The sequence below is a fragment of the Geothrix campi genome (genome assembly GCF_024609265.1).
GTDB classification, from domain to species: domain Bacteria; phylum Acidobacteriota; class Holophagae; order Holophagales; family Holophagaceae; genus Geothrix; species Geothrix campi.
The window spans coordinates 1,292,768-1,403,701 of sequence record NZ_JANHMP010000001.1 but is presented as its reverse complement, the minus strand read 5'-3'; the positions used below and the strand labels follow the sequence as shown (position 1 = coordinate 1,403,701).

Here is a 110,934-nt window from a genome sequence, read left to right as displayed (position 1 = left end):
CCACGGCCAGGGCGAGCTGGCCGTCCAGGTTCACCACCACCGTCTTGGCCATTTCTTTGCCCTTGATGTGCGCGGCCCCCGCCACCGAGGTGGCTGTGAAGGCCAGGGGATGGGGGATGACCTGGTGGGCCACCCCGTTCTTGTTGAGGAACTCCTCGAGCTTGGTCATGGGCATGGCAGCCTCCTTGGACCGAGAGCGGACCAAGGATGGGGCAGAATGGAGCGGAGGGCCACCGGAGAGGCCCTGATGCCTCAGCCCTTGAGCGCCTCGGCCACGGAGGTGGCCATGGGGGTGGTGGGCCGGCCGATGAGGCGGCTCAACGCGTGCGAGTCGTCGAAGAGGCCGCCCTGGGCCGCGCCCGTGTCCGATTCGGCCAGGAGGCGCGCCACGGGCTCGGGCAGGCCCGCGCCAATCAGGATGGCCTGGTACTCGGCTTCGGGCAGGTTCTGGTAGGCCACGGGCTTCCCGGCCTGGCGGGCGACCTCGGCGGCCAGGCCGGCCAGCGTGTAGGCCGAGTCCCCCGCCAGCTCGTAGACGCGGCCCGCCTGATCGGGCTTCAGCAGGACGGCGGCGGCGGCCTCGGCGTAGTCGGCTCGGGCGGCCGACGCGATCTTGCCCTCCCCGGCGCTTCCCAGGAAGACCCCGTGCTGCAGGGCGGGGGGGATGCTGGCCATGTAGTTCTCTGTGTACCAGCTGTTCCGCAGCAGCGCGAAGGGCAGACCCGAGGCCTGGAGGTAGTCCTCCGTCTGGCGGTGCTCCAGGCCCAGGGGCAGGGGCGAGGTGCCGGCGCGCAGCAGGCTCGTGTAGGCCAGGAGCTGCACCCCGGCGGCCTTGGCCGCGTCGATGGCGGCGCGGTGCTGGGCGAAGCGCTTGCCCAGCTCGCTGGAGGAGATGAGCAGCACCCTGCCGGCCCCGCGGAAGGCTTCAAGCAGGGTTTCGGGGCGGTCGTAGTCGGCGCGGCGCACCTGGATTCCCAGGGCGGCCAGGTCCTGTGCCTTCTCGGGGCTGCGCATGGCGGCCACGAGCTGGCCCGCGGGGACCTGCTTCAGGAGGGACTGGAGGACGAGGCGGCCGAGCTGGCCGGTGGCGCCGGTGACGACGAGGGGGGCGGACATGGGGTCTCCTGTGGTAAATGCAACCAAATCGGTTGCGGATTTGGATACAAAAAAATCAGGCCGGTTGGGCCTTCACATCCTCCAGCAGGTCGCGGAGGCTGACGCGGGCCAACTCCCGTTCCATGGCGGCCTGGGCGGTGTGGAAGTGGCCCGCGAGGAGGGCCTGGATGGACCGGCCCACGGGGCAGGCCGGGTTCGGGGGCGTGGCGTGCAGGGGGAAGGAGGCTTCCGTGTCCACGGCCCGCAGCACCTCCAGGAGGCTCACGGCCTCTGGGGCCCGGAGCAGCTGCCAGCCGCCCCCCGGCCCGCCCTGGCTGCGCACCAGGCCGGCCTCCCGCAGGCCCGCCAGGATGCGGCGGATGACCACGGGATTGGTGTTCACGCTGCCGGCGATGTACTCGGAGGTGAGGGCCTCGGGCCCTGCGTAGGCCAGCAGGGTGAGCACATGGATGGCGACGGTGTAGCGGGTGTTGCTCATGGGCATCCTATCTGTAACCAAGTTGGTTTCGAAATAGGATTCCGTCAAGCCTTTTTCTGGCCCGGCTACCAGTACTTCTCCACGTGGATCTCCCCGGGCACCTTCTTCGTGTGCTCGCGGAAGCCCTCGGCCTCAAGCTGGCGCTGCATGGCTTCGAGCATGCCGGGGTTGCCGCAGAGGAAGATGTGGGTGTCGGCGGGGCTGGGCCGGAAGCCCCAGGCCCGGGCCAGGGCCCCGTCGGCCCAGAAGGCCGGGAGCCGCCCCACCGCGCCGGTCCAGGGGGCCAGCTCGGCCTGGGGGCGCGTGAGCACCGGCAGGTACAGGAGGCTGGGCGCCAGGCGCTGCATCTGCGTGAGCTCGTCCCGGTAGCCCAGGTCCCAGGAGTTCCGCGCCCCGTGGATCACCGCGAAGCGCCGGCCCGCGTCCCGCGCCAGGTGCGTGCGCAGCATGGACATGTAGGGCGCCAGGCCCGTGCCCGTGGCGAGGAAGACCACGTGCCGGTCCGCCGGCACCTCGTCGAGGGTGAACAGGCCCGTGAACTTGGGGCCCAGCCACAGTTTGTCCCCTGGCTTCAGGGCGAAGAGCCGGGGCGTCAGGGCCCCGCCCCGCACCTCCACCAGGTAGAACTCCAGGTACTCGTGGTCCCGGGAGGAGGAGGCGACGGAGTAGGCCCGGCGCAGGAAGGTCTCCGGGGGCAGGGGCGGATCCTCCGGCTCCGAGTGGGCGCTCCGCGGCGCCGAGGCCGGCAGCGCCAGCACCGCGAACTGCCCCGGCACGAAGGCCGGCAGCGCCCACCCCACCGGCGCCACCCGCAGCGTCATCAAGCCCGGCGCCGTGTCGATGCGCTGCGTCACGATGGCGTTGGGGGTGGGGATGGGGGTGGGCATGGGCGCCTCCCGCATGCACCTTCGAGGGGTGGGCCCCGGAGGGGAGCCCATCATGGCGCCGATTCACGTGGGGGCGGCTGGAAAAGAGAGGCCATTTTCCGCAGGTCTGGCACCCCTTCCACGAGCCTCCATTCCTGGGTAGGCTCGGTCCCCACCCACGAGGAGGACACCATGGCGACCGTCCAGAACCCGCAGGAAGCCACCGCCGCCTACCGGAAGAAGGTTCTGGGATTCCTGGGAGACCGGGATCCGCTTGAGGTGCTCGGCACGACGGGCGGCGTGCTGGCGGGCATCGTCCGGGATCATGCCGGGAAGCGGCTGCAGACCCGGCCCATCGTGGGGAAGTGGACGCCCTGCGAGGTCATCGGCCACCTCTGCGACTGTGAGTGGGTCTACGGCTACCGCACCCGGCTCATCCTGTGCGAGGAGAACCCGGCCATGCAGGTCATGGACCAGGACCAGTGGGTGGTGGGGCAGCGCTACAACGAACGCGACCCCCGGGAGCTCGTCGAGCAGTTCCGCGCCCTGCGCCCCCACAACCTGCGCCTCTGGCAGAGCCTGACGCCCCGGGACCTCGCGCGCGCCGGCCAGCACAGCGAGCGCGGTCCCGAATCCCTGGGCCAGCTCCTGCCCATGCTCGCCGGCCACGACCTCCTGCACCTGGACCAGCTCAAGCGCCTGCTCATGGCCATCCTGTAGCCGCAGGTTTGGTCATTCGACCCTGAAAAGGCTAAAAGCGGGAACACCGATGAACACCGAAAAGGCATGATGAACACCGATAAAGCGGAACTGCGCTTTTGCCGCTGATTTCAGTGATTCGCTGCGACGAGGCAGCCTGGGCGGAGCCGGGGGCGCCGTCGCCGTGCCTTCTGGGAGCGCGGCAACGGCGCCCCCGGCTCCCTTCCGGCCTGGCCGGAAGCCGCCTCCGGCGGGCCCAGGCGGGAAACTCGCGGCGCGCCATCACCGTTCATCACCGAAATCAGCGGCTGAAATGTCTTTTATCGGTGTTCATCAGTGTTCATCGGTGGCTGATTCAGCTTTTCGCTTTGGATGCGGCGGCGAGCTGTTCTTCGGTGAGGCCGAAGAGGGGGGCGACGGGGCGGCCGCGCTGGCTGGCCATGAGGTAGAGCTGGCCGCGGTGGTGGGCCTCGTGCTCGGCCATGGCCCGCAGCCACTTCCAGGTGGCCATCTGGACTCCGGCCGGGTTCACGCAGGGGGCCAACAGGTCGGCGTCGGTGAGGGCGCCGAAGATGGCCATGGCTTCGGCATGGCAGGCGTCCAGGTAGGCGCGCACCCCGTCCAGGCCCGAGGCCAGGTCAACCCCGTGGCCCGGGTGCGCGCTGGGCCGGCCCTGCACGTTCTCTGCGTACATGAAGCGCTCCAGCCCCGCCAGGTGGCGGAACAGGTCGCCGAAGGTGAAGGCCCCCGGCGTCGGCGCCCACTCCAGATCCTCAGGCCCCAGTGCCTCCAGCACCCGCACCGTGCGGGACCGGGCGTTGCGCCAGTAGGCGAGGAATGAGGGGGTGTCCTGGAGCATGGGCCTCCTGGGGGTGCGGGAAAGCTATCCACGGATGAGCCCCGAGGGGCACGGATTAGAGGCAGAAAAAGAACTAGGTAAGCGGAGAATGACGGAGGGGCAGGCAACTACCTCGTGAACCTTGAGAAATCCTGGGGTGCCATCCGGGAGAAGGCTAGGCTCCAGGAGGTACGGATTCATGACCCTCGACGCGCCTTAGCCAGCCATGCAGTCCAGTGGGGCATGAGTCTATAGATGATAGGAACGTTGTTCGGGCACAGCCAAGCAATTACAACTAAACGTTTTGCCCACCTTGTAATCACCCAGCACCTAAATACCAATCAAAAAGCTGCCAAGGCACTAGAGGTGGCTATGAATTCCAAAATAAGAAGTTAATTCTGATGGATTGAGTCAAGCGAAATTTATAAATTAACCATCAACTTGCGGCGGTGATATTCAGGCAGCCAAGCCAAGGACCACCTCAATCTCCATCCGTCGCACCGTCGGCCAATCTCTTTTATTTATGGCCGTAATCAAGTCAAGAAGATTAGGGATTTTTATCTCTGATAACTGCTGATATAGTTCATTCTGGAGTCGTGAGTCATTAAGCGAGATAGCGATATGATAGTTAAATATTTTCTTTAAAGACTCAACAAAATGATCGTTTGTTGATGGGAGTTTATTTAATATTTGTTGTGCTTCATGCATTCCATCCCTGTGTTTAAGGAAAAAGACCGCTGCACCAAGATGAACTATATTTTTATCTTCATCTGAAACCAAATGCGTTTCAATTGATTTTAACAACGCAGCTTTTGCGTCTAAATTTCTATCCAACATTAAAAGAAGCAATCCGCGGACATATTCATTTATCCATTCATTAAATGCATACGAGGTCCCAAGAGGCTGGAGTTCAGCAATGGCCTGCTCAGGGTTTCCAAGAAGTCCAGCAATTGCTGCGCGAAACACTCTCGCCTGACGAGAAAATGGTCGCTCTTGAACCACTTTATCAACCAAGCGGTAGGCTTCCTCCGGTTGGCCATTTCGAATTAGTACATTCGCTAATCCCAGTCGATACACAACCAAACCGGCCTTTTCAATTCCAGGAATCTTTAATAATTGTTGGTATAACTCAATCGATTTATTAAGGTCACCTCGAAGTTTTGCAATTTCAGCTTGGCCAGCAGTGATTCGATGATTGGCTGTCCCATTTATAATGAGGGCATCGTATTCTCGACTTGCTTCATCAAGCCTTCCCCAACGTCTTAAAACATCCGCCATCGCACCACGAATAGTCGGATCTGATTCCCCTCCAGGGACTGATTTATAGATAGACAGAGCTTTCTCGTACTGCCCCATTTGTACATAAACATCAGCCAGGCTGGAAATAGCAACTGTCTCTTCTCCATAATTTTTTGCGTTATTCAATGTTTCTATTGCATCCTCGAATCTACCTACTCGCTTATAATGATCAGCCAATTGAATAAGCATCCAACCATCCGTGGGTACTAATTGTGCAGCAGCATTAAGGCATTCAAATTCAAAATCTGTTCGGAACATCTCTGCACAATGAGATGCAATATTGCATAGCGACATGACTGCAAATTTGTCCCCACTTGGGATAGACGTTTGTCGATTAACTAATTCTTGTATAAAAATTCGAGCATTCTGGTCTTTCCCTTCTGATATTGCATAAAATATTGCATCCACTTGTTTCATCGCTTGTGTATATTCAGCATAAGGGGAAGCATTTTTTCTGAGTTGCCATTTTCTTTTTTCAACGGGCAGGCAATTTTCTTCTTCCTCTCGCTCCATAGAAAGATGCGCCCTTCCACTTCCTTCTTCAGGAAATAATTGTCTGGCAAACAATTTGGCTACTCTGATGATCGCCATTCTTTCTAATGGCGAATCAATGCTTAGTGTTAAGGTATTCCAGGATCTCTCTATAGATTGAGAATTTTTGGCATCAAGAATGGAAACAATAATTCCATTTTCTACTGCCTTAGACCAAATTCCCTTTCGACCGGCATGGAATTTAAGGAAAATATCATCCGGAAGAAGTAGCCACCGCTCTACAATTCGCCGCAATAATGGCTGGGACTCTCTGGTAAATTCCAGCAAACTTGCAGTAGCTCCAAAACCCTTTGAAAGGGCTTCGTAAATCAAACTCTGAAATGCATCGATTGATTTAAGTGGCAACTTAAGAAGATTATTTCGTGCAAATTCTATTGTTCCATCGATTTTAAGGGCATCCTCAATCTCTATCATAAGCTCGTGCCGAAGATTCCTCGACACTCCAATTAACAATGCTTCAACATTAATAAGACATCTATGATGCCAATATTTCTTGTGCACATTTTCCAAGAATGATTTCTCATCATCACATATTATGGCTTCCCAATCATCTGGCATTGAAATCAGCATAATTGCAGCATCATTTTGTATTAGCGACATATCAGAAATATTGATTACACGATATTCAGAACCGTAATCAATCAAGCAAATTCCAGCAGAGCTTGAAATATAGCCTTTCATGATGGCCACCCACTCACTTTTTTGTGGCCAAAAATATCTTTAATAATTTCAATATCCAATCGATCTTGCCTGTTAAATCCATTGTTTTCATATTCAATATTTTCAATTGCAGCCGAATTAAAGGGTCCATAAATATGTGCTTCCACGCATTGATCCCTATCGCGTGTTTCTCCGTTATTCACTAATAATCTAGCCCATTCTTCTTTCCCTGATCCCGGAACAAGACTAGATTCGAGTTTGGCCGCCACAAGTTCTTTTTTATTTAACCAGCTACATCTATAGCCGACTGGAAGTGGTGAATCTGGTTTCAAATCAAATTCGCGTACAAAAAGGTATGAATTTTCATGCAAAAAACTCACTCGATCCTTTATGGCAATATCGCGGAGCTGGATATGCACAATTCCATAATTTTTCAAGCTTCGACCATTTATGGATAACAATCCATATCGAATATCCTCCGCATAGTGCCCAAATAGCTTGCCAGCCACGGCATAGCGTTGAGAATCAAACTCTTGCGGCGCTGGCGTCCGACTACCGCCTTCAACTAATTTCTCGTAACCTTGATAGAGCTGTTTAGAATCTTGTAAGAAGCTGCGAGCAAGAATTGGTGAAACTGCGACTACAACATGTGTTTCATTTTCAATTGTTTCAGCCAATGCTTCGAACTCGGCTGACACCCCACGTGCCTTGCTGGATTCTCGTGCTGCTCGAAATCGTCCAGAAACCCCTTCGGTTTCCTTTGGCCTGTGAGCTGCGCGTACGTTCGGGCAACCTAGGTCGAAGCTACACACAGCGCAATGTCGAAGCGACTCCACACACTCTTCCCCACAATTTGGACATCGCTCCGGTGATGGAGGAGAAACCGACCGGGTGAGGGTGATGGGGTTCATGGTGATTACGAACTCGCACTTTGAAAAGGCGTTAGGCTCAAGTCCTCTAGTTTAGCTTGAGGGCTTTGGATTGACGTCAAAGATTACATTCATTGATATATCAGGCTTAATGTCACCAGCGGCAAGCTGAGGCCCCAGCTGCCAGCACCGAACCCATCCCAGAGGAGCCGGTTGCCAATGGGGATGTTAAACACCAAGGGAGCTATGGGTTGAGTCGCAACCCCCGCATCCCGGTCTGGGGTCTGAGTCTACGGGCATGCTGCCCCGTTGGGCCCCGCAGACTTCGGGCAGATCCTCCACTAATTAGCACAGGGAACCATACCCACCCAAAACCCCCTCTCCGCTACCCTTGTCCGGCAACTAATAGGATTCGAACCTGCGACCTGCTGATTACGAATCAGCAGCTCATCCCATCGGCTCTTCATGCCCGCACTTGGGGCAAATGAGGACTTGGATGGGGTCCTTGCCCCGTGGCTTCCGGGTCTTCTCGCCCATGCTGGGGTTCTTGCAGGCGGGGCAGGTGACGGGGACGGGCTTGTCCCAGGCGGTGTAGTCGCACTTGGGGTAGTTGGTGCAGCCGTAGAAGACCTTGCCGAAGCGCGTCTTGCGGGGGCTGAGGCCGCCGCCGCACTTGGGGCAGGGCACGGCCAGGATCTCCTTCTTCACCGTCTTGCAGGTGGGGTAGTCGATGCAGCAGATGAACTCGCCGTAGCGGCCGTGGCGCTTCACGAAGTCCTTGCCGCAGTTGGGGCACTTCTCCCCGATGGGCTCGTCCGGCGGCACGGGGATGCCCTTGGGATCGGCCTTCACGATGCCCTTGCACTTGGGGTAGTTGGGGCAGGCCCAGAAGGGGCCCCACTGGCCCTTGCGCAGGTTCATGGGCGTGGTGCCGCAGAGCGGGCACTCGGGCGCGTCCTCGGGCTCCTCCATCTTCTCCAGGTCCGCCGTGTAGTCACACTTGTCGGCTTCCTTCTCGGCGCTGTAGTTGGTGCAGCCCACGAAGAGCCCGTTGCGGCCGATGCGCTTGAGCAGCACGCCCGGGTGCTTCTTCCGGTCGCCGCACTTGGGGCACTTCTCGCCCGTGGGCACACCGGCCTTCAGGTTCTGCATGTCCTGCCCGGCGGCGGCCAAGGCCTGCTCGAAGGGGCCGTAGAAGTCCGTCATGGCCTTCTTGAAGGTGAGCTTGCCGTCCTCGATGAGATCGAGGTTGCCCTCCATGCCCGAGGTGTACTTGCTGTCCAGCAGGCGAGGGAAGCCCTGGATGAGCAGCTCGGTGACCACCATGCCCAGCTCCGTGGGCTTGAAGCGGCCCTCGTGCTTCTTCACGTAGTCCCGGTCCTGGATGGTGCTGATGATGCTGGCGTAGGTGGAGGGACGGCCGATGCCGTCCTCTTCCAGCTCCTTCACCAGGGTGGCTTCGTTGAAGCGGGCGGGGGGCTTGGTGAACTGCTGGTCCGCGTCGAGCTGCTCCAGCTTCAGGGCCTCGCCCAGCTTGAGGGCCGGCAGCAGGGCCTCGTCCTCGTCCTCCTCGTCGCCCTTGGTGGCGTCGGCGATGGACTCGGCCTCGGTCTCGGTCTTCTCGGCGCGGTAGACCGCCAGCCAGCCGGGGAAGCGCTCGATCTCGCCCTTGGCCTCGAAGAGCGCGGTTTCCTTGCCGACCTCGGCTTCGGTCTGGACCACCGTCTCGTCGAAGCGCGCGGCCTCCATCTGGCAAGCCATCGTCCGCCGCCAGATCAGGGCATAGAGCCGGAACTGATCCGGTTCGAGGTGTCCTCGCAGCGACTCAGGGGTGCGTGTGATGTCCGTGGGGCGGATGGCCTCGTGGGCATCCTGCGCCCCGGCCTTGCCCGTGTAGATGCGGGCCTTGGCGGGCAGGTATTCCTTCCCGTATTTCTTGGCGATGAACTCGCGGGTGGCCTCGATGGCCTCTGGGGCCAGGCGGGGCGAATCCGTGCGCATGTAGGTGATGAGGCCCACGGGGCCCTCGCCGAAATCCAGGCCCTCGTAGAGGCGCTGGGCGTTCTGCATGGTGCGGCTGACGCTCATCTTCAGCTTCTGGGCCGATTCCTGCTGCAGCTTGGCGGTGGTGAAGGGCGCGGCGGGGTTGCGCTTCTTCTCCTTGGTTTCCAGGCTGGTGACCTTGTAGGCGGCCTTCTCCAGCTTGGCCTTGAGATCCTTGGCCTGGAGGGCGTCGGCCACCCGGCGCTTGGTCTCCTTGTTGCCGAGCTGGAGGGCCTCGCCGCCCACCTTCACCAGCTTCATCCAGAAGCTGGGCGGCAGCTTGGCGGCGAACTTGCCCTTCAGCACCCAGTACTCGACCGGGTTGAAGGCCTGGATCTCCAGCTCGCGGTCCACGATGATGCGCACGGCCACGCTCTGGACGCGGCCGGCCGACAGGCCCCGGCGCACCTTGTCCCAGAGCACCTGGCTGACCTTGTAGCCCACCAGGCGGTCGAGCACGCGGCGGGCCCGCTGGGCGTCCACCAGCTTCTTATTAATGACCGTGGGCGCCGCCATGGCCTTGGCGATGCCCGTGGGGGTGATCTCGTTGAACAGGACCCGGCTCACGGGCAGGCTCTTGGGCGGCTTGATGGCCTCCAGCAGGTGCCAGCTGATGGCCTCTCCCTCGCGGTCAGGGTCGGTGGCGAGCACGATCTCGGAGGCGGACTTGGCGGCGGACCGCAGCTCCCGGACCACCTTCTCCTTGGCCGGGCTGATCTCGTACTCCTCCTGGAAGCCGTTCTCGATGTCCACCCCCAGCTTGCGGGGCAGATCCCGGATGTGGCCCACGGAGGCCATGACCTTGTACCCCTTGCCCAGGTACTTGGTGATGGTCTTGGCCTTCGACGGGCTTTCGACGATCACCAGCTTCTGGCCCTTGACCGAGGGCTCAGCGGGGCTCGGTGAACTCGCATCGTCTTGCTTCAGCTTCCTGGCCACGGTGGAACTCCTAGGGGGCTAAGGATGGGACCTGGGGGCAGAGGTTTGTCAAGTGCCAGCGGGGAGGGGTACCACGAACCCCCCTGGTAAAAAACGAAGAAAGGCAGTCATGACGCGGGTCTTAAAATCTTGTTTATACAAATACATGTGAAATTTCTGTGGACATGTCTTCGTTGTGCTGTGGAGAATACGACGCATTTTCTTCATCACTGGCCCTCCGGGACCACGGAGCGGATCCCATGAGTCGAGTTCCTGGCCAGCCTGTCGCCGCCCGCCGGGGATCGGGGGAGCGCCGGTGAGCGCGGTCTCCCGTCTGCCCGAGGCCTTGCGTCCCATCCTGGCGACGGTCGACGATTCCCCCGACCCGGTGTTCATCACGGACCGCCACAACCGCATCGCGGCCTGGAACCACAGCGCGGAGGCCCTGCTGGGCTACACGGCCCAGGAAGCCGAGGGCGCCTGCTGCGCGGACCTGATGGGCGGGTGCGACGGCTGGGGCAACCGCTACTGCAGCGAGAACTGCCCCCTGGTGGGCATGGCGGGCCGGGGGGAGGTGGTCCGGCACTTCGACCTCCGCTTCATGGCGAAGGATCGGCACCTGGTCCTCGCCGAGGTGGTCATCCTCCAACTGGCGGCACCACCGCCCCACCACTTCTATCTGATGCACATCCTGAAGCCGGCGGCCGCACCCGCTGCGGGGAGCGAGCTGGGTGCGGCCCCCCGGCCGGCCGTGCAGAACGCCCGCGAGTCGCCGGATGCCCGGGCCCGCCGGCTCAGCCAGCGGGAAGTGGAGATTCTGGGCCTCATCGCCGCGGGGCGGACCACCCCCGAGATCGCGGACTTCCTCCACATTTCGGCCCTGACCGTGCGGAACCACACCCAGAAGATCCTCGACAAGCTGGAGGTGCATTCCAAGGCCGAGGCGGTGGCCTTCGCCTTCCAGAAGGGCATCGTCTGAAGGTGGGCGGTCCCTGGAGTGTTGAAATATAATCTGAGCTATTTTTATTTTTGCACGTGACGCGACAGGATTCGTGACACGGCCGTGATGCATCCTCCCCACAGAGAATGATGCAGGCGCTTGATGGTGGTGGCCGGCGGCCAGTCGTATTCCTTGGGGCTGAAACCCATCCCAAGGAGCACCCCCCCATGCGCCACGACCTGAAACATCCGTATCGACACCTCGGAGGGCTCGCCCTCCTGGTGGGCCTCTTCCTGGGTCTGGCCACGCCCGCCCGCGCCTTCCCGATCTTCGCGCGGAAGTACCAGACCTCCTGCGTGACCTGCCACACGGTGTTCCCCAAGCTCAACGCGTTCGGTGAGGCGTTCCGCCTGAACGGCTACCGGATGCCCAAGGAGACCGAGGACCAGATCAAGCAGAGGCCCGTCTCGCTGGGCTCCGAGGCCTACAAGCGGGTGTGGCCCCAGGCCGTGTGGCCCAATGAGCTGCCGGGCAACGCCCCCCTGGCCATGAACGTGAAGATGGCCAGCGTCTACAACGCCGCCACGGACGCCACCGGGACCAAGACGGTCGTCCACAACGACTTCCAGTTCCCCCAGGAGGTGAACCTCTTCGCGGCGGGCACGCTGGGCGAGCACATGAGCTTCATGGCCGAGCTGACTCACGCCGAGAATTCCGACGGGAGTTCCGGAACGGAGATCGAGCATGCCCGCCTGGACTTCGATTCCATCCTCGGGCCCGAGCACGCCTTCAGCGTCCGCATCGGGAAGTTCGCGCCGAACCTCTACGACGGGTTCCAGGAAATGTGGATCATGACCGACAACGGCGTGGACTCGATGTTCAACTACAACCCCGTGGGCTACCTCGGCGGCGTGGGCATCCTGGATGATGCGGCCGGCGTCGTGTCCCTGCCCGCCCGGGCCCGCGCCATCGAGGCCTACGGTGTGCTCGGCCACCGCTTCTTCTACACCTTCGGGGTCATGAGCAAGATCAGCCCCGGGGCGAACACGCAGGTCAGCGGCAGCAGTGCCCTCGGCACGACCGGCGCCCCCAACGGGAACTACAACAACAGCACCCACAAGGACGTCTACCTCCGGATGGACTACAAGTTCGGCGGCATGGGCCTGGATGGCGACACGGAAGGCGTGCAGCTGCCGCCTGAGAACTGGCGCGAGAAATCATTCCGCGTGGGCGTGTTCGGCCTGAAGGGCAATGCCACGAGCGTCGACTTCCTGGCTGCGGACATCAACGGCCTGGTCATCGATCCCGTGGACGGAACCAACCCCTACCACATGCAGGACACGAGCTACACGCGCGGCGGCCTCTACGCCTCCTGGACCTGGATGGACCTGAATGTGTTCGGCGTCTACCTGGATGGCCGAGACACCCTGGAGCTCCGCACCGCCGACAACCTCACCGTGGTGAGCACGAACGACCGCACCTACAAGGCCGGCTTCGTCCAGGCGGACTACGTGATCGCGCCGCCCTTCCACGTCTCCGCCCGCTTCGAGAAGCTCACGCCCGGCGACACCACCGTCCAGCCCCTGAAGGTCTCCAACTTCAACTTCACCTACCTGGCCGCGGCCAACGTGAAGTTCATGCTCGAGTACCAGAAGTCGGACCAGGCCGGAGTCGGCACCAACAAGGCCATCAACACCGTCATCCGCGCCGCCTTCTAATTCACTTCGCAGGAGGCGCCTGGCGCCTTCCGCATGACAGGAGTCCTCCGATGAAACTCGCACTCTGCACCATCCTGGCCCTCGGCGTGGTGGGCTCGCTGCCCGCCGGCGACCTCCACGGGAAAGTGGCCTGCAAGGGTGTGCGCAACAGCGCCGACGCCGTGGTCTACCTGGACGCCATCCCCGGGAAGACCTTCCCCGCGCCCGCCAAGCACGCCGTGGTCGACCAGAAGAACCTCGTCTTCATCCCGCATGTGCTCCCCGTGCAGGTGGGCACCACGGTCGACTTCCACAACGACGACGCCGTGCTGCACAACGTCTTCTCGCCCGACACCTGCTGCAGCAAGTTCAACCTCGGCACCTGGCCCCAGGGCCAGTCCCGCAGCTACACCTTCAAGAACGAGTGCCAGGCGACGCTGCTGTGCAAGGTCCATCCCGAAATGGAAGGCTTCGTCGTGGCCGTGCCCACCCCGTACTACGCCGTCACCAAGGCGGACGGCAGCTACGAGATCAAGAACGTCCCCGATGGCCAGTTCACCGTGAAGGTCTGGCACCCGAAGCTGAAGGCGGCGCAGAAGGCCGTCAAGGTCGCGGGCAGCACCCAGGTGGATTTCGAGATCGCGAGGTAGCTCCTTGGTCGACGTCAGCCAGGAATGGCTTGAACGGAACTTCCCCTGCAAGTGGGCGTGCCCGGTCCATACCGAGGCAGGCAAGTACGTGACGCTGATCGCGCAGGGGAAGTTCCGTGAGGCCTACGCGGTGGCCCGCCGTCCGAATCCGCTCGCCTCCATCTGCGGGCGGATCTGCGCGGCCCCCTGCGAGGCGGTGTGCCGCCGGGGCGAGCTCGACGCCCCCATCGCCATCCGCGCCATGAAGCGGTTCGTGACGGAGAAGTTCGGCGTCGAAAGCATGATGGACTTCTCCGTGCTGGCCGAGATCTATGGCCACCGCACCGATCGCTACGCCGAGAAGGTGGCCGTCATCGGCTCGGGACCGGCGGGCCTGGCCTGCGCCCACGACCTGGCCATCCTGGGCTATCCCGTGACGATCTTCGAAGCGGCGCCCGTGGCCGGAGGCATGCTCCGGCTGGGCGTGCCCGAGTACCGCCTGCCCCGGGCCCTCATCCAGCTCGAGGTGAACGCCATCCTCTCCCTGGGTGTGGAGCTGAGGACCAATACCCGGCTGGGCAAGGACTTCACGCTGGAGGACCTGAAGGCCCAGGGCTACAAGTCCGTGTTCCTGGGCGTGGGGGCCATGCAGAGCCGCGACCTGCGGACGCCGGGCATCGAGCTGGACGGCGTGCTGAAGGGCATCGACTACCTGCTGAACCTGAACCTGGGCTACAAGGTCGACATGGGCCGGAAGGTCGTCGTCATCGGCGGCGGCAACGTGGCTCTCGACGTGGCCCGCACGGCGGCCCGGGGCGGCGAGCAGGCGAACATGGAGCGCAGCCTGTCCATCGTCCAGGCCCTCGACGTGGCCCGCAGCGCGGTCCGCTTCGGCGGCCGCGAGGTCACGGTCTGCTGCCTGGAATCCGAGCAGGAGATGCCGGCCGCGCCCGAGGAGGTGGAGGAGGCCCGCCACGAGGGCATCCACTTCCGCTACCGCGTGGGCCCCAAGCAGATCGTGGGGGAGCATGGCTCGGTCACCGGCATCGCCTTCACCAAAGTGACCCGCGTGTTCGACGAGACGGGGCGCTTCGCGCCGCAGTTCGACGAAGGCTCGGAGGAGGTCATCGAGGCCGACACGGTCATCGTCGCCATCGGACAGACGGGTGAGTTCTCGTTCCTGCGCCCGGAGGACGGCATCCAGACGGCCCAGGGGCGGATCATCTTCGATCCCGATACCCTCGCGACCACAGCGCCGGGCGTCTTCACCGGCGGCGACGCGGCCTTCGGCCCGCGCATCGCCATCAGTGCCGTGGCCGACGGCAAGCGCGCGGCCCGGTCCATCGACGAGTTCCTGCGCGGCCGGCCGTGCCCCGAGCCCGAGATCACCGTGGAGATCGAGCAGGAGGAACGCTACGAGCGGGTCTGGGACTACGAGGGGATCCCACGCCAGCACCCGCCCATGCGGCCGACCTCCCGCCGGGTGGGCTTCGCGGAAGTCGAGGAATGCTTCAGCGAGGGCGCGGCGCGCCAGGAGGGCCTGCGCTGCCTCCACTGCTGGACGAACACCATCTTCGAGCAGAATCCCGACGAGGGCACGGAGTGCATCCTCTGCGGCGGCTGCCAGGACATCTGCCCTGAGGACTGCATCGAGATCGTGCCCTCTCTGATCGAGGGTGAGGTGCCGGCGTCGGCCCGGGAGCTCGCGCCGCTGCTGCTGGACGGGGAACGGGCCGGTTCGATCTTCATCAAGGACGAGGAAACCTGCATCCGGTGCGGCCTGTGCGCCCTGCGCTGCCCGGTGGGGACCATCACGATGCAGAGCTTTGCAGGGAAGGAGCGCGCCAGTGCGTGAAGCGGAGGAAGGCATGGCATTGCCGCTCAGGTCGAGCGAGGAGACCCGCCGGGAGTTCCTGGCCCGGCTGGGCCTGGGCGCCTGTGCCCTGACCGCGGTCGGGGTTGGGCTCACGGTGCTCGACTACCTGGAACCGAAGGTCCTGTTCGAACCTCCCACGGAGTTCAAGGCGGGCCACCTCCAGGACTACCCGGAAGGCACCATCAAGTTCGACGAAGAACATCGGGCCTACATCGTCGGCGGCCAGGGCGGCGTCTTCGCGCTGTCCGCGGTCTGCACCCACCTGGGCTGCATCACCCGGTTCCACGCGGACGAGGGCGTGATCGCCTGTCCCTGCCACGGCAGCCGCTTCGACGCGGAGGGGAACGTGGTCCACGGCCCGGCGCCCCGCTCCCTGCCGTGGCTGGAGGTGAAGGCTGATGCGGACGGGAACCTCACGGTCGACACCAGCGTGGTCGTCCCCCATGGAAAGGTGCTGAAGGTATGAACGGGAACGCTTTCTCCTTCTCCCAGCTGGGCACCCTGATCCGCGGCTCGGCGGTGTACCGCTCCATTGTCCGCCACGGCACGGCGGAAACGAACCGCAACCGCTCGCTGGTCATCTTCGAGAACCTCTTCCTCCACGTCCACCCCGTGAAGGTTCGGGAGAAGACGCTGAAATTCAGCCATACCTACTGGCTGGGCGGAATCACGGTCTCGGCCCTGGTCGTCCTCATCGCCACGGGCATCCTGCTGATGTTCTACTACCACCCCTCCGTCCCGCAGGCCTACCGGGACATGAAGGAGCTGAAGTTCGTCGTGGACAACGGCGTGTTCTACCGGAATCTCCACCGCTGGGCCGCGCACCTCATGGTGCTCGGGGCGCTGCTGCACATGGGGCGGGTGTTCTACCACCGCGCCTATCGTCCCCCGCGCCAGTTCAACTGGGTGATCGGCGTGGTGCTCCTCTTGGTCACGCTGCTGCTGTCCTACACCGGCTATCTGCTGCCCTGGGACCAGCTGGCCTTCTGGGGCGTCTCCGTGGGCACGAACATGGCGAAGGAGGCCCCCATCCTCGGGCCGCCCCTCCGCTTCCTCATGCTGGGCGGCAACATCGTCTCCGAGAACGCCCTGCTGCGCTTCTACGTCCTCCACTGCGTGCTTCTGCCTGCGGCGCTCTTCGGCTTCCTGGGCGTCCACATCTGGCGGGTCCGCAAGGACGGGGGCGTGCAGGGGCCACCTGAGCCTCCCGCCGACGACGAGGTGGAACCATGAGCCTGCCGATGCCCTCCTTGAAGGTCGTCGAGTCCAACGACCCGGTGGCCGTGCCCAAGCGGGTGGCCCTGGTGCGCCCCGATGCGCGGGCCACCCTGCGCCGCGTGGAGGAGCGCTGGGTGATGACCTACCCCAACCTCATCCTGCGCGAGGTGATCTGCTTCCAGGTGGTGGTGATCGTCCTCGCCGTCATCGCGCTGCTCTTCAACGCGCCCCTGGAGGGGATCGCCAATCCCCTGGAGACGCCCAATCCCTCGAAGGCGCCCTGGTACTTCCTGGGCCTCCAGGAGCTGCTCCACTACTTCCCGCCGGTGGTCGCCGGCGTGGTCTTCCCCGGCCTGGTGGTGGTGGCGCTGGTCGTCATCCCCTACGCAAAGATCAACCTGTCGGCGCGGCCCCTCTGGTCGGGGGACAAGGCCCGGACCCGCCTCTGGGTGGGCGGGGCGGCGGCCTTCCTCGCCGTGTTCTTCGCGCTCTTCGGCTGCTGGCCCATCGTGGTCCCGACCCTCCTGATCGGAGCCGCCATGTTCTCCGTCTACGGCGGCCAATTGGACGGGCGCCTGCGCCGGTTCCTCGTGAGCGTCACCCTGCCGGAATGGATCATGACCTGGTTCATCCTGGTGGCCACGGTCCTCACGCTCATCGGCACCTTCTTCCGTGGTCCCGGGTGGTCCCTCGTCTGGCCCTGGAACATGTACCCCCCCGCTTGACGGAGTTCCCGTGCCTCTGCGACGCATCTTCGCCATCACCAGCATCCTGTTCCTGGCGGTCCTGGCTGTCTCTCCGCTGAAGAACGCCCTCCGTCCCTACCGGGGCTTCCAGCGGGCCTTCGCCCGGCTGGGGGCCGCCCGGGCCAAGAGCCTGCAGGCCGCCAAGACCTACCAGCAGCAGCCCGTGGCCATCCGCCAGATCTGGCTGCCGGATTTCGAGAACCGCGTGGACCGCTGCACGACCTGCCACCTGGGCGTGCAGGATGCCTCGATGGCCGGCGCCCCGGAGCCCTTCCGGCTGCACCCGGCCACCTACCACACCCCGAAGGATTCCGGCCGCTTCGGGTGCACCGCCTGCCACGGCGGGCAGGGGCTCGCCACGCTGGAGAAGGATGCCCACGGCGACGTCGCGGATGCGGAATCGCCCATGGTCCCCCTGAAGTTCATCGAGTCGGGCTGCGGCCGCTGCCACTCGTCCGAGCAGGTGGCCGGCGCCGCGACCCTGTCCCTTGGCCGGGCGACCCTGGAGCGCAACGGCTGCTACGCCTGCCACACGGTCAAGGGCCACGAGGCCTTCCGTTCCGAGGCCCCGCCCATCGAGGCCGTGAGTCTCAAGACCGGGGCCGAGGCCCTTCGGCGCTGGCTGAAGGATCCCAAGGCCGTCGATGCCAACGCCACCATGCCGCGCTTCCAGCTCAGCCCTTCCGAAGTCGAGGAACTCTCGAACTACGTGTTCAGCCTCACACCCGGCCGGACCCTGGCGGACCGGGTCCAGGCGGCCGCGGCCGAACCGACTGGCGACGTGGCGAAGGGCAAGGCCCTCTTCGCCGAGTCCCGCTGCATCTCCTGCCACACCCTTGAGGGCAAGGGCAACGGCTCGGCGCCTGAGCTTTCCAAGGTGGCCTCCCGGGCCTCGGCTGGCTGGCTGCTCGCCTTCATCCGCGACCCCCACGCGTTCAATTCACGGACCCGCATGCCCCAGTTCAATTTCTCTGCTGACGACGCACGCCATGTCGTTGCCTACATGGAATCCGAGTTCAAGGACTTCGACGCGCCGAAGGAGATCCTGGATCCCCTCCACGTGAATCAGACCCTGGCCGAGAAGGGGAAGGTCCTCTTCCGCCAGAAGGGCTGCTTCGCCTGCCACGCTCCCGGCGTGGAGGTGGATCGGTTCGGCCCCGCCCTGGACGGCATCGGCGACAAGCGCGCCGCCTCGCTGGATTTCGGCAAGCGGACGGACATCGCCCGCACCCTGCCGGCCTGGCTGGAAGCCAAGATCAAGGCACCCGGCTCCTTCCAGGATGGCCTGAAGATGCCCACCTTCGCCCTGTCGCCCAAGGAGGCGCAGGCGGCCGTCACCGCGCTGCTGTCCCTGGGCGCCCGCCCGGTTCCTCAGCCCTACCGCTCCGCGCCGACCGTGCGTGCAAGCCTCCTGCCCGGCGGGGCCGTCGGCGCCCTGATGGACAAGTACCGTTGCCTGTCCTGCCACCAGATCGGCGACCGGGGTGGGGACATCTCCACCGCCCCCCTGACGGCCGAGGGCAGCAAGGTGAAGCGGGACTGGCTGGTGAACTATCTGGTGTTGTCCTTCACCATCCGGCCCATCCTCACCGACCGCATGCCGGTGTTCCGGATGTCCAAGGACGAGGCCGCCCAGCTTGCCCAGGCTTTCGAGACCTTCTACCTGGATCCCCGCATTCCCGAGGATCCCTACGCGGGCCAGCCCGCCACTTCCCGCGATCCGGTCGAGGGCAAGCGCCTCTATGACACCCTCGGCTGCCGTGCCTGCCACATCCTCGGCGCCGGCGGCGGCTACTACGGGCCCCCCCTCACCGAGGCCGGCACCCGCCTGAAGCCTGGGTGGACCTATGCCTGGCTCAAGGGCCCCCAGAAGTGGCGCGCGGATGTCCGCTGCCCCAACTACGGCCTGGCCGACGCCGACGCGCTCCGGCTGACGTCCTACCTCGACACGCTCGTCAAGTCGTCCACGGCCTCGAAAGCCAAGCGGGGAGGCACGCGATGAAGTCCCGGTTCCAGATCCTCGGCCCGGTCCTCCTGCTGCTCGCGGCGGGAGCCTGCTCCCGCCACAAGGCTGCGGCCCCCGCGGCTCCGGCGGCGGCAGCCGTCCCCGCCACCCCCACCGCCGAAGCCCCGGTGGCCGAAGCACCGCTATCCTACGAACTGCGGCTGGGGAGGGGCGTCTACCAGCACCACTGCCAGACCTGCCACGGGGAAACGGGGGCCGGCGACGGGTTCAACGCCTTCAACGTCGATCCCCATCCCCGCGACCTGTCAGAGCCCGCCTTCCAGAAGGCCAAGACGGACGCGGATCTCAAGGATGCCATCCAGCGGGGCGGGCTGGGCGTGGGCCTGTCCGCCATGATGCCGCCCTACGGGAAGACCCTCTCCCCGGAGCAGGTCGACCAGGTGGTGGAGTACCTCCGGACTCTGAAGCGGATCGACGGCTAGCCGGGCAGGTCCCGGAGCACGGCCAGGACATCCGCGGGGCCCTGGCAGGCATGGGCCGCACCTTCTTCCAGGAGGGCGTCTGGCCCTTCGGATCCAGGCACGACCCAGAGTTCCTTGCCCATGTCCAGAGCGAGGCGGGCGGTAATCAGGGAACCGGAACGCAGCCGGGCCTCCGTGACCAGGACACCGTCGGACCAGGCCGCCAGCAGCCAGTTGCGCCGGGGGAAGTGCCATTTCCGGGGCGGGGCTTCGGGCGGGAAGGGGGTGATGACGCCTCCCCCTGCCGCCACCACCTGGTCCATGAGGGGGCGGTGTTCGGGGGGGTAGGGGTGATCCAGGCCCGAGCCCAGGACTGCCCAGGTCGGCCCGGATTCGAGCGCACCTCGATGGGCCGCCCCATCGATGCCCCGGGCCAGGCCCGAGATCACAGCCACGCCGGCCTCGGTGAGGGCCTTCGCCCAGGCCCGGGTGCGTTCCCGCCCGCGCAGGGTGGCCACGCGGCTGCCCACGATCGCGATGCGCCGCCCTTCCGGCGGCAACGTCCCCCGCACCCACAGGGCCACGGGGTAGGGCAGGGGCGCCTGGAGCGTATCGACCCCCGGATCACCCGGCAGCAGCAGGCGGGCGCCCCGATCGGCGGCTTCCTGGCGGCGGTGGGGCAGGTTGGCAGCCAAGTGTGCCAAAGACTCGGCTTGTAATTTTGTGAGGGTGGGCTCGGCGCCCGCCTGGAGGGCCATCCAGGCCTCCGCCTTCCAGCGTTCCGGCCAGTCCAGCACGGTGAAGGCGAGGGCCCAGAGGGCGAGGTCCATGGGGCGTTCCGGTAGGATGGAGGCTAATCGTCACCACCTGAAGTGGTGGAGCGCAAGGGCTTTCCCCTTGCGTTCCCTCCGTTCTTGGCTACACTGGTTCTCTTGGCTGTTTTCACTTCTGGCTCGTGAGGTTCCCATGTCCCGTCAGTGCGAAGTCTGTGGCAAGAAGCCCCAGTTCGGGAACAACGTCTCCCATTCCAACAATGTCACCAAGCGCCGCTGGAATCCGAACATCCAGCGCGTGCGCGCCCTGGTGGGCGGCACCCCCAAGCGCCTGCGCGTCTGCACCTCCTGCATCCAGGCCGGTAAGGTCCTGAAGGCCGTCTAAGGTCCAGGCACGACCCCGAAGCGGCGGCCGAATGGCCGCCGCTTCGCGTTCGGCCCAGGCCCGCCTGTCACACTGATCCCATGCTGCTCGCCCTCGACACCACCACGGAGATCCTGCACCTGGCACTGATCCGGGGGGAACGGGTCTGGGCGCGGCGGGTGCTGTCGGGCGTGGGGCGGGGGCACAGCGAGCGGCTCATTCCCACCTTGGATGAGCTCATGGCCGAGGCCGGGGCGGGGCCTCGGGACCTGTCCGGCGTGGCGGTCTGTCTGGGGCCCGGGGGCTTCACCAGCCTGCGCATCGGCGTGGCCACGGCGGAGGGGTTCGGCCTCACGGGCCTGCCCACCTGGGGGTTCTCCGCCTTCGCCCTGCGGGCCGAGGCGCTGCGCCAGGTCGGGGTGGCGGGACCGTTCTGGATCCTGCTGGACGGCCAGCGCAGCGAGGCCTTCCACCAGCGCTGGGCCGACGGCCCCACGGAACCTGCCGCCAAGCATCCCCTGGCCACCCTGCCGGAGCGCGTGGACGGGGAGCCCTGGTGGGCGCCGGAGGCCTTCGCGCCCAAGGTGGCGGCCCTGCTGCCCGCCCCGCGCATCCCGCTGGCCGACGAGGGCGGGGCCACCCTGGCGGGCCTGGTGGCCCTGGCCCGGCGCGTTTCGCAAGGCGCGCCGGAAGCGCCCCTGACCCCCTTCTACCTGCGGGAGACCGATGCCGAGGTGAACTTCCCGCTCGCCGCCGCGCACCTGTCGGAAGCCCTGAGGAAGGGCGTGCCGCGATGAAGGACCGGCGGATGGCCGCAGGCTGGCGGCGGGAGGTGCAGCGCTTGCCGGAGGAGGCGCCGCTGCCGGAGTGGGTGGCGCAGCTGGATCGGCTGGCCTTCGGCGCCCCCTGGAACCGCCTGGCCCCCCACGAGGCCCTGTGGGTGGTGCCGGAACTGGCCTTCGCCCGCTGGGCGCGGGTGCCCGCGGCCGGCGAGGCCGAGCTGCTGCGCATCGCCGTCGCCCCCGAGGCCCGGGGCCAGGGGCTGGGCCGCGTGCTGCTGGAGGCCTGTCAGCGCGACCTGGCGGCGGAAGGGCTGGTCCACCTGTTCCTGGAAGTGCGGCCCTCCAATCATTCGGCCCTCCGCCTCTATGAAGCGTGCGGCTGGGAGTCCTGCGGGCGGCGGCACCGGTACTACACCGATGGCGAAGACGCCCTGCTGTTCCAGCGGCTGGACTGAGGCGGAGCCAGCTCAAGCGACTTATGGCTCTCTTAAATTGACGACCGAAGGGTATTGACCAAGGTGACCGTTGGGGTAATGTTATCTCCACGGTCACATTCGAGGTCCCATGGTCGGCATCTCCAGACAGACGGATTACGCGGCGCGGCTGGTGCTCCACCTGGCCTCGCTCCCGGAGGGGACGCGGGCCTCCATCGCCGAGATCGCCGAGGCCCGCCTGCTGCCCGCGCCCTTCGTCCGCCGCCTCATCGGCGGCCTGGCCAAGGCGGGCATCCTCCAGACGGCCCGGGGCACGGGCGGCGGCATCGCCCTGGCCCGGCCCGCCTCGGAGATCTCCCTCCTGGACGTGGTGACCGCCCTCGAGGGCCCCATCGTCCTCAACCAGTGCTTGGACGGACACCACCACTGTCCGCTGGCCCACGGCTGCCCCATCCAGACGGCCTGGGCCGAGGCCGCCCGCACCCTTGAGACCCACCTGGCCGGCGTACGCTTCGATGCGCTGGCCCGCTCCCCGGAGACCCACCTCGCCGCCCACCTGCGCTGCCATACGGCGCTCAGGACCAAGGCGGCGTCGAGCTGTTCCTGATCCCCTAAGCCCCATCCCCAACCCAGACCTGTAGGAGGAGTCCGTGGACGCCTTGACCTTGTCGCGCCTGCAATTCGCGGTGGCGACCTACTTCCACTTCCTGTTCGTGCCCTTGACCCTGGGCCTCTCGATGCTCGTCGCCCTCATGGAGACGCAGTACGTGCGTAGCGGCGACGAGGACTACAAGCGCATGGCGAAGTTCTGGGGAAAGCTCTTCCTCATCAACTTCGCCGTGGGCGTGGTCACGGGCCTGACGCTGGAGTTCCAGTTCGGCACGAACTGGTCGCGCTACTCCGCCTACGTGGGCGACATCTTCGGCTCGCTGCTGGCCATCGAGGCCACCGCGGCCTTCTTCCTGGAGTCCACCTTCATCGCCGTGTGGCACTTCGGGTGGAACAAGCTCTCGAAGAAGGCCCACGTCACCGCCATCTGGCTGGTGGCCATCGCGTCAAACCTGTCGGCCTTCTGGATCCTGGTGGCCAACGCCTGGATGCAGCATCCCACGGGCTTCGTGCTGCGGAACGGCCGCGCCGAGCTGGCGGACTTCTTCGCAGTCATCACCCAGCGCTTCGCCATCCTGGAGTTCATCCACACCCTGGGCGGCGCCTACCTCACGGCGGGCTTCTTCGTGCTGGGCATCTCCGCCTGGCACCTGATCCGCAAGCAGGAGACGGCCTTCTTCAAGAAATCCTTCCGCCTGGCGGCGGCCTGGACGCTGATCTTCGCGCTGTTCGAGATCGCCCAGGGCCACATGAACGCCGAGATCCTCAGCACCGCCCAGCCCACCAAGCTGGCGGCCATGGAGGCCCACTGGGAGACCGGCCGAAGCGTGCCCATGCACCTGCTGGCCTGGCCCGATGCGGCCAACGAGCGCAACACCATCCAGTCGCTCTCCGTGCCCAGCGGCCTCAGCCTGTTGGCCACCTACTCCACCGGCGGCGAGGTGAAGGGCTTGAAGGACTACCCCGTCTCGGAGCGGCCCCCGGTGCTGCCCGTGTTCCTGAGTTTCCGCGCCATGGTTGGCCTGGGCGTGCTGTTCCTGGCGTTGGGCCTCTGGGCCTTCCTCAAGCGCCACCAGATCACGGAGCAGCGGCGGTTCCTGCGGGTGCTGCCCTGGCTCATCCCGCTGCCCTACCTGGCCAACGAGCTGGGCTGGACCATCGCGGAGCTGGGCCGGCAGCCCTGGATCGTCTACGGCCTGATGAAGACCTCCGATGCGGCGTCGCCCCTGGCGGCCTCGCAGGTGGGCACGTCGCTCGTGGCCTTCTTCCTGGTCTACGCGCTGCTGGGCGCCGTGGACTTCTACCTGCTGTTCACGTTCGCCCGCAAGGGCCCTGACGCCGCGTCCGCGGCCGCGAAGTGAGGGAGGCGACCATGCTGGAATCCATCTGGTTCGTGATCTGGGGCGTGGCCTGGGCCGTCTACTTCATGCTCGACGGCTTCGACCTGGGGCTGGGTACGCTGTTCCCTTTCCTGGCGAAGGACGAAACCGACAAGCGCATCCTCGTGAACGCCATGGGGCCCTTCTGGGACGGCAATGAGGTGTGGCTCATCACGGCGGGCGGCGTGACCTTCGCGGCCTTCCCCCGGGCCTACGCCATCATGTTCTCGGGCCTCTACACGCCGCTGATGCTGCTGCTCTTCGCACTCATCCTGCGGGGCGTGGCCTTCGAGTTCCGGGGCAAGGTGGACAGCGCCCGCTGGCGCGCCACCTGGGACGCCTGCCTGGTGGCGGGCTCCTTCCTGCCCGCGGTGCTGCTGGGCGTGGCCTTCGCCAACATCTTCAAGGGCCTGCCCCTGGACGCCGCGGGCCTCTTCCACGGCAACCTGCTCACGCTGCTGAACCCCTACGGCCTGCTCGGCGGCGTGCTCTTCGTGCTGATCTTCGCCGTACATGGCGCCCTGTGGCTGACCTCCCGCACCGAGGGCGAGCTGCAGGCGCGGGCCGGCCGGATGGCCACCTCCCTGTGGCTGGTGGAGGCCGTCGTGGCCGTGGCCTTCCTCGTCCTGACCTGGTTCAGCACGCGGCTCTGGCAGAACGTGCTGGCGAAGCCCGTCCTCCTCGTCCTGCCCCTGCTGGCCGTCGCGGGCCTGCTGCTGACGCGGGTCTTCGCGGCGCAGGGCGCCTGGTGGAAGGCCTGGTTCGCCTCCTCGGCCCTCATCCTGGGCGCCGTGCTCTTCGGCGTGGCGGGGCTCTTCCCCAACCTGCTGCCCTCGAGCCTCGATCCCGCGGCCTCGGTGACGGCCTTCAACGCCGCCTCGAGCCCGCTGACGCTGAAGATCATGCTGGGCGTGGTGCTCTGCTTCCTGCCCGTGGTGATCGGCTACCAGCTGTGGGTGTACCTGACGTTCCGGGACACGGTCACGGCGGAGAGTATCGAACGTGGCCCAGCGTATTGAAACCGCCTGCTTATCGGCGAATCCAGGCCAGGAAAAGCTCACCACGAATGACGCGAAGGGAGCTCGACCCACCCCGGACATCCCTTCGCGGGCCCGGATGTCCTGAGCCGGAATGTCCGTGCCCGCCTTCGTGGCCTCTGCGTTTTTCTTCGTGTGCTTCGTGGAGGTTTTTCACCCTCGGCCCTGCCTGAACTGACCAGATCCACTGCGCTTGAACCGGGCTCCCCGTCCCGTGGCGGGGCGGGGGGCCTTTGTGTCCCATGCCCCGCTTCCGGGGCGATGCCAAGGAGATGTCCCATGAAATCCCTCATCCTGCCGGTGGCCCTGGTTGCCGGGCTGCTGAGCTCTGCCCCGCTCCAGGCCCAGGAGGGCCCGTGGATGGTGCGCCTGCGCGCCGTCTCCCTCCAGCCCGCCGACAAGTCCGACGCGGCCTCCGGCCTCCCGGCGGACGCCATTCACGTCAGCTCGAAGACCATCCCCGAGGTGGACTTCAGCTACTTCTTCAGCCCAAATCTCGCCGCGGAGCTGGTGCTCACGGTGCCCCAGGAGCACGACGTCACCCTTTTGGGCACCAAGATCGGCACCTTCAAGGAGCTGCCGCCGACCCTCACGGCGCAGTGGCACTTCCTCCCGGGCCGGTCCGTGAATCCCTACATCGGCGCGGGCCTGAACCTGACCCTCATCTCCGACGTGAAGCTGGCGGATGGTGCGCTGGACCTGGATAAGAGCAGTGTGGGTCTTGCCGCGCAGGCCGGCGTGGACTTCAAGGTGGCCAAGAACTGCTACATCAATCTCGATGTGAAATATGTGCAGATCCGGAGCGACGTGAAGGTCGCCGCCACCGGCGCCAAGGTTACGACCGTGAAGGTGGATCCCATGCTCTACGGCGTGGGCGTCGGTTACCGGTTCTGATAGCCCCCGCAGATCCCTGCCATGCATGCGTGGCAGGGATCTGCGGGCGCGCTGCGTGCCTGCCTTCAGACCTGTGCTTGCCCGGCCTGATACGGGCGTGCTGCGCCTCCGTGCTCAGTGGACGCCTGTCGGTTGTGCCAACGTCATGGAGAGGGCCTGCAGCAGGGCGGCTCCGTCGCCGCGGAAGGAGCTGCCGTGCATGGTGGCGAGGGTATGGGGCCGCAGTTCCGCCAGGCGGGCCAGGGTGGCCCGGGCCTTGTCCTGGCAGGCGTAGTAGTCCATGCCCGCGCGCATGGCCTCGCTGGGGCCGAGGATGTCCCCTTCGGTGACCGGCGGGAGCTCAGCACCGGGCTGGGTGAACAGGTCGCCGCAGAAGAGCGTGCGGGCCGTGGATACCCAGAGGAGGCCCGCATCCCACCCGTGGGGCACGTGGGGCGTGTCCAGCCACTGGACCCGATGGCGCCCCAGGTCCAGTTCCTCTCCATCCGCCATGGCGCGGGGCGGCCGGTCGGCCATGTCCCCCATGGACACCAGGGCGCTCACCCGGCTGCATAGAGGGACGGCCGCAGGGGCCACGGCGAGGAAGTCATTCATGGCTCCGCACTCGTCGGCTTCGAAGTGGGAGTACCCCAGGTAGCGCAGCGAGGAGACCGGCAGCACCCGCTCGATGGCGGTCCGGGTCGCCTCGAAGAGGCTGCGCAGGCCCGTATGGAACAACAGGGGCGCTGCGTCCCGGATGAGGATCTGGTTGAAGGTGAAACCACCTGGGATGGCGGGGATGGCGATCGAGGTGCTGATGCGGAAAATGCCGTCGGCGATTTCGTCAACGCGGGTGGTCATGGCAGGCCTCGGGGGTCCGATGGAATCGAATCGGACTATTTCTTCGCCGCGGATTCGGCTTCTTCCGGCACCACGTCCCACTTCCCGCGGACATCCACGGAAAGCACGCAATCGGCGCCGGGCACGCACTTGGTGATGTGTTCCTTCTTCCCCTTGAACACGAAGAAGGAGCCCGCCGGCAGCAGGGTCTCCTTGCCATCGACGGTGAAGGACAGGGTGCCCGAGAGCACCGTGGCGAAGTGGTCGGAGGTGTGGTGGTGCAGGGGTGCGACGAATCCATCCTTGAGCTTGATCAGGAAGTGGCCCGCCCCCTTGGTGGGATCCCCCTCGAGGATGGCCATCTGCACACCCTGGAAATCAGGCACGTCGGTCCACTTGATGTCACCGGCGGGAAGCAGGACGGCGGTGCCGGCCTTCTTGCCGTCCTTGGCGAGGGCGGGTGGGGCGAACGCGGCAAAGGCCAGCGCCAGCGTGGATACGGCCAGGATGCGTGTCTTCATGGAACCCCTCCTTGTGGATGTGGTGATTCGATCGTCTGGGGCGGCGAACGTCCTCCAGACACAAAAATTCGACCAGCCGCCCACTCAGGGAAGCTGCAGTGCGGCGCCCCTCGAAGGTACGGCCCAGACGAACCTGGACCCCCCGGAGGCGGTCTTCCAACATGGGTTGTTGCGACGACGAGTCAATGCGTCGAAATAAAATTCAATGTCTGTTTTTTACTTTGTCCATGGGGTTGTTACGGGCCGATGCGATATGAGCGGCGGCGGCCAGAGCCTGCGAGGGCGGATCAGGCGAGTCAGCCCTGGACCGGGACCTCATGGGCGAAGCGCGAGAGATTTTCCTCCAGGCTGGCCCGGAAGGCGGCCACGGCGTCGTCGGCGTAGGCGCGGAAATCCCTGGGCAGGCGCTGGTACCGGGCCTGCATCTGGCTCAGCGCCCGGTCGCGGAAGGCCCTGAGTTCGGCGAGCCGCTGCGGGAAGTCCTGGGCGGCGACTGTCTGCAGGCGCGCCTCGAAGGTCTGGGCCCATTCGTGGAGGCTGGCCTTGAAGCTCTCCAGCTCCAGCAGGCTCCGGGTCATTTTGAAGTAGTGGTGGCCTTTGACAGCCAGAGTGACAGTCTCGGGCACCATGAGGGGCCGGGCGAAGAAGCCCTGCGCCAGGAAGCGCCAGTAGGCCCAGCCATAGCGCGAGAAGGTCTGGACGACGAGGGACCGGACGAAGGCCCGGAGCTCCATGACGTGGAGTTTCCGGCGCGAGACTCGGTGCGGTTGCAGGGTCTTCAGCAGCTTCAGGCAGCGCTCGAAGTAGCGATCCGGATGGTAGATCTCCGCGAGGATGCGCTTGTAGCCGTCGATGAGCTTCCGCGGGTCCATCTTCGGCAGGAAGTTGAGGCGCAGATCATGGGTGTTGTTGCCCCCGCCGGAGTCTCCGGTGAGGCGGCCCTCTGCCTTGAGGCGGCGGTGGAGGCGGGTCTCGGGCAGGGCGGTGAGGAGGCCCACCATGGCTGTGGGAATGCCGGCCTCCTGGATGAACCGCACCTGGCGCTCGAAGATGTCGCCGGCATCGCTGTCGAAGCCCACGATGAAGCCGCCGGAGACCTCCATGCCCTTGCGCTGGATCTTCCGGATGCTGGCGAGCATGTCGCCCTTGAGGTTCTGCTTCTTCCCCGCGGCCTGCAGGGCGCAGAGATCGGGCGTCTCGATGCCCAGGAACACCATGTTGAACCCGGCCTGGGCCATCAGATCCATCAGGGGCTCGTCGCTCGCCAGGTCGAGGCTGGCCTCCGTGAAGAACGAGAAGGGATGATGCCGCTGCCGCTGCCAGACGATCAGTTCGGCCAGCAGGGCCTTCACCTCGCGACGGTTCCCGATGAAGTTGTCGTCCACCAGGAAGAGGGGGCCGCGCCAGCCCTGCTGGTAGAGGAGATCCATCTCGTGGAGGAACTGCGCCGGCGTCTTGGTGCGGGGGCGACGGCCGAACAATTCGATGATGTCGCAGAACTCACAGTCGAACGGGCAGCCACGGGAGAACTGCAGGGCCATCTCCGCGTAGTCCTTCCGCCGCACCAGGTCGAAGCGGGGCGCGGGCGTGCGCGTGAGGTCGGGGCGTTCCGTGCTGGCGTACAGGGGCTTGGCCTCGCCCCGGGCGTAGTCGTGCAGGAAGAGGGGCAGCGTGACCTCCGCCTCGTTCAGCACGAAGTGGTCCACCCCCTGGATCTGGTCGTGGCAGCTGGTGGGGTAGGGCCCCCCGGCCACCACCGGCGTGCCGAGGTCGTTGCAGAGCCGGACGACCTGCGCCATGGATTCCTTTTGGACAATCATGGCGGAGATGAAGACGAGGTCGGCAGCGGCCACGGCGGCTTCCTGCAGTGGCTCGACATTCAGATCCACCAGGGAGACCTCGGCCTCCGCCGGCAACATAGCCGCCACGGTGAGCAGGCCCAGGGGAGGGAAGACCGCCTTCTTGCCGATGAAGGGGAGGGCGTAGCGCATGCTCCAGTACGTGGGGGGCATTTCCGGATAGACCAACAAGACTTTGAGACCCAACCCCACCTCCCCATGAGCAGAGTGCATTCAAAGAAGGTCGGGCCTTTCCGGGCTGCCGCAAGCCCGCATAGGGCAGGCCATTCAGGCCTTTTCGAACAGCACGATGCGGTTGCTGTTGGTGCCCTTGCCGTTGTTGTCCACGCCCCAGATGTGGGCGGTCTTGGTGAAGGTCTGGCGGTTCACCAGCACACCGTGGGCGCGGAAGCCCGCGGCCAGGCCCAGGGGTAGGGCGATTTCGTCGAGCTTCAGCTTGCCGCCGCGCACCTCGCCCACCTCGAAAGCCACGAAGCCGCCGGGCTGCGTGACGCGATGCAGTTCCGCGAAGACCTCGCCCATGGCCTGGGACCAGGCTTCCACCGTGCGATGGGTGCTGAGGCCGCGGCCGATGGCTTCGGCGTCCAGGCCGTTGAACCAGCAGCGCAGCCAGTTGTCGCCCACGTAGTCCACCACGTCGAGGAAGGGCGGTGAGGTGACGGTGAGGGCCACCGAGCCGTCCTCAAGGGCCGGCGTGGCGCGGGCATCACCGGTGAGGAAGCAGGCATCCTGCGCCGCTTCGGTCAGGTTCCGCAGGGCGATGGGCTCCAGGCCGGCGAGCAGCTGCCGGGTCTTCTTCAGGATGAGGGCGTGGGTGTCGCGGTAGGGCGGGACCTGGTTCCGCTTCTCGTTGATCAGGCGCTGCTTCCCGGCGCTGACGGCCTGGTTGGGGGGCAGGGTGTAGACCGAGAAGAACCCCGGGCTGTGGCCGGTCAGGCGGTTGGTGGCCACCATGCGGATCCACGCGTCCAGGGCATCGAGCCGACCGCTGGCCGAGCGGTCGAGGCACCAGCTCCGCAGACCGCGGATTTCCGCTTCCGTGGCCGGGTGGAAGAACATGGCCAGGTCCACGCCATCTGCCTCGCCCGTGCGCGGGATCTCCGCCAGCCGCTCGGCCACGGCGGCGGGATCGGGGGGGGTGAGGCGGGGTTCGGCCAGCATGCGCGACAGGGGGTTCAGATCGTTGGCGGCCACGCGGCGGCCCATGAGCGCCGCTTCCAGGGCGGTGGTGCCCCGGCCGCTGAAGGGGTCGTACACCCGCTCGCCGGGCAGGGTGAGGCGCTCGATGAAGTGCCGGGGCAGCTGGGGCTTGTAGCAGGCCCGGTACGAGATCTCGTGGAGGTTGGCGGCCTGCCGCTGGCGGGAGGTCCAGAACTCCGCCGACAGCCGAGGGCGCCGCCCGGAGGCGGTCTCGACCTCATCCCAGGCCGCATCCTCCACCGGGGCGAGGTCGGCCAGGAAGGCCCTGCTCGCGGCTGAATCCGTCTCCATCACTGCCCTTCCCAGATCATCCAGGATAGCCTGCTGGTGATGCCAACCCCCCATCCCAAACGCCATCCCGAGCTGACGCGCCTGTACGTGGCCGTGGGCCTGGCCGTCCTGATCACCATGATCATCCTGGCCTACAAGACCCTGGGCAATCGCATCGCGGAGGGGGGGCTGGACGCGCCCTCGCGCTGGGCCCTCATCGCGCTGGGCCTGGCCAACGTGCTGGCCATCGGGACGCTGCTGTTCATCGTGGCCCGGAGCCTGGCCAAGCTCTACTTCGAACGGAAGAGCGGCATCCTGGGCTCCCGGCTGCGCACCCGCATGGTGCTCACGCTCTTCATCGTGGGCATCGTGCCCAGCCTGATCCTCTTCCTGGTGGGCCGGAACTTCATCAACAAGAACGTGGAACGCTGGTTCAGCCCCGAGACCGAGGTGGCCATCCGCGATGGCCAGAAAGTGGCGGGAGATCTCCGGGCCGCGGCCAAGGCCCGCCTGGATTTCGGCGCGGGCCGCCTGCTGGACTCGCCCTCGGCGGAGGCGCCCGCCATCCGGGCGGAGACTGGCCTCGACCTGGTGGCCTTCCTGGGGGCCAGGGGTGGCGATGGCGTGAAGGCCATGGACCTGCGGGCGGGCTTCGAACCGCCGGATCTGTCGGGCCTGGGGGCCGAGGGCACGCAGGAGACCCGCGAGGGCCTCTGGCTGCTGCGGCGCGTGCCCCGGGGGGATGGCGCCTGGGCCGTGGGCATCCTCATGCCGCGGGAGACCCTCGACCGCGTGCTGGCGCTGGAGCAGCGGTACCGGGAGAGCCAGCAGATCCGCTCCGCGCGGGACACACTCCAGACCCTGCCCCAGAGCACCTTCCTCTTCCTCACGCTGCTGACCCTCTTCTTCGCGGTGTGGTCGGGCCTGGCCCTGGCGAAATCCCTGAGCGAGCCCATCCGGGCCCTGGCCAAGGCCGCCCAGCGCGTGGGCAGCGGCGATCTGGAGGTGCAGCTCCCGGAGCTGGGCGAGGATGAACTGGCCTTCCTGGCCCGCACCTTCAACGCCATGATCCGGGACCTCAAGACCAACCGTGCGGCCATCGAAGCCCAGGCCAGCCGCCTGGAGCAGCAGCGGGCCTACCTGGGCCAGATCCTGGCGGCCCTGCCGGTGGGGGTCATGAGCTGGCGACAGGACGGCGAGCTGCGCACCTTCAACGCCGCGGCCAAGACCTGGATGGGCCTCGAATCGTTCGATCCCTCAGAGGATTCCTGGAGCTCCGTGGCCGCTCTGCCGCGGCTGGGCCGTCTGCCCGAGCTGCTGGCCGCCGTGCGGGAATCCGGGCGGGGCGTGCAGGAGGAACTGCGCCTGGGCGGCGAGGGCGAGGGTCGCCCGGTGCGGGCCATCCTCGAACCGCTCCAGGGCGGCGGCGTGCTGGCGGTGCTGGAGGACCTGTCCCTGCTGGCCCAGGCCGAGAAGCGCGCCGCCTGGCAGGAGGTGGCCCGCCGCATGGCCCACGAGGTGAAGAACCCCCTCACGCCCATCCAGCTCACGGCCCAGCGCCTGCTGCGCCGCACCCGCGAGGGGCGCCTGGATCTCACGGCCGTGCAGGAGGGTGCCGAGACCATCCTCACCGAAGTGGCCAGCCTCTCGCGGCTGGTGGACAGCTTCAGCCGCTTCGCCCGACTGCCCTCGCCGCAGTTCTCCCCCTGCGATCCCGCCGAGCTGCTGCGCCAGGTGCTGGCCCTCTACGAGCCGAACCACCCCGGCATCAAGTGGTCCATCCGCTTCCAGCTCGAGCCCCTGGGGGTCCTCTGGGACGGTGACATGGTGAAGCGGGCGCTCATCAACCTGGTGGACAACGCCGTGGCGGCCGTGGATGGCCAGGGCGCGGTGCTGCTGTCGCTCACCGGCGAGGATGGGAACCTGCGCTTCGACGTGGAGGACGACGGCACGGGCGTGCCCGAGGCGGATCGCGACCGCCTCTTCGAGCCCTACTTCTCCACCAAGTGGAAAGGCACCGGCCTGGGCCTTGCCATCGTGCGCCGCATCGCCCAGGACCACGGCGGCGACGCCCGCTACCAACCCCTGGAGCGCGGCAGCCGCTTCACGCTGACCCTGCCGAGGGCGGCGGACTCCGGGCGGTAGGCAGGGGTCACGAGGCAGGCGGGTGGAGGGCCTGTTCGATGGTTGTATCCGTCGAAGGCTCCGCCTCGTCTCAAGGGATGAAAGGAGGACACCATGTCCCAACCCGCATCCCTCATGACCGAGGCCGTCACAGAATTGGTGGCCATCGGGGCCGCCATCGCCGCCAGCTGCGAACCCTGCTTCAGGCACCACTTCGACTCTGCCCGGAAATTGGGCGTTTCCAGAGAGGACATGCGGGAGGCCGTCAACGTCGCCTTGGTCGTCAAGGCCACGCCCCACCGGAAGGTCGTGGAGGCCGCAGACCATTGCCTGGCCGAGGCTGGGCCGGAGGCGGCAGGCAAGAGCCGAGCAGCCGCCTGCGGTGCCGGCGGCTGCTGCTGAACCCGGGAGGGCGGTCATGACCAAGCCCATGAGGAAAGGCCGCCCGCTCACCATGCCGGGTCCCCAGGGGCCCTCCGGCGGGTCAAACTAGGGGAATCGTACGATGACGGTCATGGCCTCCCAACCCACCCCCTTCGAGACCCTGGAAGCGGCCACCAGGCCGAAGGTCTTGAGCTACCTCAGCCGCTTCGTGGGGCCGACCGAGGCGGAGGATCTCGCCCAGGAGGTCTTCCTCAAAGTCCACCAGGGACTGGGCAGCTATCGCGGGGAGGCCAAGCTGGCCACCTGGGTCTTCCAGGTGGCCACCCATGCGGCCCTGGATCGCCTGAAGAGCGCCTCCTACCGGGCCTCCCGGGCTCAGCTGCCCGAGACCGTGCTCGACAGCACGGGCCTTCACGCAGCCCCGGACCATGGGCAGGAACTCCTGAAAGAGGAGATGTGCCGGTGCATCCGGGGCTTGGTGGACACCCTGCCCCTGGACTACCGCACGATCATCTACCTCAGTGAACTGAAGGAACTCCGCATCGGGGAGGTGGCGGAGGTCCTCGGCATCAGTCCCGGTTCCGCCAAGATGCGCCTCCATCGTGCCCGCCGGATGCTGCGGGCCCAGATGGAACAGGACTGCCGGATCCTCCTGGATGAACAGGCGGAGCTCCAATGCGATCGCAAGGAGGTCCCCTGACTGCTGCCCGCGGTCAGGAACCTAGGCCCTGTTCCGCCGCCGCCGTCGCCGCAGCCACAGCCCCACCGGCCCCAGCACCAGCCAGGCCAGCAGCACCATCTTGAAGAGCGGGGACACACGAACTCCGAGCCAGGGGGCCGCGCCCCCGACCAGCCTCTCATGGCGGGCGGCTATGCTGGCTGGATGGCACCAGGACTGGCTGGATCGATGGGAACCTGCCTCCTCGCGGGGTGCGGCTACGCGGGCACGCGCCTGGCCCGGCGCCTGATCGGGCCACGTCCGGTACTGGCTCTGGTGCGGTCGGCAGCCTCCGTGGCTGCGCTGGCCCGCGAGGGCATTCCGGCGGTTTCCGCGGACCTGGATGGGGCCTCGGCCTTCCCGGTTCCGCCAGACCTCGCGGCGGTGGTCTACCTGGCCCCGCCGGCCGGGCCGGATGGCGAGGACCGGCGGTTCGAACGCTTCCTGGCGGCCCTTGGCGAGGCCCGCCCCCAGGTGCTCGTGTACGTGAGCACGACGGGCGTGTACGGGGACACGGGGGGCGCGGCCGTGGACGAGGCCGCCCCCACCGCGCCGGCGGATGAGCGCGCGCGCCAGCGGCTGCAGGCGGAAGGCCAGGCGCGGCGCTGGTGCGAGGCGCGGGGTGCCCGTTGCGTGCTCCTGCGGGTGGCGGCCATCTATGGGCCCGGCCGCCTGCCCCTGGACCGCCTGCGCCACGGCGAACCGGTGCTCCGGGCGGAGGATTCGGCCCCCGGCAACCGCATCCATGTGGATGATCTGGTGGCGGCCTGCCTGGCGGCCCTGGTGCGCCCGGTGGCGGGCGTGGTCAATGTGGCGGACGGCTGTCCCGAGAGCATGGCCGCCTTCACGGCGCGGGTGGCGGCTCTGGCGGGCCTGCCCGCCCCCCGGGAGATCTCCTGGGCCGAAGCCCAGGACGCCCTGAGCCCAGGGCTTCTCGCCTTCCTGCGGGAATCCCGGCGGGTGTTCAACGCGCGTCTGGTGGGCGACCTGGGTGTGACGCCCCGGTCGCCGGAGGTGGGCCTCCGGGACAGCCTGCGGGAGATGGGGCTGACCGTGGCCGGAGGACCGGCCTGAGGGTGATGGATTCCTAAGGGCAGATCCAGCGGCCACCGGCCCCGGCGGTGGATACCGTCGGGGCCGGTGGGCGGGATGGGGCGGCCTACAGCTTGGCTTCCAGCTCGATGGCGGCGGGGTAGAGCCAGCTGTTCTCCTTGTGGATGTGCCGGTGCAGGTCGTACTCCAGCTCGGCCAGGCCATCGAGCATGGCGCGCCAGCTGTTGCAGGCGTCTGGCGGCGGCACGAAGCCGTCCGTGAGGTGCCGGAACAGTTCGAGGTTCTCCCCGTGCTGCAGGTGCTCCTCGAGCATGCGGGCGATGGGCATCTGCACCGTGGGGGGCGCGGGCCACCGCTCGCCCTTGGCCAGGGCCAGGAACATGGGGAAGAGCATCTGCTCCTCCTTGGCCAGGTGGTCAAAGGTCTCCTGGGCGAAAGCCTGGAAGGCGCGGTCCAGCTCGATCAGGCGGGGATCCTCGTCGCCGTGGACCTTCGCCACCTTGCCGGTGAGGAAGAGCAGGCGGGGGAGGGCCTCCTTGGTGTAGTCATGGTGGATCCTGAGGATGTGCTCCACGGCCGTGGGGACATCCTGCCTCCAGCTCTGGTCCTCGTCCTCGGGGGTCTTCGCCTCCATCTCCAGCAGCGCGGCCACCACGCCCTCCAGCGCGATCCCTTTCTGCTGGCAGGCCTTGCCCAGGGCATCCTGACCCTTGCAGCAGTAGTCCAGCCCCACCTTCTCGAAGACCTTCGAACGGCTGGGCTTTTCCAGCACCAGCTCGCCCACGCTGCGGTTCTCCCATTCCTGACTCATCAGGCCCTCCTCCGCCCATCTGGACGCAGGGCCAGGATCCCGTCCGGGGGGCCGGCTCGCCTTGACCGATCTCAAGACGCCGTCGCAATTGAACCGGAGGGCGCACAATGAGGTCATGGCCACCCGCTATCAAGGTCTCTGGTCCAAGGCGCCGCTCTTCCGGACCCTGGATGCCGCGCAGATCGCCCGGGTGGGGGCGCTCGTGGAGATCCGCTCGCTGGGCCCGGGCCAGACCCTCTTCCTGGCGGGCGAACCCTGTACGGGCTTCTTCGTGGTGCTGGAGGGCGCCATCCAGCTCCTCCGCCCCGCAGACGACGGCGGGGAGACGCAGTTGAACCTCGTGCGGCCCGGGCAATCCTTCGCCGAGGCGGCCCTGTTCGCAGGAGCTGGCTTTCCCGCCACGGCGCGGGCCCTGGAGCAGACGCTGCTGGCCAAGGTGCCCAGAGCCTCCTTCTTGGCACTGCTGCGCTCGGACGCGGAGCTCTGCCTGCGGATGCTGGAGAGCCTCGCCGCCTGGCACCACCGGCTCACCTTCCAGATCCAGACGCTCCGGGCCCAGGACACGGCGGGGCGTCTGCGCTCCTGGCTGGCGGAAGAGGCCCGGCGGGCTCCGGGCCGGGAGATCCTGCTACGTGTGTCGAAGAAGGTGCAGGCGGCTCAGCTGGGCATGGCCCCGGAGACCTTCAGCCGCCACCTGCGCCAGCTGAGGGACGCGGGGCTGATCGCCGTGGAGGGGCCGAAGATCCGGATCCTGGGCAGCTTGGACGAGTGAGCGTCGCCTTCAGTACCGCAGGACGCTGAAGACGGGCAGCCCCTCGACCTTTTCGCGACCGGGCAGGGAGGTCAGCTCGATGAAGACGGTCAAGGCCACGGGCTGGGCGCCGGTCTTCTGCACCAGGCGCTGGGCCGCAGCCGCGGTTCCTCCTGTCGCCATGACGTCATCCACGATGAGCACCCGGTCACCGGGGCCGAAGGCGTCCGTGTGGATCTCCAGCGCGTCGCTGCCGTACTCCAGCCCGTAGGCTTCCTTGTGGGTGGCCATGGGCAGCTTGCCGGGCTTGCGGGCGGGCACGAAGCCCACGCCCAGCTTCTGGGCCAGGGCGCTGCCGAAGATGAAGCCGCGGGATTCCAGCCCCAGCACGTGGGTGGGCTGGAGGGTGAGCACCGGCTGGGCCATGGCCGCCACGGCCTCGCTGAAGGCCTCGGCGTGGGACAGCAGGGGCGTGATGTCGCGGAAGAGGATCCCGGCTTTGGGAAAGTCCGGAACATCACGGACGAAGGCGCTGAGGGGGGTTGTAAGAGTCATGGCTACCTGATGATCTGGAAAGGATGGGGAAGGGAGGATCGCACATCCAGGGCCTCCCAGTCCAGTTGTCCTACAGCGGCATAGGCCGGGCCTTCCGCCAGCCGGGCCCGGAAGATCGCCAGCGCCCCCGCCGGGCCTTCGACTTCGCCGGACACCGATCCATCAAGTTCATTGCGCACCCAGCCCGCCAGATCGAGCGCCTGGGCTTCCCGCTCGACATAGCGGCGGTAGCCCACGCCCTGGACCGCCCCGTGGACCTGGAAGCGGATGGCCACGGCGCTACCCGTTGAAGGCCGAGTCGAAGTCGGCCTGCCGCGCCAGCGTTTCGGGGCAGCCGAGGTCAAGCCTGAGCGGGGTGACGCTGGCGAAGCCCTCGAACACGGCTCCGGCGTCGCTGCCGGGGGCCTTGGCGTAGGTGGGACCCGCGTCACCGCCGATCCAGAAGTAGGGCGTGTTCCGGGGATCCGCCCGGCGCTCCACCAGGTCGTGGTAGGCGCGGCTGTCCTGGCCCGTGAGGCGGAAGCCCTTGGGTTCGCCCTTGGGGAAGTTCACGTTCCAGATGCGGTTGGCGGGCAGGTCCATGCTCTCCCAGCGATCCAGGAAGTGGCCGATCCAGGGTTCCGCCTGCTCCAGCGAGCCCTGGGGATGGATGGAGAAGGCCGCGGCGCGGGCGCCCTGGAGCCGGCCCTCGAAGGCCGCGCCCACGGTACCCGAATAGAACACGTCCTCCCCCAGGTTGAAGCCGTGGTTGACGCCGGAGAGCACCCAATCCGGCCGGCGGTCCAGCACTTCGCAGACCCCCAGCAGCACGCAGTCCACGGGGGTGCCGTCGCAGGCGTGACGGTCGGGCCCGATCTCGTGCAGGCGGAGGATGTTGTGCAGGCTGAGGGCCGAGGAGATGGCGGAGCGGTTGCGGTCCGGGGCCACGGTGACCACGCGGCCGAAGCGGGAGGCCACCCGGGCTAGCGCCGCCAGCCCCGGGGCCCAGAGACCATCATCGTTGGTGAGCAGGATCAGGCGTTCGGGCATGGCACCAGTGTATCTGCCCCGCCCAGGATCAATCCTGGGCCAGCTCCGCGAAGAACTTCCGGTCCCAGACCATGATGTGGCCCTTCACGAGGTCCAGGGCCAGGAAGCCCAGGATGGCCGGCAGGTCCGTGCTCACGCCGCCCATCTCCTGCTGCAGGGCCTTGGCCTTGGCGATGAGGCGGCCGTGCTCCCGGGCGTGGGCCGCCAGGCCGGCATGGCCCATCCGGGCGAGGATGGCCTCCTCATCGTGGAAATGCTGGGCCACGTGGGCGATGAGGAGCTGCATCCGGAGCTTCGCCTCCTCGGGATAGCGGCCGCTGGTGATGGCGGACAGCAGGCTGTTGGAGAGGTGGTAGAGCTGCTGGTGCTGATGGTCGATCTCCGGGTGGCCGCATTCCAGATCGGGATCCCAGGTGAGGGCGAGGATGGACGATTCACCATCCCCATGGCTCTCACCGATCGTCAGGGACGCCTCGGTGCGGTTCCGGCCCCGTTCCTTGGCCCGGTAGAGGGCTTCATCCGCCCGGCCGACCCAGGCATGGAGCCCTTCGGCTCGCTGATGCTGCGCCACCCCGAGGCTGATGGTCACCAGGCCCACCTGGGGGATGGAGCGGGCCTCCACCGCCTTCCGGATCTTCTCCGCCAGGATGGTGGCCCCGGCCAGGGTCGTGGAGGGACAGAGCACGATGAACTCCTCCCCACCCCAGCGCACCAGGGCGTCGGAGGCCCGGAGTTGCCCGCGGATGGTGGTCGTGACCGACTTCAGCACCTCGTCCCCCACGCTGTGGCCGAAGGTGTCGTTGACGCGCTTGAACCGGTCAAGATCGACCATGAGGAGGCTGAGGGCCCCGTCGCCCCGCCCCGACTGGGCGACCAGCTGGGCGGCCCCGTCCTCGAACCAGCGGCGGTTCCAGGCTCCGGTGAGGCGGTCCGTGCCCGCGGCCTGCTCCATCTGGTCCAGGGCCTGCCGGAGTTCGGAATTCGCCCGTTCGGTGGCCGTCTGGGCGCGGGTCAGGACTTCCAGCTGCCTCCGGCAATCGGGATCGGCCTGATCGGCGGTCGAGCGCCGCCGGCCACCCCAGAGACCCAGGGCCACGCCACTCAGCAGTCCGAAGACCAGGGCCGCGAGGAGCATCAGCTGGGTCGAGGCGGCTTGGGTCATGGAGTCCTCGGTGTCGAATCACGGCGGGCCAAGTCATGACTTGGAAATTGGATGGATTCTACCCTGCCGCTGAGCGCCCGGATGACCCATCTTGCAGGGGTGCCGCCTGGGCGGGGTCGCCGTCTCGGGTTCCGCTTCGGGTGGCCCCCGCCGGAAGCCGGAACGGTTTTCCTGCCAGGATGGAACCCAACCTGCCCGACTCATGGATCCCGACCTTTCGCTGACTTCCGCCCTCCCGATCCCCGAAGGGGAAGGCGGGGCCGTGGCGGTTCCGGCGGGTCGTCTCGAGGTTCTGGGCAGGCTCCGTGAAAGGATCGTGGCCTTCGCGGCATCCCGGGGTGCAGGCGCCCATGCGGAAGACCTGGCGCAGGAGGTGCTGGTGCTGCTCCACACGAAGTACGGCCATCTGGAACGGGCGGAGGACCTCGTCCCCCTGGCCTTCCAGATCCTGCGCTTCAAGCTGGCGGGCCTGCGGCGCACGGCGGCCCGGCGGGGCGAGTACGACGCCGTGGACGTGGACGCCTTCCCGCCGCCCTCGGACGCGCCGGACCCGGCCACGGTCCTGGAGCGCAAGGAACTGCTGGCGCGGCTCATGGGGGGCATCGCCCGCATGGGGGAGCGCTGCCGGGAGTTGTTCCGCCTCAAGCTCCAGGGCCGCACCTTCGCGGAGATCCAGGGCCTCATGGGCGCGGCCAGTCTCAACACGGTCTACACCTGGGATCATCGCTGCCGGGAGCAGCTGCTCGAATCCCTGGGCGGGCGCTGGGACAGCTCCGCCGGAAGGGGGGCGCCGTGAAGCGCGCCGAGGCCGAGAAGCTGCTGGGCGGCTACGCCACCGGGACCCTCACTGAGGTGGAGCGGCGCGCGCTGTTCGAAGCCAGCCTCGAGCACCAGGATCTGTTCGACGCCCTGGCGGACGAAGAGGCCCTGCGGGAGCTGCTGGCGGATCCGGCCGCCCGGGCCCACGTGCTGGCGGCCCTGGCACCTGCCTCCGAGGCCGGCCCGCCGAAGGTCGTGCCCTTCTGGCGGCGCCCGGGGGTGCTCGGGGCCGCCGCGGGAATCATCGTGGCCACCACGGCCGGTCTGGCGGTCCTGCGCAGTCCAGAGGTCCGGCCGCAGCCCCTGGTGAAGCCGGAGGTGGCCCCGGCGCCGATGGCCTCCGCGCCGCTACCCTCCGAGGCGAAGGCGACTCCTCCGGCGCCGAGGGCGAGGACGTCACCACAACAGAACGTGCTGACCAGCCGGACCGCGGGGGAACCCATCGCGGGGAACCAGCCCTCCGCGCCTGCGGCAGCCCCGGCGGTGGCCTCCGAGGCTCCCCCCGCCACGCCCGCCCAGGTCCCCGTCCCGGTGGCCCAGGCCGCCGGCGCCGGGGCCCGGGCCACCAACGCCGTGGCTCCGGGGGAGGCCACCCAGACGCGGATGAAAGCGGAGCGGCACCAGCTGGAGGCCCGGGATCAGCTGTCCAAGAAGACGGAGGCGGCCGGCATGCACCGCGACGTCGGAGGGGTGGCGGTGGTGAGTTCCGAATCCGCCCTGCCGCGACGCCTGGCTGCGAAGGCGGCGCCGGCGCCGGCCGGACTATCCGCACCCCAGCCTCCCGAGCCCGTGTGGACCCTCGAAACGCTGGTGGACGGAACCACCCGGGTGACCGTGGTGGCATCCCGCCAGGCACAGGTGGTGCTCCTCAGGCGGGGGGCCTCCGGCGTCGAAGTCCTGAAGCCGGGAACCGCAGGGGTCGGGGAGCCCTGGCAGTTCCAATTCCGCCTGGCCCCTGGCGACGCCCTGGATCTCTACGTGCTGAAGGGCCCCGTGGCTGAACCGGCGCGGCTGCCGGAGACGGGCCCCGTGGATGGGTTCCGGACCCGGATCCACCCATCCGCGAAAAAATAATCCGGCCCGCTGAAAGGAACGACCTCCCGGCGGCATTCCCTCCTGAACCGCGCCCTGTCGGCGCGGCCTCTTCGGGAGGAACCCATGTCGCTGCGCCGGTCCACCACCGCCCTGTTCACCTGCTGTGCAGGCCTCGCCGTGTCCTTCACCGGGGACGCCCAGGCCCGCAGCCGGCCTGGGTCCAACCTCCGTTTCCAGGCCCCCGGCGGCGAGTCCCCGGACGTGGCCTTGTCGCCCTACTTCTTCGTGAAGAGCGAGGACGCCTCGGTGGACCAGCTGCCGCTGAAGTCCACGTCCGCCAAGGTGGCCATCGCCGGCGTCATCGCCGACGTGAAGGTGACCCAGGTGTACCGGAACACCGGCACGAAGCCGCTGGAAGCCCTCTACGTGTTCCCGGGTTCCACGCGCTCCGCGGTGTACGGCATGACCATGACCATCGGCGAGCGGGTGCTGAAGGCCCAGATCAAGGAGCGGGGCCAGGCCCGGGCGGACTACGAGGCGGCCAAGCAGCAGGGCCGCAGCGCCTCGCTGCTGGAGCAGCACCGCCCCAACGTGTTCCAGATGAACGTGGCCAACATCCTGCCCGGCGACGAGATCCGCGTGGAGCTGTCCTACACGGAGCTGCTGGTGCCGACGGAAGGCACCTACAGCTTCGTCTACCCCACGGTGGTGGGGCCGCGCTACGCCGGCAAGGCGGGCACGGAGTCGAGCACCGGCGAGCCCTGGGTGGCCAACCCCTATACCCATGCCGGTGAGAAGCCCGCCACCACCTTCGATCTCGAAGTGAGGCTGTCGGCGGGCCTGCCCATCCAGCGCATGGCCTGCGACACCCACCGCACCACCATCGCCTACGACGGCAAGGCGGACGCCACCCTGCGGCTCGATCCCAGTGAAGCCCACGGCGGCAACCGCGATGTCATCGTGAAGTACCAGCTGGCGGGCGCCCAGGTGCAGTCGGGCCTCCTGCTGCATCAGGGAACGGAGGAGAACGTCTTCCTGCTCATGGCCCAGCCACCCAAGCGCGTGACGCCCAAGGATCTGCCACCCCGCGAGTACGTCTTCGTCATGGACGTCTCCGGCAGCCAGATGGGCTTCCCCATCGAGGTGTCGAAGGTGCTCATGAAGGAGATGATCCAGGGCCTGCGGCCCCAGGACCTCTTCAACGTGATGGTCTTCGAGGGCAGCTCGGCCTTCTGGTCCCCTTCGGGTTCCCAGCACGCCACGCCCGCGGCCACGCAGCAGGCCCTGGCCTTCGTGGGTTCCCAGCACGGGGGTGGGGGCACGGAACTGGGCAGCGCCCTCCGGAAGGCCCTGGGCCTGCCGCGGGTGCCCGGCATCTCCCGCACCTTCGTGGTGTCCACGGACGGCTACATCAGCGCCGATGGCCAGGTCTTCGACCTCATCCGCAAGAACCTCGGCTCCGCCAACCTCTTCGCCTTCGGCATCGGCACCTCCGTGAATCGCCACCTCATCGAAGGCATGGCCCATGCGGGGCAGGGCGAGGCCTTCGTCATCACCAAGCCCGAGCAGGCCGCGGCCGAGGCCGAGCGCTTCCGCGCCTATGTGTCCTCGCCCGTGCTCACCAACGTGAAGCTCACCACCAACGGCTTCCACCTCCAGGAGCTCGAGCCCATGCAACTCCCGGACGTGCTGGCGGACCGGCCTGTGATCTGCCTCGGCAAGTGGACGGGCGAGGCCAAGGGCACCGTCACGCTGTCCGGCATCAGCGGCAGCGGCCCCTGGAGCCAGACGTTCGAGGTGGGGCAGGTGAAGGACCGCCATCACGGTGCTCTGCGCCAGCTCTGGGCCCGCCAGCGGATCCAGGCTCTGGCGGACTACGACCAGTTCGGCCAGGACGAGGGCCGGAAGGCGGAGGTCACGCGCCTCGGCCTCGCCTATCATCTGCTCACGGCCTACACCTCCTTCGTGGCGGTGGATACGGTGGCGCGGAACGCCGGCGGCAGAAGCACGACCGTCACCCAGCCCCTGCCACTGCCCGAGGGTGTGTCGGACGCTGCGGTGGGTGGCGTGGCCAGTCAGTCCGTGGCCTACGCGCCGGCCCCGATGCGGATGAAATACGCCGCGTCGCCCGCCGCTGCCGTGGAAGTCATGGCGGAAGACCGGGCGGCCCGCCGGGAATCTCGCCAGGGCGGTCGCCTGGAACCCAAGGTACATCCCTCTGCCGGATCTCCTGCCCAGTCTCCTTCCGGGCTCGCCACCCAGCCCTCGCTGTGCATCCTGGCCTTCTCCGGCATCACGGGCACTTCGGATCCGCGCAGCCTGCGCGGTGAGTTGGAGGCTAGGTTGAAGGATCCCGCCCTCCTCGCGGCCTTGGCCAGCCTACCCTCCGGCACGGACCTGGAGCTCAAAGTGGACGGCTCCGGCCAGGTGGTGGCGGTGACCTTCAGCCAAGCCTTCCCCGGGGCTGCCAAGGCCAGGCTCCTGATCCAGGCCTGGCGCCTGCGCACCTGGACCGGCGGCCTGGCCGGGCAGCTCGACCTCACCCTGGGCTTCCGGCCCTGAGCCAAATGATTCGCTTTACGCGCCTTCCTGGCTGGCCAGGAAGGCGCGGTGGCGTGAAGGCCTGAAAGGGGTACCCTCGTACCATGCGCAAGCATCTGGGAGTGGCCCTGATGCTGACCCTCGGGGGCTGCAACCCGGAACCCGCCCGTCCCGCCGCGCCTGCGGAAGCGGTGGACTATGTCCCAGCGCGGGCACGCATGGTGCACGAGCAGATCGTCGCCCGGGGCATCGCGGATCCCCGGGTGCTCGAGGCCATGGGCCAGGTGCCCCGGCACGAATTCATCCCGGTCGGGCAGCGCGGCGAGGCCTACGACGACTGGCCCCTGCCCATCGGCTATGGCCAGACCATCTCCCAGCCGTACATCGTGGCTTTCATGACGGCAGCCCTGGCTCCCAAGCCCGGGGATCGTGTGCTGGAAATCGGCACGGGATCGGGCTATCAGGCCGCTGTGCTGGCTTGCCTGGTGGCGGAGGTCTACACCATGGAGATCGTGGAGCCCCTGGCCCAGAGGGCTGCGGCGGATCTCAAGCGGCTCGGCTACGCCAACGTGAAGGTCCGCGCCGGGGATGGCTACCACGGCTGGCCCGAGGCGGCCCCCTTCGACGCCATCATCGTCACCTGCGCCCCGGAAGATGTGCCCCAGGCCCTGGTGGATCAGCTCAAGGAAGGAGGGCGGATGATCATCCCCGTGGGTTCCCGGTGGGGGGCCCAGGAGCTGTATCTCCTTCGGAAGACGACCGCGGGGATGAAACGCCAGGGGGTGCTGCCGGTGCGGTTCGTGCCGATGGTCAAGGGGAAGTGAGGAGCCGCGCGATCAGGAAGCCGGGTCGCCCTTGGCTGGGTTGGCGGCTGGAGTGGTTGGGGCTGCCTGGGCGGCCTGGGCCGGTTCGGCGGTGTTCCAGCCCCCGCCCAGGACCTTGTAGAGGCTGATCAGGTTGCCGAGCTTGGCCTGGCGGACCGCAATGAGCCCTTGTTGCGCGGCGTAGAGGGAGCGCTGGGCATCCAGGACTCCCAGGTAGCCGTCGATCCCCGCCGTGTAGCGGGCCTGGGCGAGACGGTAGGTTCCTTCCAGGGCCTGGGTGAGCGCTTCCTGGGCGGCCAGCTGCTCGTCGAGCGTTCCCCTCGTGGCGAGGGCGTCGGCGACTTCCCGGAAGGCCACCTGGATGGCCTTCTCGTACTGGGCCAGATAGATATCCCGGTTGGCGTTGGCCACCTTGAGGTTCGCCCGTCGCGCGCCCGTATCGAAGATCGGGAGGACGATCTGGGGGGAGAAGGCCCAGGCATAGGACCCGGACTTGAACAATCCGGACAGCTCGCTGCCCATGGTGCCGACGTTCGTCGTGAGCGCGATGCGGGGGAAGAAGGCGGCCCGGGCAGCGCCGATGTTGGCGTTGGCGGCCTTGAGCTGGTTCTCGGCCATGAGGATGTCCGGGCGTCGCGTCAGCGTCTCTGAGGGCAGCCCAGGGGCGACCTCCTTCAGCGAGGGCACGGTGCCGAGTGCCTCCGGCAGCCATTCCACGGGCACCGGGGCGCCGACCAGGAGGCGCAACGCATTTTCATCCATGGCCACGGTGCGGGTGTACCGGGCGACATCACCCCGCGCGGTTTCCACGCTGACCTGGGCCCGATAGGAATCGAGCTCGGAGGAGGCGCCGACCTCGAAGCGGCGGTGGACGAGCTTGTAGGCGGCCTCCTGGTTCACCAGGGTGTCCTGGGCGAGCTTCAGGCTGTCGCGATCGGCGGCGAGGGCGAAATACACGTTGGCCACTTCGGCCAGCAGGGAGACCTGGGCGCTGTTCCGCGCCTGTTCAGAGGCGAGGTACTGTTCCAGGGCCTGGTTCTTCAAGCTCCGGACGCGCCCGAAGAAATCCAGTTCCCAGGCGCTGATCCCCACGCCAACCGAGTCCTGTTCGACCACGATCGATTGGCCGGTCCCGGAGACGCTGGCGGGCAGGCGCTGCTTGGTCCCCTGGGCGAAGGCATTGACCTTGGGAAGCAGGTCGGCCCGCTGGATGCGGTAATAGGCCCGGGCCTTCTCGGTGTTCAGCGCCGCGATGCGGAGATCCCGGTTGTTGCGGAGGGCGAGGTCGAGCACCTTCCGCAGGCCTGGGTCCACGAAGAAGTCCTGCCAGGCGATGTCGGTGGCCGCCGGACCGGGGGTTCCGGCCACGGCCTTGTATGAAGGCCCTTCAGGCCAGGCCTTGGGAACGGGCGGCTCAGGGGTGTGGTACCTCGGCGCCATGGAGACGCAACCCATGGTGGCCAGGGCGAGGGGAAGGAGGGACCAGGTTTTGAGCGGCATCATGGCTGCGTCTCCTCGGAAGCCGCGACACGTGCAGGGGCAGGTTCCGGATCCTTCTTCTTGAACCACTGGCTGATCAGGACGTAGGACAGGGGGATGAAGAAGACGGCGATGAAGGTGGCGGTCAGCATCCCGCCAACCACTCCCGTGCCGATGGCGTTCTGGGCCGCGGCTCCCGCGCCGGTGGTCATGGCCATCGGCAGCACGCCGAAGGTGAAGGCCAGGGAGGTCATCAGGATCGGGCGCAACCGCATTCGGGAAGCCTCGATGGCCGCTTCGACGAGTCCGCTGCCCTGGGCGATGAGCTCCTGCGCGAACTGCACGATGAGGATGGCGTTCTTCGCGGCCAGGCCGAGGGTGGTCAGCAGGCCGATCTGGAAATAGACGTCGCTGGATAACCCGCGGCCCCAGGTTGCCGCCACCGCGCCGAACACCCCGAGGGGGAGGATCAGCAGGACCGAGAAGGGGATGGACCAGCTTTCGTAAAGGGCGGCAAGGCACAGGAAGATGACCAGGACCGAGAAGGCGTAGAGGGCCGGGGCCTGGGATCCCGCCTGGCGCTCCTGGAAGGAGAGCCCCGTCCACTCGAAGCCGATGCCGTTCGGCAGCTTCGCGGCGATGTCCTCCATGGCCCGCATGGCGTCCCCGGTGCTCTTGCCGAGGGCCGGCTCCCCATTGATGTTGATGGCCGGATAGCCGTTGTAGCGCTGAAGGTTCGGGGAACCCTGGGTCCATTCACCCTTGGCGAACGCCGAGAAAGGCACCATCCCGCCTGCATTGTTGGGGACATAGATCCGGTTCAGGTCCTCCAACTGCATCCGGAAGGGGGCATCGGCCTGCATGTAGACGCGCTTGACCCGGCCCTGGTTGATGAAGTCATTCACGTAGGAGCCACCCCAGGAACTGGAGAGGGCATCGGCAATGGCCGCGGCCGAAACCCCAAGGGCACCCGCCCGGTCCTGGTCGATCTGGACGTTGTATTCCGGCTGGTCGTCCGCGCCGACCGGTCGCACGCTCTTCAGGTTGGGGTCCTTGGCGGCCATGCCGAGGAGCGTGTTGCGGGCTTCCATGAGCTTCGCGTGGCCGACGCCACCCCGGTCCTCCAACTGGAAATCGAACCCGGTGGCGCTGCCCATCTCGAGGATCGCCGGGGGGGCGAACACGAAGGCCAGGGCATCCCGGCGGGCCATCAGCTTGCCCATGGCCCGCTTCACGACGGCGGCAACCCTGAGCTCCGAACGATTGCGCTGCTTCCAGTCCTTCAGCTTGAGGAAGGCCATGCCATTGTTCTGGCCCACTCCGGCCATGCTGAAGCCGGACACGGACATGATGGAATCCACCGCGTCCTTCTCGTTTTCCATGAAGTGCTTCTGGACCTCCTTCATGACCGCTTCGGTCCGCTCCAGGGGAGCCCCCGCTGGGAGCTGGACCATGGCCATGAGGATTCCCTGGTCCTCCTCCGGCAGGAAGGCTGTGGGCAGGCGCAGGAACAGCAAGCCCGTCACCAGGACGATCGCCGCATAGATGGCGACATAACGAGCGCGCTTGCCGAGCACCCGCTCCAGCTGGCCGGTGAAGATATCGCGGAAGCGGTAGTAGGTCCGATCGAACCACATGAAGAAGGGCCGGGTGACCTTCCAGCCACTCTCGGCCGCTTCGTGGCCTTTGGGCACGGACTTCAGGAAGGTGACGCAGAGGGAGGGGGTCAGGATCAGGGCCACCACCACCGACAGCAGCATGGCGGTGATGAGGGTGAGGGAGAACTGCCGGTAGATGACACCGGTGGACCCTTCGAAGAAGGCCATGGGGCCGAAGACGGCCGATAGTACCAGGCCGATGCCGATCAGGGCGCCGGTGATCTGGGTCATGGATTTGCGGGTGGCCTCCAGCACCGGGAGGCCCTCGTCATGCATGACCCGTTCGACGTTCTCCACCACCACGATGGCGTCGTCCACCAGCAGGCCGATGGCCAGCACCATGGCGAACATGGTGAGCATGTTGATGGACATGCCCGTGTACTGGATCACGGCGAAGGTGCCCAGCAGCACCACCGGAACGGCGATGGTGGGGATCAGGGTGGCCCTGAAGTTGCCGAGGAAGAGCAGCATCACCAGGAAGACCAGGACCACGGCCTCGATCAGGGTCTTCACCACCTCCTCGATGGCTACGCTCACGAACGGGGTGGTTTCGTAGGGGTAGGCCACCGTCACGCCGGCCGGAAAGAACTTGGACATCTCGTCCATCTTGGCCTTGATGAGTTTGGAGGTATCCAGGGCGTTCGCTCCGGAGGCCAGGCGGATGATCATGCCGGCCACGGGCTTCCCGTTGAGGCTGGTTTCAGAACCGTAGTTTTCGGTGCCCAGCTCGATCCGGGCCACATCCCGGAGATGGACCGTGGAGCCATCCGGATTGATGCGCAGGGGGATGTCCCCGAACTGTTCCGGGGTCTGCATGAGTTCCTGGACGTTGACGGTCACGTTCAGCTGCTGGCCCTTCACGGCGGGCAGGCCGCCGGCCTGGCCCGCGGAGATCTGGGCGTTGTAGGCCCTGACGGCTGTCCGGACGTCGTTGGGCGTGAGGCGATAGCTGGCCAGCTTGTCCTGGTTCAGCCAGAGCCGCATGGCGTACTGGGAGCCGAAGGACATGACCTCGCCCACGCCCTCGACCCGGGCCAGCACCGCTTCGATGTTGGAGGACATGTAGTCGCGCAGATCGTCGGAATTGAGGCTGCCGTCCTCGGAACGGATCGCGACGATCATGAAGAAGTTGCGGGTGGACTTGGTGACCTGGATGCCCATCTGCTGGACCGCTTGCGGCATGAGCGGCTTGGCTGTTTCCAGCTTGTTCTGGACTTTGGCCCAGGCCACGTCCGGGTCGGTGCCCGGCTTGAAGGTCAGGGTGACGGTGCCGCGGCCCGAAGAGTCGCTGGTCGCGGAGAAATAGAGCAGGTTGTCGAGCCCGGTCATCTTCTGTTCGATGATCTGGGTGACGGTGTTCTCCACCGTCTTGGCCGAGGCTCCCGGGTAATAGGCGGCCACCGTGATCGAAGGCGGGGCCACGGGAGGATACTGGGACACAGGCAGGGCCCGGATGGCGAGGACTCCGGCCAGCATGATGATGATGGCCACCACCCAGGCGAAGATCGGCCGGTCGATGAAGAAATTGACCATGGTGCGGCTCCTCTACTTCGCAGCCGCGGGGGCGGGCTTGGCCCCGAAGGGCAGGACCTTCACGGCGACGCCGGGCCGGACTTTCTGGAGACCTTCCAGGATCACCCGGTCTCCGGCGCTGAGGCCTTCGAGCACCAGCCACTTGGATCCGATGGCGCGATCCACCTTGAGCGTCCGCTGCTCCACCTTGTCGGAGCCATCCACGACCATGGCGATGGCGTTGCCCTTGGGATCGCGGGTGACGCCCTGCTGTGGCACGAGGATGGCCTGTTCGGCCACGCCCTCTTCCACGATGGCGCGGACGTACATGCCCGGCAGCAGGATGTGGCGGGGATTCGGGAACACCATGCGGAGGATCTGCGAGCCCGTGCTCGGGTCCACGGTGACATCGGAGAACTTCAGGATGCCCTGCAGGGGATAGGGGGTGCCGTCCTCCAGGAGGAGCTTCACCTTGGCCTGGCTGGCGCTGCCCTTGATCCGGTTCGTGGCCAGGTTCCGCTGGATCCCCAGCAGGATGGAACTGGACTGCGGGGAATCCACGTAGACCTGGTCCAGCTGCTGGATGGTGGTGAAGGCCGGACCCTGGTAGGCCGCCGCCAGGGCGCCGGGAGTCACGTTCGACTTGCCGATGCGGCCCGAGATCGGCGCCGTGATGCGGGTGTAGCCGAGGTTGATCCGGGCGGATTCGGCGCCGGCCTTCAGGGCCTGGACCTCGGCTTCGGCCTGCTTGTGGGCGGCGGCCGCGTCCTCATAGTCCTGCTGGCCCACGGCATTGACGCTGAGCAGTTCCTTGAACCGCTCGGCGCGCTTCCGGATGGCGGGGAGGTTGGCCTCGGCCCGGGCGAGGGCCGCCGCGGCCGTGTCATAGGCGGCCTGGTAGGGCCTGGGGTCGATCTGGTAGAGCACGTCGCCCTGCTTCACGTCAGCGCCCTCGATGAAGAGCCGCTGCTGAATGATGCCGTTCACCTGGGGGTGGACTTCGGCCATGAGGTAGGCCGAGGTGCGTCCAGGCAGTTCGGAGGTGATGGCCACCCGCTCGGGCTGCAGAGTCACCACGGCGACTTCAGGGGTGGCTTTGGCCTGCTCCTTCTTGCCGCACCCGACGGTCAGCACGCCTGCCACCAGGGCACCGGCGAGGAAGATCATTCCGCCTCGATAGGGGGTCTGCATGGGAGTACTCCAAAGAAGAGGCCTGAGAAAAATCTGGTTACCTGAGTGGGGAATCAAGAACGACGGACCGTTAGTATCAGCGCTGGCTGAGGCCGTGATAAGTGAAATCAGCCAAGCGGTCCGCCATGGTGTCGAGGGACAGCGAAGGGTCGGCCGATGTCCAGGCCAGACCGGTGATTTCGCCCATCAGCGCGTGGTGGATGCAGCTGCCGTGGAGGGTGATGCCCCAGAAGTCGACTTCCTCGTGGGTCAGGTCGGGGCGGACGGCGAGGAGGCAGGCGCGGGCCTCGCGCACGAAGGGCTCCATGCGCGCCTGCAGAAGGTCCCTGACCTCGTGCCTGGGGGACTGGAGTTCGCTCAGCCACAGGCGCGAAGCGGGTTCTCGCAGGGGATCCGAGGCGTCGAAGTGGGCGTCCACCTCGCGGAGGATCTTGCGGATGTGGGCGCGGAGCCGTGCGCGCCCAGCCATGGGGCCCGCCGGAACCTGGGCCGGGCCCTGCGCGTCCTCTGCACTCGTCTTGGCCGAGAAGTGGGTCAGCAGGTAGCGGAAGACTTCCCGGTACAGCCCTTCCTTGCCCTTGAAGTAGTACGAGATGAGGGACGAGTTCTTGCCCGCCATGGACGCCACGAGCCGGATGGAGGTGGCGTCATAGCCGTACTTGGCGAAGCAGGCCAAGGCCGCTTCAAGCAGGGCGTCGCGGGTGTCAGGGCAGGGTGTGGTGTCGGAGGGAAACATGAGACATCGCCTTAGTCGTTCGACCGAATAAAAGAATCAACCGATTGAATCATCTCGACAAGGCTTTTTTAAAATCTTAACTAAACAAGTTAAATTGTTATAAAAATCTAAAAAAATGTGTATATATTTACTATTGACATAGGTCAATCGTCCTATTAAATTGGTTTCGATTATGGGTCATTTGACCTATTTGCCTTCCTGGTCGAGCCGGCCAGGAGCCTTCCCCACTTGTCCTGCCCGACCGGGCACAAGGAGATCCCCATGAAATCGAGCCTAAGGTTGGCTTTCTGCCTGACGGGCGCGTTGCTCGCCAGCGGTTCCCTCTCCGCCCAGGACCTCAAGTTCGGCCTCCAGGGCACGCTTGCCTATCCCACCAGCGATCTTGGCGACCAGGACCTGCTGGACAACTCCCTAGGCTATGGCCTGGGCGCGCACCTGGTGATCGGCTTCACCGGCGGTCACGCCGTTGTGCCGAGGCTGGACTACACCACCTTCGAAAAGAATCACCGCAAGGTCCAGACCCTTCAGCTCGGGGCCGACTACAACTACTTCTTCTCGCAGCAGGTGAACAAGGGGGCCTACCTCGGGGCGGGCCTCGGTTTCGGCCTGGCGAAGTTCGAGGTGGACCTGCCTGGCATGAGTGCCGACGACACTCCGAACGCTCCGTACGGCTCGGTCTCCGCAGGCTGCATGTTCACCCCGAACCTGGGTGCCGAACTCCGGTACGTCTACACGAAGTACGAGCCCGAGCTCTTTGGCGCCAAGCCCGAGATCACGTCGCCCACGCTCAACGCGACCTTCATCTATCGCTTCTAGCGCTGTGGCAGATGTTGGCCGCTGCGGCATTCCCGGGCCGGGGGGGCCACTCCTCCCGGTCCCCGGGTCTACTCTTCCCGCAGGGCCGGTGTGCCCGCCCTCAGACCGTGCAGGCAGAAATCCACGAGCAGTTCGGCCTCCTGGAAGTGGCTGCCGAAGGGGGGCAGCTCGCCCCACAACACTTTGTGGAGGCCCGACATCGTTCCATGGCCCGCCACCTGGCCCATGATCGTGGCGCCCAGGAAGGCCACCTGGGCCGCATTGAGCTCCGGCCGGAGGGCTTGGATGCAGTTCCGGATCAAGTCCGTGGCCGGGCCGAGGTACTGCTGGATGATCGGGCGGAGGCTGGGCCGGGGCGCGCGGAACTCGCGCACCCAAAGCCTGGCCCGCTGATCCATGAACGGCTTGGCCGCGGCTGCATCCGGAGCCGCCTGCTGGTACATGAAGTGGATCTGTTCCCGCAGCAGGCGGATGGCTGCCTGTGGATCCCGCTGATCCAGGCCCGAGGCGAGCGCGGGATTCGGGGCCTGCGGCGCGGAGGTCTCGAGGATGTGCTTGAACACTTCCAGGTAGAGCCCCTCCTTGTTCTTGAAGTAGTGGGAGAGGAGCGAAAGGGGACGGCCAGCCTTCTCCGCGATCATCCGCATGCTCGTGCCGTCGAATCCGTAGTCGGCGAAGCACACCAGGGCGGCCTGGAGCAGGGAAGTGCGCGTGTCTGGGGTTTTAGGTTCCATGTAGGAACCCAGGATATCCCCACTTGGATTCGATCCGCGTCGCGGAGTGGCTGGAGGCCAGGGAGCGACCCGGCGTCCCCGCGGGCCTCCAGATCCGCCGTGGAAGGTTTATGCTCCGAAGCCGCGTGATGGGCCTCCTTCTCACCCTGACGCTCCCCCTTGTCGCGGCATCGGAGGATCCCTGGCCTGACCCGGGCCCTCCGTCCAGCCGGGACCTCTTCCCGCTGAACCTGGTTCCTCTGACCTACCGTCCGGTGGGTGCGGAGACGGTCGGCCAGGGGCAATGGCGGTTCGCCTTCCAAATGACCCGGTCGAACACCTTCGAGTTTTCGGATCTGATCAAGGACCGCCTCAGGCGGGACACCTCCGGCCGATTCAGCGTGGATCAGCCGGGTGCGGAGACGTTCGCCGCCTCCCTGCCGAACGAGCCTCTGATCTATTTCTTCGATGCCGAAATCCAGCGGACGGAACTCAGCTTTCGCTACGGCCTGACGCCCGACACCGATGTGGCGCTGACCCTGGGCTGGCAGAGCCTCGACGGCGGTTTCATGGACGGGCTGATCGAGGGTGTCCACAGACTTGGATTCGAGCAGGCAGGGCGGGAAGCCATCGTTCGGGATCAGCTCACCGCCGCCATCATCCAGAAAGGGCAGGTGGTCTACTTCTCCCAGACAGCGGTCCGCCTCCACCCGGTGGATCCGGTCCTCGCCGTCATCCACCGCTTCCATGAAGGACCCACGTTGACCGTCAGCTTCCTCGGTGCCTTGCAGGTGCCCGCCACCCGATTCGCCGGCCAGTTCCGTTCGGATTGGGACGCGAGCGCCGGCCTGACCTTCCAGTGGCGCCCCATCGGGCAGCAGGCCGTCAACGGGGGTGCGGCCTACCTGCGCCGTGGCCTCAAGGGCGGGGACGGTCTGAACCCCTTCCTCATCAAGGACCAGATCGCCGGCCACCTGGGCTGGGAGTGGCGTGGGTGGTCCCGGGTACGGCCATTTCTCGTCCTCCTCTACCACGATGCGCTCACCTCCCAGGGCCCCGGAGCCACCCTGGACAAGCCTTCCGTGATCCACGACCTTGGCATGCATGTCCGCCTGGGGTCGCGCACCGTCATGACCTTCAGCTACATCAACAACATCACCAACAACGAGAACACGGCGGACATGGGGCTGGCGCTGCGGCTGGCGGTGCGGCCGTAGGCGGAGGGCGACGGTGGCCCACCTCCGCAAGCCCATGAGGAGGTGGGTCGTGCTCCGTAATTGGGATCGACCCATCAAGGCGAGATTCGAGCCGCGTCTGGCTGGGCCAGCCGTCGGTCTCGCTACGGCGTGCAAGAGGCTCCGCGAGCGAAGCGAGTGGGAGCATCCTCCAGTGGAGGATGCGTTAGGTGGAGAGACACGCCTCGGGCGGCCCCACTCGGAGGTTCATCGTGCTCCGTATTTGGGATTGACCCATCAAGGCGGGATTCGAACTGCGTCTGGCTGCGCCAGCCGCCGGTCTTGCTCCCGACAGCGCCCCGCGCTGTCTCCGCAATCCCACTCGGAGGTTCGAATCCTCTCGACCCGGAGGGTCGAAACACCAGAAAAAGGGGCCCGATTGGGCCCCGTTTTCTGGTGTTTTGGTCGGCGCGAGAGGATTCGAACCTCCGACCCCTACCACCCCAAGGTAGTGCGCTACCAGGCTGCGCCACGCGCCGTGAACTATTGACTCTAGAACGGGTGTGGCCTTGCGTCAAGGTTTGACTGGCGTGGAGAGGCGTTCGTACAGGGCCCGCACGGATTTGAGGATGGGCTGGAGGTCAGAGCTGGTGCGGAGGAGCCTCGGGATGGTGGGTTTGGGCTTCTGGGCGGGGGCGGCCGGGAGCTCGTCGCCTTCGAGGCCCAGATCGAGGCGCTGCACGAGGTGGCCATGGGCCAGCAGCTCCGCGCAGTCGGCGACGGTGAGGCCTTCGGCCAGCCAGGCCTTGATGCGCTTCAGGCGGGGCAGTTCGTCCACATGGTAGTAGCGGAGGTTGCCCTTGCTGCGCCGGGGCTTGATGTCGGGGATGACGTCTTCCCAGTAGCGCAGATCCTTGGGGCCCACGCCGATGAGGGTGGCGGCTTCTCCAATCTTGAACCACTTCTTGTCCGCCATCGGGACCCTGCCTAGCTCTCCCTGGGTTCGATGCCCAGGGCCTTGAGGCGCTTGTAGAGGTTGGAGCGGTCTACGCCCACGCGCTCGGCCACACGGGTCATGTTGCCATTCTGCAGGCGCATCTCCCGCTGGAGGTACTGGGCCTCGAACCAGTCGCGGGCCTCCTTGAGGCTGGGGAACTCGGGGAAGGAGAAGGGGTCGGGCTCGGCCAGGTGCCGGGCGGCCAGGGGGCCCAGGTCGCGGGGGCCGATCTCGGCGCCGCGGCCCAGGATGACGGCCCGCTCCATGAGGTTCTTCAGCTCGCGCACGTTGCCGGGCCAGTCGTGGCGCAGCAGGGTTTCCTTCGCCTCGGGGCCCAGGTGCTTGGGCGGGCGGCCGTACTGGCGGCCGATGCGGCTGATGAAGGCCTCAGCCAGGGGCAGGATGTCTTCGGGCCGCTCCCGCAGGGGCGGGATGCGGAGGGGCACCACGGCGAGCCGGAAGTAGAGATCCTCGCGGAAGCGGCCCTTGGAGATCTCCCCGGCCAGATCCTTGTTGGTGGCGGCGATGACGCGCACGTCCACCCCCACGGCACCACCGCCGCCCACGGGTTCCACCCGGCCCTCCTGGAGGGCGCGCAGGACCTTGGCCTGGGTCTTGAGCGACATGTCGCCCACCTCGTCGAGGAAGAGCGTGCCGCCGTCCGCCTCGCGGAACTTGCCCTTCTGGTCGCGCACGGCCCCGGTGAAGGCGCCCTTCAGGTGGCCGAAGAGCTCACTCTCGATGAGTTCTTCGGGAATGGCGGCGCAGTTCACTTCGACGAAAGGCGCATCCTTCCGAGGGCTTTGCAGATGGAGGAGCCGTGCCACCTCCTCCTTGCCGCTGCCGTTCTCGCCGGTAAGCAACACGCGGCCTTCCGTGGGCGCCACCAGAGCCACATCAGCCATGAGCCGCTTCATGGCAGGGCTGTCCGCCAGGAAGAAGCGCCCACCCTCGACCTCCGCCTGGAGCCGCTGGTTCTCCCGCTCCAGCTTCGACTGCCGCAGGGCGTTCCCCGTCACCAGCAGCAGGCGGTCGAGGTCGATGGGCTTCTCGAGGAAGTCGAAGGCGCCCAGCTTGGTGGCCTGCAGCGCGGTGTCGATGCTCGCGTGCCCTGAGATCATCACCACGGGCAGGTCGGGCCTGACCTGCTTGGCCTGCTTCAACGTCTCCAGGCCGTCCTGCCCAGGCAGCCAGACATCGAGCAGCATGAGCTGGATGCCTTCGCCATCGGGGTTGTGGAGCAGGTCGATGGCCTGTTCGCCCCGCTCGGCCTTCACGACGTGGTAACCCTCATCCTTGAGGGCTTCGCCCAGGGACCGCCGGATACCCGGCTCGTCATCCACCAGGAGGATGGTCGTGGGGACGCTCATGGCTCCATGCTGGGTGCGGAGCAAGCCTTTGTCCAGCAGGGGGTTGGCTAGAATTCCGCCAGCGCCTTCTCGGTTTCCGGCAAGAGGGCGCCGGCCAGTTCCCCGGCGGCCTGGTAGTACGGGTGGGCCTGGACCTGGGGGAGCTGCTCAGCCACCGCGGCCACAAAGGGGCGCAGGTGCTCCCGGAGCAGGCGCCGGGCCAGTTCCACGAACAGGGTTCGCTCTGCCAGATCCCCTTCGATGACCTGACCCAGCAGGTAGCTCAGGCAGGCGAGTTCCAGCCCCAGGTGGTCGGGCGGAACGGCCAGGTCCTCCTGGATGGAGATGTCGGCCTCGTCGTAGATGGCCTTGAGGGGCTCGAGCACCTCGGGGGCCATGTGGTGGCCCCGCGCCTGGACGGACTCGAACAGGTGGATCGTGTCCGTGTCCTTGGCGTGGTGGAAGAGCCGGGCGTACTCCACGGGCTGGTCCTGAGCCGGGAGAGTGTGTTCCACCATCCGGGCCAGGGGCGAGGCCAGGGAGGGGCCGGGGCCGCTGGCCAGCAGCTGCCCCAGCCCCTCCTTGAGGTCGGCATCGGGTTCCAGGAAGACTTCGGCGAGGATCTGGGCGAGGTCCGCCAGGAGCGCGAGTGGCATGGGTGATCCTTTTAGCGGAGCAGCCCCATCTGGTGGAAGCTGCTCACCTGGCCAGCGTAGACGAAGATGTAGCGGAGCAGGAAGCCGCCGATCAGGACCAGGCCGGCGGCGGTGAGGGCCAGGTTGCGGCTGCCGTGGAACTCGTGGCCCTTGAAGATGTTGGGGGCGAGTTCGTAGACCTCGATGGCCAGCGGCACCAGGAGGCCCATGACGAGGAAGGGGCCCCAGAAGACGAAGGTGTACGGGCCGCCCAGAATCAGCCCCAGGGCCTGCTTCACCGCCAGGGAGGACAGCTGTCCGTGGATCAGGTAGGGCAGGATGATGAACAGCTCCAGCGAGATGAACACCACGTCCAGGGTGACCAGGAACTTGATCTCATGCTTCTCGGCGGGGCTCTTCTTGTTCAGGACCATGGCCAGCATGAGGGCCGCGGCCCCACTGGAAAGGGCGGAGAACAGGAACATCTGGGCCACCAGGTTGGTGTTCCAGAAGGGGCGCGCGGACACGGCACCCAGCAGCACGCCCGTGTAGATGCCCACGCCGATGGAGAAGGGGAAACCCACCATGGCGATCTTCCCGCGCCAGGACGAGATGTCCACGTTCAGGCGATGGACCTGCTTCCAGGTGGCGGGCACCTTGCTGAACAGCCACTGGCGCTCGTCGGCAGTGAGCCACGCGAAGAGGTAGAGGAAGGCGATCACCGTGAAGATCGTCAGGAGATACGACCCGATGGACATGGGGCTCTCCCACCGGAAGTGGATGAACAGCTTGTAGAACCGGTACCAGTTCCCCAGGTCGAGGATGAGCAGGCCCGAGCCGATGGCCACGGGCCAGGGCGCGAGGAAGGCGCCCATGCGGGCCACGCGCGCGTAGACCGGCTTGTCATCGACGGTCATGTAGTCCGCGAGACCGGCGGCGAAGAAGAGCCCGGCGGAAAGCCCGCCCAGGAAGAGGTAGATGACGATGAGGAGGCCCCAATTGAACTCGTGCATGTCTTCCTCCTAGAGCAGGTAGTAGAGTTGGGGGCCGTTGCCCGTCTGGGGTTCCTTCACGCGGTAGCGCCGCGTGGCGAGCAACTCATGGATCCGGCTGGAGGTGTCCTCCAGGTCGCCGAAGACGCGCACCTTGGAGGGGCAGGTCTCGACGCAGGCGGGGACATTGCCTTTGTCCACCCGGTGGCTGCACAGGGTGCACTTGTCCACCACGCCCTGTTCCTCGTTGAAGTAGCGGGCGTCGTAGGGGCAGGCGACCATGCAGTACCGGCAGCCGATGCACTCGTCGTAGTTGACGAGGACGATGCCGTCCTTGCGCTGCCACGAGGCGCCCGTGGGGCACACGCGGACGCAGGAGGGTTCGGCGCAGTGATGACACTGCTCCGGTTCGAAGTTGATGCTGAGCTTGGGGTATTCGCCCTTCCGTTCCTCGTTGATCCGGTTCCTGAAGTTCCCGATGGGGACGTTGTTCTCGGCCTTGCACGCGACGACACAGGCCTTGCAGTTGATGCATTTCCTGGAGTCGACGACGAGGGCGTAACGCTTCTTCTTCATGGCCATGGTTCACCCCCCTCAGGCGTTCGCGACTTTGACGAAGGTTTCGTGGAAGGCGGCGTTGCCGGACACCTTGTCCCAGGCCGTCTCGAGGATCACCGCGTCACTGGCGCCCACGTTGTAGACCAGGCTCTGCATCTTCGATTTCTTGCCGAAGCCGTGAAGCATGAACACGCAGTCCGGGCGGATCTCCTCCGTGACGCGGGCCTTGAGCTTCACGCTGCCCACGCTGCTGCTGACGCTCACGTAGGAGCCGTCCCGGATGCCCAGGCGCTCTGCGGGCTTCGGGTTGATCCAGAGGTCGTTCTCCTTCATGAACTCGTGCAGCCAGACGTTGTTCGACTGGTTGGCGTGGGTGAAGTAGCCCACGCGGCCGAGGATCAGCCGGAACCGGTCACCGGGCGGCTGGACAGGCGCTGCGTAGACCGGCAGCGGATCGTAACCCGCCTCCTGCAGGCGCTCGGAGAAGATCTCGATCTTGCCGGTCTTGGTGACGAACCGGTGGTCGGGGGTCAGAGTCTTGCCGTAGCTGGGCTGGCCGCTGGCGGCCCAGACACCGTGCTTCTTCATGTGCTCGGCGGCCATGGGAATGGGCAGGTCCTTGAACTCTGCCTCCACCCACTGCTCGATGGTGTAGTCGAAGTAGTCCCCGAGGCCAAGCCGCTTGGCCAGGCCCTGGACGATCTCCAGGTTCGGCTTCGTGTCGTGGATGGGCTTCACTACCTGCTGGCGGTAGACCACGGCGGGCCAGATGCCGGGCATGACCTCGACGGGATCGGTCCGCTCCAGGTAGGCGCTCTCGGGGAAGACCACGTCGGCATACCAGGCCATGTCGCTCATCTGGACATCGATCACGCCGATGAAGTCCATCTGCTCGATCATCTTCAGGGTCTTGGCCTGGTCGGGCAGGGAGTTCATGGGGTCCTGCTTGTAGACCATCCAGGCCTTGACGGGGTAGGGCTTCCCGCTCAGCACGTTCTCGCGCAGCTTGAGGTAGACGCCGTCGCCGGCGGCGGCCAGGGGGAAGGCCGTCTTGATCTCATCCACCCGGGGCGCCTTGGGTTCGTCCCAGGGCATGAACAGGAACTCACCCTTGGGAAGCTTGGCGTTCGGCACCATGCCGCCCATCTGGTCCCAGTTGCCCACGATGGCGTTGAGGATGGCCTGGGCGCGGCGCATCTGGAAGTCGTTCTGGTACCAGGAGGACCGGCGGCCCGCATAGTAGAGGGCCCGGGCACCGGCATCGGCGAACTCGCGGGCGATGCGGACGATGTCCTTGGCCGGGATCTCGGTCTCCTTCTCGGCCCACTCCGGCGTGTACTGCTTCACGTGCTCGGTGAGCTGCTCGAAGCCCGTGGTGTAGGCGGCCACGAAGTCCTTGCTGTGGCGATTCTCGGCGATGATCACGTGGATCATGGCCAGGATGAACGCCAGGTCGGTGCCGGGCTTGATGGGGTACCACTCGTCGGCCTTGGCGGCGGTGACCGTGAAGCGGGGATCGAGGTAGACCAGCTTGGCCTTGCGCTCCATCACGCCGCCGATGAGGTCCATGGTGTCGGGCGTGATGATGCTCTCGAAGCGGTTCGCGCCGGACATGATGACAAACTTGCTGTTCAGCAGATCGAAGCTGGGCACGGTGCCGAAGGTGGCGCTGTAGGCCAGGTTGACCGAAGCCAGGCACAGGGTGGGATGGCGCACGAGGTTCGGCGATCCGAAGGCCAGGCCCAGGTTCTTGAAGAAGACTTCCTGGAAGCCTTCGGTGGAGGACCAGAGGGACGCTTCCGGCCCGTAATTGCCCTTCACTTCCGAGAGTTTCTTGGCGGCGAAGTCGAAGGCTTCGTCCCAGCTCACGGGCTTCCACTTGCCTTCGCCCCGGGCCCCCACGCGGATCATGGGCTGCTTGAGGCGGTCGGGATCGTAGACCTGCTTGATGGCCGCGTTGCCGCGGGCGCACAGCATGTCACGGGATTTCGGGTTCTCGGGGTTGGGGTTCAGCTTCTTGACGAAGCCGCCCTCGACCACCGCGATGGCCGAACATTTGTTCGGGCACAGCTCGCAGGTCGTCGGGATCTCCTTCGTTTCTGCGGCGGAGCTGCGCCCTTTCTTGAAGTATTTGAGGCATCCCACCTGTGTGGCGGCGACGGCCCCGGCGGTGGCGCCCGCGCTTTTCAGGAACAGCCGGCGATCCATGCGAATCGTTCCCATCGTGGTCTCCCTGGTGATCGAGGAAGGGCCGGAGGGTCGCCCCCCCGGCCCGGGTCATTCAGGCTTCTAGAACTTCACTTCGATCGAGGCGTAGGTCGTCTTCACCGTCGCGGGGAAGCCGTACTGCAGCATCGGGTTCTTGCTCAGGTCGTAGGCGTCCTCCCAGGACTGGCCGGGCATGGCGGGGCCAGGGGAGATGTGCCAGCCGCTGAAGGCGTGGCTGTACTTGTAGTCCAGGTAGCCCAGGCGGAAGGCGGCGTTCTTGGCGAACTGCCAGTGGATGTAGCCCTCCCACACGTCGCCGCGGGTGCCGAGCTTCTCGGTGGCCTCGCCGGTGGCGGGGCTGTAGGTCCACCACCGGGGCGACCCGTGGTTGAACTCGACGCCGAAGCCGATCTTCTCGGTGGGGTCCCAGCGGAAGCCGGCGTAGTAGGCGCTGGCGGTCTGGCTCTTGTTGGCGTCGCCCAGGAGGCCGCCGAAGCCGGCGAGCTGCTGGGTCTGGCCGCCCATGGCCGCGGGCATGGTCCAGTAGGCGCCGTACTGGCTCATCTTGCCGTTGGGCAGGCTCTTGATGTGGCCGTAGCTGGCGAAGTAGGTGAAGCTGTCGCCGACCTTGTGCTTCCAGGTGGCGGTCCACTGGTCGATGTCACCCAGGTTGTTCGTGGCGGTGACGTACTGGATCGCGGGCATGCCGCCCATGCCGGGCATGGCGGGCACGGGGAAGTTGTTGGTGCTGCCGAAGGGGATGTCCGTGAGGTTGCCCATCCGGTTGTAGCCGATGTAGAGGTTGGTGCTCTGGACGCTCTCGCCGATCTGGAAGAGCAGGGGCATGTCGAACATGGCGCCCAGCACGGTGCTGTCCTTCAGGGGGCCGATGCTGTTGACCTGCAGGGTGGCCTTCTGGGCGTTGGGCTGCGTGGGGGAGGCCCAATCCACGTTGGTGAAGTTGAAGCCCACGGGCGCGGCGCTGGCGTTGACGCTGCCGCCGCCACCGAAGCCGGACTCGTAGCCCACGCCGTAGCAGATGCCCAGCAGAGTGCCCTCGGGCAGGCCGATCTTGTCGAGCTGGAACTTGAAGCCGATGCCGTCGACCATGGCGTTCACGGCCAGGGCCTGGGGCGTGGCCTGGCGCTCGACGCCCTCCTTCACTTCGAACGGGGGCCCGTCCGAGGTGTTCTGGCGGCCGATGGAGAGGATGCCCACGGGGAAGTCATAGACGAGGCTGGCGCGCTCGACGCGGAGCACATCCGTGCCCGGGACCTTGGCGCTGTTGAAGGAGTTCTGCACCGTGTTCGGGGAGCCATTGAAGGTGGGCACATCGGCGCCGCCGTGGACCTTGTACATCGTCAGGCGGCCCATGATCTTGGCGTGCTCGTTGATGGTGATGCCCATCTTGAGGCGCAGGCGGGTGGACCACTGGACGGAGTTGCTCCAGTCCTGGGCGGGCACCTGCTGGGTCAGCGCCATGAAGGGGTAGGGGTTGCCGGGGATGCCGGGGTTCTGGGCGAAGCCCATGAACTGGTTGTAGGGCTTGAAGTGCCACTGGCTGCTTTCGAAGCGGGTGCGGAGGTCACCGCCCCACTGGATGTTGTCGCCGGCGACCTTGGTCTCGACCTTGGTCAGGCGGGTGTCGACTTCCTGCGCGGCGGCGGCCTTCTCTTCGACGGCCTTCAGCTGGACTTTCAGCTGCTCGATCTGTTTCTGCAGGTCCTGGCTGGACTGGGCGCTGAGAGCCGCGGGCGCCAGCATGGCGACGAGGGCAAGCGCGATTCGGGAGTTCATGGTGGGAGTCTCCGGGGTGGGGGGGATTAGGGGCAGGGGGTCAAGGGACGGTGGAACGAAGATCAGCCGCCGCAGGTTTCGGGCTGCGGGGAGTCGGAAGCGTGGTTCACCAGGAAGGTCTGCACGTCCTTGACCTGCTCGGGCTTCACGATCGAATCGATCCGCTCGGCGCCCTTCTTGTGCTTGCCCGCGGCGAAGTAGGCCTTCCACTGGGCCTGGGTCTTGGAGAGGGGGGTGATCTCCTTGGCGCTGCCGCCGGCCGCATGGCAGGATTTGCAGTTCTTCTTGAAGAAGAACTTGCCCTTGGTGTCGCTGCCGCCCTGGGCGGCCAGTGACGCCGAGAGCGCGGCGATCACGGCGAAAAGTTTCAGGGAGTTCCGCATGGAGCACATCCTTTCTGCGTTGGGTGAAGAGGGATGGCGCCCGGCCGGGCAGGCCGAAGGCACTGGATCCCGGGGATCCTGTGGAAGCTTGCTACGGGCGCGCTAGGAGCGCCGCTGGATAGAGGATGAACTGGTGGATAACGAGGTCAAGTCGTTCGTGATCATGGTCACTAATAATTAAATAACCACTAAGTAATTTGATTCAAAACCTTCGATTGGCATGGATCTGGAACCTCCCGTGTGGAGCGGGGAAGGGCTGCTATTGTGTGATTTCGCGAGGCTCTCCATGGATTCACCCCGTCCCCTTCCCACGCCCGAGCAGGATGCCGCCGTGACGCCCGTGATGGGGAACGCGCTGAAGCGGCAGGTGCTGGTGTGCACGGGGAAGAGCTGCACCGCCAACGGCTCGGAAGCCGTGCTGGAGGCCTTCAAGGCCAGGCTGATCGACGAAAAACTGCTCTTCTACAAAGGCAACCGGGAGGGCGAGGTCCAGTGCATCCACTGCGGCTCTGTGGGCTTCTGCGCCATCGGGCCCGCGGTGCTCGTGTACCCGGACGGCATCTGGTACGCCCATGTCACGCCCGCCGACGTGCCCGAGATCATCGAGAGCCATCTCAAGGGCGGTGTGCCCGTGGAGCGGCTGGTGCGGAAGCGCCTGGGCTAGGATTCATCCTCAAACGCCCGCCGTTCCTCCGGGGTGTCCACGTCCATCCACTCCGGGCCGTCGCAAGACAGGACGAGGTGGGGCAGGGATTCGGTCAGGGCCGTGAGGGACCGGGTCGTTGAGCCAGCCACGGCGGGGCGGAGGGCGGCGGGCAGCCACCCGCCGAGAGGCTGGAGGCGGCCGCCATGCTGGGCCACGACCCAATGGCGGGTCCGGGGGTCGGCGGCTTCGGCGCGATGGTCCCAGGCCTGGAGGCTCGAGGGGGTCCAGCGCACCTGATCGCAGGCCACCACCCACCAGCGGCGCACGGCGGGCGCCTCCAGCGCAGCCCAGGTCCGGAGCGCCTTCGCAGGGCCTTCGCGGGGATCCTCGAGCACGGCGAGGTCCGGGCGGTCGGGAAGTGGGTCCCCCAGTATCTGGATCGGCGCGCCTGGGAAGACGGCCTCGAAGACCTCGACCAGGCGCCCGCCCCAGCTGCCTCCCGCAGGGTGCGCCAGGGCGTGCTTGGCCGCTCCCATCCTGCGGCTCTGGCCGCCGCTCAGCAGCAGCAGGCCGGTGCCTTGGGGGTTCACCCGCCCACCTGCCACATGCCGTTCGCCAGGTCGGGGTTCTGACCCCGGCGCATGGGATGGCAGTCCAGCTTTTCGGTGAGGGCCTGGCGGATGAGCCGGGCCAGGTCCTCGTGGGAGGCGTGGTTGCGCAGGGGTTCCAGCAGGTCCACGGGCTTGTTGCCGAAGAGGCAGGCCTTCAACTCGCCGCGGCTGGTGAGCCGCACGCGGTTGCAGCGGTCGCAGAAGTCGGCGCTGAGGGTGGAGATGACGCCCACCTTGCCTTCGCTGCCAGGCAGGCGGAAGATCCGTGCGGGGCCCTCCTCAAGGCCGACCACGGGCTCCTCCTCCAGCGAGGTGCCGAGGCCCTCGCGGACCGTGTCCAGGATCTCGCTGGCGGGCATGAACTGGTCCTTCCCCCAGCCATTGCCCTGGTAGGGCATGAACTCGATGAACCGGACCTGGATGCCCTCGGTCTGGGCGAGGCGGGCCAGGGGGAGGATCTGGTCCTCGTTCCAGCCCCGCAGCACCACGGCGTTCAATTTGGTCTTGAGGCCGGCGGCCCGGGCGGCCTCGATCCCGGCCAGCACGCGGGAGAGCCCATCCTTGCCGGTGAGGCGCTCGAAGGCGCCGCGCTCGGCGGCATCCAGGCTCACGTTCACGCCGCTCAGTCCGGCATCCCGCAGGCCCCGGGCCCGGCGGGCCAGGTGGAAGCCGTTGGTGGTGAGGTGCACGCGGCCCTCCACCTCGGGGCTGATGCCGGCGACGATGGTCTCCAGGTCCCGGCGCATCAGCGGCTCGCCGCCGGTGAGGCGCACCTTCCGGATGCCGAGGCAGGTGAAGACCTGGACGGCCTGCACGAGTTCGTTCCGGCTCATGGCGGGTGGTTCGGCGCGCTCCAGGGCCCCCGTCCGTGGCTTGCAGTAGACGCAGGCCAGGTTGCACTGCTCCGTCACGGAAACCCGAAGGTAGGTGATGGCCCGCCCCAGCCCGTCCTTGAGGCCATCCTTCAGCCTCAGCATGCGGGGCGGCTGGTTGTTGATCGGCATGGGAAAAGAGGAGGGCACGGAGTCTCCAGGTCCACCCAGGATGCGCGGGATGCTCCGATCCCGCCCGGCGATTATGCCCTTGGTCACAGCCGCTATTCGGGTTCCTGCAAGGGGAGTTCCACCCGGAACCGGGCGCCCCGGCCAGGTTCGCTGTCGATCCTCAATTCCCCCCGATGGGCATCAATGATGTTCTGGCAGATGGAGAGCCCCAGGCCCCATCCCTGGACCGAATCCCAGGCCTGGTTCTGCCGGAAGGGTTGGAGCAGTTCCTGGATCTTGGAGGCGTCCAGGCCCCGCCCGGTATCCCAGACTTCCAGCCGCCAGAGCCCAGCGGGCCGGTCCACCGAGGACCTGATGCCGACCTGGCCGCCGGTCGGCGTGAATTTCAGGGCGTTCTCGAAGAGGTTCAGCATGACCTGGTGGAGGGTCGCCGCATCGGCCAGGATGTGCGCCCGCTCCGCATCCGGGGAGACCTCCAGGTGGAAGGCGATGCCTTTGGCCCCGGCCTTCAGGCGCAGCACATCCTCGAACCCCTCCGTGACTTCGGCGGGGACGGTGGGGACCAGCTTGAGACTCTGGAGCAACGCCTCGGAGCGACTCTGGTCCAGCAGGTTCCGCACCAGGGTTTCAATGCGGTTCGCCTCGCGCTCCATCACGTCGAGCAGGTTCACGCTGGCGCTGGGCACCAGCTCCCGTAGCCGATCGAGCGTCAGGAGGATGGTCGTGAGGGGGGAGCGAAGGTCATGGGTGACCATGTCCAGCAGCCTGAGCCGGCTTTCGAGGCTGCGCTTGATCTGCTGGTGGGCGTGCTCCAGGGCACGGTTCTGCCGGTCGAGCATGAGCGTCCGGCTTTCGATGGTTTCTTCGAGTTCGCGTGAACGGAGGGCGAGGCTGTGTCCGCGCCACCAGAGCGCCCATGCGAGCAGACCGATCAGTGCCAGCCCGATCAGGCCCCGCACCAGCCAGCGCTCGTGCCAGGCGGGAGCCACCTCGATGGGGACGGGTGCCGCCTCGGCCCAGGCCACACCATCGCGGGAGGTGCGCAGCCGGAACTCATAGTGGCCGGCCCTGAGGTTCCGGTACTGAAGCGTGAGGCCCTGGTTCACCGGCCGCCAGCCCTCATCCACGCCCTGGAGGTAGGCCTGGTAGCGGAGCTGGGAGGGCACCAGGGGATCTCCGGTTTCGAAGCTGAGATCGAGAAAATCAGGGCGGGGAGGGACCTTCGCCTCGCGGGGAAGGGCCTCGAAGCCGCCGGGCCAGCGCACCTCGAGGAGCGTGGGGGCGCGGAGCGGCGTGTTGTGGAATCCCTGGACGTTCTGGAGGATGCAGACTCCGCCGATCATCCCGACCCAGAGGCGGCCCTTGGAATCCAGCAGGAAGCCGTCATGGTTGGTCTCTTCGGAAATCAGGCCCTGGCTGCGGCTCAGGTGGTGGAGGTTCCTGCCCTCCAGCAGGGTCACGCCCTTGTTGTGGCCGAAGGCCATCCGCCCCCGCCCCACATCCGTGATGAAATTGATCCCTTCGTCCGGCAGGCCCTCGTTGAGTCCGAAGGTGGCCCACTGGCCGTCCCGCCACAGATGGAGCCCCTTCATGGTGCCGATCCAGAGGCGCCCCCGGGAATCGGTGGCCATGGCGGTCACCGTGGAGGTGGCGAAGGGCGCGTCGGGAAAGGCCCGCTGGAGCTTGCCGCCGGCCAGCTCCCAGAGGCCGTAGCCCGTGGCCAGCAGGAGACGGCCTTCATGGCGCAGGATGTCCGAAACCGTCTCGTTGCCGGCCTCGGGGGGCAGGCGGTGGTGGGCCAGGAGGTGGCCCTGGGCGTCGAGCTCGAACAGGCCGAGATCGGTGCCAGCCAGGATGTCTGTCCCATTCCGGACCAGGGTCAGCACGGCGGCCTTCGACATCTGGGGAGGGCCCGCCGGGGCCACCCGGCCGTTTCTCCAGCGGGCAAGGCCGCGGTCCGTGCCCACCCAGACGCCGCCCGATCCGTCCGGGAGCATGCCCCAGGTCTCGGTGGCCGGCAGGCCTTCGTGCTGAGCCCAGTGGCCGATGATGTTCCGGCCTTCCTCCACGAGGTAGACGCCGGTGCTGGCGGCCAGCAGGTACTTGCCCGGGGCCAATTCGAGGATGCCCGACACCGCGGCCAGATCCTTTCCCGCGATGGCGTTGGAACCATCCAGCGTCAGGAGTTCCGGCAAGGCCTGGGCCGCGAGTCCATCGCCGTCGGACCCGACCCAGAGCACGCCCCGGCGGTCGCGCATCGCGATGAAGATCCGGTCGCGCGGAAGCCCGGTCTCTGCGGTGAGCATCCGGGTGCGTCCATCGGGTTCCCGCACCAGGACCCCGTCGCCGCCCAGGGAGATCTGGAAGCCCTCGCCCTGGGGGTTGAACCGGAGGCTGACCATGCGGGGGACACGGGGAAGGCCGGTCAGGGCCTCGTTCACCCACCTACCCCGGTCCATGCGCAGCAGGGCTGCGTCGAGCAGCAGCCAGGCCTGCCCGTGGGCATCGATCTGGAGGTCGCGGACGCTGCCGCCCGGATGTGTCGTGGACAGGGAATACATGCGGAGGCCCTGGGGGTCCCAGCGGGCCACGACGTTGTCCTGTCCGAGGATCCACACGCCCTTGGCGTGATCGCGGGCCAGCCGGCGGATCGCTCCTCCGGGCCACGGTGCGGGCAACTGGACCGACACGAACCGGCCGTCCTCCAGCCGGAAGAGCCCCTGGCGGTTGCCCACCAGCACGCGATCCTGGTCATCCAGCCCGAGGGTCCGCCCCTCGAAAGTCTCCGCGTCCTGATCCAGGCCGTAGTTCAGGACCGTCTCGCCGCGGATTTCCGAGACGCCCTCCTGACTGCCCACCCAGATGCTGCCCGAAGGAGACTCCAGGAGCGCATGGATGAAGAGGGCCTTGAGCCCCTGGGGACCGGCGAACGTCTGGAAGCCCGACGCCCCCAGGCGGGCGACGCCCCCGGTGTTGGTGCCCACCCACAGAAAGCCACGCTGGTCCTCGAGCAGGGTCGTCACCTGACTCTGGGGCAGGCCATCCCTCAGCCCGAACCGCCGGAACGCGGGCTGCTGTCCCGCGAGGGGCGGGAGGGCGCCGGCGAGGCCCAGCCAGAGCCAGACGAGCAGGGGGCGGAGTGAACGCATAAAAAGGGGGATCCGTGGTCATGGGAATCATCGGCGCGGCAGGCGCATACCGTGATTCTTGGGAGGCATGGGACTATGAAAGCATGCTTGTGGACGCGCACTGTCATCTCACCGGGACCTACTTGGCCGAGGACCAGGTGGAAACCACTCTCGCCCGGGCCCGCGCCGAGGGCGTGACGGGCTTCATCGCCGTTGGCACTGATTTAGAGGATTCTCGCACCGTTCTTGAGCTTGCGCGGCGGTTACCTGGAGTCCGGGCCAGCCTGGGGGTGCATCCCCACGAAGCCAAGACCTGGACGCAGGATACGGGGGCCGCCCTGGCCGCCCTGGCGGCCGATCCGGCGGTACGCTTCGTGGGCGAAACGGGGCTGGACTGGCACTATGACCTGAGCCCCCGGGAGGAGCAGGAGGCGGTCTTCCGAGCCCAGATCCGACTGGCCAGGACACTCGGGAAGCCGCTCATGATCCACACGCGCTCCGCGCCGGAGGCCACCTTGCGAATTCTGGAGGAGGAGGGCGCCGACGCGGTGCGGGGCAGCATCCATTGCTTCAGCGAGGATCGCCCCTTCGCGATGAAGGCCCTGGATCTGGGCTTCTATCTGAGCTTCTCCGGCATCACCACCTTCAAGAAGGCCGAGGCCGTGCGGGACGTGGCGGCCTGGGCCCCGGCGGACCGCATCCTGGTGGAGACCGATGCGCCCTTCCTGGCGCCGGTCCCCTACCGGGGCAAGCCGAACGAACCGGGCTTCGTGCGGTACACCGCCGAGACCGTGGCCGAGCTGCGCGGGATCTCGTCCCTGAAGCTGGCCGAACTGACCACTCGCAATCTGGAGGCCCTGTGCGGCTGGGCGCCCTCTTCCTGATCAGTGCGGTCCTGGCCGCCACGCCACCTTCCGACCCCGGTTCGAGCGCCCAGGGACATCAGGCCCTGCCCTGGGAGCGCGCCTCCCCACTCGACTGGCAGGCGGAACCCTGGGTTCCCCCAGCCGTGGTGCCGGGGCTTCCCACGGCCTCCCAGGGGCCCATGACCGTACTCCTGACCGGGGACGGCACCCTGCGGATCAGCGATGCCCGGGGGCTGGTCCTTCTGCTGGCGGGACTGCCGGGCCGGCCATTGCGGGCTTGGCGCGATGGCGGCGTGCCCCTGGATACCGCCTGGGGCACCTGGGGCTTCCCCGCGGATTCACCGCTGGGCCAGGGCCTGGGGGGGCTGCGCTGGGGCGCGGACGATTTCCGGCCCTTCCTCCGGGGCCTGCTCTGGGTCCTGGAAGATGGCGAAGGCTTCCTGACCGTGGTGCATCCCGCCACAGCCCAAGTGATCCACCTGCCCCTGCCGCCGGGTCGTGATTTGCGGATCCGGTTCCTCCCGGATCGGCTCGAAGTGGCTGCAGGAGATGTGGAAAAGGGGGCTCCACGCCAGTGGTCCATCCCCTGGATGGGCCTGCTGCCTCGCCTGGCCGCCCTGGGCCCCCGGCCGAACCCACCCAAAGTGGGGACCGCCCTCGCCCCCTTCCCGAAAGACTGAAGCCTGAAAACTGATGATTTAAGAAAACTGGCATGACCCTGGCTGTCTACCCACTCGGAACCGACCCTATGGGGGCGGCATCCAATCGATCGGAGGCCCACATGAACGCGACCTTCACCCATTCCCGGATCGCCGTAGCGCTGCTGCTGCCCGCTGCTTTCGTGAGTGCCGCCCCGCAAGCTCCCGTGGACGATGAAACCTACCAGGGCGAGGCGCCGGAACGCTACGCCATGGTGCGGACCCTGGAAGGCGAAGTCCGCATCCGCAAGGGCGAGGTGGACGAGACCCTGAGCCGTGGCACGCCCATCGCGGAAGGCGATGTCGTGGAAAGCCGCGGTCGTGGCGTTCTGCAACTGGGCGATGGCACCCGCATCGCTTTCGGTGGCGCCACCCGCTTCACCGTGGCGGCCCTCTTCACCGACCAGAAGGGCGAGAAGCAGGTCCTGCTGCGCCTGGATTACGGCCGGCTGCGGGTGCTGCTGGGCGGCCAGTCGGACGCCCGCTTCCGGGTGGACACCCCTTCGGGCACGGCCACCTGCTTCGATAAGGGCGCCTTCACCGTGGAGGCCGAGCGGGACAAGGTGGTGCGGTTGAAGGTGCACAGCGGCCGGGTGACCTTCGCCAACGAGCGTGACGAGAACCGCATCGTCGCCGGCGAGCGCCTGACGGTATACAGCCCCCAGGATGGCTTGGATCGCGTGCGCGGATTCAACACCTACGAGGGCGACGACTTCGACCGCTGGAGCGAGCGGGCCATGGTGATCCGGCGCGGCGAGAGCTGGGACCGGGTGCCCGCCGAGATCCGCTACTACGCCGATGACCTCGATAGCAACGGGCGTTGGGTGGAGTCCTCGGAATTCGGCTGGGTCTGGCAGCCCAATGGCGTCGCCGAGGATTGGCGCCCCTACTACGAGGGTCGCTGGGCACCCTATTCCGGCGGCATGACCTGGATCTCCGATGAGCCCTGGGCCTACGTGGCCTACCACCATGGCCGTTGGCACTGGAGTCTTGGCGTGGGCTGGTTCTGGATCCCCGGCGTCTACTACAGTCCCGCCTGGGTAGCCTGGAATTACACCCCCGGGTACTACGGCTGGGCGCCATTGGGCTACTACAACACCCCCTGCCACTGGGGCTACGGCGCCTGGGGCGGCGGCTACGCCTGGAACGTGGTGTCCGTGAACTACATCAACGTGGGCAACGTGCGCGGACACATCTATTCCGATGTCAACGTCATCCGCAGCTTCAACGGAGCCACTGGCAGCACCACCTGGACGGGCGGCGGTGGCCGCGACCTGCGGGCGCCGTGGCAACGGTCCCCCCTGGTCGTTTCCCACACCGAATTCCGCAACCCGGGCCAGATGCAGACGGCCTTCCAGCGTGACGTGAACCGTCAGCGACTGGCGACCTATGAGCGCCAGGCCCAGACCGCCACGGGCCGGACGATCATCCGCCGTGAGGCCCCGCCTGCAGTCGCGGGCGGCCGCCCCGGCGCCCCCGCCGGAACCCCGGCTGGCACCCCCGCCCGGGTGCCCTTCGAGGACCGCGGTCGGCGCGTCCAGGGGACCGAACGGTCCGTCACGCCCCCCGCTTCGCCCCGTGAGCGGGGCTTCGAGGATCGGCCGCGCGACCGCGCCCGGGAACTGCCCGCGCCCCAGGAACGCAAGGCCGATCCGGCTCCTGGCACCCGCAGCACGGAACCCCGCGGACGGGTCGAGGACCGGCGCCCCGACTCCGCGCCCAGGGAACGACCCTCGGAAGCCCGACCCCGGGTGGATGAGCGGCGGCCCGATCCCGCCCCTCGGGAACGAACCTACGAGTCCCGGCCTTCCCAGGATCGCCGCATGGAATCCGCGCCCAGGGAACGCCCCGCGGAGCCTAGGCCGCGCGTTGAACGGGAGGAACGGCGTCCGGACCCTACGCCTCGGCCCGTCGAGCGGGAGTCCCGCCCCGCGCCTCGGGTCGACCCGCCCCGCGAGGAACGCCGGGAGGCAGCTCCCGAGTCTCGCCCCGCCCCCGAGTCCCGTCCCGCTCCCGCGCCCTCCCGGCCGTCCGGCGGTGAAGGGCGTGGCGAAAGCCGAGGCGGCGGCCGCGAGATCCGGCGCTGAGCAGCTAACCACCCCTGGAATGCAGAATGGGCCCCGACGGGGCCCATTCTGTTATTGCCGCCGTGTAGCGGTGGCGCAGACGTCAGATCACCTCGACCGGATAGCTTCCCTTCTGGATCAGCTCCGAGGCGATGCGCCCCCGCAGCCGGGCGCTGCTGGTGGGATGGAACTCGGTGAAGGCCTTCACGCCGGCCAGGGCGTGGCGCAGGGCCTCGCCTTCAACCACGTCGGCGCAGAGCATGCGGGCGTCGCCGTGGACCTTGTGCCAGCTCTCGTTCACGTAGAGCTCGGTGATGTCGCGGGCGATCTGCGCCCAGCGGTGGCCGGACTCCACCATGCGCTCAGCGCGCACCACGGCGCTTTCCATGGCGTAGATCTCCATGAGCATGTTGCTCATGCGGGCCATGACCTCCTGGTTGTCGATGAGCTTCTGACCCAGGACCTGCACGGCCAGGCCCGCAGCCAGCATGCACTGGCGCTTGCTGAGTTCCACGCCGTGCTTCAGGCGGGCCAGGGGGCCGGTGAAGGCCTCGGGCTTGATCGGGTTGGAGATCTCCTTGGCCACCTGCTGGCCGAACTGCATGAGGGGCAGGTCGCCCTTCATGGCGCGCTTGAGCAGCGTGCCGGCGATGAGGAGGCGGTTGATCTCGTTGGTGCCTTCGAAGATGCGATTGATGCGGCAGTCGCGCAGGGCCTTCTCGGGCGGGTATTCGGCGCTGAAGCCGTAGCCGCCATAGGCCTGCACGGCTTCGTCCGCCACCGAGAAGAGGGCTTCGCTGGCCCACACCTTGGAGATGCTGCACTCGATGGTGTACTCGTCGATGGCGGCCATCTTGTCCGCGCCGGCGGTGGGGCTGTCCCAGTTGGTGGCGTGCAAGGCCTCGTCGATGTAGCCGGTGGTGCGGAAGTTCAGGGCCTCGCAGACGAAGATCTTGGTGGCCATGTCCGCCAGCTTCTGCTGGATGAGGCCGAACGAGTTGATGGGCTTGCCGAACTGCTGGCGCTCGGAGGTGTACTTGATGGCGTATTCCAGGATCCGCTTCATGCCGCCCTGGCTGCCGACGCCCAGCTTGAAGCGGCCGATATTCAGGATGCCGAAGGCGATCTTGTGGCCCTTGCCCAGCTCACCCAGCAGCCGGTCCTTGGGGATGCAGCAGTTCTCGAGGATTACCGTGCGGGTGGAGCTGCCCTTGATGCCGAGCTTCTTTTCCTCGGCCCCGGTGCTGATGCCGGGATCGGTCTTCTCGACGATGAAGGCGCTGAAGTCCTTGCCGTCCACCTTGGCGAAAATGATGAACACATCGGCGAAGCCGGCGTTGGTGATCCACATCTTGGTGCCGTTCAGCACCCAGGTGTCGCCGTCCAGCACGGCCGTAGCCTTGGCGCTCAGGGCGTCGGAACCGCTGCCGGCCTCGGTGAGGGCGTAGGCTGCCAGCCACTCGCCGGTGGCGAGCTTGGGCAGGTAGGCCTTCTTCTGGGCCTCGGTGCCGAAGTAGACGATGGGCAGGGTGCCGATGCCGGTGTTGGCGCTGTAGCTCACGGCGAAGCTGCCCTGCTTGCTCATCTCCTCCAGCACGAGCATGGCGGTCCGCTTGTCCACGTCCATGCCCTCGTAGGCCTCGGGGATCTCCAGGCCCAGCAGGCCCAGTTCACCGGCTTTCTTCATGAGGGAAATGGTGAGGGGGAGATCCAGCTTGTCGATGGCTTCGTCCTGGGGCAGGACTTCGCCCTGGATGAAGTCTTTGGCCGCCCGGGCGAATTCCTTGGCGTCGTCGCCGAATTCCTCCGGTGTGAACTGGGGCATGGCCCCGATGGGGGTCAACAGGAAACTCCCCCCCTTGACCTGCTCTGCAGCGGTGGTGCTCATCTCTGTCCTCCAGATTGGGTAGGGATCACGATGGGCGGCGCCGCGACTCTTGCCTAGCCTCTACCTCTGGTCAATGCCGGGGATACTTCGGGTAGGCGCCGTCTCTGGTTCAATGGAGGTTCCCCGCGGAGGTTGGATGCCGGAAGGCAGGCAAGTGCAGCAGATGTTCTCGGCCATCGCCGGGAGGTACGACGTCCTGAACCACGTGCTCTCCGGCGGCGTGGACTTCTGGTGGTGGTGGCGCATGGCCCGCCGCTCCGGCGCCGGCCCGGGGAAGCGCTTCCTGGACGTGGCGGCCGGCACGGGGGACTCCAGCCTGGCCCTGGCCCGCCGGGGGGCCGAGGTGGTCAGCACGGACTTCACCCACGCTATGCTGCGACTGGGGCCCGCCAAGTTCGCGCGGAAGGGGTTGGCAGGCCGGATCTGGGCCTCCAGCGACGCCGATGCCCAGCGCCTCCCCTTCCGGGATGCCACCTTCGACGGGATCACCATCTGCTACGGCATTCGCAACGTGGAGGACCGGGCCCTCGCCTACGCCGAATTCCTGCGCGTGCTGAAGGCCGGCGGCCAGCTCACCATCCTGGAGTTCAGCGCCCCCGTGTTCCCCTGGCTGAGGGCCTTCTACGACTGGTACAGCCATCGGGTGCTACCCCGCATTGGCGCTTGGATCAGCGGCGATGCCTCGGCCTACACCTACCTGCCCGAGAGCATCCGCGCCTTCCCGGACCAGCGGGCCCTGGCCGCCGAGCTGGAGGCCGCGGGCTTCCAGAACGTGGGCTGGACGAACCTTACGGGTGGCATCGTCGCCCTGCACACGGGAGTTCGCTAGGAACTCAGCCGATGGGATACCGCCCCTGGTCCATGAGGGCCTGGGCGATGCGGTTCCGCAAGGCTGACAGGGGTGCCGGCGCCGGGGCATGCATGGCAAGCAGCTCCTCCATGAGCGTATCCAGGGCCTTCCCGGCGGCCAGCTCGCCCGCCAGCATGCGGGCCTCGGACTGCACGCGGTTCCAGGCCTCCTGGGCGTAGACCTCGGCCAGATCCCGGGCCAGGGCCGCCCAGCGGTGGCCGGCGGCCGCCATCTTCCCGGCGCGGACCACGGCGGACTCCATGGCGTAGAGCTCCAGCAGCAGGTTGCTGATGTGGGCCGCGGCCTCCTGGTTGTCCAGGATCTTCGGGCCGTGCTCCGCCTGGGCCAGAGCGATCACTTTGAGGGCGCGGGCCTTGGCCAGGGCGACGGTGGCCTGGAGGCTGTCCGCAGGCAGGGTGGGGGCCGTCCCGGCGGCCTCGGCCAGGGGCAGGCCGTCCGTGCCGCCGCAGCGCTTGAGGAAGGTGCCGGCGATGAGCAGGCGGTTGATCTCGTTGGTGCCCTCGAAGATGCGGTTGATGCGGCAATCGCGGTAGATCTTCTCGGCGGGGTACTCGGTGCTGAAGCCGGCTCCGCCGAAGGTCTGCACGGAGTCGTCGGCCGTGGCGAAGAGGGCCTCGCTGCCCCACACCTTGGACATGGAGGCCTCCACCGCATACTCATCGATGGCCTTCATCTTGTCGGCGCCGCCGGTCTCGCTCTCCCAGCTGGTGTGAGCCAGGGCGTCGTCCAGGTAGCCGATGGTGCGGAAGCTCATGCTTTCGCCCACGAAGATCCGCACGGCCATGTTCGCCAGCTTCTGCTGGATGAGGCCGAAGGCGGTGAGGGGCTTGCCGAACTGGGTGCGCTCCCCGGCGTATTTCAAGGTGTATTCCAGCACCCGCTTGCCGGCCCCGACGGAGCTGGCGCCCAGCTTGAAGCGGCCCACGTTCAGGATGCCCAGGGCGATACGGGCGCCCTTCCCCTTGCCGCCCAGCAGCCGGTCCTCAGGGATGCGGCAGTTGTCGAGGATGACGGTGCGGGTGGAGCTGCCCTTGATGCCCAGCTTCTTTTCCTCGGCCCCGGTGCTGATGCCGGGATCGGTCTTCTCGACGATGAAGGCGCTGAGGTGGCTGCCGTTGATCTTGGCGAAGATCACGAAGACATCGGCGAAGCCGGCGTTGGTGATCCAGGCCTTGGTGCCGTTCAGCACCCAGTGGCCGTCCTGCAGCACGGCGGTGGTCTTGGCCCCCAGGGCATCGGAACCGCTGCCGGCTTCGGTCAAGGCGTAGGCCGCGCACCATTCGCCGCTGGCCAGCCTGGGCAGGTACTTGGCCTTCTGCTCGTGGCTCCCGAAGTAGACGATGGGCATGGTGCCGATGCTGGTGTGCGCGGTGTAGCTGGTGGAGAAGCTGGCGTGCCGGGCCATCTCCTCCAGCACCAGCAGGGCGGTCTTCTTGTCCAGGTCCAGGCCGCCGTAGGCCTCGGGGACCTCCATGCCCAGGATGCCCAGGTCGCCGGCCTTGGCCAACAGGTCGCGGGTGAGCTCCAGGTTGAGGCGGTCGATCTCCTCGTCCCGGGGCATGATCTCGCCGTTCATGAAGTCGCGGGCGGCCTCGGCGATGGCGAGTGCCTCCTCGCTGCTCTCCTCGGGCGTGAACTGGGGCAGGGCGCCCGCGGGGTGGAACATGAAACTGCCGCCGCGCACGGCAAGGCTGCTGGTCTCGGCCATAGAGGACCTCCCGACCTCCTGATCATCTACCCGGAGTCAGGGCCCCTCCAGCGCGGAATGGGGGACCTGGGTCACAAGTTCGGTTCAGAACAGCCGCTGCTGACCCTTGGGGTGGCTCAGAACCACCTCCTTCACCCGGTGGATCCAGCCCGGCCGATCCTTGGGATCCAGGCGCTCGTGGGCCAGGTTCCGCTCCTCCAGGAGGCGGTCCACCAGCTTGTCGATGGCCTCGGCGAAGAAGGTGTCCGTATCCCGGACGCCATCCGCGGCCAGCTGGCCGGAGAAGGGCACCTTGAAGAGCAGGTCGTAGCTCTTCATCCAGTGGTGCATGAACCGCTCGATGGGTAGCTGGCGGCCGAAGGCCAGCATCATGTAGGCGTAGTTGTCGAGCACGCTGCGGTCGCAGACCACCACATCATGCTGGCTGCCGGAGCGGATCTCCTCGGCCATCTGCGTCAGGAAGATCCAGGTCTGGGCCTCCAGCGAGGTCTTCTGGTTGATGGGCAGGGGCGAGAGCCGCGCCACTTCCTTCACGATGTCCACGTGGACGCCCTCCCGCTTGAGGGCCGCGGCCAGTTCGTAGCAGAGCGTGGTCTTGCCCACGCCGTGGGTACCGATGAAGGCGATCTTCACTCGGCACCTCCGGTGCCTCGCCCTTCGGGCTTCGCCTTCGGCAAAGTGGCCCTCCGCGTTCGCTGCGTGCTCACTCGGCACCTCCGGTGCCTCGCCCTTCGGGCTTCGCCTTCGGTAAAGTGGCCCTCCGCGTTCGCTGCGTGCTCACTCGGAACCTCCGGTGCCTCGCCCTTCGGGCTTCGCCTTCGGCAATGTGGCCCTCCATGTATCGGCCAGCGCACCGCGTTGTTCTCCCCCTCGCTTGCGCTTGTGGACATGGAGCCTCTGCGTTCGCTGCGTGCTCACGAATGTTCCCCTTCAGACTTCTGGGCGCGGCGCGCCTGGATTTCGTCCCGGAATCTCTGGGCGCATTCGGGGCAGACGCCATGGGTGAAGGTGGCTTCCGTGTGTTCGGACAGGTAGGTCTCGATCTGGCTCCAGTAGCCGTGGTCGTCACGCACCTTCTTGCACTGGCTGCAGATGGGGAGCATGCCGCTGAGCTGCTTCACGTCGGCCAGCGCATGGGTGAGATCCTGGATCAGGCGCTCGCGCTCCACCTCCATGCGCCTCCGCTCGGTGATGTCCCGGGTGACGCCCTGGAAGCCGAGCAGGTGGCCAGCCTCGCCCCACACGAGCCGCCACTGGGCCTCCACCTGGATCTCCCGGCCATCCTTGTGCTTCACGCTCGCCTGGAGCAGGTCCTGCTCAAAAGGCTGGGAGCCGGGAGGGAGCTGGCGGGCCTTGTCCATCCGTTCCCGGAACGCCTCGCTGCCTTTCCTGGACAGCGCCCGTTCCTCGGGGCTCAGGGCCATGAACTCCTCGGCGGTCCAGCCGCGCTGGCGGAAGATGGAGGGACTGATGTAGGTGAGTCGCCCATCCGGATCCATGGACCAGATCACGTCCGTGGCGTTTTCGGCCAGCAGGCGGTACCGAGCCTCCTGGGCGGCCAGGCGCTCCTGGTCGGCCAGCTGGCGGATCCAGGAAGCCCGGGCCTGCCAGCCCAGCGCCAGCGTGAGGGCGGCCAGCCCCAGAACTGCCAGGACGGCGAAGGCGACCTGGTGGCGCCAGGTTTGGAGGTAGTCCCGCTGGGCCAGCCCCACCAGGATGAAGAAGCGGGGTTGTTCAGCCCTCTGCAGCGTGTAGGTCCGTCGGAGGCCATCCAGGACCGAATTCTCGGTGAACTGCAGGGACGCGCGATCCGACCGCACCGCCTCGAGATAGGTGCCGGTGACGCGGGTATCGCCGGTCATCTGCTGCTGCCCGGCGAAATCGGGGTAGCGGGCGAGCAGGCCGAGGTCTCCACCGCGGAGGGACACCGAACCCCACCGGCCCACATTCAACCGGGCCATGGCCCGGGCCAGCTGCTCCGTTGGGAGGGTCGCGAAGATGACGCCACGGAACCCGCCATCGGCCCGCTCGAGCCGGCGGGCCAGGATGATGGCCCAGGTTCCGTCGGGGCCCCGGACCGGTCGGGAGATGAGCAGGCCTGCCTCAGGGGCCTCCTTGAGGCGGAGGAAGAAGGGCTGGTCGGCCACCGTCGCCGGAGCCGGAGCCGGGGCAGCGTGGACGATGCCTCCCCCGGGATCGGCGATCTGGAGGGACGTGAGGATCCCCGCCCGGTGGAATTGGGCCTGGACGAGGGCGTCCAGCCGCTGGCCGCGAAGGTCGTGACGGGCTTCATCCTGGATCGACTGGATGGCCAGGTCGATCCTCTGGATGGTGTCCGCCACGTTGTCCTCCAGCACCTGGGCCAGGTTCTGGGTGGTGGCTTCCGCCCGTTCCACGTAGTGCCGATGGCTCAACACCAGCACCCAGATGGCGAGGGACAGGGCCAGCAGGTTGAAGAGGGCCAGCAACGCCCCCATCGTCTTGATGAAGGTCGAAGGCGTGATGCGTGATGGGCGCGGCGGGTTGCTCATGGGGACTTGCTAGAAGAGGCTCTTCCCGTCCATGGCGGCGGGCTGGGGCAGGCCGAACAGCTTCAGGAGGGTGGGCGCCACGTCGCTGAGGGCGCCGCCGCTGCGGAGCTGGCGGCCTTCGAAGCCCTGGGCCACGAGGACCGCGGGGACGGGATTCAGGGTGTGCGAGGTGTGCGGGTTGCCGCCCTCGTCGCGCATGCACTCGCAGTTGCCGTGGTCGGCGGTGATGAAGAGGGCGCCGCCCATGGCGAGGGTGGCCTCCATGATGCGTCCCACCGCGGCATCAATGGCTTCGCAGGCCGTGACGGCGGCAGCCAGGTCGCCGGTATGGCCGATCATGTCGGGGTTGGCCAGGTTGCAGACCAGCAGGCGGTAGCCGCCGGAGCGGATGGCGGTCTCCAGGCCCTGGCTCACGTCCGCGAGGCTCATCTCGGGTTGGAGGTCGTAGGTGGCCACCTTGGGAGAAGGCACCAGGCGGCGTTCCTCGCCTTCGAAAGGCGCTTCCCGCCCGCCATTGAAAAAGTAGGTGACGTGGGCGTACTTCTCCGTCTCGGCGGTACGGAACTGCCGCCAGCCCTGCCCGCTGATGAGCTCGCCCAGGATGTGCTCCAGGCTCTGGGGCGGGTAGGCCACGGAGACGTAGGGTTCCAGTTCGATGTCGTAGGCGGTGAAGGTGACCAGTTTCACGGCGGGCCGGTGTTTCGGAACGAAGCCGTGGAACGCGGGATGCACCAGGGCATGGCACATCTGCCGGGCCCGATCGGCGCGGAAGTTGAACCACAGCACGCCGTCGCCATCCGCGATGGGATGGAAGGCCGCGAGCCTGGTGGGGGCCACGAACTCGTCGGTTTCGCCCCGGGCATAGGCGGCCGCGATGGCCGCCAGGGCGTCGGGGGCCAGCTGGGGGGCCTCGCCATCCACGTAGAGCTTCCAGGCTTGTTCCGTGCGCTCCCAGCGCTTGTCGCGATCCATGGCGGTGTAGCGGCCGCACACCGAACCGAGGGTCACCAGCGGTGTGTTGCGCAGCTGGAACGTGAGCCACTGGAGGTAGCCGTCGGCGCTCTTCTGGCCCGTGTCGCGGCCGTCCGTGATGGCGTGGATGGTCGTGGGCACACCTTCCGCCTGGGCCCACTGGGCCAGGGCCACCAAGTGGGTCTGATGGCTGTGCACCCCGCCATCGCTCACCAGCCCCATCAGATGCAGGCGCTTGCCCGAGGCCTTGAGGCTGGCCAGCAGGGCGCCCATGGCGGCGTTTTCACGGAAGGTCCCCCGACGGATGGCGGCATCAATGCGGGTGAGCTCCTGCCAGACCACGCGCCCGGCCCCGAGGTTCATGTGGCCCACTTCCGAATTGCCGAACTGGCCGTCCGGCAGGCCCACGGCTTCGCCGCTGGTGAGCAGCTGGGTCGTGGCGTAGGTCTTCCGCAGCTCGTTGAAGCGCGGCATGGCCGCCACGAAGGTGGCGTCGAAGGCGTTCCGCGGGCCGTCACCGAAGCCGTCGAGGATGAGGAGCGTGATGGGGCCGGGGATCATGGGGGAGGTCATCGCTTCTTCGTGTCCCGGAGCCGGGTTTTCAGCCCCTTGGGGAGGTCCTCCTCGGTGACGAACCCGATGGGGCGTTCTTTCGGCGCACCTTCAATCTCCTCTCCCTGCAGGAGCTTCAGGATCATCTCCAGCTTCTGCTCCATGGCCGCCACACGGAGGGACAGCTCCGCATGGGAGGTGAGCACGTGACGGGCCTCGGCGAAGGCTGGGAGAAGGGTCAGCAGGGCCGGCTCATGGCCTGGGATCAGGCCCGTCAAGAGGGCCGCCCCGGCCTCGGTGAAGGCCATCACGGGGGCATCGGGGGTGTTCTGGCGCTCCTCGGCGGTCAGGTGGAAGACCAGGGCCTCGGGGAACCGGTCGGCATGGGCGGTCACCAGGGCGGCGAGGGCCTTGGCCTCCAGCCCCAGCTGGTCCGCCAGGGCCTGGTCGGGAAGGGCCGCGGCATCACGGATCCAGAGCAGGCGGGACAGGATTTCGACGGGGGCGGCCATGGTTGTCTCTTATTTCTTCGGGCGGAAGCCAATGGGCTTCTTGGCTGGGAGTGGGGGTTCCATCAGATCCCGGATCGCCTCGAAGACGACTCGGAACCGGCCATCATACTTGCGCTCCAGGGATTCCAGCTTCCGGGCAAGATCCGCGTGGGATGCAAGCATGGTCCGGAGCTGCGTGAAGGCCCTCATGATGGAGATGTTGACCTGGATGGCGCGTTCGCTGTTGAGCACGCTGGAGAGCATGGCCACACCCAGTTCGGTGAAGGCGTAAGGTGCAGTGCGCCTACCACCCCAGGAACTCGAGATCACAGATTGTGATTTCAAGTCCGCCCACTCGTCATCGCTGAGCTGGAACATGAAATCGGTGGGAAACCGCTGAGCATTCCTCTTGACCGCCTGGATGAGGACCCGAGTTTCCACACCGTAAAGGACGGCGAGATCGGCATCCAGCAGCACCCGCTCCTTCCGGAAAAGGTGGATGGAATGGAGGATGCGCTCCGCCGGAAGGGCGCTCACGGCACCTGCTCCCCGTGGGGATGGGACAGCAGGTAGAGGACGGCCATGCGGACCGGGACGCCGTTCGTCACCTGGTCGAGGATCAGGTTGTTGGGGCCGTCGGCCACGTCGCTGGTGATCTCCAGGCCGCGGTTGATGGGGCCGGGGTGCAGCACCACCACGTCCTTCTTGGCCCGCTTCATGCGCGCGGGGTTGAGCTGGAAGAACCGGCTGTACTCGCCCTGGCCGGGGATGTAGGCGCCGGTGCCGCGCTCGAACTGGGCCCGGAGCATCATGATGGCGTCCTGCTCGGGAATCACGGCGTCGAAGTCGTGGTTGATCGCGATGCCCGGCCAGGTGGCTTTCATCTCCTGGGGCACCAGCGTGGGCGGACCCACCAGGGTGACCTTGGCGCCCATGCGGGTGAGCAGCCAGAGGTTGGAGCGCACCACGCGGCTGTTGCGGATGTCGCCCACGATGGCCACGCGCAGGCCCTCCAGGCTGCCGAAGTGCTTGCGGAGGGTGTAGGCGTCCAGCAGGGCCTGGGTGGGGTGCTCGTGAGCGCCATCGCCCGCGTTCACGATGCTGGCCTTCATGTGCCGGGCCAGCAGGGCGTGCGCCCCGGGAGCGCTGTGGCGCATGACGATGAGATCCGGGTGCATGGCCTCCAGGTTCATGGCGGTGTCGATGAGGGTCTCGCCCTTGTTGAGGCTGCTGGTGTCGGCATCGAAGTTGATGATCTCCGCCGACAGCCGCTTCTCGGCGATCTCGAAGCTGTTGCGGGTGCGGGTGCTGTTCTCGAAGAACAGGTTCACCACCAGCTTCTTCCGCAGCGCGGGGACGATCTTGATGCTGGGGCGCTCGCAGACCTCCTCGAAGGCCCGGGCCTGGTCGAGGATGGCGGTGATGTCCTGCGGGCTGAGGGGCTCGATGCCCAGCAGGTGCTTGTGGGGGAAGACGTAGCGCTCGGACGTCATCAGCAGGCCTCCACGGTCACGCCGTCTTCACCATCGATTTCCTTCAGCCGCACCGCCACCCGGTGGCCCGGGGGCACCTCCACCCGCAGGCCAGCGAGATCGGCCTGGATGGGCAGCTCCCGGCCACTGCGGTCCGCCAGGACCAGGAGCATCACCCGCCGGGGGCGGCCATGGTCCAGCAGGGCGTCCAGGGCGGCGCGGACCGTGCGGCCCGTGTAGAGCACATCATCCACCAGCACCACCGTGCGCTCCTTCAGGGTGAAGGGGATCTCCGTGGGGCGGACGATGGGGCTACCCACCATCTCGGTGAGGTCGTCCCGGTAGAGGGTGATGTCCAGGGCGCCCACGGGGACCTGGGCCCGGGTGCGGTTGCGAAGCAGGGTGGCCAGCCGTTCGGCCAGGGGCAGGCCCCGGGAGCGGATGCCCAGGAGGACGACCTCCTCCTCGGGTCGGAGACGGGCCACCAGATCAGCGGCCAGGCGCTGGAGGGTGACTTCCATTTGACCGGGGTCCATGGGGCAGGGGCCTTGGGCGTCGGGCATGGAACCTCCGGAGTGCGCCCCCGCGGGGCGCGCGCACGGTCTCAAGTCTAGCCGAGGCCGGCCCCGGGTCGGGGACCCCCCGGGCGCCAGATTTGAAGCCGTTCCCAATCCGCCGCGGTGAGGCGACAATTCGTAAGCATTCCCGTCTTGCCCCTCGCCGGGGTGGCATCGCTGCTCCGGAGATCCAGCCATCCCTTCCAGGAGACCCCGTGAAGATCCTCGTGGTGGACGATTCCCCGACGATGCGGCGCATCATCATCGGCAATCTCGTCCGCATGGGCCATACCGACGTGGTGGAGGGGGAGAACGGGCGATCCGGGCTGGATAAACTCGGCCAGGGTGGGGTGGACCTCATCATCACTGACTGGGACATGCCGGAGATGGACGGGCTCACCTTCGTCCGGACGGTGCGGGGCCAGGATCCGACGCTCCCCATCCTCATGGTGACCACCCATGCCGCCAAGGAGGACATCCTGCAGGCGCTCGAGGCCGGGGTGAACACCTACGTGGTGAAACCGTTCACCCAGGAGTCCCTCAAGGCCAAGATCGACTCCCTGGTCGGGTAGGCTCCTGGAGCCAGCGGGAGCGACGGACCCTGGAGCCACACCGCCGCTCCGGGCACAATAAGGGTTTGCCCCTGGAGTCCCTGTGACCAGCCAACCCTTCACCGAAGTCCGATTCCTCGCCGGCCAGGTCGGCGAGACCGTCCGGCTGCGGGGCTGGGTCCGCAATGCCCGCACCAGCAAGACCCGGTTCATCGAGCTTCGCGATGGTTCCGGCTTCGTGCAGTGCGTGGTGGGTGCCGCCGAGGCCGATCCCGAGAGCTACGAGCTCGCCGGGAAGCTCACCCAGGAGGCTGCCATTACGGTGACGGGCGTCGTCCAGCAGCACCCCAAGACCGGCCAGCCCGAGCTGCTGGTGAAGTCCCTGGAACTCATCGGCGGCAGCACGGACTTCCCCATCACCCCCAAGGAGCATGGCACCGAGTTCCTCATGGAGAACCGCCACCTCTGGCTGCGCAGCAAGCGCCAGTGGGCCATCCTCCGCATCCGCCACACCCTGGTGAAGGGTATCCGCGACTTCTTCGACGGTGACGGGTTCACCCTCCTGGATGCACCGATCCTCACGCCCAGCGCCTGCGAGGGCACCAGCACGCTGTTCGGCACCGAGTACTTCCACGAGGGCACGGCCTTTCTCAGCCAGTCCGGCCAGCTCTACCAGGAGCCCGGCATCGCGGCCTTCGGCAAGGTCTACTGCTTCGGCCCCACCTTCCGCGCAGAGAAGAGCAAGACCCGACGCCACCTCACAGAGTTCTGGATGGTGGAGCCCGAAGTGGCCTTCGCCCACCTGGACGATGTGATGGCCCTGGGCGAGCGCATGACCAAGTTCCTGATCCAGCGCGTGCTGGAGACCCGCCAGGAGGAGCTGAAGATCCTGGAACGCGACCTCGTGCCCCTGGAAACGGCCCTCAACACCACCTTCGACCGCATGACCTACACTGAGGCCGTGGACAAGCTGAAGACCCTGGGCAGCGACATCAACTGGGGCGAGGACTTCGGCAACGACGACGAGACCATGCTCATGAACGCCACGGACAAGCCGCTGTGGGTGCATCGGTTCCCGAAAGCCTTCAAGGCCTTCTACATGGAGCCCGATCCCCAGGACCCCCGGCTGGCCCTGGGCGCCGACCTGCTGGCTCCCGAAGGCTACGGCGAGGTCATCGGTGGTGGCGAGCGCGCCTCCAGCCTCCAGTACCTCCTCGATCAGATCGAGCACGAGGGCCTGAGCCGCGCCGACTACGAGTGGTACCTGGACGTCCGCAAGTACGGCAGCGTCCCCCACGCCGGCTTCGGCATGGGCCTCGAACGCGCCGTGGCGTGGATCTGCAAGCTGCCGCACGTGAGAGAGACCATTCCGTACCCCCGCATGATGGGGACGCTCAGGCCATAGCACTGGTCACGACACCGCGCTCGCTGCGCGACCGCGGGCGGCAGCCTCCGCAGGGCTGCGCCCTGCTCCGACTCGGGCCGGCGGGGCCCCGCGCCGCGGGCTGCCGATGCAGCCCGCTCTGCGACCCGCTTCGTCCCTCGCCGCACGTGAGAGAGACCATTCCGTACCCTCGCATGATGGGGACGCTCAGGCCGTAGCACTCGGCCACGAATCCGCTCCCGCTACGCGATCGCGGGCGGCAGCCTCCGCAGGGCTGCGCCCTGCTCCGACTCGGGCCGGCGGGGCCCCGCGCCGCGGGCTGCCGATGCAGCCCGCTCTGCGACCCGCTTCGTCCCTCGCCGAATGTGAGAGAGAGCATCCCGTATCCCCGCATGATGGGGACGTTGCGGCCGTAGAAAAGACCTCCACGAAGGACACGAATGGGAAAAACCAAGGACACCAAGAGGCAACCTTGGTGCCCTTAGATTCTTTCTTCGTGTCCTTTGTGGAGATCATTTCCAGAGTGGAACTACAACTGCATCACCACCCCAGGCAGCTTCTGGATCGCCTCCCGCAGCGGCGTCTCGGCCTGGCCGTGGGGCAGGGTGACCCAGAAGGTGTAGCTGATGAAGGACCCCTTGCAGTTGGCCGAGTGCTGCTCGTCGCCTTCGGCCTGGGGGCCCAGGTGGGCCAGGATCAGTTCCATGACCATGTCGGGGCGCAGTTCCTCCTGGCGTCCGATGATCTTCATGGGGACGCGGGTGGGGTAGGTGATTTCGGGGCGGCGGCAGGCTTCCATGCCTTCCATTCTACCGTTTGCTAGGCTGGAGGGTCGGTCGCTGGTGAGAGGCGGATCCTTTCCCCCGATCCCGACCGCCTGGAGACCCGCCAATGCTGGATCGTCTGAAGGATCTGGAATCCCAGTCCCGGAAACTGGATCCCGGCACGGAGGAACGGGCCGCGCTGTGGCAGGCCTCCCGTGAATACGGCGAAGCCTTCCTCCAGGCACTTCCGGAGACCCCGGCCTTCGTGCTGAAGGATCGGCCTGGGGCGGGGCTGGCGGATTTCCCCATCCCCGAGGCGGGGCGGTCCTTCCCGCAGGTGCTGGGCGCCCTGGCCGAACACGTGGATGGCGTGGGGGCCAACGGGGCCTCGGGGCGGCACCTGGCCTTCATCCCACCTTCCTCGCTGTTCGCGGGGGCCCTGGGGGATCTGCTGGCGGCCCTCACCAATCGCTATGCGGCCTACTTCTTCGCCGGGCCCGGCGCCGTGCGCATGGAGAACCAGGTGATTGCCTGGCTGGCCCGGGAGATGGGCCTGCCCGAAGGCAGCTCGGGCAACCTGGCCGCGGGGGGCAGCATGGCCCACCTGGTGGGGATCTGCACGGCCCGGGAGGCCGCGGGCCTCAAGGCGGCGGACTACGCCAAGGCCTGCGTGTACCTATCGGATCAGGCCCACCACTGCATCGTGAAGGCCCTCCGTGTGGCGGGCATGGGCGAGGCGCAGGTGCGGGAGATCCCCACGGACGCCGACTTCCGCTTGCGTCCCGAGGCCCTGGAGGCCGCCATCCTGGCAGACCGCCGCGCCGGGCTCCGCCCCTGGCTGCTGGTGCCCACGGCCGGCACCACCAACACCGGGGCGGTGGATCCCCTGGAGGCCTGCGCCGATCTGGCCACGCGCCACGGCCTGTGGCTGCACACGGATGGGGCCTATGGAGCCTCCTTCGCCCTGACGGAGCCCGGGAAGGCCACGCTCCGGGGCCTGGATCGCAGCGACAGCCTGGTGCTCGATCCGCACAAGGGGCTGTTCGCCCCCCTGGGCCTGGGCGCCGTGCTGGTGCGCCACCTCGATCCCCTGCGGAAGGCCCACGCCTTCCAGGCCGACTACCTGCCCTCGCCGCCCGAGGACCTGGAGGAGCTGAGTCCCTCCGAAACCACCCTGGAATTCAGCAAGCACGCCCGCGCTTTGCGCCTTTGGCTCCCGCTGCAGCTCCACGGCGTGGCAGCGTTCCGGGCGGCCCTGGAGGAGAAACTCCTCCTGGCCCGGTACGCCTACGACCGGATCCGGCAGATGCCGGGTGTGGATCCGGGGCCGGCGCCCCAGCTCAGCGTCCTCGCCTTCCGGTTCCTGCCGCCCACGGGGAACGCGGATGCCTTCAACCAGGCCCTGCTGCAGCGCCTCACGGCCGAGGGCCGCATTTTCCTGAGCGGCACCAAGCTGAACGGCGCCTTCCACCTGCGCCTGGCCATCCTCGCGGCGCGGACACACAAGGATGAAGTGGATGACGCCCTGGATCGTCTCCAGGCAGCGGCCAAGCAGCTGGCCTCACGCCACGCCTTCCTGTTTTCTCTCGACGCGTAGCGTCGAGAGCCGGGGGCTACGCGACCTCGATCTCCCGCAGATCCTTCCCCGGCTTGAAGCGGATGCTCTTGCCCTTGGGGATCTGGACGCTGGCGCCGGTCTTGATGTTCCGGCCCATGCCACGCTTGCGGGGCCGTGGCTCGAAGACGCCGAAGCCGCGGATCTCGATGCGGTGGCCGTTCAGGAGGGCGTCCTTGAGGCGTTCAGTGAGGAGGTCCACCACCTGGAGGGCGGTGGCGCGGGAGCACGGGTGCACTTTCATCAACGAATTGGCGATGTCGATCTTGATCATCTGCGACCTCGGGCCGTGGGAGTGGGAGAGCCAGGATAAGGGGAAGAGTGCCTAGCGTGCCAGGGTGATTTTCACGTCGGTGGATGGGGGCATGGCCATGGGCATCCCGGGGGCGGGGGCCTGGACCTGGGGAGGCGGCGGGGCACCGCCGGCTTCCCGGCCCCCGCCCTGGGCGATGGACATGCCGCGTTCCATGTTGGCCCGGGCCATGTCGGAGGTGCCCATGACGCCTTCGAGCCGCAGCTTGAACTCGCCCACGTTGGTGGCGCGGAGCAGGGCCTCCTCTTCGGTGATGAGACCCTGTTTGAGCAGGAAGTAGAGGCTCTGGTCGAAGGTCTGCATGCCGTACTGGGCGGTGCCCGCGGAGATGACGTCCTTCAGCATCTTGGTCTTGTCCTTGTCCTCGATGCAGGTGCGCACGGTCTCCGTGGCCACCATGACCTCCACCGCGGGCACGCGGCCCTGGCCGTCGGCCCGGGGCACGAGACGCTGGGAGATGATGCCCTTGAGCACGGCCGCCAGCTGGAGGCGGATCTGCTTCTGGTGGTGGGGCGGGAACATGGAAATGATGCGGTTGATGGTCTCGGTGGCGTCCAGGGTGTGGAGGGTGCTGAAGACCATGTGGCCGGTCTCGGCGGCGTGGAGGGCCGTTTCGATGGTCTCGAGGTCGCGCATCTCACCGACCAGGATCACATCGGGATCCTGGCGGAGGGCGGCGCGGAGGGCGGCGGCGAAGGTCTTGCAATCGGCCTCGACCTCACGCTGGTTGATGATGCTCTGGTTGTCCCGGTGCAGGTACTCGATGGGATCCTCGATGGTGAGGATGTGCTCGGACCGGGTGGCGTTGATGAGATCGATCATCGCGGCCAGGGTGGTGGACTTGCCGGAGCCGGTGGTGCCCGTCACGAGCACGAGGCCGCGTTGCTCCTGGCAGATGTTCTTCAGCACCTTGGGAAGCATCAGGTCATCGATGGTGTAGATCTTCCGGGGGATCACGCGCAGCACCAGGCCCACGGTGCCGCGCTGGTTGAAGATGTTGCAGCGGAAGCGGCCCAGGCTGGGCACGGAATAGGCGATGTCGAGGTCGAGGTTCTCCTTGAACTTCGCCTTCTGCTTGTCGCTGGCCATGATGGCGTAGGCCATGGCGATGGTGTCCTCCTGCACCAGCCGCTTGAACTGCGTCATGGGGGTGAGTTTTCCCTTGATGCGGGCGATGGGGTGGTTGCCGACCTTGAGGTGGAGGTCGCTGGCGCCCTGCTCGCAGACCACGGTGAGCAGTTCGTTGATATGCATGGGGTTCCCCCGGTGAGAGTGGGCTTATCTTAGACCCCTGGCGCGACAATGGAAGGGGTTGCAATCAATGCTCGGAAATCGGCCCAGCATCTGGTAAAATCGAAGGTTCTGCCTGGCTTGTGCCCGGGCTGCCCGGGAGCAAGATGACCCCCCTCGAGAAGATCCGCAATATCGCCATCATCGCCCACGTCGACCATGGCAAGACCACCCTCGTAGATGCCCTGTTCAAGGGTGCCCACATGTTCCGGGACAACCAGCGGGTCCAGGAACGGGCCATGGACAGCAACGACCAGGAACGCGAGCGCGGCATCACCATCCTGGCCAAGACGACCTCCCTGCACTGGGGCGGCTACCGCTTCAACATCGTGGACACCCCTGGCCACGCCGACTTCGGTGGCGAAGTCGAACGCGTGCTCTCCATGGTGGATTCCGTGCTGCTGGTGGTCGACGCCTTCGACGGCCCCATGCCCCAGACCAAGTTCGTGACCCGCAAGGCCCTGGCCCTGGGCCTGCGGCCCATCGTGGTCATCAACAAGGTGGATCGCCCCGGCGCCCGCCCCGTCTGGTCCCAGGACCAGGTCTTCGACCTGCTCATCGAGCTGGGCGCCACCGAGGAGCAGCTGGACTTCCCCTGCGTCTTCGCCAGCGCCAAGCTGGGCTACGCCATGCTGGACATGAACGATTCCAGCGACAGCCTTGATCCCCTCTTCGACACCATCGTGAAGCACTGCCCCCACCCCACGGGCAGCCCCGAGGCGCCGCTCCAGATGCTCATCACCCTCATGGAGTGGAGCGACTTCGTGGGGCAGATCGGCATTGGCCGCATCGTGAACGGCCGTCTCCGGGTGGGTGAGGTCGTGGCCCTGGTGAAGCGGGATGGCAGCATCCAGCAGCACAAGGTCACCCAGCTCTACGGCTTCGAGGGCCTGTCCCGCATCCAGCAGACCGAGGCCAGCGCCGGCGAGATCGTGGCTCTGGCCGGCATCACGGACATCCGCGTGGGCGAGACGATCGCCGACGTCACCGATCCGAAGGCGCTGGAATACGTGGACATCGACGAGCCCACCATCACCATGATGTTCATGGTGAACGCCGGGCCCTTCGCCGGCCAGGACGGCAAGTTCATCCAGAGCCGCCGCATCCGCGAGCGTCTCCAGAAGGAGCTGCAGCACAACGTGGCCCTGCGCGTGGAGGATACGGACAGCCCCGATTCCTTCAAGGTGAGCGGCCGCGGCGAACTGCACCTTTCCGTGCTCATCGAGACCATGCGGCGAGAAGGCTTCGAGCTCTGTGTCAGTCGTCCTGAGGTGATCCTCCACACGGACCCCGTGACCGGCGAGAAGCTCGAACCCTATGAGGATGTGACCATCGACATCCCAGAGGCCTACATGGGCGTGACCATGGAGCACATGGGCAACCGCAAGGCCGAGATGCAGGACATGGGGAACGAGGGCGGGCGTCTGCGCCTGCACTTCAAGATCCCCAGCCGCGGCCTCATCGGCTTCCGCAATGAGTTCATGACCGACACCCGCGGCGAGGGCCTCATCCACAGCCTCTTCAGCCACTACGGCCCGCACAAGGGCGAGCTGGTCGGCCGGAAGAACGGAGTGCTCATCAGCATGGACCAGTGCGAGGCCGTGGGCTTCGCCCTCATGAACCTGGAGGAACGCGGCGTCATCTTCATCCAGCCCGGGACCAAGTGCTACGAGGGCATGATCGTGGGCGAGCACGCCCGCGAGAACGATCTTGTGGTGAACGTGGCCAAGGCCAAGAAGCTGTCCAACATGCGCTCGAGCGGCAGTGACGAGGCCACCCGCATCACCCCGCCCCGGGAACACACCCTGGAGCAGGCCCTGGAATACATCGAGTCCGACGAGCTGGTGGAAGTGACCCCCAACTTCATCCGCATGCGCAAGCGGGTGCTGGACACCAGCGAACGCAAGAAATCCGAAAAGCGGGTCGAGGTCTAGCCTAGCCTGATCTCATGCCCACGCCCTACCACGCCCCGCCCCGCGCCAGCTTCTGGCAGAAGCTCGGCCCTGGCGGGGCGGCTTCATTGGGACTGGCTCTCGTCACGGGGCTGCTGCTGGTGCCCGTGTGGTTCCGGCTGCGGCGCGTGGTGGAGGGCGCGGCGGGTGACCCGCTGGAGCCGGCGGACGCTATCCTGGTACTGGGGCGACGCCTGCAGGACGACACCCTTACGCCCGTCTACGAGGCGCGGCTGGCTCATGCCGAAGGGCTGTGGCGGCAGGGGCTCGCGCCCCGCATCCTCGTGGCTGGTGGCACCACGGGTCGCGCCGCCCGCAGCGAGGCCGAGGCCGGGCGGGATTGGCTGCTGGCGCGGGGTGTTCCCGGGGCGGCCATCCTGCTGGAGGATCGGAGCCAGCACACCCTGGAGAACCTCTTCAACGTGCGAAGCCACCTGCGCGCTGAAGGCTGGCGCACCCTGCTGCTGATCTCCGATCCCCTGCACCTGGCCCGGGCCCGGGCCACGGCCCTGGGCCTGGGCCTGGACGTGCGCTGCAGCCCCGCGCCCAGCTGCCCCCCACTGCCTGGAAGCCTGGCCTGGTGGCGGCGAGCCGTCTTCGAAGCATTCTTCCTGCACTGGTACCACACGGGCCTGTTCTACAGCCGTCTGATCCGCAGCGAACGGCAGCTCGAACGTGTGACATGAATCCTGGTTGCCGTCTGAAATACCATGTAGATACAGACATCAAGTCTTAAAAAATAGATCATATTGGACTCGAATCGGCGTAGCCTCATGGGCCTCACTCACGGAGGAGCCTATGGATACGCGAATCCTGCTTTGCCTCTCCCTCGGTGCCACCCTGATGGCCGGCGAGCCGCCGGTTCCGAGCTGGCCCAAGGTCCTGCGCATCGGCGTGGAGGACGTGAAACCCGGCCGGGAGGCCGCCCACCAGAAGAACGAGTTCGCCTGGTCCAAGGCTTTTGTCCAGGCGAAGAGCCCCTACCACTACCTGGGCCTGGTGCCGATGGCCGGCCCGAACCAGGCTACGTGGGTATGGTTCTACGATTCCCTGGCGGGCCTGGAGGCGCATCAGACCTACCTGGAGGAGCATCCCGCCCTCAAGGCCCAGGTCGAGGCGCTGGCCGCCAAGGATGCCGAGTACATCACGAACTACAGCAGCGTGGCTTATGTGCTGCGCGCGGATCTCAGCCGCGAGATCGGGAACATGGCTCCCCGTTTCTACTGGACCTCCACGATCCTGGTGAAGCCGGGCCATGACGCCGAGTTCGCGGCCGGGGCGAAGAAATACGCCGAACTCTACGAGAAGGCGGGCCTGAAGCCCCGGTGGGGCGTGTACCAGGCCGTGGCCGGGACCGTCAATCCCACTTTCCTCTGGGTGGTGCCGCTGCACAGCCTGGCCGACGCGGATGCGACCATGGCCGATGACGAGAAGATGGCCAAATCCGCTGGTCCCGAGGAGCTCAAGGGCCTTTCGAAGTTCATCGCCGACTGCTTCCTGCGGGAGGACGCCCAGCTGCTGGCGGTGGATCCGAAGATGAGCTACCCGGATGCCGGCGAAATCGCCGGGGACCCCGAGTTCTGGAAAGTCTGGACGGCTAAGCCCGCTCCCAAGGCGGCTCCCGCGAAGTAGGTGCCGGGAATTGGGCCGGAGGGCGCTGCGAATGCGGCGCCCTCCGCTGCGCCTGCCAGAATGAAGGCATGACCGGCCACCTGATCCTCGTCCCCACGCCCATCGGCAATCTCGGCGACCTCACCGACCGCGCCAAGGAGGCCCTGGCCGGGGCCGACCTGGTGGCCTGCGAGGACACGCGCCGCACAGGCGGCCTGCTCAAGCACCTGGGGATCGACAAGCCCCTGCTGCGCTTCGACGACCACGCCGGCGCCGCGGCCTACGAACGGATCGGGCTGGAACTGGCCTCGGGCCGCACCGTGGCCTACTGCAGCGACGCGGGCATGCCCGGCATCAACGACCCCGGCTTCGAGATCGCCCGGGCCGCCCGGGTCGCCGGGGCCAAGGTCACCGTGCTGCCGGGGGCCTCCGCCGTGTTGCTGGCGGTGGTGGCCTCGGGCCTCCCCAGCCATGCCTTCAGCTTCTGGGGCTACCTCCCCAACCGCAGCGAGCCGCGGCGCACCCTGCTGAAGAAGCTGGGCGCCGAGGAGGAGACGGTGGTCGTCTTCGAGACGCCCCACCGCATCCACGAGACCTTGGCGGACCTGGAGACCCTGCTGCCGGACCGCGAGATCGCTCTGGGCCGGGAGCTGACCAAGCTGCACGAGACCTGGTACCGCGGCACGCCCACCCAGGTCAAGGAACAGCTGGGTCGGGAGGACCGCGGCGAGATGGTGCTGGTGCTGGCGGGGGCGGGGGCCAAGAGGCTGGTCACCGAATCCACCGCCGCGCTGGAAGGGGGCACGCTGCCAGACTGGGCCAAGGCCTACCTCGCCGCTGCCCGGGAAGGCGGCATGACCCTCCGCGAAGCCGTGAAGCCCCTCGCCAAGCACCTGGGTGTGTCCGCGTCCGAGCTCTACCGCCTGGCCACCGAGGTCTGACGGCCCATGGCCCGCGACCCGCTGTCCCGCCTGCAATGGCTGGTCTTCGCCCTGGTCAGCGCGGTGTTCACCACGGTCTACATCCCCCAGCCCGTGCTGCCGGTGCTGCGCCAGACCTTCGGCGTGGGCGAGGGCACGGCTTCGCTGACGGTGTCGGCGGTGGTGCTGGGCATCGCCCTGGCGAACCTGCCCTTCGGCGCCCTGGCGGATCGCCTGGCCATCCGGCCCATCCTGTTGACCGGCGGGCTGGTGGTGGCCGCCGCCGGGGTGATGTCGGCCCTGGCGCCGACGCTGCCTCTGCTGGTGGGCGCCCGGTTCGTCCAGGGGCTCTTCGTGCCGGCCCTCACCACCTGTCTGGCCGCCTACCTCGCCAAGGTGATGCCCGCCGAGCGGCTCAATGTGGTGATGGGATCGTACGTCTCCGCCACGGTGGTGGGCGGGCTGTCAGGCCGATTGCTGGGCGGGTTCGTGCTGCCTCCCGCCCACTGGCGCTGGGCCTTCCTGGTGGCCGCGGCCCTGCTGCTGGCGGCCACCCTGGCGGCCTACGCGGGGCTGCCGGTGGAGGATCATGAGGCGGCGCGTCGGGTCGAAGGGGTGCGCTTCCGCGACGTGCTGTTCCGGCACGACCTGTTTCGCATCTACTGCGTGAGCGCCGGCGGCTTCTTCGTGTTCTCGTCCGTATTCAACTACATGCCCTTCTACCTGCACGGGGCGCCCTTCCACTGGTCCACCCGGGCCGTGACCCTGCTCTACCTGTCCTACATCGTGGGCGTGGTGGCGGGGCCTCTGGCGGGCCGCCTCAGCAACCGCATCGGCAACGGCTCGGCCATGGTGGCGGGCTCCCTGGTGTTCGGGGCGGGCCTCGGGGTCACGCTGGTGCCCCAGGGCTGGGCCATGGCGCTGGCCCTGGCCCTGGTCTGCGCGGGCTTCTTCACCATCCACGCCTCGGCGGCCGGCGCCCTGAACCGCAAGCTCAGCACCGGGCGCGGCCGCGCCAATGCCTTCTATACGCTGTTCTACTACCTGGGCGGGACGGCAGGCATCACTCTCAGCGGCCACGCCTACCACCTCGCGGGTTGGCATGGGGTGGTGGCGCTGGCGGCGGGCGTGCTGCTGGTACCCCTGAGCACCGGCGTGGTGGAGATGCGCTCGGCTCAGCGGGACGGTTCGGCCACCAGGTCCTCGGCGGCGCGGGCGAGATAGCTTTCCAGCAGGCCGGGAACCAGGCTGGGCGTGAGCGGGCCGTGGACCTCGTCCCCTATCATCACCACGGGCGCCAGGCCGCAGGTGCCGACGCAGCGGGTGCTCTCGAGGCTGAAGATGCCGTCCTTGCTGGTCTCGCCGAAGCGGATGCCCAGCTCGTCCTGGAGCTTCTGGGCCACCTTCTCCGCGCCCTTCACGTAGCAGGCCGTGCCGAGGCAGACATTGATGAGGTACCTGCCGCGGGGCTGGAGGCGGAAATAGTGGTAGAAGGTGGCGACCCCCGTGACTTTGGCCAGGGGGATCTGCATGAGCTGGGCCACGGCTTCGAGGTGGCCGGGGCCCAGGTGGCCGAAGTGGGCCTGCACCTGGTGGAGCGTGGCGATGAGCATGCTCTCGCTGCGCTCCTGGTGCCGGTGGGCATCGATGAAGGCGAGGATCTCCCTGGGCAGCATGGCGCGGTAGCCGCGCTCAAGGTCGGGCCAGTTGTCGGTGGAGCAGGGCAGGCACTCGCTCATCGGATCCCCCGGGGCGTACGGGCGGTGTAGTGGGTGTGGAGGAGCTCATGGGCCCGGTGGCTGAGTGGCTCGCCGAGGAAGTTGGCGTAGAGCTTCTGCACATCGGGGTTGTCGTGGCTGCAGCGCAGGGTCTTGGCGGAATCGATGCTGTAGAGGGCCTTGGCGCGGGCCCGGGCCAGGTCGTGGTTCATGGTGTAGGTGCCGATGGGCGGGTAGGGCTGGCCGCCCCCGCAGATGCAGCCGCCGGGACAGGCCATGATCTCGATGAGGTGGTAGTCCTTCTCGCCACGCTTCACCGCCTCCAGGAGGACCTTCGCATTCTGGAGGCCGTTGGCCACGGCCACATTCAGGGTCTTCCCGGCCAGGGTTACGGAGGCCTCCCGGATCTCGCCGGTGACGCCGCGGACTTCGGTCAGCTCCAGGTTGCCGAGGTTCCTCCCGGTCAGCTTGAAGGCCGCCGTGCGCAGCGCGGCCTCCATCACGCCGCCGGTGGCGCCGAAGATGTCGCCGGCACCCGACGAGGTCCCCAGCGGGTGGTCGAAGTCGCTGTCCGGCAGGCGGGTGAAGTCGATGCCGTAGGACTTGATCATCTGGGCCAGCTCGCGGGTGGTGATGACCGCATCCGTGGTGGGGCTCCCGTCGAGGACATGCTCGGGGCGGGCGGCCTCGAACTTCTTGGCCACGCAAGGCATGACGGACACCACATAGATGTCCCTGGGATCCAGGTCCTTCTGCTGCGCGTAGTAGGTCTTGATGAGGGTGGACTGCATCTGCATCGGGCTCTTGCAGCTCGACATGTGGGGAATCAGCTCGGGATAGAACTTCTCCAGGAAGCTCACCCAGCCGGGGCTGCAGGAGGTGAGCAGGGGCAGTGGGCCGCCGCCCTCCAGGCGCTTCAGCAGCTCGTGGGCCTCTTCCATGATGGTGAGGTCGGCGCTGAAGTTGACATCGAAGATGGCGTCGAAGCCCATGCGGCGCAGGGCCGTGACCATCTTCCCGGTGACCGGCGTGCCCATGGGCAGGCCGAAGGCCTCGCCGAGGGCGGCCCGGATGGCAGGCGCGGTGGTGACCACCACATGCTTTTCCGTCCGGGGGAACCCGAGCGCCTTCCAGACGCGCTCGGTGTGGTCCTGTTCGAGGAAGGCGGCGGTGGGGCACACGCTCACGCACTGGCCGCACTGGATGCAGGCGCTCTCGTCCATGGGGGCCAGGTTGGCGGGGCCCACGACGGTGGTGAAGCCGCGGCCGTGCTGGCTGAGGTTGAACACGCCCTGCACCTCGCCGCAGACGCGGATGCAGCGGCCGCAGAGGATGCACTTCTCCGCGTTGCGCACCACGGAGGCCCCCGCATCGTCGATGGGGAACTGCTTCCGTCTGCCCTCGAAGTGCCGCTCGCGCACGCCCATGCGGTAGGCCAGGTTCTGCAGCTCACAGACGCCATCGCGGTCGCAGGTCTGGCAGTCTTTGGGATGGTTGTCCAGCAGCAGCTCCACGATGTCGCGGCGGGCCTCGCGGATGACGGGGCTGTTGGTCTGGACCTCCATGCCCTCCCAGGCCGTGGTGGCGCAGGAGGCCAGGCAGTGGTCGAAGCCCTCCACCTGCACCACGCAGACCCGGCAGTTGCCCTCGAGGCTGAGCTCGGGGTGGTAGCAGAGGCGGGGGATGTGGATGCCGAGCGTTTCCGCCGCGTCCATGACCGTCGTGCCGGCCGGGACGAGGATGGGCTCGCCGTCGATCTTGAGGCTGATCATCTGGGACATCGGTGACTCCTAGGCTGCGTGGGCGGGTTCAACACGCCCGCCCAGCGGGGGCCCGGGGGGACATCGCGAGCAAAGCGAGCAGGCGGTCCCCCTGGACAGCATTAGACCCGGTCAATCGCGGCGAACTTGCAGACATCGAAGCAATTGCCGCACTTGATGCAGGCGGCCTGGTCGATCCCATGGGCCTCCTTGCGGGCGCCGGAGATGCACTCCACGGGGCAGTTGCGAGCACAGATGGTGCAGCCGATGCACTTCTCCGGATTGATCTCATAGCGGATCAGGGCCACGCACTTCTTCGCGGGGCAATGCTTGTCCTGGATGTGGGCCAGGAACTCGTCGTGGAAGTGCTTGAGGCTGGAGAGCACGGGGTTCGGCGCGGCACGGCCCAGGCCGCAGAGGCTCGTGCGCTGGCAGAGGCGGGACAGGCGCTCGAGCTTGTCCAGGTCGGCCAGCTCGCCCTTGCCCAGGGTGATGCGCTCCAGGATCTCGAGGATGCGCGTGGTGCCCTCCCGGCAGGGCGTGCATTTCCCGCAGCTCTCCTCCTGGCTGAAGGCCATGTAGAACTTCGCGATGTCGACCATGCAGTCGTCCTCGCTCAGGACGATCATGCCGCCGGAGCCCATGATGGAGCCGGCCTTCTGCAGCGGCTCGAAGTCCACCTCCATGCCCTGCATGGCCGCGGGGATGAAGCCGCCCGCGGGGCCGCCGGTCTGGATGGCCTTGAGCTGCTTGCCGCCGGAGACGCCGCCGCCGATGTCGTTCACCACCCGGGAGAGCGTGGTGCCCAGCGGAACTTCCACCAGGCCCGTGTGCCGCACCTTGCCCGCCAGGGCGAAGACCTTGGTCCCGCCGCTCTTCGGGGTGCCGATGCGGGAATACCATTCGCCACCGTAGCGCAGGATGGCGGAGACATTGGCGAAGGTCTCCACATTGTTGATCACGGTGGGGTGGCCCCACAGGCCGCGATCCGTGGGGTAGGGCGGGCGCACCTTCGGCTGGCCGCGCTCGCCTTCGATGGAGCGGATGAGGGCCGTCTCCTCGCCGCAGACGAAGGCGCCCGCGCCAAGCCGGATCTCCAGGTCGAAGTCGAAGCCGGAGCCCATGATGTCCCTGCCGAGCAGCCCATGGGCCCGGCAGGCGTCGATGGCCTGCTCGATGCGCTTGATGGCCAGCGGGTACTCGGCCCGGATGTAGAAGAACCCTTTCTGCGCGCCAATGGCGAAGCCGCCGATGATCATGCCCTCGACGATGTTGAACGGATCGCTCTCGAGCATGGAGCGGTCCATGAAGGCGCCCGGGTCGCCTTCGTCGCCGTTGCAGATGATGAAGCGGGTGGTGTCGGCCTGCTGGCGCGCCAGGGTCCACTTGGTGGCCGTCAGGAAGCCGCCGCCGCCGCGGCCCCGGAGCCGGGCCTTGGTCAATTCGGAGATCACCCAGTCGGGTTCGCGGCGCTCCAGGGCGGTGGCCAGGGCCTTGAAGCCATCGAAGCCGAGGTACTCGTCGAGGCTCTCGGGGTCGACGACACCCGCGTTCCGCAGGGCGATGCGGCTCTGGCGGTTGAAGAACGCGACATCCCCGTAGCGCTCCAGGAACTCGAGGGCGATGGGCTCCTCCTGCACCCGCAGGCGGGCGACCACCTGGCCCTGGAGGACATGCTCCTGGAGGATGTCGAGCAGGTCTGCTTCCGAGGCCACGCGATAGAGGATCTTCTCGGGGCGGACCAGGAGGTAGGTGGCGGCGGCACCACCGGCGAGGCCGCAGGCTCCGAAGCAGCTGGTGGTGGCCACGCCCACGCGGTGGGGTTCGACGCCGCGTTCCGCGAGCAGCTCCAGGAACCGGGCGCGGAGGTCCACGCCGCCCTTCTGGCAGCGGTCCCCTTCGCAGAACAGGAACTCGCGCTCGGGCAGCGCCTCGCCGTCGTGATCCAGCACATGCTTCATCACCGGAACGCCGCCCTGGATGTGCTCGGTGAAAATGCGGTGGACCAGGTCGCGGTTGACCCGCTCGTACTTGACGGGCAGCTGGCCGGGCAGGCGCACGCCGAGGATGGGCTCGCGCGAGCAGCGGCCCGTGCAGCCGGTGCGATGGATGACGATGTCCTTCCGCCCGGAGGCCCGGATGTGCCGGACGAATTCCTCGGCCACGGCCTGCGATCCCGCCGCGTGCTCGCAGGTGGCGGATCCCACCTGGATGAGGATCTGGTTCTCCAGGTCCCTGTCAGCCAGGGTCCGGACGGCACGGTCCGCCAGGGACCGGTAGAAGTCGCTCACGGGAAGAGGCATGAACTCTCCTGCCACCCGCTTGGGACGGGTGGATTCAAAGATGTGGAGGACGGCGGAGAGGGGGGACCCAGCACCGCGGACCGGCCATCAGCTGCACAGGGAGTCTGCTCATTGATGACCTATAGATCAGTGATGGAAGTCACATCCCACTAAATCTTTACACTCTGTTCTAAGGCGGCTTCCGGGGCCCTGGCCGACCCGCCTCCCCAGGGCGCGGAGGCGGGTTTCCAGGCAGCCTTGGCAGGAGGAGGCCGTCTCGCCCACGCAGGCCTTGCCGGGGTAGATCTCGTAGCGGACGCGATAGCCCACGGGCGTCACATTGGGCATCAGCACGTTGGCCCCGCGCATCAGTGCCAGCTCGCGCCCCTGGGCGCGGTCGAGGGTGGCGAGGGCGGTGGTGCCGGGGATGTTGGCCTCGGGGCAGAGCAGGCGCGTCAGGGCCACGGCCTTGAGGGTGGTGAGCTCGTCGTTGGGGACCTGATCCCGCAGAGCGAGATAGGATGGGGCATCCGGCCCGCCCATGGGCGTCCGGGGGCTGGGCAGGAAGGGGCCGATCCCGAGCATGTCCATGTCGAATTCGCGGAAGCGGAGCAGGTCGGCGGCGAGGATGTCCCAGGTCTGGCCCGGGATGCCCACCATCACGCCGGTGCCGATCTCGTAGCCCATGTCCCGCATGCGGCGGAGCTGGGCCAGACGGTCGCTGGGCCGGCCCGGCAGGTCCGGATGGATGAGGTGGTACAGCTCCGGGTCGCTGGTCTCGAAGCGCAGCAGGTAGCGATCCGCGCCCGCGGCTTTCCAGGCGGCCAGGTCCCCGTCGCTCCGCTCCCCCAGGGAAAGCGTCACGGCGAGGGGGGTGTCGGCCTTGATGGCCCGCACCACCGCTGCGATGAAGGCCTGGTCGAGGCCCGGGTCCTCTCCGGCCTGGATGACCACGCTGCCGTAGCCGAGGCGGTGGGCCTCCCGGGCCGCGTCGAGGATCTCCTCCCCCGTCATGCGGTAGCGGTCCAGGCCCCGGGCGGGAGCCCGCAGCCCGCAGTAGTGGCAGGCGCGCACGCAGAAGCTGGAGGCTTCGATGAGGCCGCGCAGGTGGACCTCGTCGCCGACCCGGGCCCGGCGCACCGCATCCGCCTCGGCCCAGAGGCGCTCGAGGGTGGCGGGGTCGTCTTCCCGGAGCCAGGCCTTCACTCGGCCCTGGTCAAGGTCAGCCATGCAGGGCCTCCAGGGCTTCCGGGAAGGGGCGCAGCGCGCGGTCGAGAATGCCCTTGGCGCAGGCGATGGCCAACCCGTAGTTGGTGATGGGAACCCCGGCGTCCTCGCAGCGCTGGATGCGGGACAGCATCTCGCGGCGGTTGCCCATGCAGTTGCCGCAGTGGACCACCAGGGCGTAGGACGCGAGATCCGCGGGGAAGTCCCGCCCCTGGATGTGCTCGAAGCGCAGCGGCGCTCCCGCCTTGGCCTCGAGCCAGCGGGGGAGCTTCACGCGGCCGATGTCCTCGTCGCCGGGGTGATGGGTGCAACCTTCGGCCACCAGCACCCGCTCGCCGCCGCGGAGGCGGTCGATGGCGGCGGTGCCGCGCACCTGGGCCCGCAGGTCGCCGTGGAAGCGGCTCAGCAGGATGCTGAAGGACGTGAGGGGAACCTCGGCGGGGACCTGGGCGGCGACGCCCTGGAAAGCCTGGGAGTCGGTGACGACCAGGGCCGGGGGACGCTTCAGCCCCTCCAGCGCCGCCGGCAGTTCGCCCTCCTGCACCACCAGGGCCAGGGTGTGGCCGTCCAGCAGGTCGCGGATGGCCATGACCTGGGGCAGGATGAGGCGTCCCTTCGGGGCCTCCGAATCGATGGGCATCACCAGGATCGCCACCTGGCCCGGAGGCACCAGGTCCGCGAGCAGCTGACGGGAGTCGAGGAACCCGCCGGGCGCAACCCGGAGCAGGGCCTCCTTAAGCTCCGGCAGACCTTCGCCGCTCTGGGCTGAGACCGGCACGCAGGGTGTCCCCAAAGCCTCGACGCGGGCCCGTCCGGAGCCCAGGGGAGCCGCCAGGTCGGCCTTGTTCAGGACCCCCACGGTGGGGATGTCCCGCTGCTTCAGCTCGGCCAGGAGGGCGTCCTCGAAGGGGCCCCAGGCCCCGGCCTCGGCCACGAGGAGGGCCAGGTCCACCCGCTCGAGGACGGCGCGGGTGCGGGCCATGCGCTGGCCCCCGAGGGCGCCCTCGTCATCCAGGCCTGCCGTGTCCACGAAGAGCACTGGACCCAGCGGCAGCAGCTCCATGGGCTTCTCCACCGGATCCGTGGTGGTGCCTGCCTGCTCGGAGACGAGGGAGACCTGCTGGCGCGTGAGGGCGTTCAGCAGCGAGGACTTCCCCACATTGCGGCGCCCGAAGAGGCCGATGTGGAGGCGGAGGGTGCGGGGCGTGGGCTGCATGGGATTCCCGGCGCTCAGCAGAAGACGTCGCGTTCGCCGCGCCGCACGCGCGCCACCATGGCCTCGGCGCGCGTGCGGGCCCGGTCGTCCATGGCGGCGAGGCTGCCCGCGACCAGGGCTCCGGCCGCGGCGCGGGTGGCGGGGCTGGCATGGTCCTCCACGAACTCCTGGAGGGTGGCGAGGGCGTTGGGCTGGCAATGGAGCTTGATCTCGCCGGGCCTGGCGAGGTCCATGAAGTCGGCGCCGGTGCGGCCCAGGCGGTAGCAGCTGGTGCAGAAGCTGGGGATGAAACCGGACTCGGCCAGGTCGCGCACCACCTCGTCCAGGTCGCGGTGATCGCCCAGGGAGAACTGGGCGCCGCCGTCGCCCGGGCCGTTGCCGGCCTCCTCCTCCCGGTAGCCGCCGGGGTTGGTGCGGCTGCCTGCGCTGATCTGGCTGATGCCCAGGTGGAAAACCTCGCGGCGGACCTCCGGGCGCTCGCGGGTGCTGAGGATCAGCCCCGTGTAGGGCACCGCCAGCCGGAGGATGGCGACGAGCTTGTGGAAGTCGGCGTCGGTCACGGCGAAGGGCGGGGCTTCGCTGGTGGTGGAGCCTTCGGCGGGCTCGATGCGCGGCACGCTGATGGTGTGGGGTCCGCACCCGAAGCGGTCTTCCAGGTGGCGGGCATGGCGCAGGAGGGCCAGCAGCTCGAAGCGCCAGTCATGGAGGCCGAAGAGGGCGCCGATGCCCACATCCTCGATGCCCGCCTGCATGGCCCGGTCCATGCAACCCAGACGCCAGTCGTAGTCGGCCTTGAGACCGCGGGGGTGCATCCGGGCGTAGGTGGCCCGGTGGTAGGTCTCCTGGAACAGCTGATAGGTGCCGATCCGGGTTTCTCTGAGGCGACGGAAGTCCTGGAGGTCCAGGGGGGCGATGTTCACATTCACGCGGCGGATGCTCTCGGTGCCTTCGCGTGTGGCGTAGATCGTGCGGATGGCCTTCAGGATGTAGTCCAGGCCCTCATGGGGGTAGGCCTCGCCCGCCACGAGCAGCAGGCGCTTGTGGCCCTGGCGCAGGAGGTGGCGCACCTCGGCGGCGATCTCCGCCTGGCCCAGGGCGCGGCGGGCCAGGCCGCGGTTGGAGGCCCGGAACGCGCAGTAGAGGCACTCGTTGCCGCAGAGGTTCGACACATAGAGCGGCGCGAACAGGACGATGCGCCGGCCGTAGATCTCCTCCTTCACCTGCTCGGCCGCATGGAACAGTTCGTCCAGCAGGTCGGGCTGCCGGATGGCCATGAGGATCGGAAGGTCGGCCTCCTCCAGGCCCCCCAGCTCCCGGGCCCGGGCGAGGATGTCGCGGACGCGGACAGGATCCTGCGCCGGCGCGGCATCCAACAGCCGGTCCATGGACGCTTCATCCAGGGGGAATGCTTCCGAAGGGCCATGCATGGAAAGAACCTCCGCAGGGGAGCGCTGCTGGCCAAACATAACCCTGAGGTTGTCTTTGATCCAGCCCCGCAGGGGCGGACCTTGGTCACAACCGCGCGGGCCGGCGTCTCGAGGGGCGGGGCGGCAGGCTGTACCAGATGATCGTCCCCAGGATCAGCAGTCCGCCCAGGAGGGCCCAGGCCGAGGGCCGCTCGCCGATCCCCAGGAACACCCAGATGGGGTTGAGGACGGCCTCGAGGGTGCCCGTCACCACGGCGCCGGTGGCGGAGAGGTGCTTCATGCCGGCGTTGAACAGCAGGTAGGCCACGCCGATCTGGAAGATGCCGAGGTAGAGGAGGATGCCGGTCTGGGTTGGCGTCGGGTGGAAACCCCGCAGGGCCAAGGGCGCACACAGGAGGGCCACCAGGAAGTTGCCCAGGATGATGGCGCCGATGGGATCCACGTCCGGGCGGCGGTCCCGCTGCAGCTTGAGGGAGAGGGAGAAGAGGGCCAGGCAGAGGCCCGAGGCGACGCCGAGGAGGTTGCCGGCCAGGGTGCCCGCGCCCAGGCGGCCCACGAAGAAGAGGGCCATGGCCCCGAGGCAGACGATCACCGCCGTGAGGTCCCGGGCCGCGACCCGGCGGCCGGCCAGGCGCGGTTCGAGGAACACCAGGTAGATGGGCGCGGAGAACTGCAGGAAGATCGCGTTCGCGGCGGTGGTGAGCTTGGTGGCGGCCACGAAGAACACAAGCACGCCGGCGTACGAGATGGCGCAGGCCAGGGCGAGGGCATCCGGCCGGGGAAAGGGCCGGCCGCCACGCAGCTTCACCACCAGGGCGATGGTGAGGGCTGCGACCAGGCTGCGGGCGAAGGCGATCTGCAGCGTACCCAGGGGCAGCACCTTGATGAACAGCCCGCTGGAGCTCCAGAGCAGGGCCGCGAGCGCCACCAGGGCCGCGCCCCGCATCCTGTCCCCATGTCCGGTCATGGAGTCCATTGGATCACGGCCGCCAGCAGCGGCCCATCACAGCCTGGATCGACCCCCACGAAGGGCTCTCCTTGGGCAGAATCTTCGTGCCCTTGTCTTTCCTTCGTGTCCTTCGTGGAGATCTTTGGCTTTCCGGAAGAGAAACCGGTTCAGCCCACGGCCCCCAGGATGCGACGCCAGCCCGTGAAGCGGATGCCGCCTTCGATGCGGAGGAGGGACCAGCATTCGGCGCCTGGACCGGCGGTGGGCCCATGCTGCCGCCCGGGACCGCAGGCCAGCCAGTCGCCTGGGCCCAGGTGGGCCGGGCCATCCTGCAAGGTGCCGGACACGACCAGGGACAGTTCGAGCCCGCCGTGGCCATGGAAGGGCATGCTCATCCCGCCGGGCATGCGGGCCAGGTTCAGGGTGACGCCGGTGGCCGGATTCCGCAGGAGTTGGGCGACCTGGGCGCCGCCGAGGCCTCGCCGTGTCCACCGCCAGTGATGCTCCGGGGGCAGGTGGGGCCGGAGGAAGTCCAGGGTGCCTGCGCCCGTGACCCCGCCTGGGGGGGTGGCTCCACCTGAAGGCGTGGCCCCGCCGGGGAGGATGGCCTCATCGGCCGCGTGCCGGCTCCGGCAGTCCTCGCAGTGCCCCAAGTGCACCCGCAGTAGCAGAGCCGTGAAGGCGTCGCCGCCAGGTTCCAGGGCCTTCCAGGCCTCGTCTTCAGGATGATGCACCGGCCCGCGGGGTACCCGCCCTTCGCGCAAGGCCGCCAGGGCCCCGCCAAGGGCGCGCTCGGCAGCCACCACCGGGGCCTCGGGCCAGAGTTTCCGCAGCAGTTCCGGGGTGCGCTCGAAGCTGTCCAGGAAGGCGCGGCAAGGTGGGCAGAGACTCAGGTGCAACTTGAGGCCAAGCCAGTTGAATGGCCCCAGGGCACCCTCCTCGTACTCGGTGAGCAAGTCGACGACTTCGGCGCAGGTGGGCATGAATAGCGTCATCGGTCCTCCGCCGGTCGCGGGGCGAATTCGGGGAGCAGGGCCCGCAGGGCCAGCCGGGCGCGGTGCACCCGCTGGCGCACCAGCTCGCGCGTGATGCCCAGGTGCCGGCTGATCTCGTCCGTGTCCCAGCCCTCGAGGTCGCGCAGGACGAAGACGGCCCGCTGATCGTCGGACAGGCGATCGAGGCCCATCCGGACCCTGGCCTTCAGCTCCTCCTGTTCGACTTTCATCAATGCCTCCGCGTCCTCGCTCCATTCGAGAAGCAGGTCCACCTCCTTGTGATGCCCGTCGTCCCCGAAACGTGGCATCAGATCCTCAATGGCATCTTCCCGGCGCCGGACCCGCTTCCGCCGGGCCATCAGGGCCTGGTTCACGCAGATCCGGTAGGCCCAGGTGCTGAACTTGCTGGCGCCCTGGAAGCCCGGCAGCTCGCGGAGGATCGTGAGGAGGGCGTCCTGGAGGGCATCCTGGCTTTCGGCCTCGTTGCCGAGGATGCGGTCGATGACCCGGAAAAGCATGCCCAGGTGGGGGCGCACGAGGGTTTCGAAGGCCTCGGGGTCGCCCGTGGCCGCCGCCTGGACCAGGGCCGCCTCGGAGGGGCTGGCGGAGGCGGGACTCATGGAGTCTCCGGGATCGCCCGGCGGGGCAGGCGGATGGTGAAGGCGGAACCGAAGCCGGGGCCGCGACTGAAGACGCGCACCTCGCCTCCGTGGCGGGTCACGATCTCCTTCACGAGGAACAGGCCCAATCCGGTGCCCGCCACCTGGCGGGTCATCTCGTCGCCCACCCGGAAGAAGCGGTGGAAGACCCGGGGCAGGTCCTTGGCGGTGATGCCATGGCCCTGGTCGCTCACCACAATGAGGGCATCGTCGCCGTCGCCGTCGAGGGTCACGGTGGTCTGGCGGGGCTCGGCCGAGTACTTGTAGGCGTTGGAAAGGAGGTTTTCCACGACGGTGCTCAGGGCCTTGGGGTCGGCATCCACCCACAGCGGCTCGGACGAGCACTCCAGCTTCAGGCCGAGGGCGCCGGGGCCCAGGCGATGGTCCATGCCCTCGCAGACCGCCTCCAACCATGGCCCCAGCTCCAGCGGGGCGAGGTGAAGGACCAGGCTCCCGGATTCGGCCCTCGCCACATCCAGCAGGTTGCCCACCAATTCGTTCAGGCGCTCCAGATCCTTCTCCATGAGCCCACGGATGCGCTGACGCTGCTCCTGGGCGAGTTCCCGGGTGAAGAGGGTCTCCGTCCACACCCGCAGGGAGGCGATGGGCGTCTTCAGCTCGTGGGTGACGGCGGAGGTGAAGTTCCGCTGGCGCAGCTTGAGGTCCAGCTCCTCCGAGAGCTTCCGGTACAGGAGGACGAAGCCGAACAGCACGGCGAACACCATGAAGGCGCCTTCCGTGCTGGCCCGGAAGACGGCGTGCCAGCGCTGGTCCTCCAGTTCCTTCAGGGGGGCCGGGCGCAGGGTGAGGAAGGCGGCCCCGTCCAGCAGGAAGGGGTCATCCGGCGCCATGGGGCGGGGGACGAGCTCCACCTGGGGGAAGGCCTCCTGGATGGCCTTGCGGCGTTCCGCCAGGCTGGGCATGGCCGGGACCTGCCCTTCCACGGTCCCGCCCGGGGAGGAAGGATCGGGCTGGCTGTGAAGGAGGGTGAGCAGCTTCAGGCTGTCCATCTGCCAGGCCTGCGCCCGCCCGGCCTGCAGGGCCTGGGTGCGCGCTTCCAGCAGCCGCCCCGAATCCCGGATCTGCAGGCGGATCCACCAACCCACCTGAAGGCACAACACCACGGACACGGACAGGAAAATGATCCGTTGCAGGGAGAAGGTCTGGGCGCGAGGGGCCATGCCTCCATCTTGGCAGTGTCCCCGCATGAGACCATCCTGGAGTCCGATGACCGCCTTCAACCCACCGTCCGGCCCGAAGCCGATCCCGCAGCCTCCGAAGACGGACTCCGGTCCGAAGCCGGTGCCTGCCGGGGCGGGCGCGGGGTCCGGCCCGAAGCATCTCGGCCCGCCGGTCCAGCGGCCCCAGGGCGCCGAGCTGCTGGCGGAACTGATGCAGGCCCAGCGGCAGTTCACCCAGGCCATGCACGAGGTCCGCGACCTGCGCGGCAAGCTGAGTCGCCGGTCCCATCAGATGCAGGTCCTCCAGCACGTGTCCGAGATTCTGGCGGCCACCTCCAAGGGGGGCCAGGTGGTCAGCGTGGTGCTCGAGGTGCTGGCCCAGGAATTCCGTTGTCCCCGTGCCGTGGTGTGGGCGCTGGAGGACGGCGGCTCAGGCTATGTGCCCAAGGAGGGGACCGGCCTCACCCGCGCCGAATGGTCGGGGATGCGGCTCCCCGCGCCCAACCCCTTCCCGGACATCCCGCTCGTGCTGTTCCAGAGCCAGTGGCTGGATCCGCCCTGCGGGGGCGCCGCCTTCGCACCGCTCCGGGGGGCCGAGGGCGCGTCCCTCTATTTCGTCCCCTTCGAGCACCAGCTGCTTCTCATGGGCTTCGTGATCCTGGCCATGCCCACGGATCGACAGGTGGAGGAGGAGGAGCTGGATTCCATCTCCATCCTCCAGCGGCAGACCGCCATCTCGCTCTACAACGCCTGGTTGTTCCAGGACTTGTCGGAGCAGCGGGATGCGCTGCAGCGCCAGACCCTCGAGCTGGAGCGGGTGAATGACGCCCTGCGCGAGGCCGACCAGCTCAAGAGCGAGTTCCTCGCGCTCACCAGCCACGAGCTCCGCACGCCGCTCACGGGCATCCTCGGGTTCACGCGCCTGGTGATGGACGGCCTGTACGACGATGCCGAGGAGATGAGGTCCATGCTCCAGGACAGCTACACCTCGGGCGAACACCTGCTGGGCCTGCTCAACGACATCCTGGACCTGGCGAAGATCGAATCCGGCCGTCTGGAAGTCCATCCCGAACCCATCAGCGTCAGCCAGTTGCTGGACGAGGTGAAACCCATCGCGGAGGCCTACCCCCGCAAGCCGGGCGTAGATCTGGTGTGGTCCGATGCCGGCGGTCTGCCCGAGGTGATGGTGGATCCCAGCCGCCTGAAACAGGTGCTCCTCAACCTGCTGTCGAATGCCTTGAAGTTCACCAAGGAGGGCAGCGTCAGCGTGCTGGTGGAACGGCACCCCGGCCTCATCGCCCTCATGGTCATGGACACGGGCATCGGCGTGAGCCTAGAGGCCCAGACTCGCCTCTTCCAGAAGTTCGCCCAGGCCGAAGGCGGTCATGCCCGGGAGTACGGCGGCACCGGCCTCGGCCTCGTGATCTGCAAGCGCCTGATGGAGATGATGGGTGGCACCATCAGCCTCAGCAGCGAAGGGCTGGGGCACGGGAGCACGCTGAAGATCACGATGCCGATCGCGTAGGTGCTGGCCACGCTGGTGGTCTGTGGTCGATCGCGGAGCTTCGCTCTGTGATGTGTGAAAATGGTCGCTCGTGTACGGAGCCTCCATGTCCTACCAACGCCGGGCCCACTTCCTTCCCTTCACCCGCCCCATGGTGGGGGAAGAGGAGATCGCCGAGATCATCGACACCATCCACAGCGGGTGGATCACGACAGGCCCCAAGTCGGCGGCGTTCGAGGAGAAGCTGAAGGACTACAACGGCGTGCCCCACTGCCTGGCGATGAACAGCGCGACTACGGCGCAAGAAATCACCATGCAGGTGCTGAACCTGCAGCCCGGCGACGAGGTCATCACCACCTCGCTGACCTGGGTGAGCACCCTCAGCACGGTGGTGCTGCAGGGCGGGGTGCCGGTGCTGGTGGACATCGATCCGGTGACGCTGAACCTCGACCCCGCCAAGCTCGAAGCCGCCATCACGCCCCGGACGAAGGGGATCATCCCCGTGCATCTCACGGGCCTGCCATGCCCGATGGAGGCGATCTGGAATATCGCGGAAAAGCATGGCCTCTGGGTCATCGAGGACGCCGCCCAGGCCATGGGTGCCCACTACAAGGGCACCAAGATCGGTGGCGACCCGCGCTCGATCATGAGCGTCTACAGCTTCCACCCGAACAAGAACATGACCACGGGGGAAGGCGGCGCCATCGCCTTTTTCAACGACGAGTACGAAGGTCGCATCAAGCGCCTGCGCTTCCACGGCATCGACCGGGACGCCTGGAAGCGCTTCGCCAAGGAAGGCAGCCCCCACACGGAGGTCTACGAGCCCGCCCGCAAGGCCAACTTCATGGATCTCCAGGCGGCCATGGGGATCCACCAGATCGACAAGCTGGACGGCTTCAACGCCCGGCGCGGCGTGCTCTTCCACCGCTACCTCGATCTGATGAAGGATATCGGGGAGGTGCTGCTGCCCTGGCCCGGCGACTCGGTCCTCGGCCACTGCTTCCACCTCTTCGTGCTGCGCATCCATCCCGAGAAGGTTGGCCTCGACCGTGACGGTTTCGTGGCGGCCCTCAAGGAAGAGAACATCGGCACGGGCATCCACTACCGCCCCGCCCACATCCACCCCTGGTACCGCGATTTCTACGCGGCGAACCCGCAGCACCTGCCCAAGGCCGGTCTGCCCCACACCGAGTGGAGCGGCGAGCGTCTCATGAGCCTGCCCCTGTGGCCCGGTCTCACGGAAGCGGACCAGGACCAGACCGTGGCAGCCATCAAGCATGTGATCGCCCAGGCCAAGGCCCGGAGCCGCGTCACGCGCTGATCCACCGGCCCATCCGCTCGTGGGGCAGGGTGGGGAGCGGCGCATAGATCGTCGCGTGGGGATCGTACATGTAGAGGTTGCCCACGCGGCCGGTGTAGGCGCAGGCGAACTGCTGGATCTGATCCGCAAAGCGGGTCTGCTCATCCCGATCCCGGAACATGGGCCCCCATGTGGGGTTGAAGGCGGCCTCCACGGATTTCGTGAGCGTGCCCAGCTCGAGACTCTGCAGCTCGGCCCGCCGCTGGAGGGCCTCGGCGCTGCTGGCCAGGTGGGCGGCCTCGTGGTCCAAGGCGACGGCCGCCTCGGTGCTGAGCCGGGGCCCCAGCACATGCCGGCGCACCCGGTTGCGCTTCCACTGGTCCATGAGCACCGAGGCCCGGCGGAGGGTGCGGCGGCGGATGGTCTCCAGGCGCAGCAAGTCGCGCATGTCCTGGTTCCGCGCCTCGAGCAGCTTGATCTCATGCTCCAACTCGGGCACCAGCAGCAGGGTCCGCCAGGAGGCGTTCTTCTTGGACCGAAGCACATCGCCGTAGATGTGGTCGCCCACATAGAGCACCTGTTCGCCTTCCGCTCCCAGCTGGGCCTCCAGCCAGGCGGCGTGGCCGCCCGTGAAGCAGCGCGGCCAGCCTTCCAGGGGCACAGGCTCCGGTGTCTCCAGGAAGAAGGCGGGTTTGCGGCTGCTCACCACCACCAGGTCGAAGTAGTCGGTCCAGCGGGGTCGGGCCGGGTCCTGCCCGTCCAGCAGATGGCCCAGGACGCCGGCGGTGAAGCTCCATTCGCTGTTGGTGAGGAGGAAGAGCTTCTTCCCCTCGCGTTTGAGCCGATCCAGGGCCAGGGCCAACTGGGGGTCGTGGGGAATGAAGAAGTCGCGGTGTTCCAGGATCTCCGTCTTCATCTCGCCATTGCGGTGCGCGGTGTCCACGGCCCACCGCACGTCCCGGAAGATCTGGAGGTAGTTCTCGGCTTTCAGGCGCCCCTGGTCGAACCCGTCCACCAGGCGGGCGTAGAGGTGGCTCTCGGGGATCTCGAAGAGGGTGTCGATGCTGCGGAATCCCTTGGCGGTGGTGGAGAGGCGCCGCCGGCTGTAGACCGTTTCCAACTCGGGGCGGGACAGCACCCGGGTGCCGTGGCAGGCGCGTACCACCTGGCGCTCGCGGTTGAGCTTGAGCAGGTTGCCCCGCAGGCCGTCCAGGACCAGACCGCGCACGGCAAAGGCCGGGTCGTAGTCGATCTCCAGGAGCCAGGGCGAGTAGCCGCGGTCGCGCACCAGGATCCGGGCAGCCTTCTTGAAGGCCAGCTCGTCGATTTCCGGGGCCCGGTAGCGCGCCAGGGTGTGGTCCATGTCGAAGCCGATGGCCCTGATCTCACCCAGGGGCAGCGTGCGCAAGGCGAAGAGCTTGTGCTCCGGCGGCAGCCG

100 protein-coding genes and 1 tRNA gene (2 of these 101 only partly in view) are annotated in these 110,934 nt (G+C 67.2%); 43 read left to right on the top strand and 58 right to left on the bottom strand.

Features of this window, described 5'->3' with window-relative positions:
• The 4 genes from NOV65_RS06425 to NOV65_RS06410 form a co-directional block, all read right to left on the bottom strand.
• Positions 1 to 175, bottom strand: the beginning of a protein-coding gene (locus tag NOV65_RS06425; RefSeq protein WP_257305218.1) for an aminoacyl-tRNA deacylase. The gene continues 281 nt to the left of window position 1, outside the view; only the first 175 of its 456 coding nucleotides appear in the window; its start codon is at positions 173 to 175; its stop codon lies off the left edge, out of view.
• Between the two features lie 77 nt (positions 176 to 252).
• Entirely contained in the window at positions 253 to 1,116 is an 864-nt protein-coding gene (locus NOV65_RS06420; RefSeq protein WP_257305217.1) for an SDR family oxidoreductase, read from the bottom strand.
• A gap of 55 nt (positions 1,117 to 1,171) precedes the next feature.
• Complete coding sequence (locus NOV65_RS06415; RefSeq protein WP_257305216.1) at positions 1,172 to 1,594, bottom strand: Rrf2 family transcriptional regulator; 423 nt, start codon at positions 1,592 to 1,594, stop codon at positions 1,172 to 1,174.
• Between the two features lie 65 nt (positions 1,595 to 1,659).
• Positions 1,660 to 2,481 (bottom strand): ferredoxin--NADP reductase, encoded by an 822-nt coding sequence (locus NOV65_RS06410; RefSeq protein ID WP_257305214.1) that lies wholly within the window; start codon positions 2,479 to 2,481, stop codon positions 1,660 to 1,662.
• Between the two features lie 171 nt (positions 2,482 to 2,652).
• On the opposite strand from NOV65_RS06410, the gene NOV65_RS06405 reads away from it, so the two are divergent.
• On the top strand, positions 2,653 to 3,180 hold the full coding sequence (locus tag NOV65_RS06405; RefSeq protein ID WP_257305212.1) for a DinB family protein: 528 nt from the start codon (positions 2,653 to 2,655) through the stop codon (positions 3,178 to 3,180).
• A gap of 334 nt (positions 3,181 to 3,514) precedes the next feature.
• Here the strand turns inward: NOV65_RS06405 and NOV65_RS06400 are convergent, their stop codons facing one another.
• The 4 genes from NOV65_RS06400 to topA form a co-directional block, all read right to left on the bottom strand.
• Positions 3,515 to 4,018 (bottom strand): DinB family protein, encoded by a 504-nt coding sequence (locus NOV65_RS06400; protein ID WP_257305211.1) that lies wholly within the window; start codon positions 4,016 to 4,018, stop codon positions 3,515 to 3,517.
• Positions 4,019 to 4,453: 435 nt separating this feature from the next.
• Positions 4,454 to 6,529, bottom strand: coding sequence for a tetratricopeptide repeat protein (locus NOV65_RS06395; RefSeq protein ID WP_257305210.1), 2,076 nt, complete (start codon positions 6,527 to 6,529; stop codon positions 4,454 to 4,456).
• Positions 6,526 to 7,206, bottom strand: coding sequence for a hypothetical protein (locus NOV65_RS06390; protein ID WP_257305208.1), 681 nt, complete (start codon positions 7,204 to 7,206; stop codon positions 6,526 to 6,528). The genes NOV65_RS06395 and NOV65_RS06390 overlap by 4 nt, the downstream gene beginning before the upstream one ends.
• Positions 7,207 to 7,824: 618 nt before the next feature.
• Positions 7,825 to 10,359: a type I DNA topoisomerase gene (topA, locus tag NOV65_RS06385; protein WP_257305207.1), complete on the bottom strand. Its 2,535-nt coding sequence runs from the start codon at positions 10,357 to 10,359 to the stop codon at positions 7,825 to 7,827.
• Positions 10,360 to 10,654: 295 nt separating this feature from the next.
• Here topA and NOV65_RS06380 point away from each other — a divergent pair, with 295 nt between their 5' ends.
• The 9 genes from NOV65_RS06380 to NOV65_RS06340 all read left to right on the top strand — a co-directional run bounded on the left by NOV65_RS06380 (position 10,655) and on the right by NOV65_RS06340 (position 19,892).
• Positions 10,655 to 11,317: a helix-turn-helix transcriptional regulator gene (locus NOV65_RS06380; RefSeq protein ID WP_257305206.1), complete on the top strand. Its 663-nt coding sequence runs from the start codon at positions 10,655 to 10,657 to the stop codon at positions 11,315 to 11,317.
• A gap of 188 nt (positions 11,318 to 11,505) precedes the next feature.
• Positions 11,506 to 12,996: a hypothetical protein gene (locus tag NOV65_RS06375; protein ID WP_257305205.1), complete on the top strand. Its 1,491-nt coding sequence runs from the start codon at positions 11,506 to 11,508 to the stop codon at positions 12,994 to 12,996.
• A gap of 50 nt (positions 12,997 to 13,046) precedes the next feature.
• The gene (locus NOV65_RS06370; protein ID WP_257305202.1) at positions 13,047 to 13,625 is read left to right on the top strand and encodes a plastocyanin/azurin family copper-binding protein; all 579 of its coding nucleotides are present in this window, start codon (positions 13,047 to 13,049) and stop codon (positions 13,623 to 13,625) included.
• Positions 13,626 to 13,629: 4 nt separating this feature from the next.
• On the top strand, positions 13,630 to 15,459 hold the full coding sequence (locus NOV65_RS06365; protein WP_257305201.1) for an FAD-dependent oxidoreductase: 1,830 nt from the start codon (positions 13,630 to 13,632) through the stop codon (positions 15,457 to 15,459).
• A gap of 13 nt (positions 15,460 to 15,472) precedes the next feature.
• The gene (locus NOV65_RS06360) at positions 15,473 to 15,946 is read left to right on the top strand and encodes a QcrA and Rieske domain-containing protein (RefSeq protein WP_257305198.1); all 474 of its coding nucleotides are present in this window, start codon (positions 15,473 to 15,475) and stop codon (positions 15,944 to 15,946) included.
• A complete protein-coding gene (locus NOV65_RS06355; protein ID WP_257305197.1) occupies positions 15,943 to 16,713 on the top strand; it encodes a cytochrome b N-terminal domain-containing protein in 771 nt (256 codons plus the stop codon). The genes NOV65_RS06360 and NOV65_RS06355 overlap by 4 nt, the downstream gene beginning before the upstream one ends.
• On the top strand, positions 16,710 to 17,423 hold the full coding sequence (locus NOV65_RS06350) for a hypothetical protein (RefSeq protein WP_257305196.1): 714 nt from the start codon (positions 16,710 to 16,712) through the stop codon (positions 17,421 to 17,423). Before NOV65_RS06355 ends, NOV65_RS06350 begins: the two co-directional genes overlap by 4 nt.
• Positions 17,424 to 17,433: 10 nt before the next feature.
• Complete coding sequence (locus NOV65_RS06345; protein WP_257305195.1) at positions 17,434 to 19,446, top strand: c-type cytochrome; 2,013 nt, start codon at positions 17,434 to 17,436, stop codon at positions 19,444 to 19,446.
• Complete coding sequence (locus NOV65_RS06340; protein WP_257305194.1) at positions 19,443 to 19,892, top strand: c-type cytochrome; 450 nt, start codon at positions 19,443 to 19,445, stop codon at positions 19,890 to 19,892. Before NOV65_RS06345 ends, NOV65_RS06340 begins: the two co-directional genes overlap by 4 nt.
• Here NOV65_RS06340 and NOV65_RS06335 read toward each other — a convergent pair.
• Entirely contained in the window at positions 19,889 to 20,701 is an 813-nt protein-coding gene (locus NOV65_RS06335) for a DNA-processing protein DprA (protein WP_257305193.1), read from the bottom strand. The genes NOV65_RS06340 and NOV65_RS06335 overlap by 4 nt on opposite strands.
• Before the next feature lie 136 nt (positions 20,702 to 20,837).
• On the opposite strand from NOV65_RS06335, the gene rpmB reads away from it, so the two are divergent.
• The 7 genes from rpmB (at position 20,838) to NOV65_RS06300 (ending at position 26,143) form a co-directional block, all read left to right on the top strand.
• Positions 20,838 to 21,029 carry a 50S ribosomal protein L28 gene (gene rpmB / locus NOV65_RS06330; protein ID WP_243303833.1) on the top strand — a complete coding sequence of 64 codons (192 nt, stop codon included), beginning with the start codon at positions 20,838 to 20,840 and terminating at the stop codon, positions 21,027 to 21,029.
• Positions 21,030 to 21,109: 80 nt separating this feature from the next.
• Positions 21,110 to 21,805 (top strand): tRNA (adenosine(37)-N6)-threonylcarbamoyltransferase complex dimerization subunit type 1 TsaB, encoded by a 696-nt coding sequence (gene tsaB / locus NOV65_RS06325; protein WP_257305191.1) that lies wholly within the window; start codon positions 21,110 to 21,112, stop codon positions 21,803 to 21,805.
• A complete protein-coding gene (locus NOV65_RS06320) occupies positions 21,802 to 22,245 on the top strand; it encodes a GNAT family N-acetyltransferase (RefSeq protein WP_257305190.1) in 444 nt (147 codons plus the stop codon). Before tsaB ends, NOV65_RS06320 begins: the two co-directional genes overlap by 4 nt.
• Positions 22,246 to 22,354: 109 nt before the next feature.
• Positions 22,355 to 22,831 (top strand): RrF2 family transcriptional regulator, encoded by a 477-nt coding sequence (locus NOV65_RS06315; RefSeq protein WP_257305188.1) that lies wholly within the window; start codon positions 22,355 to 22,357, stop codon positions 22,829 to 22,831.
• 43 nt (positions 22,832 to 22,874) lie between these two features.
• Entirely contained in the window at positions 22,875 to 24,194 is a 1,320-nt protein-coding gene (locus NOV65_RS06310) for a cytochrome ubiquinol oxidase subunit I (protein ID WP_257305186.1), read from the top strand.
• A gap of 11 nt (positions 24,195 to 24,205) precedes the next feature.
• Positions 24,206 to 25,231, top strand: coding sequence for a cytochrome d ubiquinol oxidase subunit II (cydB, locus tag NOV65_RS06305; protein WP_257305185.1), 1,026 nt, complete (start codon positions 24,206 to 24,208; stop codon positions 25,229 to 25,231).
• Positions 25,232 to 25,528: 297 nt separating this feature from the next.
• Positions 25,529 to 26,143, top strand: coding sequence for an OmpW/AlkL family protein (locus tag NOV65_RS06300; RefSeq protein WP_257305184.1), 615 nt, complete (start codon positions 25,529 to 25,531; stop codon positions 26,141 to 26,143).
• Between the two features lie 114 nt (positions 26,144 to 26,257).
• Here NOV65_RS06300 and NOV65_RS06295 read toward each other — a convergent pair whose 3' ends face one another.
• The 4 genes from NOV65_RS06295 to NOV65_RS06280 form a co-directional block, all read right to left on the bottom strand.
• Positions 26,258 to 26,983, bottom strand: coding sequence for an oxygen-binding di-iron domain-containing protein (locus NOV65_RS06295; RefSeq protein ID WP_257305182.1), 726 nt, complete (start codon positions 26,981 to 26,983; stop codon positions 26,258 to 26,260).
• Between the two features lie 35 nt (positions 26,984 to 27,018).
• Positions 27,019 to 27,483, bottom strand: coding sequence for a cupin domain-containing protein (locus tag NOV65_RS06290; RefSeq protein WP_257305181.1), 465 nt, complete (start codon positions 27,481 to 27,483; stop codon positions 27,019 to 27,021).
• Positions 27,484 to 27,779: 296 nt separating this feature from the next.
• Positions 27,780 to 29,474, bottom strand: coding sequence for a B12-binding domain-containing radical SAM protein (locus tag NOV65_RS06285; RefSeq protein WP_257305180.1), 1,695 nt, complete (start codon positions 29,472 to 29,474; stop codon positions 27,780 to 27,782).
• A gap of 135 nt (positions 29,475 to 29,609) precedes the next feature.
• Positions 29,610 to 30,833, bottom strand: a complete 1,224-nt coding sequence (locus tag NOV65_RS06280; protein ID WP_257305179.1) for a DNA methyltransferase — start codon at positions 30,831 to 30,833, stop codon at positions 29,610 to 29,612.
• A gap of 39 nt (positions 30,834 to 30,872) precedes the next feature.
• Between NOV65_RS06280 and NOV65_RS06275 the strand changes: the two genes are divergently transcribed.
• The 4 genes from NOV65_RS06275 (at position 30,873) to NOV65_RS06260 (ending at position 35,112) form a co-directional block, all read left to right on the top strand.
• Entirely contained in the window at positions 30,873 to 32,957 is a 2,085-nt protein-coding gene (locus tag NOV65_RS06275; protein ID WP_257305178.1) for a sensor histidine kinase, read from the top strand.
• Between the two features lie 93 nt (positions 32,958 to 33,050).
• A complete protein-coding gene (locus NOV65_RS06270; RefSeq protein ID WP_257305177.1) occupies positions 33,051 to 33,338 on the top strand; it encodes a carboxymuconolactone decarboxylase family protein in 288 nt (95 codons plus the stop codon).
• 112 nt (positions 33,339 to 33,450) lie between these two features.
• Positions 33,451 to 34,020 (top strand): RNA polymerase sigma factor, encoded by a 570-nt coding sequence (locus NOV65_RS06265; RefSeq protein WP_257305175.1) that lies wholly within the window; start codon positions 33,451 to 33,453, stop codon positions 34,018 to 34,020.
• 207 nt (positions 34,021 to 34,227) lie between these two features.
• On the top strand, positions 34,228 to 35,112 hold the full coding sequence (locus NOV65_RS06260) for an NAD-dependent epimerase/dehydratase family protein (protein ID WP_257305174.1): 885 nt from the start codon (positions 34,228 to 34,230) through the stop codon (positions 35,110 to 35,112).
• An 85-nt stretch (positions 35,113 to 35,197) separates the two neighbouring features.
• Here the strand turns inward: NOV65_RS06260 and ric are convergent, their stop codons facing one another.
• Positions 35,198 to 35,902: an iron-sulfur cluster repair di-iron protein gene (gene ric, locus NOV65_RS06255; protein ID WP_257305173.1), complete on the bottom strand. Its 705-nt coding sequence runs from the start codon at positions 35,900 to 35,902 to the stop codon at positions 35,198 to 35,200.
• 115 nt (positions 35,903 to 36,017) lie between these two features.
• On the opposite strand from ric, the gene NOV65_RS06250 reads away from it, so the two are divergent.
• A complete protein-coding gene (locus NOV65_RS06250) occupies positions 36,018 to 36,674 on the top strand; it encodes a Crp/Fnr family transcriptional regulator (protein WP_257305172.1) in 657 nt (218 codons plus the stop codon).
• 9 nt (positions 36,675 to 36,683) lie between these two features.
• On the opposite strand, the gene NOV65_RS06245 is transcribed toward NOV65_RS06250, so the two are convergent.
• From NOV65_RS06245 to NOV65_RS06230, 4 genes are read right to left on the bottom strand one after another with little or no spacing between them, the layout of a single operon-like run.
• Entirely contained in the window at positions 36,684 to 37,208 is a 525-nt protein-coding gene (locus NOV65_RS06245) for an adenine phosphoribosyltransferase (protein WP_257305171.1), read from the bottom strand.
• Positions 37,209 to 37,210: 2 nt separating this feature from the next.
• A complete protein-coding gene (locus NOV65_RS06240) occupies positions 37,211 to 37,483 on the bottom strand; it encodes an acylphosphatase (protein WP_257305169.1) in 273 nt (90 codons plus the stop codon).
• Between the two features lie 4 nt (positions 37,484 to 37,487).
• Entirely contained in the window at positions 37,488 to 38,237 is a 750-nt protein-coding gene (gene surE, locus NOV65_RS06235) for a 5'/3'-nucleotidase SurE (RefSeq protein ID WP_257305167.1), read from the bottom strand.
• Between the two features lie 28 nt (positions 38,238 to 38,265).
• Complete coding sequence (locus NOV65_RS06230; RefSeq protein WP_257305166.1) at positions 38,266 to 39,399, bottom strand: diguanylate cyclase; 1,134 nt, start codon at positions 39,397 to 39,399, stop codon at positions 38,266 to 38,268.
• A 202-nt stretch (positions 39,400 to 39,601) separates the two neighbouring features.
• Here NOV65_RS06230 and NOV65_RS06225 point away from each other — a divergent pair, with 202 nt between their 5' ends.
• The 4 genes from NOV65_RS06225 to NOV65_RS06210 all read left to right on the top strand — a co-directional run bounded on the left by NOV65_RS06225 (position 39,602) and on the right by NOV65_RS06210 (position 44,618).
• Positions 39,602 to 40,195, top strand: coding sequence for an RNA polymerase sigma factor (locus NOV65_RS06225; protein WP_257305165.1), 594 nt, complete (start codon positions 39,602 to 39,604; stop codon positions 40,193 to 40,195).
• Entirely contained in the window at positions 40,192 to 41,292 is a 1,101-nt protein-coding gene (locus NOV65_RS06220) for a hypothetical protein (protein WP_257305164.1), read from the top strand. The genes NOV65_RS06225 and NOV65_RS06220 overlap by 4 nt, the downstream gene beginning before the upstream one ends.
• 84 nt (positions 41,293 to 41,376) lie before the next feature.
• A complete protein-coding gene (locus NOV65_RS06215) occupies positions 41,377 to 43,815 on the top strand; it encodes a VIT and vWA domain-containing protein (protein WP_257305163.1) in 2,439 nt (812 codons plus the stop codon).
• A gap of 83 nt (positions 43,816 to 43,898) precedes the next feature.
• Positions 43,899 to 44,618 carry a protein-L-isoaspartate(D-aspartate) O-methyltransferase gene (locus NOV65_RS06210; RefSeq protein WP_257305161.1) on the top strand — a complete coding sequence of 240 codons (720 nt, stop codon included), beginning with the start codon at positions 43,899 to 43,901 and terminating at the stop codon, positions 44,616 to 44,618.
• Between the two features lie 12 nt (positions 44,619 to 44,630).
• On the opposite strand, the gene adeC is transcribed toward NOV65_RS06210, so the two are convergent.
• From adeC to NOV65_RS06190, 4 genes are all read right to left on the bottom strand, one after another.
• Positions 44,631 to 46,121 (bottom strand): AdeC/AdeK/OprM family multidrug efflux complex outer membrane factor, encoded by a 1,491-nt coding sequence (gene adeC / locus NOV65_RS06205; RefSeq protein ID WP_306671943.1) that lies wholly within the window; start codon positions 46,119 to 46,121, stop codon positions 44,631 to 44,633.
• The gene (locus NOV65_RS06200) at positions 46,118 to 49,288 is read right to left on the bottom strand and encodes an efflux RND transporter permease subunit (RefSeq protein ID WP_257305160.1); all 3,171 of its coding nucleotides are present in this window, start codon (positions 49,286 to 49,288) and stop codon (positions 46,118 to 46,120) included. Before NOV65_RS06200 ends, adeC begins: the two co-directional genes overlap by 4 nt.
• A 12-nt stretch (positions 49,289 to 49,300) precedes the next feature.
• The gene (locus NOV65_RS06195; RefSeq protein WP_257305159.1) at positions 49,301 to 50,458 is read right to left on the bottom strand and encodes an efflux RND transporter periplasmic adaptor subunit; all 1,158 of its coding nucleotides are present in this window, start codon (positions 50,456 to 50,458) and stop codon (positions 49,301 to 49,303) included.
• A gap of 76 nt (positions 50,459 to 50,534) precedes the next feature.
• Positions 50,535 to 51,194 (bottom strand): TetR/AcrR family transcriptional regulator, encoded by a 660-nt coding sequence (locus NOV65_RS06190; protein ID WP_257305158.1) that lies wholly within the window; start codon positions 51,192 to 51,194, stop codon positions 50,535 to 50,537.
• A 261-nt stretch (positions 51,195 to 51,455) separates the two neighbouring features.
• Here NOV65_RS06190 and NOV65_RS06185 point away from each other — a divergent pair, with 261 nt between their 5' ends.
• Positions 51,456 to 52,010, top strand: a complete 555-nt coding sequence (locus NOV65_RS06185) for a porin family protein (protein WP_257305157.1) — start codon at positions 51,456 to 51,458, stop codon at positions 52,008 to 52,010.
• Between the two features lie 68 nt (positions 52,011 to 52,078).
• Here NOV65_RS06185 and NOV65_RS06180 read toward each other — a convergent pair whose 3' ends face one another.
• Complete coding sequence (locus NOV65_RS06180) at positions 52,079 to 52,744, bottom strand: TetR/AcrR family transcriptional regulator (RefSeq protein WP_257305156.1); 666 nt, start codon at positions 52,742 to 52,744, stop codon at positions 52,079 to 52,081.
• A gap of 110 nt (positions 52,745 to 52,854) precedes the next feature.
• Here NOV65_RS06180 and NOV65_RS06175 point away from each other — a divergent pair, with 110 nt between their 5' ends.
• The gene (locus NOV65_RS06175) at positions 52,855 to 53,940 is read left to right on the top strand and encodes a DUF3187 family protein (RefSeq protein WP_257305155.1); all 1,086 of its coding nucleotides are present in this window, start codon (positions 52,855 to 52,857) and stop codon (positions 53,938 to 53,940) included.
• Between the two features lie 420 nt (positions 53,941 to 54,360).
• Here the strand turns inward: NOV65_RS06175 and NOV65_RS06170 are convergent.
• The 9 genes from NOV65_RS06170 to NOV65_RS06130 all read right to left on the bottom strand — a co-directional run bounded on the left by NOV65_RS06170 (position 54,361) and on the right by NOV65_RS06130 (position 62,817).
• A tRNA-Pro gene (locus NOV65_RS06170) sits at positions 54,361 to 54,437 on the bottom strand.
• 35 nt (positions 54,438 to 54,472) lie between these two features.
• The gene (locus NOV65_RS06165; protein ID WP_257305154.1) at positions 54,473 to 54,874 is read right to left on the bottom strand and encodes a helix-turn-helix domain-containing protein; all 402 of its coding nucleotides are present in this window, start codon (positions 54,872 to 54,874) and stop codon (positions 54,473 to 54,475) included.
• 11 nt (positions 54,875 to 54,885) lie between these two features.
• A complete protein-coding gene (locus tag NOV65_RS06160; protein ID WP_257305153.1) occupies positions 54,886 to 56,265 on the bottom strand; it encodes a sigma-54-dependent transcriptional regulator in 1,380 nt (459 codons plus the stop codon).
• A gap of 47 nt (positions 56,266 to 56,312) precedes the next feature.
• A complete protein-coding gene (locus tag NOV65_RS06155) occupies positions 56,313 to 56,900 on the bottom strand; it encodes a TorD/DmsD family molecular chaperone (RefSeq protein WP_257305152.1) in 588 nt (195 codons plus the stop codon).
• An 11-nt stretch (positions 56,901 to 56,911) separates the two neighbouring features.
• Positions 56,912 to 57,892 (bottom strand): NrfD/PsrC family molybdoenzyme membrane anchor subunit, encoded by a 981-nt coding sequence (gene nrfD / locus NOV65_RS06150; RefSeq protein ID WP_257305151.1) that lies wholly within the window; start codon positions 57,890 to 57,892, stop codon positions 56,912 to 56,914.
• A gap of 9 nt (positions 57,893 to 57,901) precedes the next feature.
• Positions 57,902 to 58,447 (bottom strand): 4Fe-4S dicluster domain-containing protein, encoded by a 546-nt coding sequence (locus NOV65_RS06145; protein WP_257305150.1) that lies wholly within the window; start codon positions 58,445 to 58,447, stop codon positions 57,902 to 57,904.
• Between the two features lie 18 nt (positions 58,448 to 58,465).
• Positions 58,466 to 60,652, bottom strand: coding sequence for a molybdopterin-dependent oxidoreductase (locus NOV65_RS06140; protein ID WP_257305148.1), 2,187 nt, complete (start codon positions 60,650 to 60,652; stop codon positions 58,466 to 58,468).
• A gap of 66 nt (positions 60,653 to 60,718) precedes the next feature.
• Positions 60,719 to 62,434: a DUF3373 domain-containing protein gene (locus tag NOV65_RS06135; RefSeq protein WP_257305147.1), complete on the bottom strand. Its 1,716-nt coding sequence runs from the start codon at positions 62,432 to 62,434 to the stop codon at positions 60,719 to 60,721.
• A gap of 62 nt (positions 62,435 to 62,496) precedes the next feature.
• Positions 62,497 to 62,817 (bottom strand): c-type cytochrome, encoded by a 321-nt coding sequence (locus NOV65_RS06130; RefSeq protein ID WP_257305146.1) that lies wholly within the window; start codon positions 62,815 to 62,817, stop codon positions 62,497 to 62,499.
• 286 nt (positions 62,818 to 63,103) lie between these two features.
• On the opposite strand from NOV65_RS06130, the gene NOV65_RS06125 reads away from it, so the two are divergent.
• Complete coding sequence (locus NOV65_RS06125) at positions 63,104 to 63,481, top strand: (2Fe-2S) ferredoxin domain-containing protein (RefSeq protein ID WP_257305145.1); 378 nt, start codon at positions 63,104 to 63,106, stop codon at positions 63,479 to 63,481.
• Here the strand turns inward: NOV65_RS06125 and mobA are convergent.
• The 3 genes from mobA to NOV65_RS06110 form a co-directional block, all read right to left on the bottom strand.
• The gene (gene mobA, locus NOV65_RS06120; protein WP_257305143.1) at positions 63,478 to 64,053 is read right to left on the bottom strand and encodes a molybdenum cofactor guanylyltransferase; all 576 of its coding nucleotides are present in this window, start codon (positions 64,051 to 64,053) and stop codon (positions 63,478 to 63,480) included. The two genes, NOV65_RS06125 and mobA, sit on opposite strands and share 4 nt — an antisense overlap.
• Positions 64,050 to 65,096, bottom strand: a complete 1,047-nt coding sequence (moaA, locus tag NOV65_RS06115) for a GTP 3',8-cyclase MoaA (RefSeq protein ID WP_257305142.1) — start codon at positions 65,094 to 65,096, stop codon at positions 64,050 to 64,052. The genes mobA and moaA overlap by 4 nt, the downstream gene beginning before the upstream one ends.
• A 74-nt stretch (positions 65,097 to 65,170) precedes the next feature.
• Positions 65,171 to 68,227 carry a sensor histidine kinase gene (locus NOV65_RS06110; protein WP_257305141.1) on the bottom strand — a complete coding sequence of 1,019 codons (3,057 nt, stop codon included), beginning with the start codon at positions 68,225 to 68,227 and terminating at the stop codon, positions 65,171 to 65,173.
• Between the two features lie 83 nt (positions 68,228 to 68,310).
• Between NOV65_RS06110 and NOV65_RS06105 the strand changes: the two genes are divergently transcribed.
• The 3 genes from NOV65_RS06105 to NOV65_RS06095 all read left to right on the top strand — a co-directional run bounded on the left by NOV65_RS06105 (position 68,311) and on the right by NOV65_RS06095 (position 71,857).
• Positions 68,311 to 69,090 carry a TatD family hydrolase gene (locus NOV65_RS06105; RefSeq protein ID WP_257305140.1) on the top strand — a complete coding sequence of 260 codons (780 nt, stop codon included), beginning with the start codon at positions 68,311 to 68,313 and terminating at the stop codon, positions 69,088 to 69,090.
• Positions 69,066 to 69,752 (top strand): hypothetical protein, encoded by a 687-nt coding sequence (locus NOV65_RS06100; RefSeq protein WP_257305139.1) that lies wholly within the window; start codon positions 69,066 to 69,068, stop codon positions 69,750 to 69,752. The genes NOV65_RS06105 and NOV65_RS06100 overlap by 25 nt, the downstream gene beginning before the upstream one ends.
• Before the next feature lie 101 nt (positions 69,753 to 69,853).
• Positions 69,854 to 71,857 (top strand): DUF6600 domain-containing protein, encoded by a 2,004-nt coding sequence (locus NOV65_RS06095; RefSeq protein WP_257305137.1) that lies wholly within the window; start codon positions 69,854 to 69,856, stop codon positions 71,855 to 71,857.
• Positions 71,858 to 71,939: 82 nt separating this feature from the next.
• On the opposite strand, the gene NOV65_RS06090 is transcribed toward NOV65_RS06095, so the two are convergent.
• The gene (locus NOV65_RS06090) at positions 71,940 to 73,724 is read right to left on the bottom strand and encodes an acyl-CoA dehydrogenase family protein (protein WP_257305136.1); all 1,785 of its coding nucleotides are present in this window, start codon (positions 73,722 to 73,724) and stop codon (positions 71,940 to 71,942) included.
• A gap of 136 nt (positions 73,725 to 73,860) precedes the next feature.
• On the opposite strand from NOV65_RS06090, the gene NOV65_RS06085 reads away from it, so the two are divergent.
• Positions 73,861 to 74,553 (top strand): class I SAM-dependent methyltransferase, encoded by a 693-nt coding sequence (locus NOV65_RS06085; protein WP_257305135.1) that lies wholly within the window; start codon positions 73,861 to 73,863, stop codon positions 74,551 to 74,553.
• 4 nt (positions 74,554 to 74,557) lie between these two features.
• Here the strand turns inward: NOV65_RS06085 and NOV65_RS06080 are convergent, their stop codons facing one another.
• The 8 genes from NOV65_RS06080 to pyrR all read right to left on the bottom strand — a co-directional run bounded on the left by NOV65_RS06080 (position 74,558) and on the right by pyrR (position 82,884).
• Positions 74,558 to 76,303 (bottom strand): acyl-CoA dehydrogenase family protein, encoded by a 1,746-nt coding sequence (locus tag NOV65_RS06080; RefSeq protein WP_257305133.1) that lies wholly within the window; start codon positions 76,301 to 76,303, stop codon positions 74,558 to 74,560.
• Positions 76,304 to 76,387: 84 nt separating this feature from the next.
• The gene (locus NOV65_RS06075) at positions 76,388 to 76,936 is read right to left on the bottom strand and encodes an ATP/GTP-binding protein (RefSeq protein WP_257305132.1); all 549 of its coding nucleotides are present in this window, start codon (positions 76,934 to 76,936) and stop codon (positions 76,388 to 76,390) included.
• Between the two features lie 281 nt (positions 76,937 to 77,217).
• Positions 77,218 to 78,834 carry a PAS domain S-box protein gene (locus NOV65_RS06070; RefSeq protein ID WP_257305130.1) on the bottom strand — a complete coding sequence of 539 codons (1,617 nt, stop codon included), beginning with the start codon at positions 78,832 to 78,834 and terminating at the stop codon, positions 77,218 to 77,220.
• A gap of 9 nt (positions 78,835 to 78,843) precedes the next feature.
• Positions 78,844 to 80,367 carry a 2,3-bisphosphoglycerate-independent phosphoglycerate mutase gene (gene gpmI / locus NOV65_RS06065; protein WP_425250840.1) on the bottom strand — a complete coding sequence of 508 codons (1,524 nt, stop codon included), beginning with the start codon at positions 80,365 to 80,367 and terminating at the stop codon, positions 78,844 to 78,846.
• 8 nt (positions 80,368 to 80,375) lie between these two features.
• Positions 80,376 to 80,870, bottom strand: a complete 495-nt coding sequence (locus NOV65_RS06060; protein WP_257305127.1) for an ORF6N domain-containing protein — start codon at positions 80,868 to 80,870, stop codon at positions 80,376 to 80,378.
• 9 nt (positions 80,871 to 80,879) lie between these two features.
• The gene (locus NOV65_RS06055; protein ID WP_257305126.1) at positions 80,880 to 81,386 is read right to left on the bottom strand and encodes an ORF6N domain-containing protein; all 507 of its coding nucleotides are present in this window, start codon (positions 81,384 to 81,386) and stop codon (positions 80,880 to 80,882) included.
• Complete coding sequence (locus tag NOV65_RS06050; protein ID WP_257305125.1) at positions 81,383 to 82,342, bottom strand: aspartate carbamoyltransferase catalytic subunit; 960 nt, start codon at positions 82,340 to 82,342, stop codon at positions 81,383 to 81,385. The genes NOV65_RS06055 and NOV65_RS06050 overlap by 4 nt, the downstream gene beginning before the upstream one ends.
• On the bottom strand, positions 82,342 to 82,884 hold the full coding sequence (gene pyrR / locus NOV65_RS06045) for a bifunctional pyr operon transcriptional regulator/uracil phosphoribosyltransferase PyrR (protein ID WP_257305123.1): 543 nt from the start codon (positions 82,882 to 82,884) through the stop codon (positions 82,342 to 82,344). The genes NOV65_RS06050 and pyrR overlap by 1 nt, the downstream gene beginning before the upstream one ends.
• 209 nt (positions 82,885 to 83,093) lie before the next feature.
• Between pyrR and NOV65_RS06040 the strand changes: the two genes are divergently transcribed.
• Together NOV65_RS06040 and asnS are read left to right on the top strand one after the other, a co-directional pair.
• Positions 83,094 to 83,450 carry a response regulator gene (locus tag NOV65_RS06040; RefSeq protein ID WP_257305122.1) on the top strand — a complete coding sequence of 119 codons (357 nt, stop codon included), beginning with the start codon at positions 83,094 to 83,096 and terminating at the stop codon, positions 83,448 to 83,450.
• Between the two features lie 82 nt (positions 83,451 to 83,532).
• A complete protein-coding gene (asnS, locus tag NOV65_RS06035; RefSeq protein WP_257305121.1) occupies positions 83,533 to 84,834 on the top strand; it encodes an asparagine--tRNA ligase in 1,302 nt (433 codons plus the stop codon).
• A 508-nt stretch (positions 84,835 to 85,342) separates the two neighbouring features.
• Here the strand turns inward: asnS and NOV65_RS06030 are convergent.
• Complete coding sequence (locus NOV65_RS06030) at positions 85,343 to 85,612, bottom strand: DUF493 family protein (RefSeq protein ID WP_257305120.1); 270 nt, start codon at positions 85,610 to 85,612, stop codon at positions 85,343 to 85,345.
• Positions 85,613 to 85,704: 92 nt separating this feature from the next.
• Between NOV65_RS06030 and NOV65_RS06025 the strand changes: the two genes are divergently transcribed.
• The gene (locus tag NOV65_RS06025) at positions 85,705 to 87,174 is read left to right on the top strand and encodes a pyridoxal phosphate-dependent decarboxylase family protein (RefSeq protein WP_257305119.1); all 1,470 of its coding nucleotides are present in this window, start codon (positions 85,705 to 85,707) and stop codon (positions 87,172 to 87,174) included.
• A gap of 16 nt (positions 87,175 to 87,190) precedes the next feature.
• On the opposite strand, the gene NOV65_RS06020 is transcribed toward NOV65_RS06025, so the two are convergent.
• Both NOV65_RS06020 and NOV65_RS06015 read right to left on the bottom strand, forming a co-directional pair.
• Positions 87,191 to 87,466 (bottom strand): HU family DNA-binding protein, encoded by a 276-nt coding sequence (locus tag NOV65_RS06020; RefSeq protein WP_257305117.1) that lies wholly within the window; start codon positions 87,464 to 87,466, stop codon positions 87,191 to 87,193.
• A 51-nt stretch (positions 87,467 to 87,517) separates the two neighbouring features.
• Positions 87,518 to 88,759: a type IV pilus twitching motility protein PilT gene (locus NOV65_RS06015; RefSeq protein WP_257305115.1), complete on the bottom strand. Its 1,242-nt coding sequence runs from the start codon at positions 88,757 to 88,759 to the stop codon at positions 87,518 to 87,520.
• 143 nt (positions 88,760 to 88,902) lie between these two features.
• Here NOV65_RS06015 and typA point away from each other — a divergent pair, with 143 nt between their 5' ends.
• The 5 genes from typA (at position 88,903) to NOV65_RS05990 (ending at position 94,502) form a co-directional block, all read left to right on the top strand.
• Entirely contained in the window at positions 88,903 to 90,729 is a 1,827-nt protein-coding gene (gene typA, locus NOV65_RS06010) for a translational GTPase TypA (RefSeq protein WP_257305113.1), read from the top strand.
• A gap of 14 nt (positions 90,730 to 90,743) precedes the next feature.
• On the top strand, positions 90,744 to 91,433 hold the full coding sequence (locus NOV65_RS06005) for a YdcF family protein (RefSeq protein WP_257305112.1): 690 nt from the start codon (positions 90,744 to 90,746) through the stop codon (positions 91,431 to 91,433).
• A gap of 112 nt (positions 91,434 to 91,545) precedes the next feature.
• Complete coding sequence (locus NOV65_RS06000) at positions 91,546 to 92,379, top strand: hypothetical protein (RefSeq protein ID WP_257305111.1); 834 nt, start codon at positions 91,546 to 91,548, stop codon at positions 92,377 to 92,379.
• A 68-nt stretch (positions 92,380 to 92,447) separates the two neighbouring features.
• Positions 92,448 to 93,299 (top strand): 16S rRNA (cytidine(1402)-2'-O)-methyltransferase, encoded by an 852-nt coding sequence (gene rsmI, locus NOV65_RS05995; protein WP_257305108.1) that lies wholly within the window; start codon positions 92,448 to 92,450, stop codon positions 93,297 to 93,299.
• A 6-nt stretch (positions 93,300 to 93,305) separates the two neighbouring features.
• Positions 93,306 to 94,502 carry an MFS transporter gene (locus NOV65_RS05990; protein WP_257305107.1) on the top strand — a complete coding sequence of 399 codons (1,197 nt, stop codon included), beginning with the start codon at positions 93,306 to 93,308 and terminating at the stop codon, positions 94,500 to 94,502.
• Here NOV65_RS05990 and nuoE read toward each other — a convergent pair.
• The 10 genes from nuoE to NOV65_RS05940 all read right to left on the bottom strand — a co-directional run bounded on the left by nuoE (position 94,454) and on the right by NOV65_RS05940 (position 106,692).
• A complete protein-coding gene (nuoE, locus tag NOV65_RS05985) occupies positions 94,454 to 95,017 on the bottom strand; it encodes an NADH-quinone oxidoreductase subunit NuoE (protein WP_257305106.1) in 564 nt (187 codons plus the stop codon). The genes NOV65_RS05990 and nuoE overlap by 49 nt on opposite strands.
• Positions 95,014 to 96,777 carry an NADH-dependent [FeFe] hydrogenase, group A6 gene (locus tag NOV65_RS05980; protein WP_257305105.1) on the bottom strand — a complete coding sequence of 588 codons (1,764 nt, stop codon included), beginning with the start codon at positions 96,775 to 96,777 and terminating at the stop codon, positions 95,014 to 95,016. The genes nuoE and NOV65_RS05980 overlap by 4 nt, the downstream gene beginning before the upstream one ends.
• A gap of 101 nt (positions 96,778 to 96,878) precedes the next feature.
• Positions 96,879 to 99,059: an NADH-ubiquinone oxidoreductase-F iron-sulfur binding region domain-containing protein gene (locus NOV65_RS05975; protein ID WP_257305103.1), complete on the bottom strand. Its 2,181-nt coding sequence runs from the start codon at positions 99,057 to 99,059 to the stop codon at positions 96,879 to 96,881.
• Between the two features lie 126 nt (positions 99,060 to 99,185).
• Complete coding sequence (hydE, locus tag NOV65_RS05970) at positions 99,186 to 100,268, bottom strand: [FeFe] hydrogenase H-cluster radical SAM maturase HydE (RefSeq protein WP_257305101.1); 1,083 nt, start codon at positions 100,266 to 100,268, stop codon at positions 99,186 to 99,188.
• On the bottom strand, positions 100,261 to 101,481 hold the full coding sequence (gene hydF / locus NOV65_RS05965; protein ID WP_257305099.1) for a [FeFe] hydrogenase H-cluster maturation GTPase HydF: 1,221 nt from the start codon (positions 101,479 to 101,481) through the stop codon (positions 100,261 to 100,263). The genes hydE and hydF overlap by 8 nt, the downstream gene beginning before the upstream one ends.
• A 14-nt stretch (positions 101,482 to 101,495) precedes the next feature.
• On the bottom strand, positions 101,496 to 102,866 hold the full coding sequence (gene hydG, locus NOV65_RS05960) for a [FeFe] hydrogenase H-cluster radical SAM maturase HydG (RefSeq protein WP_257305098.1): 1,371 nt from the start codon (positions 102,864 to 102,866) through the stop codon (positions 101,496 to 101,498).
• 127 nt (positions 102,867 to 102,993) lie between these two features.
• Positions 102,994 to 103,854 carry a DMT family transporter gene (locus tag NOV65_RS05955; RefSeq protein ID WP_257305097.1) on the bottom strand — a complete coding sequence of 287 codons (861 nt, stop codon included), beginning with the start codon at positions 103,852 to 103,854 and terminating at the stop codon, positions 102,994 to 102,996.
• Between the two features lie 170 nt (positions 103,855 to 104,024).
• Entirely contained in the window at positions 104,025 to 104,852 is an 828-nt protein-coding gene (locus NOV65_RS05950; RefSeq protein ID WP_257305096.1) for a cupin domain-containing protein, read from the bottom strand.
• Complete coding sequence (locus NOV65_RS05945; RefSeq protein WP_257305095.1) at positions 104,849 to 105,472, bottom strand: RNA polymerase sigma factor; 624 nt, start codon at positions 105,470 to 105,472, stop codon at positions 104,849 to 104,851. The genes NOV65_RS05950 and NOV65_RS05945 overlap by 4 nt, the downstream gene beginning before the upstream one ends.
• On the bottom strand, positions 105,469 to 106,692 hold the full coding sequence (locus NOV65_RS05940; RefSeq protein ID WP_257305093.1) for a sensor histidine kinase: 1,224 nt from the start codon (positions 106,690 to 106,692) through the stop codon (positions 105,469 to 105,471). The genes NOV65_RS05945 and NOV65_RS05940 overlap by 4 nt, the downstream gene beginning before the upstream one ends.
• Positions 106,693 to 106,738: 46 nt before the next feature.
• Between NOV65_RS05940 and NOV65_RS05935 the strand changes: the two genes are divergently transcribed.
• Together NOV65_RS05935 and NOV65_RS05930 are read left to right on the top strand one after the other, a co-directional pair.
• Entirely contained in the window at positions 106,739 to 108,217 is a 1,479-nt protein-coding gene (locus NOV65_RS05935) for a sensor histidine kinase (RefSeq protein WP_257305092.1), read from the top strand.
• Between the two features lie 85 nt (positions 108,218 to 108,302).
• Positions 108,303 to 109,517 (top strand): DegT/DnrJ/EryC1/StrS family aminotransferase, encoded by a 1,215-nt coding sequence (locus NOV65_RS05930; RefSeq protein ID WP_257305091.1) that lies wholly within the window; start codon positions 108,303 to 108,305, stop codon positions 109,515 to 109,517.
• Here NOV65_RS05930 and NOV65_RS05925 read toward each other — a convergent pair.
• Positions 109,507 to 110,934, bottom strand: the 3' portion of a protein-coding gene (locus NOV65_RS05925; RefSeq protein ID WP_257305090.1) for an HAD-IG family 5'-nucleotidase. The gene runs 60 nt beyond the window's last position; only the last 1,428 of its 1,488 coding nucleotides appear in the window; its start codon lies off the right edge, out of view — the gene reads right to left on this strand; it ends in the stop codon at positions 109,507 to 109,509. The two genes, NOV65_RS05930 and NOV65_RS05925, sit on opposite strands and share 11 nt — an antisense overlap.

What these genes read in the sequence shown, in the direction of transcription:
- NOV65_RS06420 (WP_257305217.1), bottom strand. Translation starts at nt 1,116, where the DNA reads ATGTCCGCCCCCCTCGTCGTCACCGGCGCCACCGGCCAGCTCGGCCGC.
- NOV65_RS06415 (WP_257305216.1), bottom strand. Translation starts at nt 1,594, where the DNA reads ATGAGCAACACCCGCTACACCGTCGCCATCCATGTGCTCACCCTGCTG.
- NOV65_RS06410 (WP_257305214.1), bottom strand. Translation starts at nt 2,481, where the DNA reads ATGCCCACCCCCATCCCCACCCCCAACGCCATCGTGACGCAGCGCATC.
- NOV65_RS06405 (WP_257305212.1), top strand. Translation starts at nt 2,653, where the DNA reads ATGGCGACCGTCCAGAACCCGCAGGAAGCCACCGCCGCCTACCGGAAG.
- NOV65_RS06400 (WP_257305211.1), bottom strand. Translation starts at nt 4,018, where the DNA reads ATGCTCCAGGACACCCCCTCATTCCTCGCCTACTGGCGCAACGCCCGG.
- NOV65_RS06395 (WP_257305210.1), bottom strand. Translation starts at nt 6,529, where the DNA reads ATGAAAGGCTATATTTCAAGCTCTGCTGGAATTTGCTTGATTGATTAC.
- NOV65_RS06375 (WP_257305205.1), top strand. Translation starts at nt 11,506, where the DNA reads ATGCGCCACGACCTGAAACATCCGTATCGACACCTCGGAGGGCTCGCC.
- NOV65_RS06370 (WP_257305202.1), top strand. Translation starts at nt 13,047, where the DNA reads ATGAAACTCGCACTCTGCACCATCCTGGCCCTCGGCGTGGTGGGCTCG.
- NOV65_RS06360 (WP_257305198.1), top strand. Translation starts at nt 15,473, where the DNA reads ATGGCATTGCCGCTCAGGTCGAGCGAGGAGACCCGCCGGGAGTTCCTG.
- NOV65_RS06355 (WP_257305197.1), top strand. Translation starts at nt 15,943, where the DNA reads ATGAACGGGAACGCTTTCTCCTTCTCCCAGCTGGGCACCCTGATCCGC.
- NOV65_RS06350 (WP_257305196.1), top strand. Translation starts at nt 16,710, where the DNA reads ATGAGCCTGCCGATGCCCTCCTTGAAGGTCGTCGAGTCCAACGACCCG.
- NOV65_RS06340 (WP_257305194.1), top strand. Translation starts at nt 19,443, where the DNA reads ATGAAGTCCCGGTTCCAGATCCTCGGCCCGGTCCTCCTGCTGCTCGCG.
- NOV65_RS06335 (WP_257305193.1), bottom strand. Translation starts at nt 20,701, where the DNA reads ATGGACCTCGCCCTCTGGGCCCTCGCCTTCACCGTGCTGGACTGGCCG.
- rpmB (WP_243303833.1), top strand. Translation starts at nt 20,838, where the DNA reads ATGTCCCGTCAGTGCGAAGTCTGTGGCAAGAAGCCCCAGTTCGGGAAC.
- tsaB (WP_257305191.1), top strand. Translation starts at nt 21,110, where the DNA reads ATGCTGCTCGCCCTCGACACCACCACGGAGATCCTGCACCTGGCACTG.
- NOV65_RS06320 (WP_257305190.1), top strand. Translation starts at nt 21,802, where the DNA reads ATGAAGGACCGGCGGATGGCCGCAGGCTGGCGGCGGGAGGTGCAGCGC.
- NOV65_RS06315 (WP_257305188.1), top strand. Translation starts at nt 22,355, where the DNA reads ATGGTCGGCATCTCCAGACAGACGGATTACGCGGCGCGGCTGGTGCTC.
- cydB (WP_257305185.1), top strand. Translation starts at nt 24,206, where the DNA reads ATGCTGGAATCCATCTGGTTCGTGATCTGGGGCGTGGCCTGGGCCGTC.
- NOV65_RS06300 (WP_257305184.1), top strand. Translation starts at nt 25,529, where the DNA reads ATGAAATCCCTCATCCTGCCGGTGGCCCTGGTTGCCGGGCTGCTGAGC.
- NOV65_RS06295 (WP_257305182.1), bottom strand. Translation starts at nt 26,983, where the DNA reads ATGACCACCCGCGTTGACGAAATCGCCGACGGCATTTTCCGCATCAGC.
- NOV65_RS06290 (WP_257305181.1), bottom strand. Translation starts at nt 27,483, where the DNA reads ATGAAGACACGCATCCTGGCCGTATCCACGCTGGCGCTGGCCTTTGCC.
- NOV65_RS06285 (WP_257305180.1), bottom strand. Translation starts at nt 29,474, where the DNA reads ATGCGCTACGCCCTCCCCTTCATCGGCAAGAAGGCGGTCTTCCCTCCC.
- NOV65_RS06280 (WP_257305179.1), bottom strand. Translation starts at nt 30,833, where the DNA reads ATGGAGACGGATTCAGCCGCGAGCAGGGCCTTCCTGGCCGACCTCGCC.
- NOV65_RS06275 (WP_257305178.1), top strand. Translation starts at nt 30,873, where the DNA reads ATGCCAACCCCCCATCCCAAACGCCATCCCGAGCTGACGCGCCTGTAC.
- NOV65_RS06270 (WP_257305177.1), top strand. Translation starts at nt 33,051, where the DNA reads ATGTCCCAACCCGCATCCCTCATGACCGAGGCCGTCACAGAATTGGTG.
- NOV65_RS06265 (WP_257305175.1), top strand. Translation starts at nt 33,451, where the DNA reads ATGGCCTCCCAACCCACCCCCTTCGAGACCCTGGAAGCGGCCACCAGG.
- NOV65_RS06260 (WP_257305174.1), top strand. Translation starts at nt 34,228, where the DNA reads ATGGGAACCTGCCTCCTCGCGGGGTGCGGCTACGCGGGCACGCGCCTG.
- ric (WP_257305173.1), bottom strand. Translation starts at nt 35,902, where the DNA reads ATGAGTCAGGAATGGGAGAACCGCAGCGTGGGCGAGCTGGTGCTGGAA.
- NOV65_RS06250 (WP_257305172.1), top strand. Translation starts at nt 36,018, where the DNA reads ATGGCCACCCGCTATCAAGGTCTCTGGTCCAAGGCGCCGCTCTTCCGG.
- NOV65_RS06245 (WP_257305171.1), bottom strand. Translation starts at nt 37,208, where the DNA reads ATGACTCTTACAACCCCCCTCAGCGCCTTCGTCCGTGATGTTCCGGAC.
- surE (WP_257305167.1), bottom strand. Translation starts at nt 38,237, where the DNA reads ATGCCCGAACGCCTGATCCTGCTCACCAACGATGATGGTCTCTGGGCC.
- NOV65_RS06230 (WP_257305166.1), bottom strand. Translation starts at nt 39,399, where the DNA reads ATGACCCAAGCCGCCTCGACCCAGCTGATGCTCCTCGCGGCCCTGGTC.
- NOV65_RS06225 (WP_257305165.1), top strand. Translation starts at nt 39,602, where the DNA reads ATGGATCCCGACCTTTCGCTGACTTCCGCCCTCCCGATCCCCGAAGGG.
- NOV65_RS06215 (WP_257305163.1), top strand. Translation starts at nt 41,377, where the DNA reads ATGTCGCTGCGCCGGTCCACCACCGCCCTGTTCACCTGCTGTGCAGGC.
- NOV65_RS06210 (WP_257305161.1), top strand. Translation starts at nt 43,899, where the DNA reads ATGCGCAAGCATCTGGGAGTGGCCCTGATGCTGACCCTCGGGGGCTGC.
- adeC (WP_306671943.1), bottom strand. Translation starts at nt 46,121, where the DNA reads ATGATGCCGCTCAAAACCTGGTCCCTCCTTCCCCTCGCCCTGGCCACC.
- NOV65_RS06200 (WP_257305160.1), bottom strand. Translation starts at nt 49,288, where the DNA reads ATGGTCAATTTCTTCATCGACCGGCCGATCTTCGCCTGGGTGGTGGCC.
- NOV65_RS06195 (WP_257305159.1), bottom strand. Translation starts at nt 50,458, where the DNA reads ATGCAGACCCCCTATCGAGGCGGAATGATCTTCCTCGCCGGTGCCCTG.
- NOV65_RS06190 (WP_257305158.1), bottom strand. Translation starts at nt 51,194, where the DNA reads ATGTTTCCCTCCGACACCACACCCTGCCCTGACACCCGCGACGCCCTG.
- NOV65_RS06185 (WP_257305157.1), top strand. Translation starts at nt 51,456, where the DNA reads ATGAAATCGAGCCTAAGGTTGGCTTTCTGCCTGACGGGCGCGTTGCTC.
- NOV65_RS06180 (WP_257305156.1), bottom strand. Translation starts at nt 52,744, where the DNA reads ATGGAACCTAAAACCCCAGACACGCGCACTTCCCTGCTCCAGGCCGCC.
- NOV65_RS06175 (WP_257305155.1), top strand. Translation starts at nt 52,855, where the DNA reads ATGCTCCGAAGCCGCGTGATGGGCCTCCTTCTCACCCTGACGCTCCCC.
- NOV65_RS06165 (WP_257305154.1), bottom strand. Translation starts at nt 54,874, where the DNA reads ATGGCGGACAAGAAGTGGTTCAAGATTGGAGAAGCCGCCACCCTCATC.
- NOV65_RS06160 (WP_257305153.1), bottom strand. Translation starts at nt 56,265, where the DNA reads ATGAGCGTCCCCACGACCATCCTCCTGGTGGATGACGAGCCGGGTATC.
- NOV65_RS06155 (WP_257305152.1), bottom strand. Translation starts at nt 56,900, where the DNA reads ATGCCACTCGCGCTCCTGGCGGACCTCGCCCAGATCCTCGCCGAAGTC.
- nrfD (WP_257305151.1), bottom strand. Translation starts at nt 57,892, where the DNA reads ATGCACGAGTTCAATTGGGGCCTCCTCATCGTCATCTACCTCTTCCTG.
- NOV65_RS06145 (WP_257305150.1), bottom strand. Translation starts at nt 58,447, where the DNA reads ATGAAGAAGAAGCGTTACGCCCTCGTCGTCGACTCCAGGAAATGCATC.
- NOV65_RS06140 (WP_257305148.1), bottom strand. Translation starts at nt 60,652, where the DNA reads ATGGGAACGATTCGCATGGATCGCCGGCTGTTCCTGAAAAGCGCGGGC.
- NOV65_RS06135 (WP_257305147.1), bottom strand. Translation starts at nt 62,434, where the DNA reads ATGAACTCCCGAATCGCGCTTGCCCTCGTCGCCATGCTGGCGCCCGCG.
- NOV65_RS06130 (WP_257305146.1), bottom strand. Translation starts at nt 62,817, where the DNA reads ATGCGGAACTCCCTGAAACTTTTCGCCGTGATCGCCGCGCTCTCGGCG.
- NOV65_RS06125 (WP_257305145.1), top strand. Translation starts at nt 63,104, where the DNA reads ATGGATTCACCCCGTCCCCTTCCCACGCCCGAGCAGGATGCCGCCGTG.
- NOV65_RS06110 (WP_257305141.1), bottom strand. Translation starts at nt 68,227, where the DNA reads ATGCGTTCACTCCGCCCCCTGCTCGTCTGGCTCTGGCTGGGCCTCGCC.
- NOV65_RS06105 (WP_257305140.1), top strand. Translation starts at nt 68,311, where the DNA reads ATGCTTGTGGACGCGCACTGTCATCTCACCGGGACCTACTTGGCCGAG.
- NOV65_RS06095 (WP_257305137.1), top strand. Translation starts at nt 69,854, where the DNA reads ATGAACGCGACCTTCACCCATTCCCGGATCGCCGTAGCGCTGCTGCTG.
- NOV65_RS06090 (WP_257305136.1), bottom strand. Translation starts at nt 73,724, where the DNA reads ATGAGCACCACCGCTGCAGAGCAGGTCAAGGGGGGGAGTTTCCTGTTG.
- NOV65_RS06085 (WP_257305135.1), top strand. Translation starts at nt 73,861, where the DNA reads ATGCCGGAAGGCAGGCAAGTGCAGCAGATGTTCTCGGCCATCGCCGGG.
- NOV65_RS06080 (WP_257305133.1), bottom strand. Translation starts at nt 76,303, where the DNA reads ATGGCCGAGACCAGCAGCCTTGCCGTGCGCGGCGGCAGTTTCATGTTC.
- NOV65_RS06070 (WP_257305130.1), bottom strand. Translation starts at nt 78,834, where the DNA reads ATGAGCAACCCGCCGCGCCCATCACGCATCACGCCTTCGACCTTCATC.
- gpmI (WP_425250840.1), bottom strand. Translation starts at nt 80,367, where the DNA reads ATGATCCCCGGCCCCATCACGCTCCTCATCCTCGACGGCTTCGGTGAC.
- NOV65_RS06060 (WP_257305127.1), bottom strand. Translation starts at nt 80,870, where the DNA reads ATGGCCGCCCCCGTCGAAATCCTGTCCCGCCTGCTCTGGATCCGTGAT.
- NOV65_RS06050 (WP_257305125.1), bottom strand. Translation starts at nt 82,342, where the DNA reads ATGACGTCCGAGCGCTACGTCTTCCCCCACAAGCACCTGCTGGGCATC.
- pyrR (WP_257305123.1), bottom strand. Translation starts at nt 82,884, where the DNA reads ATGCCCGACGCCCAAGGCCCCTGCCCCATGGACCCCGGTCAAATGGAA.
- NOV65_RS06030 (WP_257305120.1), bottom strand. Translation starts at nt 85,612, where the DNA reads ATGGAAGCCTGCCGCCGCCCCGAAATCACCTACCCCACCCGCGTCCCC.
- NOV65_RS06025 (WP_257305119.1), top strand. Translation starts at nt 85,705, where the DNA reads ATGCTGGATCGTCTGAAGGATCTGGAATCCCAGTCCCGGAAACTGGAT.
- NOV65_RS06020 (WP_257305117.1), bottom strand. Translation starts at nt 87,466, where the DNA reads ATGATCAAGATCGACATCGCCAATTCGTTGATGAAAGTGCACCCGTGC.
- NOV65_RS06015 (WP_257305115.1), bottom strand. Translation starts at nt 88,759, where the DNA reads ATGCATATCAACGAACTGCTCACCGTGGTCTGCGAGCAGGGCGCCAGC.
- typA (WP_257305113.1), top strand. Translation starts at nt 88,903, where the DNA reads ATGACCCCCCTCGAGAAGATCCGCAATATCGCCATCATCGCCCACGTC.
- NOV65_RS06005 (WP_257305112.1), top strand. Translation starts at nt 90,744, where the DNA reads ATGCCCACGCCCTACCACGCCCCGCCCCGCGCCAGCTTCTGGCAGAAG.
- NOV65_RS06000 (WP_257305111.1), top strand. Translation starts at nt 91,546, where the DNA reads ATGGATACGCGAATCCTGCTTTGCCTCTCCCTCGGTGCCACCCTGATG.
- rsmI (WP_257305108.1), top strand. Translation starts at nt 92,448, where the DNA reads ATGACCGGCCACCTGATCCTCGTCCCCACGCCCATCGGCAATCTCGGC.
- NOV65_RS05990 (WP_257305107.1), top strand. Translation starts at nt 93,306, where the DNA reads ATGGCCCGCGACCCGCTGTCCCGCCTGCAATGGCTGGTCTTCGCCCTG.
- nuoE (WP_257305106.1), bottom strand. Translation starts at nt 95,017, where the DNA reads ATGAGCGAGTGCCTGCCCTGCTCCACCGACAACTGGCCCGACCTTGAG.
- NOV65_RS05980 (WP_257305105.1), bottom strand. Translation starts at nt 96,777, where the DNA reads ATGTCCCAGATGATCAGCCTCAAGATCGACGGCGAGCCCATCCTCGTC.
- NOV65_RS05975 (WP_257305103.1), bottom strand. Translation starts at nt 99,059, where the DNA reads ATGCCTCTTCCCGTGAGCGACTTCTACCGGTCCCTGGCGGACCGTGCC.
- hydE (WP_257305101.1), bottom strand. Translation starts at nt 100,268, where the DNA reads ATGGCTGACCTTGACCAGGGCCGAGTGAAGGCCTGGCTCCGGGAAGAC.
- hydF (WP_257305099.1), bottom strand. Translation starts at nt 101,481, where the DNA reads ATGCAGCCCACGCCCCGCACCCTCCGCCTCCACATCGGCCTCTTCGGG.
- hydG (WP_257305098.1), bottom strand. Translation starts at nt 102,866, where the DNA reads ATGGACCGGCTGTTGGATGCCGCGCCGGCGCAGGATCCTGTCCGCGTC.
- NOV65_RS05955 (WP_257305097.1), bottom strand. Translation starts at nt 103,854, where the DNA reads ATGCGGGGCGCGGCCCTGGTGGCGCTCGCGGCCCTGCTCTGGAGCTCC.
- NOV65_RS05950 (WP_257305096.1), bottom strand. Translation starts at nt 104,852, where the DNA reads ATGACGCTATTCATGCCCACCTGCGCCGAAGTCGTCGACTTGCTCACC.
- NOV65_RS05945 (WP_257305095.1), bottom strand. Translation starts at nt 105,472, where the DNA reads ATGAGTCCCGCCTCCGCCAGCCCCTCCGAGGCGGCCCTGGTCCAGGCG.
- NOV65_RS05940 (WP_257305093.1), bottom strand. Translation starts at nt 106,692, where the DNA reads ATGGCCCCTCGCGCCCAGACCTTCTCCCTGCAACGGATCATTTTCCTG.
- NOV65_RS05935 (WP_257305092.1), top strand. Translation starts at nt 106,739, where the DNA reads ATGACCGCCTTCAACCCACCGTCCGGCCCGAAGCCGATCCCGCAGCCT.
- NOV65_RS05930 (WP_257305091.1), top strand. Translation starts at nt 108,303, where the DNA reads ATGTCCTACCAACGCCGGGCCCACTTCCTTCCCTTCACCCGCCCCATG.